Annotated in this window: 114 protein-coding genes, 1 tRNA gene, 5 pseudogenes and 1 riboswitch (2 of these 121 only partly in view); of the genes and pseudogenes, 13 read left to right on the top strand and 107 right to left on the bottom strand. The window is 31.1% G+C overall.

The window, feature by feature from the left end:
* The 6 genes from AXE85_RS03070 to AXE85_RS03045 form a co-directional block, all read right to left on the bottom strand.
* A protein-coding gene (locus tag AXE85_RS03070; protein WP_062173088.1) for an amino acid permease crosses the window boundary here: on the bottom strand, positions 1-439 show its 5' portion. It extends 1,052 nt beyond the left edge of the window; only the first 439 of its 1,491 coding nucleotides appear in the window; its start codon is at positions 437-439; its stop codon lies off the left edge, out of view.
* Positions 440-528: 89 nt separating this feature from the next.
* A riboswitch (Lysine riboswitch) is annotated at positions 529-708 on the bottom strand.
* 411 nt (positions 709-1,119) lie between these two features.
* Complete coding sequence (locus AXE85_RS03065; RefSeq protein WP_062173087.1) at positions 1,120-1,485, bottom strand: single-stranded DNA-binding protein; 366 nt, start codon at positions 1,483-1,485, stop codon at positions 1,120-1,122.
* A gap of 51 nt (positions 1,486-1,536) precedes the next feature.
* A complete protein-coding gene (locus tag AXE85_RS03060; RefSeq protein WP_062173086.1) occupies positions 1,537-1,821 on the bottom strand; it encodes a cupin domain-containing protein in 285 nt (94 codons plus the stop codon).
* A gap of 19 nt (positions 1,822-1,840) precedes the next feature.
* Entirely contained in the window at positions 1,841-2,602 is a 762-nt protein-coding gene (locus AXE85_RS03055; RefSeq protein WP_062173085.1) for a class I SAM-dependent methyltransferase, read from the bottom strand.
* A 331-nt stretch (positions 2,603-2,933) separates the two neighbouring features.
* Positions 2,934-3,293 carry a DUF1304 domain-containing protein gene (locus tag AXE85_RS03050; RefSeq protein ID WP_062173084.1) on the bottom strand — a complete coding sequence of 120 codons (360 nt, stop codon included), beginning with the start codon at positions 3,291-3,293 and terminating at the stop codon, positions 2,934-2,936.
* A gap of 27 nt (positions 3,294-3,320) precedes the next feature.
* Positions 3,321-3,719: a MarR family winged helix-turn-helix transcriptional regulator gene (locus AXE85_RS03045; RefSeq protein WP_062173083.1), complete on the bottom strand. Its 399-nt coding sequence runs from the start codon at positions 3,717-3,719 to the stop codon at positions 3,321-3,323.
* Between the two features lie 223 nt (positions 3,720-3,942).
* Between AXE85_RS03045 and pgtP the strand changes: the two genes are divergently transcribed.
* Entirely contained in the window at positions 3,943-5,289 is a 1,347-nt protein-coding gene (pgtP, locus tag AXE85_RS03040) for a phosphoglycerate transporter protein PgtP (protein WP_062173082.1), read from the top strand.
* A gap of 126 nt (positions 5,290-5,415) precedes the next feature.
* Here the strand turns inward: pgtP and AXE85_RS03035 are convergent, their stop codons facing one another.
* The 18 genes from AXE85_RS03035 to AXE85_RS02950 form a co-directional block, all read right to left on the bottom strand.
* Positions 5,416-6,033 carry a response regulator transcription factor gene (locus AXE85_RS03035; RefSeq protein WP_062173081.1) on the bottom strand — a complete coding sequence of 206 codons (618 nt, stop codon included), beginning with the start codon at positions 6,031-6,033 and terminating at the stop codon, positions 5,416-5,418.
* Positions 6,011-7,399 carry a sensor histidine kinase gene (locus AXE85_RS03030; protein WP_062173080.1) on the bottom strand — a complete coding sequence of 463 codons (1,389 nt, stop codon included), beginning with the start codon at positions 7,397-7,399 and terminating at the stop codon, positions 6,011-6,013. Before AXE85_RS03030 ends, AXE85_RS03035 begins: the two co-directional genes overlap by 23 nt.
* The gene (locus AXE85_RS03025) at positions 7,389-8,303 is read right to left on the bottom strand and encodes a PhnD/SsuA/transferrin family substrate-binding protein (protein ID WP_062173079.1); all 915 of its coding nucleotides are present in this window, start codon (positions 8,301-8,303) and stop codon (positions 7,389-7,391) included. The genes AXE85_RS03030 and AXE85_RS03025 overlap by 11 nt, the downstream gene beginning before the upstream one ends.
* A gap of 86 nt (positions 8,304-8,389) precedes the next feature.
* The gene (locus tag AXE85_RS03020) at positions 8,390-9,046 is read right to left on the bottom strand and encodes a DNA alkylation repair protein (RefSeq protein ID WP_062173078.1); all 657 of its coding nucleotides are present in this window, start codon (positions 9,044-9,046) and stop codon (positions 8,390-8,392) included.
* Between the two features lie 4 nt (positions 9,047-9,050).
* Positions 9,051-10,652 carry a CTP synthase gene (locus tag AXE85_RS03015; RefSeq protein ID WP_062173077.1) on the bottom strand — a complete coding sequence of 534 codons (1,602 nt, stop codon included), beginning with the start codon at positions 10,650-10,652 and terminating at the stop codon, positions 9,051-9,053.
* A 145-nt stretch (positions 10,653-10,797) separates the two neighbouring features.
* Positions 10,798-11,355, bottom strand: coding sequence for a signal peptidase I (gene lepB, locus AXE85_RS03010; protein ID WP_231723801.1), 558 nt, complete (start codon positions 11,353-11,355; stop codon positions 10,798-10,800).
* Between the two features lie 177 nt (positions 11,356-11,532).
* On the bottom strand, positions 11,533-12,147 hold the full coding sequence (gene pyrE / locus AXE85_RS03005) for an orotate phosphoribosyltransferase (protein WP_062173076.1): 615 nt from the start codon (positions 12,145-12,147) through the stop codon (positions 11,533-11,535).
* 13 nt (positions 12,148-12,160) lie between these two features.
* Complete coding sequence (pyrF, locus tag AXE85_RS03000) at positions 12,161-12,868, bottom strand: orotidine-5'-phosphate decarboxylase (RefSeq protein WP_062173075.1); 708 nt, start codon at positions 12,866-12,868, stop codon at positions 12,161-12,163.
* A 54-nt stretch (positions 12,869-12,922) separates the two neighbouring features.
* The gene (locus tag AXE85_RS02995) at positions 12,923-13,840 is read right to left on the bottom strand and encodes a dihydroorotate dehydrogenase (protein WP_062173074.1); all 918 of its coding nucleotides are present in this window, start codon (positions 13,838-13,840) and stop codon (positions 12,923-12,925) included.
* A 10-nt stretch (positions 13,841-13,850) separates the two neighbouring features.
* Positions 13,851-14,615 carry a dihydroorotate dehydrogenase electron transfer subunit gene (locus AXE85_RS02990; RefSeq protein WP_062173073.1) on the bottom strand — a complete coding sequence of 255 codons (765 nt, stop codon included), beginning with the start codon at positions 14,613-14,615 and terminating at the stop codon, positions 13,851-13,853.
* A 14-nt stretch (positions 14,616-14,629) separates the two neighbouring features.
* Positions 14,630-17,806, bottom strand: a complete 3,177-nt coding sequence (carB, locus tag AXE85_RS02985) for a carbamoyl-phosphate synthase large subunit (RefSeq protein WP_062173072.1) — start codon at positions 17,804-17,806, stop codon at positions 14,630-14,632.
* A 34-nt stretch (positions 17,807-17,840) separates the two neighbouring features.
* A complete protein-coding gene (carA, locus tag AXE85_RS02980; RefSeq protein ID WP_062173071.1) occupies positions 17,841-18,935 on the bottom strand; it encodes a glutamine-hydrolyzing carbamoyl-phosphate synthase small subunit in 1,095 nt (364 codons plus the stop codon).
* 152 nt (positions 18,936-19,087) lie between these two features.
* Positions 19,088-20,377 (bottom strand): dihydroorotase, encoded by a 1,290-nt coding sequence (locus AXE85_RS02975; RefSeq protein WP_062173070.1) that lies wholly within the window; start codon positions 20,375-20,377, stop codon positions 19,088-19,090.
* Positions 20,378-20,393: 16 nt separating this feature from the next.
* A complete protein-coding gene (locus tag AXE85_RS02970; RefSeq protein WP_062173069.1) occupies positions 20,394-21,275 on the bottom strand; it encodes an aspartate carbamoyltransferase catalytic subunit in 882 nt (293 codons plus the stop codon).
* Positions 21,276-21,450: 175 nt separating this feature from the next.
* A complete protein-coding gene (pyrR, locus tag AXE85_RS02965; RefSeq protein WP_062173068.1) occupies positions 21,451-21,975 on the bottom strand; it encodes a bifunctional pyr operon transcriptional regulator/uracil phosphoribosyltransferase PyrR in 525 nt (174 codons plus the stop codon).
* Positions 21,976-22,201: 226 nt separating this feature from the next.
* Entirely contained in the window at positions 22,202-23,299 is a 1,098-nt protein-coding gene (locus AXE85_RS02960; protein ID WP_062173067.1) for an MGDG synthase family glycosyltransferase, read from the bottom strand.
* Positions 23,299-23,925 (bottom strand): phosphatase PAP2 family protein, encoded by a 627-nt coding sequence (locus AXE85_RS02955; protein ID WP_062173066.1) that lies wholly within the window; start codon positions 23,923-23,925, stop codon positions 23,299-23,301. The genes AXE85_RS02960 and AXE85_RS02955 overlap by 1 nt, the downstream gene beginning before the upstream one ends.
* An 84-nt stretch (positions 23,926-24,009) precedes the next feature.
* Complete coding sequence (locus tag AXE85_RS02950; protein ID WP_062173065.1) at positions 24,010-24,942, bottom strand: dihydroorotate oxidase; 933 nt, start codon at positions 24,940-24,942, stop codon at positions 24,010-24,012.
* 186 nt (positions 24,943-25,128) lie between these two features.
* On the opposite strand from AXE85_RS02950, the gene AXE85_RS02945 reads away from it, so the two are divergent.
* Positions 25,129-26,112 carry a DDE-type integrase/transposase/recombinase gene (locus AXE85_RS02945; RefSeq protein ID WP_062174685.1) on the top strand — a complete coding sequence of 328 codons (984 nt, stop codon included), beginning with the start codon at positions 25,129-25,131 and terminating at the stop codon, positions 26,110-26,112.
* Positions 26,113-26,262: 150 nt separating this feature from the next.
* Complete coding sequence (locus AXE85_RS02940; RefSeq protein WP_062173064.1) at positions 26,263-27,639, top strand: ISL3 family transposase; 1,377 nt, start codon at positions 26,263-26,265, stop codon at positions 27,637-27,639.
* A gap of 410 nt (positions 27,640-28,049) precedes the next feature.
* Here the strand turns inward: AXE85_RS02940 and AXE85_RS02935 are convergent, their stop codons facing one another.
* From AXE85_RS02935 to AXE85_RS02890, 10 genes are all read right to left on the bottom strand, one after another.
* Positions 28,050-29,768 (bottom strand): ABC transporter ATP-binding protein, encoded by a 1,719-nt coding sequence (locus tag AXE85_RS02935; RefSeq protein ID WP_174222371.1) that lies wholly within the window; start codon positions 29,766-29,768, stop codon positions 28,050-28,052.
* The gene (locus tag AXE85_RS02930) at positions 29,758-31,506 is read right to left on the bottom strand and encodes an ABC transporter ATP-binding protein (RefSeq protein ID WP_062173062.1); all 1,749 of its coding nucleotides are present in this window, start codon (positions 31,504-31,506) and stop codon (positions 29,758-29,760) included. Before AXE85_RS02930 ends, AXE85_RS02935 begins: the two co-directional genes overlap by 11 nt.
* A 231-nt stretch (positions 31,507-31,737) precedes the next feature.
* Positions 31,738-34,707, bottom strand: coding sequence for an MMPL family transporter (locus AXE85_RS02925; RefSeq protein ID WP_062173061.1), 2,970 nt, complete (start codon positions 34,705-34,707; stop codon positions 31,738-31,740).
* 138 nt (positions 34,708-34,845) lie between these two features.
* Positions 34,846-35,412, bottom strand: coding sequence for a TetR/AcrR family transcriptional regulator (locus tag AXE85_RS02920; protein ID WP_062173060.1), 567 nt, complete (start codon positions 35,410-35,412; stop codon positions 34,846-34,848).
* Between the two features lie 375 nt (positions 35,413-35,787).
* The gene (locus AXE85_RS02915) at positions 35,788-36,828 is read right to left on the bottom strand and encodes an LLM class flavin-dependent oxidoreductase (RefSeq protein WP_062173059.1); all 1,041 of its coding nucleotides are present in this window, start codon (positions 36,826-36,828) and stop codon (positions 35,788-35,790) included.
* Positions 36,829-38,154: 1,326 nt separating this feature from the next.
* The gene (locus AXE85_RS02910; RefSeq protein WP_062173058.1) at positions 38,155-39,648 is read right to left on the bottom strand and encodes a carboxylesterase family protein; all 1,494 of its coding nucleotides are present in this window, start codon (positions 39,646-39,648) and stop codon (positions 38,155-38,157) included.
* An 11-nt stretch (positions 39,649-39,659) separates the two neighbouring features.
* Positions 39,660-41,126 carry an ABC transporter ATP-binding protein gene (locus AXE85_RS02905; RefSeq protein WP_062173057.1) on the bottom strand — a complete coding sequence of 489 codons (1,467 nt, stop codon included), beginning with the start codon at positions 41,124-41,126 and terminating at the stop codon, positions 39,660-39,662.
* Between the two features lie 10 nt (positions 41,127-41,136).
* The gene (locus AXE85_RS02900) at positions 41,137-41,832 is read right to left on the bottom strand and encodes an energy-coupling factor transporter transmembrane component T (protein WP_114889632.1); all 696 of its coding nucleotides are present in this window, start codon (positions 41,830-41,832) and stop codon (positions 41,137-41,139) included.
* Positions 41,833-42,423, bottom strand: a complete 591-nt coding sequence (locus tag AXE85_RS02895; RefSeq protein ID WP_062173056.1) for an MptD family putative ECF transporter S component — start codon at positions 42,421-42,423, stop codon at positions 41,833-41,835.
* A 641-nt stretch (positions 42,424-43,064) separates the two neighbouring features.
* Positions 43,065-43,355, bottom strand: coding sequence for a hypothetical protein (locus AXE85_RS02890; protein WP_062173055.1), 291 nt, complete (start codon positions 43,353-43,355; stop codon positions 43,065-43,067).
* A 184-nt stretch (positions 43,356-43,539) separates the two neighbouring features.
* Between AXE85_RS02890 and AXE85_RS02885 the strand changes: the two genes are divergently transcribed.
* Positions 43,540-43,917 carry a winged helix-turn-helix transcriptional regulator gene (locus tag AXE85_RS02885; protein ID WP_062173054.1) on the top strand — a complete coding sequence of 126 codons (378 nt, stop codon included), beginning with the start codon at positions 43,540-43,542 and terminating at the stop codon, positions 43,915-43,917.
* Between the two features lie 754 nt (positions 43,918-44,671).
* Here AXE85_RS02885 and AXE85_RS08605 read toward each other — a convergent pair.
* The 6 genes and pseudogenes from AXE85_RS08605 to AXE85_RS08865 form a co-directional block, all read right to left on the bottom strand.
* Positions 44,672-45,055: pseudogene (locus AXE85_RS08605) on the bottom strand (transposase); the annotation flags it as partial.
* A 52-nt stretch (positions 45,056-45,107) separates the two neighbouring features.
* Positions 45,108-45,452 (bottom strand): annotated as a pseudogene (locus tag AXE85_RS08600) (IS481 family transposase); the annotation flags it as partial.
* A gap of 93 nt (positions 45,453-45,545) precedes the next feature.
* Positions 45,546-46,601 (bottom strand): acyltransferase family protein, encoded by a 1,056-nt coding sequence (locus AXE85_RS02875; protein WP_062173052.1) that lies wholly within the window; start codon positions 46,599-46,601, stop codon positions 45,546-45,548.
* 322 nt (positions 46,602-46,923) lie between these two features.
* The gene (locus AXE85_RS02870) at positions 46,924-47,829 is read right to left on the bottom strand and encodes an alpha/beta hydrolase fold domain-containing protein (RefSeq protein WP_062173051.1); all 906 of its coding nucleotides are present in this window, start codon (positions 47,827-47,829) and stop codon (positions 46,924-46,926) included.
* Between the two features lie 189 nt (positions 47,830-48,018).
* Complete coding sequence (locus AXE85_RS08245) at positions 48,019-48,165, bottom strand: Maff2 family mobile element protein (protein WP_072520166.1); 147 nt, start codon at positions 48,163-48,165, stop codon at positions 48,019-48,021.
* A gap of 193 nt (positions 48,166-48,358) precedes the next feature.
* Entirely contained in the window at positions 48,359-48,481 is a 123-nt protein-coding gene (locus tag AXE85_RS08865) for a hypothetical protein (protein WP_442899684.1), read from the bottom strand.
* A gap of 383 nt (positions 48,482-48,864) precedes the next feature.
* Here AXE85_RS08865 and AXE85_RS08595 point away from each other — a divergent pair, with 383 nt between their 5' ends.
* Together AXE85_RS08595 and AXE85_RS08590 are read left to right on the top strand one after the other, a co-directional pair.
* Positions 48,865-49,689 carry an ISL3 family transposase gene (locus AXE85_RS08595; protein ID WP_062173050.1) on the top strand — a complete coding sequence of 275 codons (825 nt, stop codon included), beginning with the start codon at positions 48,865-48,867 and terminating at the stop codon, positions 49,687-49,689.
* Positions 49,658-50,266 (top strand): transposase, encoded by a 609-nt coding sequence (locus AXE85_RS08590; protein ID WP_231723783.1) that lies wholly within the window; start codon positions 49,658-49,660, stop codon positions 50,264-50,266. Before AXE85_RS08595 ends, AXE85_RS08590 begins: the two co-directional genes overlap by 32 nt.
* A gap of 202 nt (positions 50,267-50,468) precedes the next feature.
* Here the strand turns inward: AXE85_RS08590 and AXE85_RS08380 are convergent, their stop codons facing one another.
* The 5 genes from AXE85_RS08380 to AXE85_RS08850 form a co-directional block, all read right to left on the bottom strand.
* Positions 50,469-50,612 carry a hypothetical protein gene (locus AXE85_RS08380; protein ID WP_156439982.1) on the bottom strand — a complete coding sequence of 48 codons (144 nt, stop codon included), beginning with the start codon at positions 50,610-50,612 and terminating at the stop codon, positions 50,469-50,471.
* A gap of 125 nt (positions 50,613-50,737) precedes the next feature.
* Positions 50,738-52,216 carry an Lsa family ABC-F type ribosomal protection protein gene (locus tag AXE85_RS02855; RefSeq protein ID WP_062173049.1) on the bottom strand — a complete coding sequence of 493 codons (1,479 nt, stop codon included), beginning with the start codon at positions 52,214-52,216 and terminating at the stop codon, positions 50,738-50,740.
* Positions 52,217-52,334: 118 nt separating this feature from the next.
* The gene (locus AXE85_RS08860; protein WP_062173048.1) at positions 52,335-52,454 is read right to left on the bottom strand and encodes a DUF4368 domain-containing protein; all 120 of its coding nucleotides are present in this window, start codon (positions 52,452-52,454) and stop codon (positions 52,335-52,337) included.
* Between the two features lie 55 nt (positions 52,455-52,509).
* A complete protein-coding gene (locus AXE85_RS08855) occupies positions 52,510-52,803 on the bottom strand; it encodes a hypothetical protein (protein ID WP_062173047.1) in 294 nt (97 codons plus the stop codon).
* Positions 52,804-53,399: 596 nt separating this feature from the next.
* On the bottom strand, positions 53,400-53,690 hold the full coding sequence (locus tag AXE85_RS08850) for a MobA/MobL family protein (protein WP_442899685.1): 291 nt from the start codon (positions 53,688-53,690) through the stop codon (positions 53,400-53,402).
* Positions 53,691-54,048: 358 nt separating this feature from the next.
* Between AXE85_RS08850 and AXE85_RS02840 the strand changes: the two genes are divergently transcribed.
* Complete coding sequence (locus AXE85_RS02840; protein ID WP_062173046.1) at positions 54,049-55,071, top strand: hypothetical protein; 1,023 nt, start codon at positions 54,049-54,051, stop codon at positions 55,069-55,071.
* Between the two features lie 522 nt (positions 55,072-55,593).
* Here the strand turns inward: AXE85_RS02840 and AXE85_RS02835 are convergent.
* The 21 genes and pseudogenes from AXE85_RS02835 to AXE85_RS02740 form a co-directional block, all read right to left on the bottom strand.
* Entirely contained in the window at positions 55,594-56,295 is a 702-nt protein-coding gene (locus tag AXE85_RS02835; protein ID WP_062173045.1) for a B3/B4 domain-containing protein, read from the bottom strand.
* Positions 56,296-56,601: 306 nt separating this feature from the next.
* Positions 56,602-57,339: a hypothetical protein gene (locus AXE85_RS02830; RefSeq protein ID WP_062173044.1), complete on the bottom strand. Its 738-nt coding sequence runs from the start codon at positions 57,337-57,339 to the stop codon at positions 56,602-56,604.
* A 289-nt stretch (positions 57,340-57,628) separates the two neighbouring features.
* A pseudogene (tnpA, locus tag AXE85_RS02825) lies at positions 57,629-57,910 on the bottom strand (IS200/IS605 family transposase); the annotation flags it as partial.
* A gap of 249 nt (positions 57,911-58,159) precedes the next feature.
* Entirely contained in the window at positions 58,160-58,777 is a 618-nt protein-coding gene (locus AXE85_RS02820) for a DNA alkylation repair protein (protein ID WP_062173042.1), read from the bottom strand.
* A gap of 32 nt (positions 58,778-58,809) precedes the next feature.
* On the bottom strand, positions 58,810-59,199 hold the full coding sequence (locus AXE85_RS02815) for an NUDIX hydrolase (RefSeq protein WP_231723816.1): 390 nt from the start codon (positions 59,197-59,199) through the stop codon (positions 58,810-58,812).
* Positions 59,200-59,377: 178 nt separating this feature from the next.
* Complete coding sequence (locus AXE85_RS02810; RefSeq protein WP_062173041.1) at positions 59,378-59,815, bottom strand: GNAT family N-acetyltransferase; 438 nt, start codon at positions 59,813-59,815, stop codon at positions 59,378-59,380.
* A 38-nt stretch (positions 59,816-59,853) separates the two neighbouring features.
* A complete protein-coding gene (locus tag AXE85_RS02805; RefSeq protein WP_062173040.1) occupies positions 59,854-60,333 on the bottom strand; it encodes a GNAT family N-acetyltransferase in 480 nt (159 codons plus the stop codon).
* A 400-nt stretch (positions 60,334-60,733) separates the two neighbouring features.
* On the bottom strand, positions 60,734-61,276 hold the full coding sequence (locus AXE85_RS02795; protein ID WP_197415966.1) for a class I SAM-dependent methyltransferase: 543 nt from the start codon (positions 61,274-61,276) through the stop codon (positions 60,734-60,736).
* Positions 61,222-61,500 (bottom strand): hypothetical protein, encoded by a 279-nt coding sequence (locus AXE85_RS08450; protein ID WP_197415961.1) that lies wholly within the window; start codon positions 61,498-61,500, stop codon positions 61,222-61,224. The genes AXE85_RS02795 and AXE85_RS08450 overlap by 55 nt, the downstream gene beginning before the upstream one ends.
* Before the next feature lie 32 nt (positions 61,501-61,532).
* Positions 61,533-61,745: a helix-turn-helix domain-containing protein gene (locus AXE85_RS02790; RefSeq protein WP_062173039.1), complete on the bottom strand. Its 213-nt coding sequence runs from the start codon at positions 61,743-61,745 to the stop codon at positions 61,533-61,535.
* A gap of 126 nt (positions 61,746-61,871) precedes the next feature.
* Complete coding sequence (locus tag AXE85_RS08225) at positions 61,872-62,030, bottom strand: Maff2 family mobile element protein (RefSeq protein ID WP_072520163.1); 159 nt, start codon at positions 62,028-62,030, stop codon at positions 61,872-61,874.
* Positions 62,031-62,033: 3 nt separating this feature from the next.
* Positions 62,034-62,345: a hypothetical protein gene (locus AXE85_RS02785; RefSeq protein WP_062173038.1), complete on the bottom strand. Its 312-nt coding sequence runs from the start codon at positions 62,343-62,345 to the stop codon at positions 62,034-62,036.
* A gap of 158 nt (positions 62,346-62,503) precedes the next feature.
* Positions 62,504-63,315 (bottom strand): annotated as a pseudogene (locus AXE85_RS02780) (VirD4-like conjugal transfer protein, CD1115 family); the annotation flags it as partial.
* Positions 63,316-63,326: 11 nt separating this feature from the next.
* Positions 63,327-63,512, bottom strand: coding sequence for a transposon-encoded TnpW family protein (locus tag AXE85_RS02775; protein ID WP_009529888.1), 186 nt, complete (start codon positions 63,510-63,512; stop codon positions 63,327-63,329).
* Positions 63,513-63,627: 115 nt separating this feature from the next.
* Positions 63,628-64,113 (bottom strand): GNAT family N-acetyltransferase, encoded by a 486-nt coding sequence (locus AXE85_RS02770; protein ID WP_062173037.1) that lies wholly within the window; start codon positions 64,111-64,113, stop codon positions 63,628-63,630.
* Between the two features lie 31 nt (positions 64,114-64,144).
* A complete protein-coding gene (locus AXE85_RS02765) occupies positions 64,145-64,591 on the bottom strand; it encodes a GNAT family N-acetyltransferase (protein WP_009218609.1) in 447 nt (148 codons plus the stop codon).
* Positions 64,592-64,815: 224 nt separating this feature from the next.
* Complete coding sequence (locus tag AXE85_RS02760) at positions 64,816-65,532, bottom strand: replisome organizer (RefSeq protein WP_231723800.1); 717 nt, start codon at positions 65,530-65,532, stop codon at positions 64,816-64,818.
* Positions 65,533-65,755: 223 nt separating this feature from the next.
* Entirely contained in the window at positions 65,756-67,396 is a 1,641-nt protein-coding gene (mobQ, locus tag AXE85_RS02755; protein WP_062173035.1) for a MobQ family relaxase, read from the bottom strand.
* Positions 67,397-67,714: 318 nt separating this feature from the next.
* The gene (locus tag AXE85_RS02750) at positions 67,715-68,083 is read right to left on the bottom strand and encodes a hypothetical protein (RefSeq protein ID WP_062173034.1); all 369 of its coding nucleotides are present in this window, start codon (positions 68,081-68,083) and stop codon (positions 67,715-67,717) included.
* A gap of 85 nt (positions 68,084-68,168) precedes the next feature.
* The gene (locus AXE85_RS02745) at positions 68,169-68,585 is read right to left on the bottom strand and encodes a sigma factor-like helix-turn-helix DNA-binding protein (RefSeq protein WP_062173033.1); all 417 of its coding nucleotides are present in this window, start codon (positions 68,583-68,585) and stop codon (positions 68,169-68,171) included.
* A 185-nt stretch (positions 68,586-68,770) separates the two neighbouring features.
* The gene (locus AXE85_RS02740) at positions 68,771-69,178 is read right to left on the bottom strand and encodes a carboxymuconolactone decarboxylase family protein (RefSeq protein WP_197415960.1); all 408 of its coding nucleotides are present in this window, start codon (positions 69,176-69,178) and stop codon (positions 68,771-68,773) included.
* 111 nt (positions 69,179-69,289) lie between these two features.
* Here AXE85_RS02740 and AXE85_RS02735 point away from each other — a divergent pair, with 111 nt between their 5' ends.
* Positions 69,290-69,661 (top strand): MerR family transcriptional regulator, encoded by a 372-nt coding sequence (locus tag AXE85_RS02735; RefSeq protein WP_062173031.1) that lies wholly within the window; start codon positions 69,290-69,292, stop codon positions 69,659-69,661.
* A 48-nt stretch (positions 69,662-69,709) separates the two neighbouring features.
* On the opposite strand, the gene AXE85_RS02730 is transcribed toward AXE85_RS02735, so the two are convergent.
* The 25 genes from AXE85_RS02730 to AXE85_RS08580 form a co-directional block, all read right to left on the bottom strand.
* On the bottom strand, positions 69,710-71,557 hold the full coding sequence (locus AXE85_RS02730) for a DUF4368 domain-containing protein (protein WP_062173030.1): 1,848 nt from the start codon (positions 71,555-71,557) through the stop codon (positions 69,710-69,712).
* Between the two features lie 40 nt (positions 71,558-71,597).
* On the bottom strand, positions 71,598-72,059 hold the full coding sequence (locus AXE85_RS02725) for a type IV secretory system conjugative DNA transfer family protein (RefSeq protein WP_062173029.1): 462 nt from the start codon (positions 72,057-72,059) through the stop codon (positions 71,598-71,600).
* 74 nt (positions 72,060-72,133) lie between these two features.
* Positions 72,134-72,298, bottom strand: coding sequence for a transposon-encoded TnpW family protein (locus AXE85_RS02720; protein WP_006627244.1), 165 nt, complete (start codon positions 72,296-72,298; stop codon positions 72,134-72,136).
* Positions 72,299-72,405: 107 nt separating this feature from the next.
* Positions 72,406-73,020, bottom strand: a complete 615-nt coding sequence (locus AXE85_RS02715) for an SAP domain-containing protein (protein WP_006627245.1) — start codon at positions 73,018-73,020, stop codon at positions 72,406-72,408.
* Positions 73,021-73,035: 15 nt separating this feature from the next.
* Positions 73,036-73,455, bottom strand: a complete 420-nt coding sequence (locus AXE85_RS02710; protein ID WP_006627246.1) for a nuclear transport factor 2 family protein — start codon at positions 73,453-73,455, stop codon at positions 73,036-73,038.
* A 61-nt stretch (positions 73,456-73,516) separates the two neighbouring features.
* Positions 73,517-74,977, bottom strand: coding sequence for a MobQ family relaxase (gene mobQ, locus AXE85_RS02705; protein WP_062173028.1), 1,461 nt, complete (start codon positions 74,975-74,977; stop codon positions 73,517-73,519).
* Positions 74,978-75,214: 237 nt separating this feature from the next.
* The gene (locus AXE85_RS02700) at positions 75,215-75,535 is read right to left on the bottom strand and encodes a DUF3847 domain-containing protein (protein ID WP_014262136.1); all 321 of its coding nucleotides are present in this window, start codon (positions 75,533-75,535) and stop codon (positions 75,215-75,217) included.
* A gap of 107 nt (positions 75,536-75,642) precedes the next feature.
* Positions 75,643-76,938, bottom strand: a complete 1,296-nt coding sequence (locus AXE85_RS02695) for a type II restriction enzyme (protein ID WP_009525605.1) — start codon at positions 76,936-76,938, stop codon at positions 75,643-75,645.
* A gap of 1 nt (position 76,939) precedes the next feature.
* On the bottom strand, positions 76,940-77,794 hold the full coding sequence (locus AXE85_RS02690; RefSeq protein WP_009525604.1) for a DNA adenine methylase: 855 nt from the start codon (positions 77,792-77,794) through the stop codon (positions 76,940-76,942).
* Between the two features lie 13 nt (positions 77,795-77,807).
* Positions 77,808-78,020 carry a helix-turn-helix domain-containing protein gene (locus tag AXE85_RS02685; RefSeq protein ID WP_002694906.1) on the bottom strand — a complete coding sequence of 71 codons (213 nt, stop codon included), beginning with the start codon at positions 78,018-78,020 and terminating at the stop codon, positions 77,808-77,810.
* A gap of 97 nt (positions 78,021-78,117) precedes the next feature.
* A complete protein-coding gene (locus tag AXE85_RS02680; RefSeq protein ID WP_062173027.1) occupies positions 78,118-79,773 on the bottom strand; it encodes a recombinase family protein in 1,656 nt (551 codons plus the stop codon).
* A 41-nt stretch (positions 79,774-79,814) separates the two neighbouring features.
* Positions 79,815-80,342 (bottom strand): type IV secretory system conjugative DNA transfer family protein, encoded by a 528-nt coding sequence (locus AXE85_RS02675; protein WP_442899683.1) that lies wholly within the window; start codon positions 80,340-80,342, stop codon positions 79,815-79,817.
* Between the two features lie 38 nt (positions 80,343-80,380).
* Positions 80,381-80,866: a PcfB family protein gene (locus AXE85_RS02670; RefSeq protein WP_062173025.1), complete on the bottom strand. Its 486-nt coding sequence runs from the start codon at positions 80,864-80,866 to the stop codon at positions 80,381-80,383.
* Entirely contained in the window at positions 80,863-81,711 is an 849-nt protein-coding gene (locus AXE85_RS02665) for an ATP-binding protein (protein ID WP_442899682.1), read from the bottom strand. The genes AXE85_RS02670 and AXE85_RS02665 overlap by 4 nt, the downstream gene beginning before the upstream one ends.
* Complete coding sequence (locus AXE85_RS02660) at positions 81,711-82,490, bottom strand: replication initiator protein A (protein WP_062173023.1); 780 nt, start codon at positions 82,488-82,490, stop codon at positions 81,711-81,713. The genes AXE85_RS02665 and AXE85_RS02660 overlap by 1 nt, the downstream gene beginning before the upstream one ends.
* An 87-nt stretch (positions 82,491-82,577) precedes the next feature.
* On the bottom strand, positions 82,578-82,862 hold the full coding sequence (locus tag AXE85_RS02655) for a CD1845 family protein (protein WP_006906349.1): 285 nt from the start codon (positions 82,860-82,862) through the stop codon (positions 82,578-82,580).
* A gap of 3 nt (positions 82,863-82,865) precedes the next feature.
* On the bottom strand, positions 82,866-83,024 hold the full coding sequence (locus AXE85_RS08370) for a hypothetical protein (RefSeq protein ID WP_003042651.1): 159 nt from the start codon (positions 83,022-83,024) through the stop codon (positions 82,866-82,868).
* Complete coding sequence (rlmD, locus tag AXE85_RS02650; RefSeq protein WP_062173022.1) at positions 83,021-84,364, bottom strand: 23S rRNA (uracil(1939)-C(5))-methyltransferase RlmD; 1,344 nt, start codon at positions 84,362-84,364, stop codon at positions 83,021-83,023. The genes AXE85_RS08370 and rlmD overlap by 4 nt, the downstream gene beginning before the upstream one ends.
* 247 nt (positions 84,365-84,611) lie before the next feature.
* Positions 84,612-85,058, bottom strand: a complete 447-nt coding sequence (locus AXE85_RS02645; protein WP_062173021.1) for an ACT domain-containing protein — start codon at positions 85,056-85,058, stop codon at positions 84,612-84,614.
* 11 nt (positions 85,059-85,069) lie between these two features.
* On the bottom strand, positions 85,070-86,374 hold the full coding sequence (gene obgE / locus AXE85_RS02640; protein ID WP_062173020.1) for a GTPase ObgE: 1,305 nt from the start codon (positions 86,372-86,374) through the stop codon (positions 85,070-85,072).
* A 243-nt stretch (positions 86,375-86,617) separates the two neighbouring features.
* Positions 86,618-86,691, bottom strand: a tRNA-Gly gene (locus AXE85_RS02635).
* A 278-nt stretch (positions 86,692-86,969) separates the two neighbouring features.
* Positions 86,970-87,419 carry a threonine/serine exporter family protein gene (locus AXE85_RS02630; RefSeq protein WP_062173019.1) on the bottom strand — a complete coding sequence of 150 codons (450 nt, stop codon included), beginning with the start codon at positions 87,417-87,419 and terminating at the stop codon, positions 86,970-86,972.
* A 9-nt stretch (positions 87,420-87,428) separates the two neighbouring features.
* Complete coding sequence (locus AXE85_RS02625; RefSeq protein ID WP_062173018.1) at positions 87,429-88,199, bottom strand: threonine/serine exporter family protein; 771 nt, start codon at positions 88,197-88,199, stop codon at positions 87,429-87,431.
* Between the two features lie 85 nt (positions 88,200-88,284).
* Positions 88,285-88,713, bottom strand: coding sequence for a glycosyltransferase (locus AXE85_RS08585; RefSeq protein WP_231723799.1), 429 nt, complete (start codon positions 88,711-88,713; stop codon positions 88,285-88,287).
* Positions 88,710-89,489, bottom strand: coding sequence for a glycosyltransferase family protein (locus AXE85_RS08580; protein ID WP_231723798.1), 780 nt, complete (start codon positions 89,487-89,489; stop codon positions 88,710-88,712). The genes AXE85_RS08585 and AXE85_RS08580 overlap by 4 nt, the downstream gene beginning before the upstream one ends.
* Before the next feature lie 220 nt (positions 89,490-89,709).
* Here AXE85_RS08580 and AXE85_RS02615 point away from each other — a divergent pair, with 220 nt between their 5' ends.
* Positions 89,710-91,086 carry an ISL3 family transposase gene (locus tag AXE85_RS02615; RefSeq protein WP_062171995.1) on the top strand — a complete coding sequence of 459 codons (1,377 nt, stop codon included), beginning with the start codon at positions 89,710-89,712 and terminating at the stop codon, positions 91,084-91,086.
* Between the two features lie 120 nt (positions 91,087-91,206).
* Here the strand turns inward: AXE85_RS02615 and AXE85_RS02610 are convergent, their stop codons facing one another.
* The gene (locus AXE85_RS02610) at positions 91,207-91,932 is read right to left on the bottom strand and encodes a rhodanese-like domain-containing protein (protein ID WP_062173017.1); all 726 of its coding nucleotides are present in this window, start codon (positions 91,930-91,932) and stop codon (positions 91,207-91,209) included.
* Between the two features lie 157 nt (positions 91,933-92,089).
* Here AXE85_RS02610 and AXE85_RS02605 point away from each other — a divergent pair, with 157 nt between their 5' ends.
* Positions 92,090-93,613 carry a ClC family H(+)/Cl(-) exchange transporter gene (locus AXE85_RS02605; protein ID WP_062173016.1) on the top strand — a complete coding sequence of 508 codons (1,524 nt, stop codon included), beginning with the start codon at positions 92,090-92,092 and terminating at the stop codon, positions 93,611-93,613.
* A gap of 74 nt (positions 93,614-93,687) precedes the next feature.
* Here AXE85_RS02605 and AXE85_RS02600 read toward each other — a convergent pair whose 3' ends face one another.
* The gene (locus tag AXE85_RS02600; RefSeq protein ID WP_062173015.1) at positions 93,688-94,485 is read right to left on the bottom strand and encodes a Cof-type HAD-IIB family hydrolase; all 798 of its coding nucleotides are present in this window, start codon (positions 94,483-94,485) and stop codon (positions 93,688-93,690) included.
* A 456-nt stretch (positions 94,486-94,941) separates the two neighbouring features.
* Between AXE85_RS02600 and AXE85_RS02595 the strand changes: the two genes are divergently transcribed.
* The 3 genes from AXE85_RS02595 (at position 94,942) to AXE85_RS02585 (ending at position 97,351) form a co-directional block, all read left to right on the top strand.
* Positions 94,942-95,676 carry an ATP-binding cassette domain-containing protein gene (locus AXE85_RS02595; protein WP_062173014.1) on the top strand — a complete coding sequence of 245 codons (735 nt, stop codon included), beginning with the start codon at positions 94,942-94,944 and terminating at the stop codon, positions 95,674-95,676.
* Complete coding sequence (locus tag AXE85_RS02590; RefSeq protein ID WP_062173013.1) at positions 95,669-96,340, top strand: methionine ABC transporter permease; 672 nt, start codon at positions 95,669-95,671, stop codon at positions 96,338-96,340. The genes AXE85_RS02595 and AXE85_RS02590 overlap by 8 nt, the downstream gene beginning before the upstream one ends.
* 186 nt (positions 96,341-96,526) lie before the next feature.
* Positions 96,527-97,351 (top strand): MetQ/NlpA family ABC transporter substrate-binding protein, encoded by an 825-nt coding sequence (locus AXE85_RS02585; protein WP_062173012.1) that lies wholly within the window; start codon positions 96,527-96,529, stop codon positions 97,349-97,351.
* Between the two features lie 248 nt (positions 97,352-97,599).
* Here AXE85_RS02585 and malQ read toward each other — a convergent pair whose 3' ends face one another.
* The 14 genes and pseudogenes from malQ to AXE85_RS02510 all read right to left on the bottom strand — a co-directional run.
* The gene (malQ, locus tag AXE85_RS02580) at positions 97,600-99,108 is read right to left on the bottom strand and encodes a 4-alpha-glucanotransferase (RefSeq protein WP_062173011.1); all 1,509 of its coding nucleotides are present in this window, start codon (positions 99,106-99,108) and stop codon (positions 97,600-97,602) included.
* 83 nt (positions 99,109-99,191) lie between these two features.
* Positions 99,192-101,023, bottom strand: a pseudogene (locus AXE85_RS02575) (acyltransferase family protein).
* Positions 101,024-101,040: 17 nt separating this feature from the next.
* Positions 101,041-103,209 carry a Tex family protein gene (locus AXE85_RS02570; RefSeq protein ID WP_062173010.1) on the bottom strand — a complete coding sequence of 723 codons (2,169 nt, stop codon included), beginning with the start codon at positions 103,207-103,209 and terminating at the stop codon, positions 101,041-101,043.
* A 178-nt stretch (positions 103,210-103,387) separates the two neighbouring features.
* Entirely contained in the window at positions 103,388-103,741 is a 354-nt protein-coding gene (gene acpS, locus AXE85_RS02565; protein ID WP_062173009.1) for a holo-ACP synthase, read from the bottom strand.
* A gap of 274 nt (positions 103,742-104,015) precedes the next feature.
* A complete protein-coding gene (locus AXE85_RS02560) occupies positions 104,016-104,645 on the bottom strand; it encodes an MBL fold metallo-hydrolase (RefSeq protein ID WP_062173008.1) in 630 nt (209 codons plus the stop codon).
* A gap of 165 nt (positions 104,646-104,810) precedes the next feature.
* Complete coding sequence (locus AXE85_RS02555) at positions 104,811-105,509, bottom strand: zinc metallopeptidase (RefSeq protein WP_062174681.1); 699 nt, start codon at positions 105,507-105,509, stop codon at positions 104,811-104,813.
* Between the two features lie 189 nt (positions 105,510-105,698).
* The gene (locus AXE85_RS08825; RefSeq protein WP_265736671.1) at positions 105,699-106,883 is read right to left on the bottom strand and encodes a cobalamin-independent methionine synthase II family protein; all 1,185 of its coding nucleotides are present in this window, start codon (positions 106,881-106,883) and stop codon (positions 105,699-105,701) included.
* Between the two features lie 133 nt (positions 106,884-107,016).
* Entirely contained in the window at positions 107,017-107,358 is a 342-nt protein-coding gene (gene yedF, locus AXE85_RS02540; RefSeq protein WP_062173005.1) for a sulfurtransferase-like selenium metabolism protein YedF, read from the bottom strand.
* Positions 107,359-107,738: 380 nt separating this feature from the next.
* Entirely contained in the window at positions 107,739-109,583 is a 1,845-nt protein-coding gene (typA, locus tag AXE85_RS02535) for a translational GTPase TypA (RefSeq protein WP_062173004.1), read from the bottom strand.
* 190 nt (positions 109,584-109,773) lie between these two features.
* Complete coding sequence (locus tag AXE85_RS02530; protein WP_062173003.1) at positions 109,774-111,429, bottom strand: L-lactate permease; 1,656 nt, start codon at positions 111,427-111,429, stop codon at positions 109,774-109,776.
* Positions 111,430-111,994: 565 nt separating this feature from the next.
* Positions 111,995-112,450, bottom strand: coding sequence for an SsrA-binding protein SmpB (smpB, locus tag AXE85_RS02525; protein WP_062173002.1), 456 nt, complete (start codon positions 112,448-112,450; stop codon positions 111,995-111,997).
* The gene (gene rnr, locus AXE85_RS02520; RefSeq protein WP_062173001.1) at positions 112,447-114,591 is read right to left on the bottom strand and encodes a ribonuclease R; all 2,145 of its coding nucleotides are present in this window, start codon (positions 114,589-114,591) and stop codon (positions 112,447-112,449) included. The genes smpB and rnr overlap by 4 nt, the downstream gene beginning before the upstream one ends.
* A gap of 60 nt (positions 114,592-114,651) precedes the next feature.
* Positions 114,652-114,882, bottom strand: a complete 231-nt coding sequence (secG, locus tag AXE85_RS02515) for a preprotein translocase subunit SecG (protein ID WP_040461049.1) — start codon at positions 114,880-114,882, stop codon at positions 114,652-114,654.
* A 74-nt stretch (positions 114,883-114,956) separates the two neighbouring features.
* A protein-coding gene (locus AXE85_RS02510; protein WP_062173000.1) for a PIN/TRAM domain-containing protein crosses the window boundary here: on the bottom strand, positions 114,957-115,343 show its 3' portion. Its footprint extends 681 nt past the window's final position; only the last 387 of its 1,068 coding nucleotides appear in the window; its start codon lies off the right edge, out of view — the gene reads right to left on this strand; its stop codon occupies positions 114,957-114,959.

Below are 115,343 nucleotides of genomic sequence, written 5' to 3'. Positions count from 1 at the left end.
AAGAATTTAATAAGATAATTAATGCCAGAAAAATTATACTCCAAGCCCAGCTTGGTAAAATACGCATCGGTTCCCAATAACTGACTGCCAACGCCGATAATTCTACGTCTGCCGCTACTGTAATAACCCAATTAAACCAGTAGTTCCACCCAAGGGCAAACCCCAATGACGGATCCACATATCGTGAAGCATATGTACTAAACGACCCTGAAGTCGGTAAATACGTAGCCATCTCACCCAAAGATGTCATTAAAAAATACACCATAAGACCGATACAAAGGTATGCGACAATCGCACCTCCCGGTCCGGCACTATGAATCGCTTGACCACTCGTCATAAATAATCCACTACCGATACAACCACCAATAGCGATCATACTTATGTGACGTGATCTAAGATTTCTTTTTACTTCTGTTGCGTTGCTATTATTATTTGTCATTATAAAACCTCCTTAGATAAAAATAAAAAAGCACAACATCTACCATATTTGTACGGAGTCATACTTCAACAATTATCTCTCCAAAACAAGATACTAGTAGCTCAACATAGCACAACATGGCTATGACAGTCCTATACCTATTAAGTATAGTCCCAACAATATTAATATAGGATTAATACCATTTCGGCGACGTTTCCTTTCTGATAATGTCATAAAGCCCTATACTTTCAATTATCATACTATTAAAAATCGCGACCTCTACCTCACTCATTTCGTGAGGCATATATTTAATTTTATGGTTCTAATTATAGTATAGTTTTTTGGGCTTGTCAATAGAGAAAATTCATTTTTAATAATATATTCACTAAGCTATAATACAGATTGTTAAATAAAACCACCCGTATTCAGTCTATTTATATAGAATATTAGCAATATATTTTATGTATAATAAATTATATACTTATATACGAAATATTTTTTGTTGCTAATTCTATAATAATGGCAACCTTAAGAAATCAACCGCAAAGGACAAAAACGAGCCTAATACCACTACTAACCCTTGCTGAAATATTTGTAAAATAATATATATATATTTTCCTCTTTTTTGTATTATTAAACCAAACAAAAATCTTTAGTGTTTTATCAATTATAACACTAAAGATTTTCATTAATTTAATTTTTTATTGCCCTAACACAAAAACATCACCGGCTTGCTCTTCTTTTTTATTTCCCCTACTTAAAAACGAAACTTTATTAGCAATTATAGATAATTGATAATGATTAACTCCGTTCTTATCTTTATAAACATTGTTACTAAGGTTTCCCACTATGTTTAGTAGACTACCTTTATCACAATATTTAACCGTATTTTCCGCATTTTTCCCAAAGGTGGTAAATTCTAAAAATTCTGTTTCATATTCGCCATCTTTATTTTTGTAATCAGATTGCACTGCTAATGTTGCTTTTAAATAATTTTTCCCACTTTCACTTTCTCTTAATTCCGGTTTTTTTACTAATCTTCCAATCAATATTACTTGATTTAACATATTATTACTCTCCCTTTATTTATTATTAAAATTCTTATCAAATTTTTATCACTATTTATGAATTAATGTAACAAATACTTCGCCCGCTTCTAAAAATTCTGCATTAATATAATTATCACCATCAAAATGCAAAACTTTTCCCGGTTCTACTATGTGAGTTTCAGTCTCATTAAGATGTACCTCAACTTTTCCCTTAACAACTATAAATATTACTAATGCTTCCGGATGATTATGTTTAGGTATTTTATCACCCTTATTCCCAACTTTTTTTACCAATTTAAATCTATCATGTGTTTTTAATAATCCTGCTTCATTAAAAATAGTTCCTATTTTCATTTTTAAATACTCCTTTATTTTAGTCATTTTTAATTTTTTTATTGATAAAACATACGTAGTTCATATCGTTTTTCAATTTACCAAATGTCGTTTTCATTTTTATAAATTGTTCTCTATTCTCAGGTTTTAGACCATTTTTTACGATTCGTAATGTATTAGCTATTCCCTCATCTTTAACCATTCCTTCCGGAGTCATTAAAGTAAGTTCACCTTGAAGAGAATTTACAATTTTAAAACCGTGTTCTTCAAATAGTTCTTTCCATTCATTTTTTGGAAGTGGAAAAACATTGATGTTTATTGAATCTGACAATATTTTTCTTGTTTCTTCATAATTATTTATCAATATTATATCGTGTGTTAATAATAATCCTCCCGGTTTTAATACTCTAAAATATTGTTTAAGTGCTCTGTCTTTACTTTTATTACTACACATTGTTAACATCGCTTCATTAATTACATAGTCAAAACTATTATCAGGAAATTCTAAATGAAAAGCATCAGCACGTAAAAATTTAATATTTTTAAATCCTTTTTTTACCGCCACTTCTGTTGCTTCTTGTATTGATGTTTTATCAACATCTATCCCTATAAATGCAGTCGCCGGATATTTACCGGCTAATTCCAAGAGATTTACTCCCCTATTGCAAGCTACTTCAAGAACACTATCTCCCGGTTTAAAATTAGTATGTGCTAATAAAAAATTTGTTCCTGTCACTCCTCCGGGCCTTAGTCTTTTTTTACCGAGTTTTTTTAAAAACTGATGACCTTGCTCTTTTTTCATAATACTTACCTCCTAATTAAATTATTATCATCATCCTTTATTTTATAACATATCAATTTATAAAGCCAGTTTTTTTATAGCGTTTTATAAAAAATTATATGTAATAAATAATATACATAATAATATCATAGACACAAATATTATTAAATTTCCTTTAATATTTTTATCTCACAATATCTAACTTTAACAGTTTGTTTAAAATCATTTATAAAGTATATTAACGTTATTACTTATTTGCATTATAATTATTCCCAATTAGTAAGTTTATTATTACAAAATAAAAAAATTAATACTTAATGTGTACTAATTTTTTTACCTATTATATTACATTTTAAAAAAGCAATGAAATTAATGCTAAAATTGGTAATCCTCCTTGTTTTAAAATGATTTTTTTATCACTTGTTAAACTACCATAGATTGCTACTAAAATAATATATATTAATAACATAGCTACAACTTCTTTAGCATTATTTGAAATAAATGCTCCATACAATAAAGCAATACCCAGCAAACCGTTATAAATCCCTTGATTTTTAAACAATATATTTAAAGCCGGTCTTCTTAATTCTTCTTGACTTATATTAAATACCCTACTTGTACTTTGAGAATCTGTCGCAAATGTTTCTAAATACATAATATAAAAAAACAATAGTGCTACCAATACTGTTAAAATTGTTGATATAATATTCATTTCAATACCTCTTTATTTCATATTTTTTTAAAATTTATTTAATAATGATACTAAATTCTTTAAATCATCATGTGTAAATTCCGAATTTAATATATTATTTAAGTCATATTCTTTCTCACAGTTATCAATTTTCACTTTAGCATACTCTGTTATCTCCACATTCATTTCTCTATTATTTTGTTCATTTCTACTTCGTTTAATATACCCTCCTTGTTCCAAAATTTTTAAATGTCTTGTAATAGCTGCGCCATCTATTTGCAATGTATCACATAATTTTCGTTGAATACACGGTGAATTTTCCTTTAAATACATAAGGATTTGATAACGTGTTAGACTAACGCCCATTTCATTTTCAAATAAATACGTCAGTTGTTGATTGATTATCTTTAAGTTATACAGTAAGTCACTAAATTCTTCTACTTCCATAATTACTCCTTTTAATTATTGATAAGTCAATAGTTTTCCTAATTAGTATAATTCATAATTGTTGACTTGTCAACGATTTTAATGTAAGAAATTTTCTTACATTCAATGTAAGGCTTTTTCTAATTCTCAAAAACTTTGATTTATAAACTTTACAATCGTTTTCTGGTTTTCTATAATTATAGTTACAAATTAAAAATATTTTAACCAAGGAGGAAACAAAAATATGTTTTCATTTCTTAAGGCATCTACCCCTAAACCCAGAATTGAAAATTCTAGGACGGACGCTGAATATAAAAAACTTCGATGGCAAGTATTTTCCGGTGTATTTATAGGGTATGCAGCATACTATTTAATAAGGAAGAATTTTTCTCTTGCTATTCCATATTTAATTGATCAATATGGTTATACTAAAGCTGATTTAGGTAAAGTTTCTCTTGCTTTATCTCTTGCATACGGATTTAGTAAATTTATTATGGGGAACGTATCGGATAGAAGCAATCCCAAGTATTTTATTACTATCGGATTAGTTGCTTCTGCACTTGTTAGTTTAATATTCGGGTTAGTGCCGGCTGTACTTTCATCGCTTACATTTATGATTGTTTTATCCGCACTTAACGGTTGGTTTCAAGGTATGGGGTATCCTCCGGGAGCTAAAACAATGACAAACTGGTTCTCAACTTCAGAACGTGGTGCTTGGTGGAGTTGGTGGAATATTTCTCATAATCTTGGTGGAGGATTAATAGGACCTCTTGCACTATTAGGATTATCTATATTCGGTGCTTGGCAATCATTATTTTACTTACCTGCAATAATTGCAATCATTCTGGCAATTATTATGTTCTATTTAATGAAAGATACTCCGGAATCAGAAGGTTTACCTCCTGTTGATGAATGGAAAGGTGAAAAAATTATAGAAAAAATCGAATCTGCTCACACATTATCAGCTAAGGATATTTTCTTTAAATACATTATTAATAATAAATTTTTATGGGCTATAGCTATCGCTAATGTGTTCGTATACTTTGTACGCTATGGTATTATTGACTGGGCACCTACATATTTAAAAGAAGTTAAACACTTCTCAGTTGATAAACAAAGTTGGGCTTATTTCCTATATGAATATGCCGGTATATTTGGAATGTTAGCCAGCGGGTATTTGAGTGATAAAGTGTTTAAAGGGCACCGTGCTCCCCCTATGTTATTATTCTTAGTTGGTGTACTTATTGCTGTGTTTATTTACTGGAAAAATCCTCCGGGCAATCCGCTTATTGACAATGCTTGTCTTGTAGCTATTGGATTTTTAATCTATGGACCTGTTATGATGATCGGTTTACAAGCTGCCGATCTTGTCCCACGTGTCGCTACAGGAACGGCAACAGGGCTTACCGGATTATTTGGGTATCTGCTGGGTTCTGCCAGTGCAGGCTATGTAATGGGTAAACTTGTTGATCTATTCGGCTGGAACGGTGGTTTTTATGCGTTAATTCTTTCTTGTATTTTGGCATTTATCTTCATCGGTTTAACACTATTCAAAAAAACTTCTAAACAGTTAGAAACTAAAACAAAATAATATTATAAAAGCTATAGACTCGGTATTTATCCGACTATCTATAGCTTTTATATCTTTTTATGCTGTTAAATAAATCCTGTAATTTTCTTTTTATTAGTAAAAATAACCATTTTATTTATAAGTAATTTATAACATTATATTATGTTTTAAATATTCCACTAATTCACTTCGTTTCTTTGTATTAGTTTTTTCCATAAGACGCTTTTTATAAGTATCTATCGTTTTTACACTCAAAAATAATTTCTCTCCTATTTCAGTTAAAGTATATCCCATTAAAATATATTTTGCCACTTCTTTTTCCCTTTCACTAAGTTCAGATATTGCTTTTTCTTGATATAATTCATAAAAAATACCACTATATTTCTTATTAATATATATTTCACCATTATTCATAACTCTATCTATTGCTGTTAATATTTCCTCATGTGCATTACTTTTTGTTATATAGCCTCTAGCGCCTAATCTCAAAGCTTTTTTTACATAGTTTTTATCTTCATACATACTTAAAACCAAAACTTTTGAATTAATATTCAGTTCAGTTACTTTTTTTAATATGTCATATCCTGTTCCGTCCGATAATGATATATCACAAATTATTAAATCATAATTCATGTTTTTTATCTTTTCTATTGATTCTTCTACTGTTGAACAATCTTCTACTACTTCCTTACTATAATGATCTTCTAATAACACTTTAATTCCTATTTTTATCAATTTATGATCATCTATAAGTAATATTTTCATCAATTTTTTCCTCCACCATATTTCTTCTAAATTTACATTTTAGAATGGTTGTATATTCTAAATTATTATCTAATTCAAATTGACCGTCAAAATCCAATACTCTTTCTCGAATTCCATAAATTCCTAATCTACCTTCTTTTCTTGCCTTTTCCACCCTATCTAAAGTTAATCCTACACCATTATCCGAAATCGCTAACGATATATAATCCGAATTAATATAAAATTTTATATCAACTTTTGTAGCCTGTGAATGTTTTCTTATATTTGTTAAGGTTTCTTGAATAATTCTATAAATAGTTATATCAAAATTGCTATTTTTTAAATCAATATAATTGGTATCAAATGAAACATCTAAATTATAGAGTTCCTTATAATCTTCAATGTATTTTAAAATTGTTTCTTTTAAACCATGTTCTTCCAAACTGGCAGGTCTTAAATTCACCGCAATATTTCTTATATTTGTTAAACTTTGTTCTATTTCATTTTTTATTAAATTTAACCTTTCTTTCTTCGTTTCATCTTTTTCCTTTTCAATTAAATTACTCAATAGAAACAATAAACTGGCTAAAGATTGGCTTACTTCATCATGAAGCTCTCGTGAAAGCATTGCTCTTTCTTTTTCTTGAACCTTAAAAACTTTATTTAATAAATGATTATTTATTTTTTTATTACTTCTATTATCCTCTACCATTTCATTTATGGAATCTACTAACTCATAAAAGTCTTTGCTATAACTGTATTTATTAACTTTGTTTTTATAATCACCTTTATTTATTATTTCATTTGTTACTTTTGTTAAATCTTCGACCGGTCTTTCTATCATTTTTGATATGCGATATGCTATTATTAACAAAAATACAAAAACTATAACGTTTAATGCTATTATTTTTATAAACTCAAGATAAGTTAAATTGTATATTTCTTTTGTGTAAAATCCTATTCGTATATACCCTATATTTACTTCATCTATACCGGAAGTAAAATCCATAATTTCCCCATTATTGCTTCGGTATATTCTAAATTTATCATTCTCCACTTTCACTTCTGATAACTTCTTAGGCAGTTCCTTTAAGGTTTTTCCTAAAACATTTTTTTCATTGTCATAAATAATAATATATGAAACTTCCTTATTAGAACTGAGATTTTGAATTTTTTGATGAATTTCATATGTATTATTTGTTCGAATATCTTCAGACAGCATACTTGATAATTGATAATATACTTGGTTTATCCTATTTTTCATAGCATCTTCTAAAATAATTTTATTATTTTTGTAAGTATAGGATAAAATTATACTGGTATATATAGTATAGATAACAATAAAAAAAGTTATAATTTTATTTTTTATTTTTAATTTACCTAACATCTTTAACCTCTTCTAATAGAGTTGGATAGTTTTCTATTTTTGTATCTTCAAAATTTTTAATTTGTAATCTTTCTAATACTGTTTTTATAGTGCTATCTTTATCTATATTAAATAAAATATTCTTTAATTTTTCTTTATCCTTATAATTTTTATGCGTTACTACCGGTCCGGTTGCAACTTCCGGAAATATTTTTATTACTTTTATATTATCTTTTATATTAGAATCTTCATTTGCTAGATTTTGCAATGCCCAGTCATCTATACTCGCTGCGTAAACTACTCCGCTAAGTACTTGTTTTATAGAATCTTCATGACTATATGTAAAATAATATTTATTATTAAAAAATTTATTAATGGTTGTGTTTTGTTGTTTAAAGTAATTATTCACTGCCAAATAACCTGAATAACTATAATTATCTACAAAAGCAAAATTTTTATTATTTAATTCTTCAAAATTTTCTATTTCGGAATCTTTTCTGGTAATAATTATCGGATGATAGTATGCTTTTCCTCTGTTCGGTCTGGCTATTAATTCTAAATCTTTTTTATCTTCATATAAAGAATAAGCACCTGTCGATAAAAAGGCTATATCTATTTGATTATTTTTTAATAAGGTATTTATTTCTTTATAACTTTTTTTCTGAACCAATTTAACTTTTTTATTTAGCTTTTTACCGATATAACTTACCAATTCTTTTTCAGACACGTAACCTTTATTTCCACCGGTTACAGATATAATTCCTATTGTTACTATATCTTCAGGTATTGAATAATTTTCATTAATATTCACCGTATCTTTAAAATCTATATATTCTGTATTGGTTTTATTATTTAGAGAGGTTACTAAGAATAACAGTAGCAATGCTACAACACTATATACAAAATATAAAATCTTTTTACCCATATTGTTCCTCCTAAAATAATTTTCTTACTTATTATACAATAAAAAGTACATTTTAGAAATCTCTAAAATATACTTTTTATTTTAATCTATAAATATTTACCTGCTTCTTTTATACTAAGATTAGACATCTGTTTATGATATTTTTCTATAAAACTTTTTACCCACTTAGGATTTGTTTTTGAGTAATCTCTTAATGCCCATCCTACTGCTTTATTTACAAAAAATTCCGTATGATTTAAATTATTTATTAGTATTTTTTCTAATAAATCTACGTTGGTGTTTTCTTTTCTTAATAATTGATGATCAATTGCGACACGTCTAAGCCAAATATTATCATCTTTACTCCACTCTAAAATTACACTTTCCAATTCTGAATAACGACTAATAAGGCTTCCAATAACCCTATCAAGAATATCAACACTATCCCACCATGATTTTGTAACAACAAGGGATTTTAGTTTAGGTAAATCTTCTTTTACCAAAAATTTCTGCATTGTTTTTAAATAATATCCTGCTATATATTGGCACTCTCGTTTATCGTATTCCCAACAATATTTTATAAAATTCCAATCAATACTTTTGGTTTTTTTCGCCTCTTTAAAATATGGTGTCCATAATTCTTTTCTTTTCGGAGCTTGGATACCAAAAAACAAAAACTTATTTTTCATATACTTTTCCATAAATTTCGCTTGGGTTGGATTAGCATTTTTTTCAAATTCTTTTATCAAATTTTCTAAATTCATAATTTTATTTTCTATTATCTAAACTTGCTTTAATAAAACCAGCAAATAATGGATGTGATTTTTCAGGGCGTGATTTGAATTCCGGATGAAATTGTCCTGCGATAAACCATGGATGTTCCGGCAATTCAATGACCTCTACTAAACGACCGTCAGGACTTACACCTGATAAAACTAATCCTTTTTCCATTAAACGTTCACGATAAAAGTTATTAAATTCATAACGGTGACGATGACGTTCAGTAATCTCCAAAGCATTATATTCTTTATGTGCTTTAGTTCCCTCTGTTAAAACGCATGGATAACTTCCTAAACGTAAAGTCCCCCCCATCTCTACCACATTTTCCTGATCCGGCAGTAAGTTAATAATTGGGTATGGAGTATTCGGATCAAGTTCTGATGAATGTGCTCCGGTAAGTCCACAAACATTACGTGCAAATTCTACTGCTGCAAGCTGCATTCCTAAACAAATACCGAAATAAGGCACTTTATTTTCACGTGCATATTTAATTGTTGTGATTTTCCCTTCAACACCTCTATCTCCAAAGCCTCCCGGTACTAAAATTCCGTCTGCATCTTTTAGATAATCATATACATTTTCTTCTGTAATATCTTCTGATTGGATCCAATCAATTTCCACTTTTGCATTATATTTATATCCTGCATGTTTTAATGATTCTACAACTGAAATATATGCGTCATGTAATTCAACATATTTTCCGACTAAAGCAATTTTAACAGTATCTTTTAAATTATCAACACGTTTTACTAATGATAACCATTCTGTCATATCTGCTTCCGGTGCTGTCAAATTGAAGTGTTTTAAAACAATATCATCGATTTTTTGATTCTTTAAATTAACCGGTAGTTCATATAAATTACTAACATCTCTACTTTCTATAACATGTTGTTTTGGAATATCACAGAATAATGAGATTTTTGCGCGCAGCTCATCTGTTAACGCAAGTTCATTACGAACGACGATAATATCCGGTTGGATTCCTAACCCACGCAATTCTTTAACTGATTGTTGAGTTGGTTTTGTTTTCATTTCTCCAGCAGCTTTAATATAAGGTAACAAAGTACAATGTATATAACAAACATTTTCACGCCCTAAGTCGCTTCGAATTTGTCGAATAGCTTCTACAAACGGTAATGATTCTATGTCCCCTGTCGTACCGCCGATTTCTGTAATAACAACATCGGCATCACTTGATTCACCCGCTAATAAAACACGTGATTTAATTTCGTTAGTTACATGAGGAATTACCTGTACTGTTCCTCCTAAATAATCTCCACGACGTTCTTTTTCAATAATTGATGAATAAACACGCCCCGCAGTTACGTTTGAATATTGCCCTAAATTTACATCAATAAAACGTTCATAATGTCCTAAATCTAAATCCGTTTCCGCTCCGTCCTCCGTTACAAATACTTCTCCGTGTTGATATGGACTCATTGTTCCCGGGTCAACATTCAAATATGGATCAAATTTTTGCAAAGTTACTTTTAATCCTCTGTTTTTTAACACTCTACCTACTGAGGCAGCTACTATACCTTTTCCTAATGATGATACTACTCCACCTGTTACGAAAATATATTTTGTCATTGCATTCTCCTTTAAAAATAATAAAACCCCCTACTATTTTTAAGTAGGGGGACTGTTCCTTAATTTCACTCTTTCAGAGTGCCCGTCTATTATTCTAACATAATGTAGTGTTTTAAGCAATTAAAAACCTTCAATATTTTTTTAATTAAAAGAATTTAAATGATTTAAGCGGGTAGTATCTTAAACTTACTTTTCCTATCATAGCTTCTTTTTTTACAAAACCAAAAATACGACTATCTGTACTATGTTGTCTATTATCTCCCATTACGAAATATGTTCCTTCCGGAACGGTTTTTGATTTCGTACTGCTTAAATACTCTATATTAAAATCCGGTGTTAATGGTGAATTACCTTCTGATTTTGCTTCTTTTATCTTCTGCTCAAGATATGGCTCATCCACTTTTTGACCATTTACATATAGTACATCATTTTTATATTCAATCGTATCTCCCGGAACACCAATAATACGCTTAATATAATCATCTGTTTCATTAGCATGGAAAACCACTTCATCTCCACGTTTATAATTTTTACTTAATTTATTAACGAACACTTTATCATTATCTGCAAATGTATAGTCCATCGAATGACCTTTTACGGTGAACGGAGCAATTACGTACGTACTCAATACTAAATAAATAACTATAGATACGACAACGACAACTATCCATTCCAAAATTTCTCTCAAAAATTTCACTGTCACAATCCCTCTTTTTTATATTATTATGATTTCTAATTTTATCACACTTCTTGGTAAAAATCAAAAATGTCTTGTCGTACTATTATAGTTTCTAAACATTAAGTTAACTTTAAAGAAACAATATATTTTGATGGTTTCTATATACTTATACTATTACGTTTGGGGAACTATAAAGATATATTACAAATCATTTCTCCATTTAAGAAGTTTTTCTACATCTTCTTTTTTAATATAACCATTATTAAGTGCCTCTTCTATTAAATAGTTATAATTTGTCAATGTGTGGTATACCACATTATCTTTAGCAAATGCTTCTTTTGCTTTCAATAAATCATAACTAAATATTGCTACAACTCCCAAAACTACTACTCCTGCTTCTTCTAGAGCTTTTACTACCTTTAATGATGACAATCCTGTTGAAATTAAATCTTCGATAACAACAACCTTTTGTCCGGCAATTAAACGTCCTTCTATCTGATTGGTCTTACCGTGCTTTTTCTTTGAATTTCTCACATAAACCATAGGTAAATTCAGTATCTCACTCACCCACGCAGCATGTGGAATACCTGCAGTAGCTGTCCCCGCTACTGCTTCTACATCTGGGAAAAATTTCCCAATCAATTCTGACAATCCGTTAGCTATTTCTCTTCTTGTTGTTGGATACGACATCGTTATTCTATTATCACAATATATAGGAGATTTAATTCCCGACGTCCATGTAAAATAATCATTGGGTCTTAATGTCACCGCTCCAATATCCAGTAAATGTTTTGCTATTTGATTTTCTATGTTCATAGTTTACTCCTTTTCATTCATTATTGTTTGTAAATTGCTCTTTAATAAATTTATATATTTTTTGGGGATTACTTACTTTAGTTATTGAACGACCGACTACAATATAGTTACTACCTTTTTCGTTTGCCATTTGAGGTGTAGCTACACGTTTTTGATCCTCTGTTCTGTCGTTTTTCAATCTTATTCCCGGAGTTATTTTTAAAAAATTTTCTCCACATTCTTCATTAATCAACCCAACTTCCCATACTGATGATACAACTCCGTCAAGCCCCGCTTTTTTTGACAAACGCGCATAGTTTCTCACACTTTCTTCTAGTGATGTTATCACTAATTGCTCTTTTTTCATATTTTCTTCCGACGTTGAGGTAAGTTGAGTAATAGCTATTACTTTTGTATTTTCTCCACCGCCATCTACCATACCTTGTTTAGCAGCTTTTAACATTTCAAATCCTCCTGCTGCATGTACCGTCAATACATCTATATTGAATTTAGCTAGCCCTTTTGCTGCACCATAGACTGTGTTAGGTATATCATGAAGTTTTAAATCTAAAAATATTTTATGCCCTAAATTCTTTATCTTTTCTATTATTATAGGTCCATTTTGTAAATATAATTCCATACCAATTTTTACGAACAATTTTTCTTTTTCAAACTTTTCTAAAAATCGCAATGTTTCTTTTACTGTTGGGAAATCTAAAGCTATAATAACATCTCTTTGCATTGTATATTCCTCCTTTTGTTATACTTATAATAATTTATTAACAGTCAACAATTTTTAATTTTTATAAGCACGTCCTTTTAAATCCAATATATGATTTACTCCTAATTCGTCTAAGGCATTCTCTAGTTTATCAATGATTTTTGGGCAAACATAAGGATCTGTAAAATTTGCCGTCCCTACTGCCACGGCACTTGCCCCGGCTGAAATAAAATCAATTACATCCCATTCATCCATAATTCCGCCCATACCAATTATTGGAATATCAACAGCTTGTGATGTTTGATAAATCATACGGATTGCTACCGGTTTTATTGCAGGGCCCGACAACCCTCCCGTTACATTTGCTATTATCGGTTTTCCTGTTTTTTTATCTAATCTTATTCCCACCAATGTATTAATCATTGTTATACCATCAGCACCTCCACTTTCAACAGCTTTTGCCATTGTTACAATATCGGTTACGTTAGGTGATAATTTTACATAAACCGGCACTTTGGATACTGTTTTTACTCGTTCTGTCAAATAATGTGCCGTACTTGGATCTGTGCCGAATTGAATACCGCCGCTTTTCACATTAGGGCATGATATATTTAATTCCAACGCATGTACATTAGGTGCTTTACTTATATGTTCTGCAACATAAACATAATCATCTACCGTACTGCCGGCGATATTGGCTATAACTGGCACATTATACTGTTCAAGTTCTTTTAGCTTAGTATTAATAATAGTGTGTACACCGGGATTTTGTAATCCTATTGCATTAAGCATTCCGCTAGAAGTTTCCGCTACTCTCGGTGTCGGATTCCCAAACCTTGCCTCTTTTGTTGCAGCTTTTATCATAATTGCACCAAGTTTTGATAAATCGTAAAATTGAGCATATTCCAATCCGAATGCAAAACATCCTGAAGCCGGCATTATAGGATTTTTTAAATTTAAACCGGGTAGTTGCACTTTTAATCGCTCATTCATAGTTAATCTCCTATACCGCTATCTCGTCCGCTTTATACACCGGACCGTCATAACATACTCGTGATACCATACCGTCTATTTTGTTACAAACACAGGCATAACACGCTCCTACACCACACGCCATTCTCTCTTCCAGTGAAATATAACCTATATGCTCACTGTCCATATTTTTTAATGCCTTTAACATTGCTAATGGACCACAGCTGTAATATTTATCGTACTGAATATTATATTTTTTTATTATATCGGTAACGAATCCTTTTTCACCATATGTTCCGTCTGCCGTTGCGACGTAAGTAGTTCCTAATTTTTCAAATCTTTCTTTGTAAAAGACATCTTTTTCATTATTAAAACCTAAAACATGAATAGTTTTTACCCCTTTTTCATTGAATTTCTTTGCCAGTTCGTATAATGGTGGAACACCTATCCCACCTCCTACTAAAAGTGCTGTTTCTCCTTTAATTAAAGTAGTAATGTCATATCCCTTACCTAACGGACCTAGGACATCAACCATCTCCCCTATATTAAGTTTTGAAATACACTTTGTCCCCTCTCCGTTTACTCGATATACTATAACAAAAGTTTGTTCTTCTTTATTTATTTCACAAATTGATATTGGGCGACGTAATAGAAACTCTCTTCCTTTACCAACTTTTATATTTACAAACTGCCCCGCTGTATTCATCTCATTTACTATACTTCCTTCTAGGGTTAACTTATATATTTTATCTGCTATTTTCTTATTTTCTACTACTTTAACTAATTGTACCTGCATTAAAATCCTCCTACTTATAATGGTAATATATTAAATGAAATTGATTCAAGAACTTTTAATAAAGCATTCGCCGTATCAAGTGACGTCATACATACAATCTCTTGTTCGCTCGCCACTCGACGAATTTTAAAGCCGTCTTTTGTTACATCTTTATCTTTTGATGTTGTATTAATAACTATATCAACATCTCCATTATATATCGCATCTAATACACTGTATTCACTTTGACTAATCTTTCCGACAGCTGTTACCCTTAAATTATGTTGTTGTAAAAATTTTGCCGTCCCTTCTGTTGCTAATAAATTGTATCCTAAACTTGAGAAGCGTTTCGCCAGCATCAGTGCTTCTTCTTTATCGTCATTGCTTATTGTAAACAATATATTACCTTGATCGCTAACTCTAATTCCTGCAGCTACCAACCCTTTATATAATGATTTTTCCAAAGTTGTATCACTTCCTAATACTTCACCTGTTGATTTCATCTCTGGACCAAGAGTAGTATCTACGTCTTTTAATTTTTGAAAACTAAATACCGGTACTTTTGTATAAAAATTATTGCTTTCAGGTAATAGTCCTGTTTCATATCCTTGTGATTTTAATGTTTTTCCTATTATCGTACCGGCTGCAAGTTTTGCCATAGGCACACCTGTAATTTTGCTTAAAAATGGTACTGTACGTGAACTACGAGGATTTACTTCAAGAACAAATACTTCTCCTTTGCTTATTACATATTGGATATTTAATAAACCTACTATATTTAAACCTTTCGCTAATTTTATTGTATATTCTATCAGTTTCTCTTTTTCTGAAGATGACAGTGTTTGTGGCGGATACACCGAAATCGAATCACCTGAATGTACCCCTGCACGTTCAATATGTTCCATTATTCCCGGTATTACAACAGTTTCCCCGTCACTAATTGCATCAATCTCTATTTCACGCCCTACTAGGTAACGATCCGTTAATACCGGATGTTCCGGCGTTAATTTAACCGCTGTTTTCATATAACGACGTAATTCTGATTCTTCATAGACTATTTCCATAGCACGACCACCTAATACGTACGATGGTCTTACTAATACCGGATATCCTATTTCTTTTGCATTTTTTAGTGCCGTTTCAACATCGAAAGCTGTTTTTCCTAATGGTTGTGGAATAGCTAATTTATGAAGTAAGGCTTCAAACTTATCTCTGTCTTCTGCATTATCTATTTCTTCAAGTGCCGTACCTAAAATATTTACGCCGTTTTTTTCTAATTTATCCGCTAAATTAATTGCCGTTTGCCCACCGAATTGTACTACTACTCCTAGCGGTTTTTCGTGATTAATAATTGCCATTACGTCCTCTTCGGTTAGCGGTTCAAAATAAAGTTTATCTGAAATGGTAAAGTCCGTTGATACAGTTTCCGGATTGTTATTAATAATAATAGCTTCATACCCCGCTTCTTTTATCGCCATTACAGCATGCACCGTTGCATAGTCAAACTCAACACCTTGTCCTATTCTTATTGGTCCGGAACCGAGAACTATAATTTTTTCTTTAGTGCTGACGATTGATTCCTGTTCCTGCTCATAACTTGAGTAAAAATACGGTGTTTCTGATACAAATTCCGCTGCACATGTATCAACCATTTTAAATACCGGAATAATATTATTTTTTTGACGTAATTTGTATACATCACTTTCTGCCATATTCCAACGATGTGCAATTACTCTATCGGAGAATCCATATTTTTTAGCATATTCTAATAACTCTAAGTTACCGATATTTTCTTTTAATTCATGCTCAATATCAATTATGTTTTTCATTTTTTCCAAGAAAAATATATCAATTTTGGTAATTTCATGTATATCTTGGGTACTCTGCCCACGGCGTAATGCCTCGCCGATAAAAAATAATCGCTCATCACCTGCTTGTCTTACTTTTTCTAATATTTCTTCTAATGAAAAATCTCCGCCATTCGGTAACCCTAAGTGATGAACTCCATATTCTAGTGAACGTATCGCTTTTAATAAACTCTCTTCATACGTTCTTCCTATTGCCATAACCTCACCGGTTGCTTTCATCTGTGTCCCAAGTTTTCTATCGGCATTTTCGAATTTATCAAATGGAAAACGTGGTATTTTACTTACCACATAATCAAGTGTTGGCTCAAAGCAGGCATACGAATTTTTAGTTACAGGGTTAATAATCTCATCTAATGTTAATCCCACGGCTATTTTTGCGGCTATTTTTGCTATTGGATAACCGGTTGCCTTTGAGGCAAGTGCTGATGAACGTGACACTCGAGGATTTACCTCTATAATATAGTATTCAAATGATTTTGGATCTAATGCCAGTTGCACATTGCAACCGCCCTCGATTTTTAAAGCTCTAATAATTTTCAATGATACATCACGTAACATATGATATTCTCTATCTGTTAATGTTTGCGACGGTGCTACCACTACAGAATCTCCGGTATGAATACCAACCGGATCTATATTTTCCATATTACAAACTACAATTGCCGTATCGTTACTGTCACGCATCACTTCATATTCTATTTCTTTAAAACCTGCAATTGATTTTTCCAATAAACACTGCGTAACCGGTGAATAATGTAATCCGCTACTTACAATCTCATTCAAATCATTTTCATTATAACAAATTCCACCTCCGGTACCACCCATGGTAAATGCCGGGCGAACAATAACAGGATAACCTATTTTCTCAACAAAAATATATGCCTCATCTAACGTCGTGATAATTTCCGACTCCGGTACAGGTTCGTCTAATTTATTCATTAAATCTCTAAATAGCTCCCTGTCTTCCGCTCGTTCTATTGAACTTAATTTCGTACCTAATAATTCTACTCCATAGCGTTCTAATATGCCGCTCTTATGTAATTCAACAGCAAGGTTCAATCCTACTTGTCCTCCTAATGTCGGTAGCAGAGCATCAGGACGCTCTTTGCGAATTATTTTACTGACAAACTCTAACGTTAATGGTTCCATATACACTTTATCTGCAATTTCTTTATCTGTCATAATCGTTGCAGGATTCGAGTTTACTAAAATAACTTCATATCCTTCTTCTTTTAGTGAAAGGCAAGCTTGAGTTCCCGCATAATCAAATTCTGCTGCTTGTCCAATAATAATTGGTCCTGATCCGATTACTAATATTGTTTTAATATCTTTACGTTTTGGCATTATTGTCGTTCTCCTTGTATCATCTTTTCTCTTGCTATTTCTTTTTAGTCGCTTTATATTTACTCATATTTTCTATAAATTGATCAAATAGATAGTTTGGATCATGTGGCCCTGGTGATGCCTCCGGGTGATATTGTACCGAAAATACCGGATAATATCTATGTCTTACACCTTCACAAGTTTTATCATTAACTGACAGATGCGTTAATTCCAAGTCGGTACTCTCCAAAGATTTTATATCCACACTATATCCGTGATTTTGCGATGTTATATCAACTTTTCCGGTTAGTAAATTCTTTACCGGATGATTAGCTCCACGATGACCAAATTTTAATTTATAAGTTTTTGCACCACCTGCAAGAGAGATTAACTGATGTCCCATACAAATTCCAAATATCGGTAATTTATCCATTATCTCTTTTATCATTGCGATTGTTTCCGGGACATCTTCCGGATCTCCCGGCCCATTACTCAGCATAACTCCATCCGGATTTAAACGTAATAATTCTTTAGCTGAAATATTATAAGGTACAACTACAATATCACACCCACGTGCATTTAACTCACGTAAAATACCTGATTTCATGCCTAAATCCACTAAGACTACTCTATATCCTTTTCCGGATGATTGATAAGCACGTTGGATTGACACTTGAGAAATTTGATCCGTTGGAAGATTTGAACTTCGTAACTTTTTAAGCACTTTATCACTGTCTACACAAAGGTCGGTAATTACACCCTTTATTGTTCCGTGTTCTCTTATTTTTCTCGTTAAACTGCGGGTATCAATTCCTGAAATTCCCGGAATTTTCAAATCTTTTAATACATCATGAAGAGTATACTCCGTTCTAAAATTTGATGGTTTTTTACAAACTTCTCTTACTATTAATCCCTTAATACTTGGTGTTATTGTTTCAAAATCATCTCTGTTAATTCCGTAATTCCCTATTAGAGGATAGGTAAATGTTACTATTTGCCCATTATATGAGGGATCCGATAATGTTTCCTGATACCCTGTCATTCCGGTGTTAAAAACGACTTCTCCTACTGTTTCTATATCGGCACCAAAACCGTAACCCTTATATACCGTACCATCTTCCAAAATTAGCTGCTTATTATAACTGTACATAACTTTTCTCTCTTTCATTAATTTTTTGCAAAATTTATTTCAACATTTAATAATGATAAAGTATTCTACTTAACTTATATATGGTGTGTAAATACCATATCTTAATTTAAAAATTTTTCTATATATATTGAACTTTTATTGTATTTTTACCACTATAGATATTTTATATCAAACACTTCTTCATCTTTATATGCTATTTGTCCTTCACTTAATGTTAATACAGGTATTCCATAAATTTCTTCATCTACATAAGGAGTATTGCGTCCTTTTGATAAAAAATTATCCGGATTAATTGTTAAACTTTTTTCTAAATCAATCACTACTAAATCGGCATACCCATTTTCTTCCAATGTACCGAAAGGTAAGTCAAAAATATCTGCAACACGTTTTGTCATAACTTCTACTAAAAAATCTAATGAGAAAATTCCTGTTTTTACAAATTTTGTATATAACTGACTAAATGCTGTTTCACTACCGACAATACCAAATGCCGCTTTTTGCATTGGTAACTCTTTTTCATAAGTTGCATGCGGTGCATGATCTGTTGCTATTATATCAATAGTACCATCTAGCAGCCCAGCTATTAACGCTTTTCTATCCTCGCGTGAACGTAGCGGTGGGTTCATCTTCCATATACCGTTATTATCCGGAATATCCATTTCATCACTAATCAAATGATGTGGGCATACTTCACACGTTACTTTTATGCCGGCTTTTTTCGCCTCTCTTACTATTCTTACGGATTCTTTTGTTGATACGTGACACACATGATAGTGACAACCGCTTGCTTCTGCCAACAACACATCACGAGCTATTTGAACTGATTCACATATTGACGGTATCCCCGGCAGACCAAGTTCACGACTACGACGACCGCAGTGCATACAACCTCCTCGTATTAACGAATTATCTTCGCAATGTGCTACGATTGCTTTTCCTAATTCAGCTGCTACTTTCATTGATTCATACATCATATTTGCATTCTGTACCCCACGACCATCATCACTAAATGCAAAAACATATTTTGCCAACTCTTTAAATTCTGCATATTCTCTACCTTGTTCTCCTTTAGTTATTGCACCGTAAGGAATAGCACGAATGACTGAATCTCTTTCAATAATATCTAATTGTAATTTTAAATTTTCATAATTATCCGGTACAGGATCCAAATTAGGCATCGGCATAACCGTTGTAAAACCACCACGAGCCGCTGCACGAGAAGCATGATAAATATTTTCTTTATATTCAAATCCCGGTTCTCTCCAATGTACATGGACATCTATAAATCCGGGAGAAACAAATTTCCCTTCTAAATCAAGCACTCTATCTACCTTTTCCTCAATGTTTTCAGTTATCTTTAAGATTTTCTTACCGTCAACTAAAATATCTTTTTTCACTAATATTCCATTTTCTAATATTTGACCATTTTTTAGTAGTAACATACTGTACTCCTTTTTATTATAAATTATTGTCTTTAATTATTTTTTCTATCATTGCCTGACGCATAAACATACCATTTTTCATCTGTTCAAAAATAACTGATTTTGAGGATTCAACCAACTCATCAGCAATCTCCATATCACGATTCACCGGTGCCGGATGCATAATAATTGCTGTATCCTTCAAGTGCTTATACCGTTCAAGAGTTAGACCATAATTTTTGTGATATTCCTCTTTTGTTAAACTCATATGTTCACTATGTCTTTCATGCTGTACACGTAATAACATACAAATATCCACTTTTTCAATTATTTCATCAAAATCTACAACTTTTCCAAGTGTTTCATCTTTAAAACACTCCGGGCAAACAAAACTAGCCTTTGCGCCAAGGCGTGTTAACATATTGTAATTACTGCGTGCAACACGAGAATTTTTAATATCTCCGGCAATAATAATATTTAAATCGCTAAATTTACCGAATCTTTCGTATATAGTCATTAAATCGAGTAAACACTGGCTTGGATGTTCACCACTACCATCTCCTCCGTTAAGTATCGGTATATTTAAACTTTTTAGTTCTTTATAATATTTCTCTTTGTTATGTCTTATCACCAACATATTACAACCTATCATCTCAAGAGTTTTGCATGTATCGTAGAATGTTTCTCCCTTATTAACTGATGATGTTGTTATATCAAAATTAATAACATTAAGTCGATGTTTATGCTCAGCTACTTCAAAACTATGTTTTGTTCTTGTTGAATTTTCAAAGAATAAATTTGCAACATATAAATCTTCACGCGGTGCTACTTTTTTACCACTTTTTAATTCTAATGCACGTTTAACAAGAGAATATACTTCCTCATTTGTTAAATCTGACATTGATACTATATTTTTCATTGCTACCTCCAGTTCAATATTTATGAATAAAATAAAATACCTTAAAGTACGGGCTTCAAGGTATTTTGGTTATAGTATTTCTTATTTTATAAATATATATTTTTATCAATAAAAAATATATATTCTTACCAATCCCTTGCTAGCCTCTCCGGGCTATCTTAAAAAGATTTTTTATCTATATTAGTAATATTTCTTCACTATTGTCCACTTCATTTAAAAGCACTTTGACATTTTCTTTTTTTGAAGTTGGAATATTTTTTCCGATATAATCTGCACGTATCGGCAATTCTCTATGTCCACGATCTACTAATATCGCAAGTCTTATCGCTTGCGGTCGACTAACGTCCATAATTGCATCAATCGCTGCACGAACTGTTCGTCCGGTATACAGTACATCATCAACTATAATTACAGTTTTTTCATTCAAATTCATTTTAAACTTAGGTGTCTTTATTTCCGGGTCTTGTGATTGTTTTTCCAAATCATCACGATAAAATTTAATGTCCAATACCTCCACCGGAACATTGAAGTTTTCTATTATCTTAATTTTTTCTTTTAAACGTTTAGCCAAATAAACACCACGTGTTTTTATACCGACAAGAACGACATCATTAATATCATTACGTTCTAAAATTTCGTTTGCTATACGTGTTATCATTCGTGCTATCATCGTTTCGTCAAATAGTACTCTTTTTTTCATCTCTCACCTCATAAAAAATATCCTACTCATATGAGCAGGACAACAATATACTATACACCCGGATTAATTAAATGTGGTTATTTTAATCACGTATCTTTGCTGACCTCTCCGGATCACATTAAAGATTATTATTCAAATTATCGTTAGTATATACCATAATATTCTTATTGTCAAATAATATGGCAAGCAAAAATAATCTTTCTATACATCTATAATATTTTAAAATTTATACTTTAATTATTTTTACTATATCTTCACAGATTTTTTCCGTTGCATTTGGTAGATAATTTTGTGCCATATTCTTTTTTATCTCGATTAACTGTTGTTTGTTTTCTAATAATTTACTTATTATATCGACTAGTTCTCTATTTGTATCCGCAATTTTTGCCATATTATTTTTTTCAAAATATAAGGCGTTCTCTTTTTCTTGTCCCGGAACAGGTTTTAATAAAACTAGCGGAATATTACTGGCTAAACTTTCTGTAATAGTTACACCGCCGGCTTTCGTCACAATTACCGTTGATGCTTGCATCCATTCTCTCATATTAGTAGTGTAACCTAAAATCTTAACATGATAGTTTTCTTTATATAATCTTTTCAATAAATTTTTTAATTTTACATTTTTTCCACAGACTATCGCCAACTGTATATTTTTATTTCTTGCCAGTATAGCATCTACTATTTTATTAAAATTTTTTAATACTCCAAATGCTCCTGCCACCAAAAGTAAGGTTTCTTTCTTAATATCTAAATTATTTTTAGCTAACCATTGTTTTTTGGATATTCGTATATCAAATTTTTCTGAAATTGGTAATCCTAAAACCTTTATATTTTTTTCCTTTACACCCGCTTCTATAAACTGTATTTTTGTATTCTCACATGGTACAAAATATTTTAAGGCATTTTCAGTCAACCAACTTTTGTGAAAATGATAATCTGTCACCACATTAACAATAGGTATTTTTTTATTTTTTAAAAGTGTTAATGCCGGCGTTGGAAATGTTGATACTATTATATCAGGTTTGAATTTCTCTATTTTACTGTATAAATAATGGTAACTGAAATATCTATAGGCAGATGTTTGTTTATTATTTTTACCCATATAGTACAAATATCCATAAACATTTCTAAAATATGAAAAACTATATAAATATAATTTTCTCAATACTGAAGTTAAGCGTGGATGAGCTTGTAAAAATAAATCACATTCATCTACTATAACCCTATCTTTATATTTTTTTTCAAACATTTCTTTTAAATTTCCCGAGACTTGTAAATGACCGTTACCAAAAGAACCTGTAATTAATAATATTCTTTTTTTCATTATTTTTCTCCGTACTTGTATAAAGGACTTTTATAAAATACCCAATAATAAAACACTACTACCGTTATCCCAAGTGCTGCTCCTGCTATCGTATCAGTGGGATAATGTACACCTAAATATATTCTTGAAAATATTATAAATATTATTCCAATTGTTGCTATAGTTAGCGTAACTTGTTTCGTTAATTGTTGATATATTTTTACAATAATTAATGCCATCGAAAAATATAGTATTGTCGCAGACACTGTATGCCCACTTGGAAAACTATATCCCGAAATCTCCGCCAATCTATGAATTTGTGGTCTGGGACGTTGGATAAAGTTTTTAATACCCATTACCAACAAGCTACATGTCAACATACTTATCGTTAAATACAATGCTTCTTGTTTATATTTCTTCAAATATAACACGATAACTATTACTGTTGTAATTATTATATTTTGAATTGTATCCGATATATTAGTTAATAATGCCAGTATTTTTGTGAGAATTGGTGTTTCTAAACTCTGCACTATTTTTATAATTTCCATATCTAATGGGACTAATATATTATTAAAACCCAACACCACTATAATAAAAATTGTTAAACTGCATACCGGTAGCAATATATATCTCTTTCCTATCATCTATTACCCCTTTAATATAAATTTTAAATTATATCTAATCATTTTATCATTAAAATATTTATTTAATTTGATTTTCTAACAATATTATTCTATTATTTTTAACTTCCCTCTAAATTGTTCTAAACTTGTATATCCTTTTTCTTTCATTATAACTTTAAGTTCTTCATTTAATCTTGTAAAAACACCTACACCTTCTTTATGTAAAGTTGTTCCAACTTGAACTAAGTCCGCTCCACACAATATATGTTCAAAGACATCTTTACCGTTAATTACTCCACCGGTTCCAATAATTCTAATATTAGGGTTTAATCTTTCTCTAAATGCTCTTACATTAGCCAATGCTGTCGGTTTAATGTACTCACCGCCAAGCCCGCCAAAACCGCCTTTTGGCTTAATTACAACTTGTTCTTTATCAATATCAATACATAATCCGTTTCCTATACTATTGACACTATTTACATAAGTTAAAGGAAATTTATTTAAAATAGTTGCCATTCCATCAAAATGTGCTATGTCAAAATACGGTGGCAGTTTCACACCAAGCGGCTTTGTAAAGAATGTGAAAACTTCACTGAGCAGTTTTTCCATCAACTCAAAATCATATGCAATTTGAGGTTTTCCGGGTATATTTGGACATGATAAATTAAATTCTGTAACTCCTTGATAATCGCTTTCCTGAATTTTATTAAGCAAATTTATATTTTCTTCATAACTCATTCCTGTTACTGATAAAAATTGTAACTGAGCACCTTGTTGTTGGCGTTCAATCACATAATTCAAATAATAATCAAGACCCTTATTTGGCAGTCCCATTGAATTAATACTACCTAATTTTGTATCATAATAGCGAGGTTTTAAATTACCCTCTCGCTCAACCTGTGTCGCCGTTTTTGTAATAAAAACTCCCGCTTGACTATTTGTAAGCTCTTCTAATTCTTCAATAGACATACAATGAACACCGGAAGCATTCATAAGCGGACTGGTTAATTCTACTCCTAAAAAATTAGTTTTTAACATTCTCTAAACCTCCTGTGTATATTAAAAACAGTTTAACATAAAAACCGAATAATAACCATTACTAATTTTTATTTATCTAAAAATATATGTAGTGTTACAATAGATGTGAGACATATAATAAAAAAAAAGAAGAGTAAATCCTGTATAATGAAGTTACCTACAAATCAAAAAAAGGAATTTACTCTTATGAAAACTATTATAACAGAAAATATAGAAAAAACACAACGATATATACCTCATACTTTACAAACAAGAATAGCTACAGTTAAAACTTATAGAAATGGTAACTCTATCCGCTTTATTTGTAGGCGCTATAAAATATCAAAAGCCTCTCTTTTGAGTTGGAATAAAAAATATGACGGTACTAAAGAGTCTCTTATAGGTAAGTCTCATAGACCTCATTCCATTCACCCTAACGCCCATACAGTTGAAGAATTGTCTTGGATTAAAAATCTTATTAAACGTAATCCTAATATTTCTATGATTGAATTATATGCTAAACTTAAATTCAACAAAGGTTATAAAAGACATCCTTGTTCTTTATTTAGAGTGCTTAGAAAATTAGGTTTTTATAAAGATACTAAGAAAAAAGTAATTCCTTATAAACCTAAACCTTATGACACACCTACTGAAATTGGTAAAAAATGGCAACTTGATGTGAAATATGTTCCTAAACGTTGTTATGTAGGAAAAATTCCTGATAAATTTTATCAATATACTATTATTGATGAAGCTACTAGGGAAAGATTTATTTTCCCTTTTAAAGAACAATCATCATATTCTACTGTTCAATTTGTTAAAATGGCTATTGATTATTTTGGGTATAAACCTAAGATAATTCAAACTGATAATGGTTTTGAATTTACGCATTTTAAAGATACTAAACGAATACACCCTTTTGATGTATTGTGTAATAATCTTGGCATTAAACATCAACTTATTAGACCTAGAACTCCTAGACATAACGGTAAGGTTGAACGTAGTCATAGAAATGATAATGAACGTTTTTACAGGCATTTATCTTTCTTTTCGTATGATGATCTTATATCTCAGATGAAAAAGTATCTATATCGCTCTAACCGTCTTCCTATGCAGACTTTAAATTGGCTTTCTCCTGTTGAAAAAAGAAAAGAGTTACGGAAAGAGTCTATAAAAATATGCCGGCTTTAATTCCTTGTTAGATAATAGATTTCACGGTTGTATAATAAATACGGGGCATGAAAAAAAATCCATACCTCGTATTGTTTTTTAATATACAAAAAGACAAATATCCAATATAATTAAAGTGCAAAAAAAATAAACTATGAAAGGATATCTGTCATGAATAATTTTAACACAAAAACAAAAGAAATAAAAGAGGGAGAATTCATTAAAAACCTACTACAAATAAAAGATAAAAATATAACTATTGAGAAAACACATAACGAAACTATAAAAAATAATCAAAAGTACTTTGTATTCAAAGGTACCTTAACATATAAACCCAAGAAGTGTGAATGCTGTGGTTGTCTTAATAAAGGTTATACTGTAGTTAAAAACGGCTTTAATGAACTTACTAGAATTAATCTATTAAAAATATCAGGTATCCCTGCTTATTTGGAACTAAGAAAGCAACGTTTCAAGTGTAAAACTTGTAATAAAAAATTTGTAGCTACTACTTCTTTTGTAGATAAATACTGTAGTATTTCTAAAAATGTTAAGTTTTCTATAATGAGTGATTTAGCTGATACTTTATCTTTTAAACAAATAGCCAAAATGAATAATGTATCGGTTAATACTGTTATAAGAACTCTTTATAAATGTAAATCCCATGTAGACATTCTTAACTATAATACCTTACCTGAGTATTTATGCTTTGATGAGTTAAAGTTTACTAAAGATAGTAAAAATGGTATGAGTTTTATTTTTTTAGATGCTTTAACTCATGAGATTATTGATATAGTTGATGGTAGAACTGAGTATATTTTAAATAATTATTTTTCCAGATTTTCTAAAGAGGCTAGAAGTAATGTTAAGGCTATTTGTATTGATATTTATACTCCTTATATGAAGTTGATTAGAAATAAGTTTCCTAATGCTGAAATTGTTATAGATAGGTTTCATATTATTCAAAATGTTAATAGAGAACTTAATAGAACTAGAGTTAAGCTAATGAATATTTACAAAAAACAAAAAGGTATTAATTATACTCTTTTAAAAAATAATTGGAAGTTAATATTAGAAGATGAAAGTAATGTTACTCATGGTAGGTTTTTCTTTAATAGGAGTTTTAGGAGTTTAGTTACTAGACGTGATATTTTAGATTATTTATTAGGATTAGATTGTATATTTAAGGCTAGCTATGAGAGAGTTCAGGATATTAGATATGCGATAAGGTATAGAAATGAGTTGGAGTTTAAAGAATTAATTGAAAAATCTACTATCGGTTTATCTGATGGTGTTAGTAAGGCTATTAATACTATGAGAAAACATAAAGAGTATATGCTTAATAGTGTTAGGTATTCTATCTCTAATGGTTCTTTGGAGGGTATTAATAATAAGATAAAGGTTTTAAAGAGAGTTTCTTATGGTTATAATAGCTTTTATAACTTTAGATTACGCATTTTAGTTGTTTCTAAGTTATTTGTTTCTGAGTATAAAAATAATATTTCTTTTAAGGGCGTTTTGAAAAATGCCAAGCAACACTGCATTGCTTAGCATTTTATCCTTATTTTTTCTCATGCCCCGTATTTGACACAGAGCCGATTTCACAACTTATTTGTCAAGGACAAGGGCTACGCCTTTTTCAAATCCTTGACAAATAAGTTTTAGAAATCTGAAATGTTCTCTAAGGAATTAAAGCTGGCAAATCTAATCAAATAATGTAATTTACGTCGGGGGCTTCATACGGTTTACATAGAAGCTAGCTTCTATGTAATTCTATTATATCCGGTATTTATTTTTTACTTTTTTTGTCTCACATCATTTACAAATGTACACTAATTTTTATTTATCTAAAAATATATTTTAAAAACTCTGCTCTCAACTCATTTATAAATTTTTATAAACTTCAAATATTATAAAAATGAAGTCTAATAACATTTTTAGACTTCATTTTTATTTATCTTTTAATAAGTAAATTGCTCTACCGCATGTGCTTTATCAACTAACTTTTTATAAATAGTTGAGTTGTCCAATAAATATTTATGTGTTCCTTGACATTCTACAACACCATCATCAAGAACAACTATTTTATCAGCATTTTCTATTGATTTTAATCTATGAGAAATAACTAACACTGTTTTATTAACAGTCAGTTTATTTAAACTTTCTTGAATTTTTTTCTCAGTTTCTACATCAAGTGCCGCTGTAATTTCATCTAAAATAATTATCGGTGCATTTTTTAAAAATGCACGTGCTATTGATAAACGTTGACGTTCTCCACCTGATAGGGTAGCACCGTTTTCTCCAATAATGGTATCATAACCGTCCGGTAATTTATCTATAAAATCACAATATGCCAATTTGGCAGCCTCTTTTACTTCTTCATCCGTTGCATCCTTACGTCCGATACGAATATTCTCCAATATCGAAGTGTTAAATAATACAACATCTTGAAAGACTATTGAAATATATTTGAATAGTGAATCTGTCGCTATATCTTTAATATCATGGTTATCTATTGTTATGCTCCCCTTATCGTAATCATATAATCGTGATACTAATTTTAAAACGCTGGTTTTCCCACAACCTGATACACCTACTAAAGCTGTAACTTCATTTTGTTTAGCTACAAAGCTTACATCTTTTAGAACCTTACTATTTTTATCATATGCAAACTCTACATTTTTTAATTCTATATCAAAATTATTAAATTCTACATTTTTTCCTTCTTGTAAAGGAAATTCTTTTATTTCTTTTATTCTTTTTATTCTTGAGTCAAGATAAAATATTTCTGTAGTATTAGCACTTAAACCATCTACTGCTTCTTTTATTTTTGTAGCGGCAAAAATATAACCTAGTAGGTATAAAAGATTTATACTTCCATTTGCGTATAATATAGTTCCTACAACTATTACCCCTGCTAAAGATAATTGAGATATTATCCACGATAAAAGCATAGGTACAAATAAAACTACTTCTGCTTTTAAATGTATTTTTTCACTTTCTTCCATTTTTTTATCTAAACTTCTTCTAATTTTTTCAGATAATCCGAAACTTTTTATATCTTGTTGTAACTCAATCGCTTCTTGGAAACTTTCTGAGTTTGCTCTTAATTTATCATAATGCTTCTTATTGGCAGAAAGTTGTAGTTTTTTTGAAATTACTATAAACATATAACTTACAGCAACCGATATAATAACGGTAAGCCCGAGCCAAACATTTCCAAGTAATAACAATATTGATATAATAGGGAAAAATATGAAAAATCCTATCGCTTTAGCCATAGCATGACTCATAGCGTGTTCTATTGCCTCAACGTCTTTCATTACAGTTTGACTTATGTCAGATAAATCGTGTTTTGAAAAATATGACAGAGGTAACTTACTAATTGTTGTTGCTATATCTATTCGTAAATTTTCACTCTCTCTATACGTAGCATTAAACAGAGAATCATACTCTTTGTCTAATAATATATACATAACTATTAGAACTACTATAGATATACCTAAATACTCATATTTATTTTTAATATGATCCAACAACAATCCATCTATAAAATACATTAATAATATTGCCGGGAACATATTTATAAAATATACTAAAAATGAGTATGTGCTGGCTCTCATTAAATCCTCGGCTCCTTGATCGGTTAATGCAAATAAATTTTTAATCCTATTTTTCATGACTAACCCTCCATTCATTTGCCTGTCCATAAACTCTTTGAAACTCTTTATATGAACTATCTATAGACATTAATTCTTTATCAGAACCTCGTTCGATAATTTTTCCATTATCAACTACAAGTATTTCATCTACATTTCTTATACTTGATAAACGATGAGCAATCATTATCACCGTTTTATCTTTAATAAGATTTGCAAAAGCTCTTTGTAATTCATACTCATTATCAGGATCCACCGCTGCACTTGCCTCATCCATGATTATTATTTTTGCATCTTTTAAAATAGCTCTGGCAATTGCTATTCTTTGTTTTTCTCCGCCTGATAGATATACTCCCTTAGTTCCGATTATAGTATTTTCTCTATCTTTAAATTTATCTAAAATAGTATCGCATCCTGCAAGATGAAGAGCCTCCATAACTTCTTCATATGTTGCATCATCTCTTCCTAATTTTACATTTTCATAAATACTATTTTTAAATAGTTTTACACTTTGAAATACAAAAGAAATATTTTTAATAAGTGCTTCTTCTTTATATGATTCTATATTTTCACCACCAATTTTTACAGCTCCTGAACTAATTTTGTAAAAACCGGAAATAAGTTTAGCTATAGTTGACTTACCGCTTCCTGAAGAACCTACAAAAGCATAACTTTTATTCTCTTCAAGTTTAAAACTTAAATTATTCAAAATAAGTTTTTCATTATAGCCAAAATTAACATTTTCAAATTCTATATCAAAGTTTTTAAATTCTTCTTTATCACCAAAACTTAATTTATTGCTTTGCATTTCATTAAAAATATTTTCTAATTTTTCTACTACAGAAGTTCCTAAATATGCGTACATCGAAACATACATTATTCCCATAATAGATACAAATAAAACTCCACTTAAAAACAGTATCATTATTAATTCAACAGTTAATTGTCGTGGGTCACTCATGTCAATAAAAAATATAACAATTGGTATTATTATAGCTATAAAACCATAAAAGAACAGTTGAAACCCGACATACCCTCTCTTACAACTCATAGAATAATCAAGAGCATATTTTGAATAATCTTTTATGGCATTATGCAAGGCTTTAAATGATAAAACATTAATACCGAAAATTTTTATTACCTGTATACCCCTTACATACTCAACGGTTTCACTACTAAGTCTTTCTAAAGATTTTTGGTAAATATCCATAAAGTTCTTTTCACCCATCATAAGTGATAATGCTAAACCACTAACTAAGCATAAAACCACCAGTGATACTCCTACTTTCCAGTTCACTATAAACCCTAATATTAAAATTAAAATCGGCGTTAATATCGCACGTGCATTGTCCGGGATTAAATGCGCCACTATCATGTGAGTCTGTTCTGCATTATCATCAATAATTTTTCTTGTTTTTCCTGAACTATGGGTATCAAAAAAACTGAAACTTGCATTTGATAATCCATTTATTCCATATTTTCTAAGATTTGTTTCTAATCTGAATCCTAAAACATGAGTTATTATCCCTGAAATTCCATATAATATCGAACTACCAACCAAAAAGCCTACTATAACAAACGCATAGTATTTAGAATCGGATATATTATTATCAATGACTAATTTATTTAGAAATTCATTAAAATAATAATATGCACTTATAGTTGAAATAACAGAAAATATAGAAAACAATATCCCTAGATAAACTAAATAACGTTCTTTTGGTACATAATATAATATTTTTTTATAAACGTTTAGCATAAATTTCCTCCTTATTTTTTATGGTAAAACTACCACTATTTTATTTTTTATATATTAAGCAATTTTATAAAAAATTTATATTACCATTGTATCACTACAGCTATTAATTGGCAATAATAATTACTATCAATTAATAAATTCTTAAATCTAATAAATTGTATAGGAGCAACTTAATAAAACCCATTTCTTATGAAATCACGATTTTAAGTCACTCCTTTTTAAATTATTATATCATTTTTTAGTTACAATATTTTTACCATAACTCAATTTAACAACTGCCGACATAATAATCGGCAACACAACTGCAAGTATAGCCAGACCTACTATTACACCAAGTGCCACATGAATAAGTGTAGTAATACCTGATGGATAAAGTGCTGCGAATGTCCCACCAAGAATAATAGCAGCTGAAATAACAACACCTCCAATTGTTCCTGAAGCATGATAAATAGCTTCTTTAGGTGTTAGATGAGCTAAATTTATATTTTCTTTATAACGCATCGCTAAAAATATACTATAATCCACTCCTAATGCTATTAGCATAATGAAGATAAAGAATGGTGCATTCCACGCTAAATGTTCTTTTCCTAATATTAATTTAGATAACAACTCCGCTATACTTAATGAAGCAAAATAAGTTCCGATTAATGTTCCCACTATCGCAATAGGTTGAACGATTGAACGGGTAATAGCTATAAGCATAACGGCAATACCAATTAACATAATTGTTGCCGAACGGGTAAAATCCTTATTGGTTAAGTTTTCTAAATCATTTATTTGTGATGTTTGTCCTCCGATAGCTATTTTTGCATCTTTCAATGATGTTCCCGCTGTAATAGTTTTTAACTCACCGTCTAAACTGTTGATTACTTTAGCTGAATCTAAGGTGCTTGGCTTATCTTTTAACACTACGGTTAATTTTGTTACTTTTTTATCTTTTGACAAATATTGATCAAAACTACGATTAAGTTGTCCTGAATTTAATACCGAATTAGGAACATAAAATGTATTTCCGACAAATGATTCTCCTAATTCTTTTAAATAACTGTTGGCATCTGTTATACCTGTATCAATTGTTGACAGTCCTGTATTAGCTTTAGATAATCCGTTTGTTAGTTGGTTCACACTGCCACCCATTTGTTGCAATGCGTTATTTAATTGGTTTGTTCCATCGCTTATTTGCTTACTTCCTGTTTGAATTTTATTCATTTCACTAAGAAGTGTATCCCCTCCTGCTCTTATTTTAGTTATCGGTTCATTCAAGGTTTTTGTTTGTTGAACAAGTGCTGTTACTTCACCAGTTAATTCCTTACTTTGTGCTTTCAATGTAGTCAACTGCTCTGTTATTTGTGATAAAGTTGTTACTTTTTCTTCTAATTTTGTTAATCTCGGATCATTTATATTAGCATTGATTTTATCAATTAATAATGACAATTTAGCTAATTTATTACTAATTACCTCCCCTTTAATTCCCAAACTGTCTATTTTTTTTGATAAATCTGATAAATGCTGCATTTGTTCCCCCAGCATTGCTATTTTTGGACTGGTTATTATACTTTCTATATTATTATTAAATGTATCAACCCCATTAACATATGTACCTAATCCTGAATTAAACTTAACTGTTCCGTCTGCTAATTTATTAGCACCATCTGCTAATTTATTTACCTGTCCTAATTTCCCGGTAACATCTTGATCTTCTATTTTAGTTTTAGCTGTACTCAACCCACTATTAATTTTTTTAATACCGTCTTGAGCCTCCCCAACTCTTTGCAACAAGGTGTTAAATTGATCTTTCAAATATAAAGCATCAATTTTTTCACCTGTAGGCTCCGTTACAGAAAGCACTTTATCTACTTCATTTTTATTTTTTAAATATGTCGTAATTTTGTTTATTTCACTTAAATCTTCTTTGTTAGTAAGTTCTCTATCTGTTCCTATATATATTGATACTGGAGCAATCATTCCTTTGGAAAAATGTTTTTCTACAACTGTATATCCTTGTTTGGCAAAGTTAGTTTCCGGTAATTCATCCGCATCATTATAATTTAATGTACGACTTGATAACTGCATTAAAAACGGTATTATCAATACTAGCATTACCCCTAACATTACTACAGGTTTTTTTAATGTTATACCTGACAATAATGACCATAATTTACTCTCCTTATGACCGGCGGCTTTTCGATTTGGAAGAAACATTTTTTCACCAAGTACGGTCATAAAAAACATATTAAGTGTTAATAAATTAAGCAATAACACCGCTATACCAATAGCTACGCTAACCGCAGATTGATAAATAATAAAATCTGCCAATCCCAATACGGCAAAACCTATAAATACGGACGAGCCACTGTATATAATTGTTTTCCCCGCTGTTCTTAGTGCTATCTTAGCCGCTTGTATTTTTCCTATACCGCTTGTTAACTCTTCTTTAAATTTTGTATACAATAAGATGTTATAATCCGTTCCAATACCGAGTAACACAACAGCTAAAAATACCTGCGTAAAATTAGACAACGGCAATTCATAATGCCATGCTAAATTCATAGTTATATTTAACGATACGATTAACGAAATTCCAACTGTAATCAATGACAGAAGTGGTGCAACCCATGAACGAAAAACAATAATTAACACTGCTAAAATAAACACGATTGAAATAATTTCTGTTTTCTTTATACCTTTTTGTGTTTCATTAGCAAATTCATGTGTTAAAACATCACTACCTGTTACATATGTATTTAGACCTTCTGTTTTTAATTCCGTATTAATATTTTCACTCATTTCTCTTACTTTATCCTTATCAACCGAAATAAGTGCTAATTCTGTCGTTTTATCTTCACTTAAAAGTTGTTTTTCAGCTTCTTTACTATCTGCGGCACTCGTTATACCCTTAATAGAATAATCATCTTTTTTATCCTTTAAACGATTTAAAATTTCGACAATATTTTTACGATTATCATCCGTTAATCCGCCATCACGATTAAAGACGGCAATCACTTGACTGGTATTTTGATTGTTATTATATTCAATTGACAACTTATTAGCTACCTGACTTTGTAAGTTTTCAGGTAATTTAATCTGCCCTTTTTCTCTGACAACTTTTGAAATACTTGGCATTGTCAGTAAAGAAATAATCAGTATACCTAACCACACTATTAATATTGATGTATATTTATTTTTTAATATCTTTCTCATTACTATTTATCTTTATTATCCTTTCAAAATAATTCCTACATTTTCTTCATTAATAAATAATTTATTTTTGTTGGAAATAAAAAATTTTCACCCGCAATGAACAATCATTCATTTTATTGAAAAATTTTTTGCGGTTATTTAATTTCTAACCGCATGCCAACAACTTTCCCTTAATTCCAACAATATATCTTCCGATAAATCAAGCATATTATTATGTTGCAAACAAATCGCCATCTCTATCGGTGCATAAACAAGTGCGATATACGCATTGTTAGGTAAATTTTTAACAATTCCCTGTTGTTTAAAATTTTCCAAATCTTTAAAAATAAACTCAAAAAAATTTGTTAAACAATTATTACTTTCTTTTGTTAAATAATATGAATACGAGTTATCATTAATAAATAAAAATGCTCTGTTGTTCTCTTTACAAAATTCGTATAATTTATCAAAAATATAATAAAACTTTTCTTTTGCTGTATATCCCGCAGGATAATCTTTCATTATAAAACGACTTAATTTATTTACTGTTTCCTGAAAGAGTTCATTTATCAAACTCTCCTTACTTTCAAAATAACGATAAATTGTCCCAACGCTAACTCCTGCCGCTTTCGCTATAGGTGGAATTGCTGTTCCGTCGTACCCTTTATGTAAAAACATTTCCAATGCAGCTCGAAGTATTCGCTCACGTTTATCATTTTTCTCCATCAAATTCACCTACCATTTTTACTAATTTAAAAAACTTAGCTTCAAAATGAATAATCATTCATTTTTACTAGTATATCATGTGTTATATATATTGTAAAGAGAAAATCGTAGAATTTTTTTTCTTAATCAATTTTATTAAAGTATAAAATAATGTATATTTCTCATTTAATATTTCATAATTAATAAATATCACCTTGTTTAAAAAATTAATCATTGTATCGGTTTATTTTTCACTAACTTAAAACTATTAAATACCCACAGTATAAAGTTATCCTATCTATCAAACAACATCACTATTCTTATAAATATACTCTTATTTTAACATACCAAACTTTACTAATCTCTCAAAATTAGAATTATACTAACCAACCTATATTACATCTCTTTTACAACTTCCGCTAACAGCTGATATGAATAATGTTGTGCCTGTTCATCGTAAATATACGAGTTAATCAACAATTCATCAAAGTTTACTCTTCGTTTCAAATTTTCTATTTGTTTTCTTACGGTTTCTTTACTGCCGATAAAAGAAACTTTCGTCATATGTTCAACAATGCTCTTTTCATGATCTACAATCTCATTATAATCAAATGCTATCGGGCCGAAATGCGGTACCTTTGTTGCAATTGCATAGTTTTTCCATACGGATTCTTCTGAATTTAAAGGAGGTTGTAATCCTTGAGGATTATTAGTTACTATATTAAGAAACGCTTGTAATTGAGTTGTTGATAATTTCTTGGCTTCTTCATCAGTATCAGCTACAACTGCATTAGCGCCGAGAATTACATATGGTTGCTTCAAACTACTTGACGGCTTAAAATAATGACGATATATAGCTATCGCATTTTCCATCATACTAGGTGCAAAATGTGCTGCAAATGAATATGGTAAACCTAACTCTGCTGCTAAATAAGCACTATCCGTACTTGACCCTAATATATAAAGCGGTACATTACGCCCAGCCGCCGGATAAGCATGAACAGGTCGTTCATCTTTAAAATATTCCGCCAATTCGTTTACTTCTTTTTTGAAATCTAATTCTTCACTTTTTACCCTTCGGATAGCACGTGATGTATTGTAATCCGTTCCCGGAGCTCTACCTAACCCTAAATCCACCCGTTTAGGATATAAAGTATCAATAGTTCCATACTGTTCAGCAACAATATACGGGCTATGGTTCGGTAACATAACACCACCGGATCCAACACGAATTTTATCAGTATTAGCTAATGTATGTTGAATTAAAAGTTGTGTTGCACTGCTTGCAACATTTTTCATATTATGATGTTCAGCTATCCAATAACGCGTATATCCTAATTTTTCCACTTTTTTTGCCAACCTAACCATTGCATCTATAGCATCTTTAAAACTCTCATCTTGACGTAATGGTACCAAATTTAATACCGATAATCTCATATACAACCTCCTTTTATATTTTACCTACTGTTACTATTTTCATACTGATAATGCTTTGCACATTATTTTTAAATAACTCTATAAGAATACCTATATTTTCACATATATAAATTTACTTTTATATCGCAGAATAATAATACCTTTCTTAATTATAATTTAGTAATTAATTTTTTCGATTATAAAAATATTAAATAAATTGTACTTAACATCATTTTTTATTTACATAAACACTTATAATCTCATATAATAAATTCCGCTAAATTTTATCAACTATAATATTATCATAATTCATTATACTCCTTGAAGTTAACTTTAAGTTAAATTATTTTACAATATACTGATTAAAATAAAAACTAGAATAACATAATTTTATGAAGATTATATTATACCAGCAATTTATCTATATATTTATATACAAAATATTATTTGTTGCTAATTCTATAGTGGTGTGGCAAACTTAAGAACTCTCTTTAATTCTTAGGTTTATGAGCGCCTTTAGCACGAATAAATCTTAGAAGTAAAGTATGCAACAGGAACTTGAATTTCAAGGAATGTAGTGACGAGGAAATTCTTAGTTCCCACTGCTAACGTACGCAATGGATTTCTTAAGGTTCACCTGAGCTTATAATCTCAGGTGAAGCCAGTATTCCACCACTAAGAATAGCAACGAACCTAATAGCAATGTTTGTAGTGGTAATAGTAAAATGCTAAAAGCATTTTACTTGGAGAATTTTATGCGTCACTTCTAATATTTATGAGTGCTATCTGCACATCATAAATATTAGAAGTGACGTATGCAAAGACACTAGTATCATCAAAGCCATAAACCATAGGTTGCAGATGATACGTTAGTGGCAACTGCTGACCCGTGGCAGTAGCTACTAGCTAATCTTTTACTCACTTTGTTCGTAAAGATTAAAGTAGCCTTGCATACCTTACTTCTACGAATTTTTACGCATCATAGATGCTAAAAATTCTAGAATTAACCTAGGTTAGTTGTAGGCGTCCATACCGCTACTAACCATTGTTAGAATATTTGTAAAATAATATATAAAAAAATTGTACTATAGGTGTTTTAAAACTCTTCGCTAAAAATCAGTATGAGAAAATTATGAAAAAATTTGCTGACTACATAAATTCATAAACGTAGTCAGCTCTTATACAATTTATCACATCAATAAATTTTAAAATTAATAAACTGTACAAGAAAGATTTGATAAAATCGCGTTCTTACGAAGTCATAATTTTTAAGCCTCTCTCATTGCCCATTGAAATTACACTTTTAAATTTTTATTCGGTTATTTACTTATTTATAACCATCTTTTATTATCTGCGATTACTTATATATTCTTTTCTCAGTTTATCAGCAATACCGCTATTTTGGGTACGATGAATAAGATCTACATGTGGAAATGGTACAGCTTTAATATCTTTATCATACTGTATAATTTTATCCGTTTCATTAAAAAGCGGGCGGTCTGCTATTTTCCCTGATTTTATAAATTCTGTCCAATCCTTTTGAATTGACATAACTGCTCTTCTATTCTCATCGGTAATTTGTATATTCATCTTGTCTATAGTCCCAAAGAAAAATGCAAGTTCTGCTCCATGGTAGGAACCACGAAGCCCATTATACAAGTTAGGAACATAATTCATTCTATATCCGTATATAGGGCATTTTTTCTCCAACGTTTCCATAAGAAATAATGTACTTGAATGAAATACAAAGAGCTCCATAATCAGAACTTGTAAATCAACAACTCCAGTTGCTTCCGTTTTAAATTCATTTTTAAGTATTTCTGCAAATTCCCCATATTTTTTTAAAAGAATTTCTTTCAGTTGTTCTTTTTTCTTTGTAATCCCAAGAGTTTTATAATACATTGGTAATTCAATCATAGAAAATTCATCCTTATTTGCTCCTATTAACACAGGCATAGAAGGAAATTCTCCTCGTTTTAATAAATTCATAGGATGTTCTGTGAAAAACTTACCATCGATAATATCATTTTGTCCCCCTTTTATTTTTAACAAATCCTTAACGGATAGTTTTTTTAATTCCTTAAGTCCGGTTAAATGATTTTTTGCTAATAGTTTTTTATATTGATTTTTAGCAAAATCAATTTTTGATAATATCGGAATGTTTCCCGCACACAATATCAATTTATGAAATAATTTGTTACTTGTAGAATTTAAATAATGATAAAGAGCTGCAACCGCACCACCACAATGCCCCATAAGTGTAATATTAGTATTATCTCCACCAAATGAGCTTATATTATTTTGAATCCAGGTTAATGCTGTTTGCTGATCAAGATAAGCAAGAGAACCTCTTATTTCTCCATTATCAAAAATAGGCATATAACCGAAATTCCCTATTCGATAAGTAATTGTAACTGCTACAACTCCCTGTTCAGCAATATGATTCATCATATATATCGGAACTGTCCCTGATCCTTCGCCCCCACCATGTAAAAATACAACAACCGGTTTTTTTTCTGTAAATTTATCAGAGGCCCATATATTTACTACAAACGCATTTTCTGTCTGAACATCTTTTAGTGGTTGAAATTCCGGGCGCAACATATGATGTTTCATAAAAATATTAAGTTTTAATGGATATTTTTTCTGTGGAAAGCAAAAACTTCCTTCTCTATTCAAAAAACTATCTTCAGAATACTCTTCCCTAGATATAAGTTCAGGATATTCAAATCTTTCAGCCCTTGCGTAAGGCACACTTAAAATAGAATGCACATCATTCCCTTGAAAATCTTTACCTACTATATCAGTATAAACTTTTCCAATTTTAGTTTGTAAAATCATTTATTCTCCTTTTATACTTCAAAATACTTTACTATCTTTCCGTCTTCAATCTGCAAAACAAAATCACAACAAAGTTTTATAAGTTCCGGATCATGTGTAGACACAAATAATGTTTTCCCTTGATTAACCAGACTCTGTAGCAACTCAGAAACAGCGCACATATGAAGATAATCTAAACCTGATGTAGGTTCGTCAAATAACAAAATCTCCGCTTTTGCTGCCATAGCCGAAGCTATAGCTACTCTCTGCTTCTGACCGCCTGAAAGTGCCATTGGGTGCTTATCCTTAAATTCAAGAAGTCCTAGATTATCTAAGATCTTATTACAAACCGAAATATCTTCTTTCTCCATGGATAATAGGACTTCTCCAACTACACTATCTGTAAAAAGCTGATGATTTACATCTTGCATCACCATATAGGACTTTCTTATTAATTCTTTTCCCCTATATATATTTTCCCCTATCTTTAATTCTCCTTTACAGCTCTTTTCCAATCCGCAAAGGCATCTTAAAAAAGTTGACTTCCCAGCTCCATTCTTTCCCGTAACACCTATTATGCTTCCCTTTTTTACAATTAGATTAGGTATTTCCAAATCCAATTTAGACTTATCTACTTTCTTTTCCCTTCTTCTTTTATATCTGAAAGTAAAATTTTTTAATTGAATTTTATCTTCATTGGTTAAAATTACCGGTTTATCAATATTATTCAATTCATCTGTAAATTGGCTGATATATTTAGATTCTAAATTTACAGGTCGTAACTTCATGTTGCGTAACTCATCTTCGTTTAGCTTACTAAACTCTTTCTGCCACTCCTTTTTAATCTCTCCATCTTCCATATATATTACTCTATCAATTAAATCTTTAAGATACCAAAGTCTATGTTCAGAAATAACTATAGTTTTACCTTGTTTTTTCCATTGCAATATTATTTCTCTTAAATCTTCTATTGCTTTCCAATCCAAATTAGATGATGGTTCATCTAACAACATTATCTTTGGCTTTAAGGCTGCAACCGAAGCACACGCAATTTTCTGCTTTTCTCCCCCGGAAAGTTCAAACAAACTTCTTCCTTTCAAATTATCTAAATGCATTTCCTGCATGATTTCATTTTTTCGTTTTACTATTTCCTCCACAGATAAGCCTAAATTTTCAGCCCCAAAAGCAATTTCCCCTTCAGTGTCTAAAGAAAAAAACTGACTTCGTGGATTTTGGAATACAGAACCGACAGTCCCGGCTAATTCATATAACTCGGTATTTACTACATCAAAGTTCGCTACCCTTAAATTCCCATCTAATTCCCCTTTGTAATAATGAGGAATTAATCCATTAATAAGTCTAGTTACAGTAGTCTTTCCACAACCCGATGCCCCAGAAAGTAGAATAGTTTCTTCTTCTTTAATTTCCAATGATATATTTTTTAAATCCTGTTTTTCAGATCCTTTATATCTAAAGTTAATATTTTCTATCTTAATCATAAAATCTCCTCTACAGCCCCCAAATATAACCTATGGTTAGGGTAGTAAAAACAACAAATGCTACATAATCAAATTTTTTAAAACCTATTTCACAAATATTGCTTCTTGTAACAGGTGCTCCTAATCCTCTGGTAATAGCTGCTGCCGAAAGTTCATCTCCAATAGAAACACATGAAAATAAGAGTGGTATAATTCTGTACTCAATCATCTTTATCAAATTTCCTCCTGCAAGACTAATACCTCTCATCTTCATAGCATCTCTTATATACCCATATTCCTCTTTTATAGTGGGGAAAAATCTCAAAACTACGGCCAAGGAAATAGCTAATCCCTTAGGGCAATGCAACTTATTTAAAGCCGCCATAAATTCGTTAACTTTAGTGGTTCTTACCGTATACCATGCCATAATAGCAGAAGGGAAAAATTGTAACATAACACTGCAGTACCCTAATGCTAAAGCACTAATGAAACCGCCTCCATTGTTAATAAAAAAATGCATAGCTAAAATTCCAAGTATATAAAATATAGTGAATCTAATAGCCGTTTTGACCTTTCCCTCAACTATTAATAGTAAAATCGGAACTATGGTAATAACCACCCTAAGTGTTAGACTAAGAGTGGTAGTTGCTGTTGACATCGTTAAAAACGATATTAAAAACATCATATACATTTTTGTTCTGGGATCTAGTGAAAATTCATTTCGCACTTATGCAATACCTGCTTTCTCAAAATGTTTTTTAACAACTTTCTTCCCTATAATCGCACCTATTACTCCAAAAATAAAACTTAAAACAATAAGTGGAATTAAAGTTGTGGTATTGATATATGTAAATAAACCATCCACATATTCACTTGAGAAATTTCCCGATTGCAAATTCTCACGATAACTATCTGCAGTAAATACAACAGGCAGAAAGTTTGCTGAACACCACATAGAAAATACTCCAAAACTAATTATAGTTTTCTTACTATTCTTATAATTACCGGATTTTGCAATTAAGTCGCTAATAACACCCACAGCTAAAATCATAGGTGCACCCAGCCATCCCATACCGGTAAAATACATAATAATTGCTAATAATGTAGCCATCATGGTTATCATACCGAATTTTTCAACTTTTGTATAAAAAAGCATCATCGGTATAGCACTCAATAATGGAATAATCGCTACATAAGCGGCTACAATGAATGGATGAATAAAACCACTCATACCGGCAGCAAATTCCACTACAAATATCAAAGCAGTAAATATACCTACATTTATAAAATCTTTTACATTTAATTTTTTACTATCCATTTCTAACTCTCCTTTAAGTTAAGCATTTTCATTTACTTCTTTAATTATAATCAACTATCTCTAACTCGTCAATACTATTATAATAAATTACTAATAGATTTGGATTGTCAACACTTTCCTAGACAACATTCATAAAAAGACTGTACTTTTAAGCCATCACCACTAAATTTTTAATTAACAACCAACATCCTTTATCCATTTTTTAATAACTATTTAGAATAGTAAATTTTCAGAGAAAATTAACACTGTTCCCAAAGGTTTAAACACAATATCTCTTGACTAAGTGAAAATTTTTCCTAAAATAACCCTACAACAAATATTTTCGATTTATATTATCTCTATTTCCTTTTGTTTTTATCGCATCTACCACTAATTTATCATCTTTATTCTTCGTTCTTCCTGACTGAATATCCTATAATCTCTCGGTTTATTTTTTTCTGTTTCACTTTCATTTTGTAAAAATTTTTGAGATTTGTGACTTTGTTTTGTATAGATAAAAATAATTCTTTGAAATATTTATTTCTGCATAAAGTTTTTAGCAGAAAACAAAAAAGATGATAGTTTTTTGCCTATCATCTTTGATAATTATTTTTTCTTATACCCAGTATTTAATACAGAGTCAGCTTTTAATATGTTACAGTTTAAGCTACTTCATAGAAGCGCACATCTGGATCGGTAGACCAAGTCGGCTTAAGTCCGACAAAAACATCGTTTTTAAACATGTCTGTTTCAAGATATGCCTTTGCATGCTCCATGCTATCGAAACCATGAATAACCTGAACATCCTCATCACGGATGAGCAGTTCTTTCGTCATTGCGCCTTCGATATTGTCAAGGAACGGCTGGCGGTAGTCGGTGTAGACCTTCGCTGCAGCAGGACGGTTTTCTGGGCTGATGACCATTGTGATCTCAAGATACGCTTTTACTTTCATCGTGAATACCTCCGAATATTTTATATTTGAATTTGCATTTCCTGAATGCAATTACAGTGTACCATAGATGCTAAATAAATAAAAGATATAAAGAATTTTATTTGTTACTTATAAATTTAATAGTGATTATATTTTTAAAAGTACTAATGCTATAATAAAAGTAGAAAGTTTGGAGGTGCTTAATATGTATCAAAAGAAAATGCAGCCGGACATCAGGTGTCCGTTAGAATATGGACTTAAATTGTTCGGAGGAAAATGGAAATCCCGCATAATCTGTATTCTGAATGAAAAAGGTACTTTACGGTATAGTAGTATTCGTAAGGAAATGTTGAATATCACGGATGCCGTGCTTGCCGCTACATTGAAGGAACTTATCAATGACGAGCTTGTCACCCGTAAGCAGTACGATGAAATACCTCCGAGAGTGGAGTATTCTTTGACAGATAAAGGTAAATCAGTTGTGCCAATTCTCCAAAACATTTGTAAATGGGCGGGCCTTTTCCAGAGAGAAAGTAGCGACAACATTATGACACAATGTCAAAAATGTGATTACAATAGATAACTGAATTTTATATATTACTTCAAGAAAACAAAAAATATGTCCATATTCATAAAAACTTATTAACAAACATATATTCTACGCAGTATAATACATCCTGTAAATTTACAACTAGGATGTACAGTAAATAGAGATGAGAAAAACCACTACTTCTATTTATTATACAACCTGAATATTAGGACGAATAAGAAGAAAGCTAAACAACCATATGCTGCTTAGCTTTTCTCTGTCCCCTTGTACATTTGTAAATGATGTGAAACAAAAAAAGTTAAAAATAAATCACGGATATGATGGGGCTGACCCCAAAAGTGAAAAGAAAACCCAAAAAAAGATTGTGAAAAACTTATTTTTTGGTTTTTTCCATGATTTTTAACTGAAAATATAAAAAATATTTCCCAATAAAATCAATTGATTTCCCTTTGTTTATTAGTTATTTTTCTAGTTTTATTAGATTGTGGGAAATAGCATGTAGGGTAAATTCGACTCTCACATTTTCAATTCTGCAAAGGGGAAATCTTGTGAACGCTAGATTTTATCTTAAGTTACCAAAGAACCTCTCAATTTCTATTTTCTTTTCGAATATATTTTCTTAGTTTCTTCATTTTTTAAAAGTCTTGCCTTTAACTCTTCATACGTTAGATTGTATAAAATAATCCTATTCTCTTTTGCTTTCGTACAGAGTTATTTTAACGAATAATCACCACAGTCTTCACATTTATATTGTTTTAAGTCTCTTTTATATTCATATTTATTTGTTCTACTTACAATTTTCAAAGTATATATATCTGTTATTTGGGCATAAAAAACTATCATTAAGTACGTTATATCCCCAGTTTGATGAATTTTTTATATTTTCTTCACAGTAGACACAGTTTTCTTTGCTTTCGTATCCTGCATCAGCTACTATTATTTTTGGATTTATTACCCCTTGCGATTTTATATATTCCATATGTGGTTGGAATATTCTTACATCTGTTGGATTTTGATGTATTGTAAATTCTAATACATATTTATTGTGTACTCCTACTTGTATATTGTATTCTGCTTTTAATTGTCTATTTTTCATATGATCATCTTTCATTCTCATGAATGTTGCATCTGTATCAGTTTTAGAGTAACTGTTTCTTTCTTGATGTATTTCTAATTGTTCTTCATATTTTTTAGTCTTGGTAGGTAACTGTACCGATCTCCTAAAAGTTAGATTTTTTGGGGTCGGTACAAAGAGAGCAAGGATGTTTTTTATAACCTTTATTAAATTTAAGTTTAGCATATAATTCAATCATAGAAATATTTGGATTACGTTTAATATAGTTTTTAATCCATGTTATTTCTTCTTGTGAGTGTGGTTTATGTGATTTATCCATAAGGGAGAGTGTTTTGTTCCGTCATATCTTTTATTCCAACGCATAAGTGATGCTTTAGATTATTTTGTATCGTCTACAAATAAACTCTATAGCATTGTTATTTCTATATGTTTTTACTGCTGCAAGTCTTATTTGTAGTGTATGGGGTATATATCGTTGTGTTTTTTCTGTTATAATAATTTTCATGATTTTTTGGTTTATACTATTATTATATCATGGAGATGATTTTTTGTTTATTAATTTTAAAAAGAAGTAACGATTTTTTCGCTACTTCTTTTTTCTACTGTCCTTTTGGATCAGCCACCTCTTTTGAATATTAATAATTATCAAATGGATAGCCTTTGCAGAAATTATACTAACTAAGAAAACGACTATTGTGAAGAGAATGTCATTTAAATTTGAAGAAGTAAAATATTTACCGAAAAATGTAATAGCAAGACCGTGAATCATATATAATTCAAAGGATATTGTACCTAACTTTAGTAAATAATTATTACTGAAGTCAATATTTTTTATAATTAGCATAAAATATATCGTGAAAATAATATTGTCTAGATTCGCTGAAATTGCATAACTATAGGCATCTACTAATCCTACTTTGGTAAGAACAATATTATATTTATGAGATATAAATATTAAAATAGTAAAAAGCATTAGACTTAAAATATAATATTTTCCAAAGAAATAATCTATTACTTTTTTGTTTTTTGCCCAAACTAATCCTATAATAAATGTAAGAATACTATTATACCACCAAAATCCATAATTCAATTTTATAGCTACAACAATATATAATACAATAAAGATAAAATTAACCGTAATACTCATGGTAGTATTCTTTATAAATTTAAATGAGATATAGAAAAATATATAAGTAAAAATTATAATATCAACAAACCAACCATTATATATTATAGTTGTATGTTTTAAAAATAAATTATAAAAGAAATTCAAATTTATTATTTCTTTTAGATATACCACTCTATAAACTAAGTATATTCCAGAGATAAATACAAATGGAATAAGTATTTTCAACAGTCTTTTTCTAAAAAAACTAGTTAAATAATCAGATTTTACTTGGGTTTGAATATATAATCCATAGCCAGATAAAAAGAAGAAAATAGAAACAATATAAGTACCCATATATTGAAAATTAGAAAAAGTCTCCCCAGAAGATATCCACTGAGATAGGTGATGTAATATTATGCCAATAGCTAATAATCCTTTTAATCCGTTTGTTGAGTTCTTGTCTAAATAATCTTTATTACCCTTTGGGAGCAAAAATATTAAACCTGAAAATAATAATAGTATTATTATATCCATAGCATCCTCCTTAATTTTATATAGAAATTGTATCGCATATCTTTTTAATATGCAATACAAATTTAACTATTTTATATCAGGCAGTAAATTTCATTATATACATTTGTAAATGATGTGAAACAAAAAAGTTAAAATAAATCACGGATATGATGGGGCTGACCCAAAAGGGCAGTAGAAAAAGGAAAAATATACCTTATATTTTCTTGTAAAATTAGTTTTAGATATAGTAAAAATCTCCTTAGTATTTTGTGGTAAATTTATTATATCAGATTTTTACTATGTTTTTTTTTCTAATTTGATTTTTCAATTTCCCATAGATAAATCATTTGTGATATTCAATCATATTTCTCCAACCTGATTTCGCTTCTTTTACAACAGGAAAAAATGGATAACAGTGATACAAATTTCCCCCTATTTCCGAAATAACCCTTACCCCACATTCTTTTAATTTAGTTTTGATGGGTTCATATGCGGCATATAATACTTCATCACTTCCATAGGAAAGATAAACCTCTCCTACCCCGTGATAATCTCCCTTTTCAAGATATAACATATATTCCGGAACATTTTTACCATGAGTCAAAATTTTATCCATTTTTTCCATATAAGACAGACTCAATAAAACATCTTTTTTATCAAGTTCCTGCCCTTTTCTTATCAACTCTTCATCTGTAAAGCATTGTCCGGGTGATGACGCATATATTTTCTTGGAAACTTCAACTTCTTTATGCATTGCATTGATATGAGATACAAGTCCTAATGCAAGTGTCGCACCGGAAGAACTTCCCGTAACAAGAATGTTCGAAGCGCTATAAGTATTGAGCATTGACTTATACAAAGCATAAATCCAATCAAATACTTCATCAATTGTATGATCTATGCAAAGCGGATAATATGGAATAACCATATTTCGTCCACTTTCAAGAGCTATTTTCAAAGCCTTTTTAATAGAAGCCGGACGAGGATGCACAAGCATACCACCCCCAATTAAAAATAGGCACACTTTCTTTGTCGGTTTCTTATGAGTTATATATACAACCTTTTCCCCATTAAACTCTTTAATTTCATAGTCTATTTCATTATGAGAAAGCATAGGAATCTTTGTTTTATCCATATCCTTTCGAGCTTTTGCAATCAACTCAGCTTCACCTGAATTAAAATATTTTTTAAATCCTATGAACTTAATAAATGCTTTTAAAAAACGATATTTCAACGATAAATTAGACATTTTTCTACCTCCTTATCTTCTATATTAACCATAATACATTATTTTTTTGTAGTTCAATGCAATACTAATCCTCTTTTTTCACTACTATACTTACAAGGATTATACCATAAATATTAATTATATCCAATATTTGCTTGCCTTTATGTTTTTATTTTAGAGATTTGGTTGTGTCGTTCAGTCTTTATTTTATCAATTGCTTGGAGCCTGTGATTTAGCTACAAGATTGTCATTCCCATATCTTTCCACGAGGTTGATAATTCCCCATGTTTCAAGCTCTGCGCCTACTGCCATAACTAAAATTTTTAATATACTAACAGCTTGTGTAAAAAATTCCATAATTTATTCCTGCTCATTTTCTTCTTTATTTTCAATTTTGTTATATGACTTCACTACAAAGTTTTTGTAAGTCTTTCACCCTTTTTCACACTTCTTAAAGTAGCCGAAGATGCAAATTAAATCACCTTTTGAAAACTCCTTAGCCACTTCAGATTTATTGTTATAGGCTGTACAGTTGGTATACTCTCTATATTTATTCGTAACTTTTTAAAAGAACAAAATTTACAACTTGAACCTCTTCATCGCCTTTATTAAAAGTCCCAAAAGTAGGTTTTTTTAACAAGTTGGCATTGATGTTAATCATCTCTTTATTCATTTATTTCCCTCCGATTAAAAAAGCGACTGAAAAGTTAATTCCAATCGCTAAGCGTTTGCATATTCAGTTGTCTTTTAAGTAGGGCTTCTTATCCTTATCATCGTATCTCCTTTACTTTCTGTAACATATTTAAGGAATTAGTATTTCAACGTATATATATATATATATTAGTGAAAGGCATTTGAAATACTAGTTAGCTTCTCTACGAGTTTTCCCTATTTATTGATCGCAATATAAATTGAAAATAGGCATGAAAAAAGAGGTTGTATAATAAATACGGGGCATGGGAAAAATCCATACCTCGTATTGTTCTTTAATATACAAAAAGACAAATATCCAATATAATTAAAGTGCAAAAAATAAACTATGAAAGGATATCTGTCATGAATAATTTTAACACAAAAACAAAAGAAATAAAAGAGGGAGAATTCATTAAAAACCTACTACAAATAAAAGATAAAAACATTACTATAGAGGAAACACATAGAGAAATCATTAAAAACAATCAAAAGTACTTTGTATTCAAAGGTACCTTAACATATAAATCCAAGAAGTGTGAATGCTGTGGTTGTCTTAATAAAGGTTATACTGTAGTTAAAAACGGCTTTAATGAACTTACTAGAATTAATCTATTAAAAATATCAGGTATCCCTGCTTATTTGGAACTAAGAAAGCAACGTTTCAAGTGTAAAACTTGTAATAAAAAATTTGTAGCTACTACTTCTTTTGTAGATAAATACTGTAGTATTTCTAAAAATGTTAAGTTTTCTATAATGAGTGATTTAGCTGATACTTTATCTTTTAAACAAATAGCCAAAATGAATAATGTATCGGTTAATATTGTTATAAGAACTCTTTATAAATGTAAATCCCATGTAGACATTCTTAACTATAATACCTTACCTGAGTATTTATGCTTTGATGAGTTAAAGTTTACTAAAGATAGTAAAAATGGTATGAGTTTTATTTTTTTAGATGCTTTAACTCATGAGATTATTGATATAGTTGATGGTAGAACTGAGTATATTTTAAATAATTATTTTTCCAGATTTTCTAAAGAGGCTAGAAGTAATGTTAAGGCTATTTGTATTGATATTTATACTCCTTATATGAAGTTGATTAGAAATAAGTTTCCTAATGCTGAAATTGTTATAGATAGGTTTCATATTATTCAAAATGTTAATAGAGAACTTTATTCAAAATGTTAATAGAGAACTTAATAGAACTAGAGTTAAGCTAATGAATATTTACAAAAAACAAAAAGGTATTAATTATACTCTTTTAAAAAATAATTGGAAGTTAATATTAGAAGATGAAAGTAATGTTACTCATGGTAGGTTTTTCTTTAATAGGAGTTTTAGGAGTTTAGTTACTAGACGTGATATTTTAGATTATTTATTAGGATTAGATTGTATATTTAAGGCTAGCTATGAGAGAGTTCAGGATATTAGATATGCAATAAGGTATAGAAATGAGTTGGAGTTTAAAGAATTAATTGAAAAATCTACTATCGATTTATCTGATGGTGTTAGTAAGGCTATTAATACTATGAGAAAACATAAAGGGTATATGCTTAATAGTGTTAGGTATTCTATTTCTAATGGTTCTTTGGAGGGTATTAATAATAAGATAAAGGTTTTAAAGAGAGTTTCTTATGGTTATAATAGCTTTTATAACTTTAGATTACGCATTTTAGTTGTTTCTAGGTTATTTGTTTCTGAGTATAAAAATAATATTTCTTTTAAGGGCGTTTTGAAAAATGCCAAGCAACACTGCATTGCTTAGCATTTTATCCTTATTTTTTCTCATGCCCCGTATTTGACACAGAGCCTAAATCCATAGCTATAACGCATAAAAATACCCTCCTTACTGATTGTCCAGTAAAGAGGGTACATATCAAAAGTTGAGGACTGTTTTTTTATTTTATTTCTCTAAACTTAGTTTCTGAACCTTTTTTATGATAATACTTAAATTTGATCCTGTTTCTTTAGCTATTATATAATGAATTAAGTTTGCCGTTTGCCGTTTGCTCCTTTGATAACTCTGTTTCCAAAATAACATTATCAATTTTAATACAAGTATTTACATTTTTCAGTCTTACTTTTTCAATTATTTCTACTAAAAGTGTCATTTTAGGTATTCTATTTTCCCTATCGGTGTTATTCCTCTCAACAATGCAATTATTTCCATAATTCTCAAACTCACAATACTTTATACTTTCATTAGATTCTTCTAAACTTTGATTGTTTATTTCGTTTATAATTGTATTATTTTATTAGCCATATCTTCTAAAAATCGCTTATCGTGTTCCACAAATATAAGTGTAGGCTTTGCTTCTTTTATAATTTCCTCAATCTGTATTCTTGATATTACATCTATATAATTTAATGGTTCGTCCCAAACAAATAAATGAGCTGGCTTTGACAAACTTACGACAATTAAAACTTTCTTTTTTTGTCCATCACTATAATTCTTCATATCCATTTCAAATAATTCTCTTGAAAAATCTAATTTTCTAAGAATTGTTTTACACAATGTTTCATCAACATCTTGCTTATGAATATACTCATTTAGGCTACCTGTTAAATCAGATGTATCTTGAGGTATATACGATATTTTCAAATTACTTACTAATTTTACCTCACCTGTATATTCATGATTTAGACCTAATAAAATTTTAATCAAGGTCGATTTTCCACTTCCATTACTACCACATATAGCTATTATATCGCCTTGTTTTATCTCAAAGCTTAGGTTATTTAATATCTGTTTTTCTCCATAGTGTGATGATAAATCACCAACCGATATTAGAGGATTTTTGTGATGATGTAACGGATGCAGTAATAGACTTTCCTTTGTTTCAATATCTTTTAATAAATTCTGTTTTTCTTCTATTGCCTTATTTTGTCTATTCTCCAAATTCTTAGATTTTTTCATCATCTTGGCTGACTGATGACCTATATGTCCTTTGTCCGGTTTTACACCTGATACTTTCACACCATTTTTAGTGTTTTCAATTTTATCAGACCAAATTTTACTTTGTCTTGCAGCTTCTTTTAATCGTTTAATATCTTTTCTTAATCTCTCATTTTGACTGATTTCAAATTGATCTTTCATCAATTTGTTTTCATACCATGATGTATAATTTCCTGATTGAACATCAATAGAATTCCTGTTAATAGAAATAACATGATTGACACAGCCATCTAAAAAATCTCTATCATGAGATATGAGCAAAAAACCTTTTTTACTTTTCAGATATTCACTTACAATTTTTCTTCCGTCCATATCTAAATGGTTTGTTGGTTCATCAATAAGTAAAAAACCATCTTCTCTTGTAAACAAAATAGCTAAAAGGATTTTTGTTTGTTCTCCTTTAGAAAGCGTTTCAAATCTCCTATAAACAAGCCTTTCATCTACATTTAGCAAATTAAGTTCTCTAAATAATTTCCATTCTTCCTCATCTGATATTAGTTCTTTATATAACTCAATCCCTAATTTTGAAGTATCAATTATATCTGGTGGAAATTTAATAAATTCAACATCCTTGCTTATTTTACCTTGATAAGTTTCTTGATTTAAAAGTAACTTAAATAGAGTTGATTTACCAATTCCATTTCTTCCTATCAATCCTATTTTCCAGTTTGTATCAAAGGAAAACGACACATTTTCAAATATAGGTTTTACATATCCATAATATGAGAAAGTGAGGTTTTCAATTTTAATTGTCGACATAAAAACACCTCCTCACAATCCTATTTCATTTAATATTATACCATTTTTAAGCCATTTTTTCTATATCAGCTTTCTGTGGCACTTGATAGTTGCCTATAAAATTAAAATATACATCAACTTATTGTTTTCTTTCTTTACCTTTTCTTCCTCCTATCGCTTCATGGACTACAACTTTTTCTATATACTCATTTATCATAGGTACGGTCAGTTTTTCAATATTGGTATATTTTTCTATCATTTTTAAGAATTTATCGGTGTCAACTTTTCTCTGATAATATCTTTCTATTTCTTGTTCAAAATACTGTATTTTTTTCTAAGTCTTGTTGCTTTGTATCATAGGTATTAAATAATCTATCAAAGTGTTTTACAGGAATTTTTCCAAGTGCATGGCCTTCATATAGCTTTGTAATGAGAGTTGTTAGTTCTGTATTTCTTGATGATAATTTTTCTAATTTTGTTTTATCCTCTTTATAATTTTCTTCTCTTTTTTCGTCGACTAACTTGTTCATCACTTTTATAAACTCTTGCTTTTCTTCTTTTGCAAAATCTGTGATTTCTTTTATTGATTTTAGGAGAATTTCATTCACCGTTTTTACTTTGATGTAGTGAATACTGCAAGTACCTTTTCTGTGTCTGTAATGTTGGCATACAAAAGAGTAATCACTATCATATTTCTTTTCTTTATGTTCTGCCGGCTCTCAATAGCTTAGCTTTCCTCCACAATCGGAACAGATTAAAAGCCCTATAAATGTTCTTTCAGTTATTTCTTGGCACTTTCAAATAAAATAATCTCTGCGGTATGCTCGTTATAAAAATCTTCTTGCTTGCTTTTCTTTAACTTGGTATAGACTTTATAAGTATCCTTATACTTCAAATACTTCTCTGCTTGGTCGATAAGTTTGGTGTTATCATCTATTCTCTTTTCGGTATCTTTTATAGCTCTTGTGGTCTTGTAGTTCTTATCTCTTAAAGTAACTATACTTTCTTTCAGTTCAGATAGAAAAGTGATGTTTTTCTCTTTTGAGAATTGATGGCTTTCAATATATTTTTCTAAATCTGCATTAGGATTATCTGCATTTTTACGGATAAGCTTTTCAAAAACGGTTGGCAGATTTTCTTTTGGTTAGAGGGAGGATTTGATATTTTCATTTTCTACTTTTTCTTCTTTTCCAATTCCTCTTATCTAATTCATCAAGGATTTTATTTGTCTTGCAATTTCTTTTATTATCTTATTCTGATATTTGACTTCTCTACTGATATTTCCTCTATTAGTAGCTATGCCTTGCTTTTCCATTTGGGTGGCTGATATACTTAAATGAATGGTCGGTATTTGCTCTATACCTTGTCTTTGATAGGAACGATGGTTAACTTTTTTCTGTATGCTGTTTTCTTTCAAATATTTGTTCGTAATATCTTCCCATGCTTTTCGCCACTCTCCCGCTTTTTCTTGCTCATTTAAATCGACTGTTTTTATCTTCTTCAGTCAATGGCCTTTCTTCATAAGTTCTGTTACTAATACGTCTCCTTATTACCTCTTTTACGTTAATTGGTAATCTATTAACTTTCTTAAATTTCATATTTAACACTCCTTTCTTTATCTATGTATAAAACTCTTATATTTTATTATATTACTAAATATATATTCTACTTAACTTTATCAGGGTAAGACTTCCTCTATATTTTATACTTGCATTATAACATGCACTTATGTCTATATGAGTGTATATTTTTTAATATATGTTTCATACCAATTTTTTTACCCCAAGGCTGTCTATATGATATAATTTACTTATACTTGATTGAAGAGATTAACTCAGAAAAGAGGACTGGATATGGGCTTTTTTATAGCAGTTTTAGGTTTTTACCTTATTTTCCTATTGTCATTTTTATTGACTATTTATATCTACCTTAGGCTTGCATTAGCTGTAAGGGCAGGCAAAGATGTTCCTAAATGGATTTATAAGTTTGGTCAGGGTTTTAGACATAGAAATTACCATACTTTTGATGATGTCACGGATCCTATTGCTCTAAGAGAGGCGACTTTCTTTATTTTTCGCCTTGTCATTATCAATATTATCGTATTTATTGTAATATATTACAAAACGTATAATTTCCAAAAAACACTTTATACCTGTTTAAGAACCCAGATGGCTATTGTCCTTGTAACTATGCTCATCCACGGTATTATAAAATTTATTTCGACAATTCGTAACAAGTCAAATAAGCCCATGCATGTGTATTCTTCATCAAATGCAGTGATTGGAGGTCTTTTTTTCACATCATTCCTCCTTACTATGTTTATATCTATATCAGGTTTCCCTGCCGAGCCTATCACAGTGCAAGTAGACAAAACCAACCTAGTTGTAGGTCAGACAAGAGCTTCTGATCTCTTGTCTTCAGGCTTTACCTTTTACAATAAAAGTCCTGATAGTGAGATTGTAAACAAGCGTAATGACCACTTTTATTATGGCGAACTTGTAGAACTGGTGAGAGATGGCAAGCCATATGGCTATGTGTCCCTGACGCCAGAGTGGTCAGATTCGGATAAGGTCAAGAACTGCATTGTAACTTTTTGTGAAATAAAGGCAGATAATGAACAATTATCCAAGATTAGATTTAATAATAAGGATTTGTCAAAACTAACCATCAAGGATTTTAAGACTAGGAAATTAACCGATATTTTTTCACTAAATCCTGTCGATTACGAAGAAATAAAGAACGATATATTTTTCTGCCTTAAACTACAGACATCAGGATACGCCTTGTGGAAGACATACCGTATTGAAGCTAATTTTAATTCGGACTATACTCCGGATCGTTATGGTGTTAGAGCCCAACATACAATATGGGAGTAGGCATTGTATACCTACTCCCATATTAACTATATTTCAAATACCCAATTATTCCCAAATGTTCCTTTAATGATTTTCAGTCAATTATGAACCCTCTAAGAGCCATATCTGTTTCACATATCAAAGTATTGGCTTCAATTTATTTATATTATACTGTTTTATCGGAACAATATCAATCATATCGAAATGATATCCTATGTTTTACTGTATAATATAAGACTTAGAATAACACTTTACTTCTGAAATAACACTATCTTAGTTAGTTGTATAAATCAAGACCGGTCGTTCAACTGGCGGTTTGCACAAGGACTATAATCCAAGGGTTACTGACCAGAGCGTCCAAAGGCACCGGCTTTTACTCTCGTTTAAGATCTACCTTTGACTCGTACTTCCTTTAAAGTCAAGTCCAAAATCTTGCGTAAAATTATCCAGCACAATATTTGTTCTATTATTTACCTTAGTTGTTAAGTAATTTCTGGAGCTTACATTGTAATATACATTCTTTTCAGCTTCAAGCCGAATTTATTATAATATCATTTCCCTGTTATTACTATCTATAAATCCAATTTTTGTTTTACATTGAAAAATATTTTTCAAGAGGCTATCCAGTTCTGTCTGTGCCTTTATCACGTTATCTATGTTGAAATCATTGAAACCATCTATCGGGAAAAAGATATCAGATGAATTAGCAGTAATCTTGCCATGTTCGCTTTGTCTCCATGTCCAACGTCTTGTACGTACCTGCTGTCCAACTGCATATATAACCTCCCCAACATCTGGTGTTTCTTCTACATCAGCACCAAACGGAAGAAATGTATCTCCATCTTTCGCTAAACGGATGCAAATATCATCACCATCACCACCCAAATCATGCGCCCCCATTGGTAGCATGTATTTCAAAGAAACGGCATTGCCCAAATTCACAATAGGATTTATATGTGGTATTTTCTTTCCCTTTGCTATACGGGTAAAAAGAGCCTCTATAGAACAAAGATATTTGTTGGGATTGATTCCGAGTGTACGAAATGCTTCTCTATATGGCAAAATCTCCGCTTCCTCCTTCACCTTTTTTTCTTCAAAATGTAATACCGCCGTTTGAATATTTTCTGTCAGTAGCCTTTCAATCTCGGGGTATGGTCTTCTATTATCTATTCCTCTTGCCATAACAACACCAAAACAGGCATTTGGCAATTTCTCAAAAATTTCTTTCTCAACTCTAAAATACATATCAAATCCTCCAATCAATCATATTTTACAGATATACAAATTTCAACAACAAATTTTCTCGGATTATTTGTAATTCCATAATTAATGAATATAATCTCCTTTATTGCTTAACTAATAAGGTTACACACTCACAATGAAACGAGCAAATACTAAGTATGCCATATAGTCTTGTCTGTATATGGAAACATATCTATAAACCTTTTAACGATAGCATAAGGTTATCGTTAAAAGGTATCAGATAGATAAATTTAGATTTGTCATAATCCTAACCATTTTTATTACAACAACTTAGCCAAGTAATAACCATTAATTCGTAGTCTCAGCTACATTTATTAATCCAAGATCATCAAAGTAATCATAAAGTTCACTATTATATTTTTTTACAATTTCACTAGCCCTTTTATTCCAAAAACTATATATACGTTGTATTTCATCAATACAACCTTTCTTATCTTTTGATATATATATTTCTAATGGATTATCTGATATTTTGTACCATGACATACCATGAATTTCTAAAAAAGATTCATATGTAACCTTCTGAAAAAACTCATCTGCATTTTTTATAGCCCCTGTATATACTTTGTTTAAATACGAATCTAGAGAATCATAGCGATTGAGTTTTGCACTCGTTCTTCCATGACACATAGGAATAACCCAAAAATTAGCTAAACAATGATACTTAGACTGATAGTCAATTAATTCTTTAGGCCACTCTTCTTTTGGACTTCGTTCTTTTTTCGTTCTATTACCCAAAATCACATTCGCAAGTGAATTAAATGAATGAATAGTATCTCCCATATAATTCTCATTTTTATATGTCCCATCTTCATTTAAAATTTCTACATTATTTCCTCCTAAAATGTCCTTATATACTATTTTATAGAAACCCACACTAAAATCTGACATGTCTTCATCCGGATTACTTTTATATAGCTGTGGGCTATATATAACATTATCTTTCAAACAAATTTTAGGGACATTTTTATCACATTTGATAGGAGTAAGTAATATTTTATAAACTTTATTTTCTTTTTCTGTCACTTTATTCCCCCATGTAAATTCTTATTATATCTCACATTTTTAATTCTTGTTGACTATATTATATTATACCATATTTCATACACTTCATAAATAATGACCACCCCTGAAAAAGGGTGGTTTACTCTAGGGCTATAAGCCCAATAGTTACTAGGCTAGCGTCTCAAGGCGCTAGCTTTCGCTTTGTTCAAGCTACATTGCCCTTGCCGCTTTGATTGCACCTCGAAGGTGCTTTCTATCTTTTGAACGGATCTTCGTACTCTTTCACACTGAGTTTATCTATCGCTTGACCATGCTTCTCGAACATCATCAAAGCACCTTTGCCTTTGAGATATCCCGTGAAACTAAATACACTAATCTTAGGCGGTATGCTTAGCACAAGATGAACGTGGTCAGGCATCATATGTCCTTCTATTATTTCAACTCCTTTGTATCTGCACAGAGTTCTTATGATATCTTGCAGACTTTTACGATATTGATTATATATAATTTTTCGTCTATACTTTGGAGAGAATACTATATGATATTTGCACATCCACTTTGTATGCGATAAACTATTATGTTTATTTGCCATAATTAAAATCATCCTTTCTTTATTTTAGTGCTTGAACTACTCTTATTTTATCAAGAAAGGATGATTTTTCAATTGTTTAACTCTTATCTCGCACCCGCATAGCGGGTGGTTTATTATTTCGGAGACTTCGCCTCCTCAACTGGCTAAAGCCATTAATAAAAAACAGTAAACCTTTTTTGATTTACTGTTTCATAAGTTGCTATATAATTGTTTATATTTAATTGTTTTACTTCGACAAACTGGAATTTATCAGCTAATAAGTTTACTCGCCAACTTATACACTTGATTTATTTCTTTGCTTTCTAACTTCCAGTTATTAAGTTCAGCTTTAATTAACTCTGGAAATTTTTTGCTTATATCCCTTAGAGCATTTCCTACTGATTTCCTAACATATTCACTCACATCTTCCTTTAAGTTGGCAATTCGTCTAATAGCTTCATTCGGATTGTCTTTGAAATATGGTCTACTCGTCCATATTCTCAACCCCTCTGTAACTGCTCTCCTTGTATTAGGATTATTATTTTCTAACCATTCATCAATGATTGGAAGTGCTTTTTCATACCCTGTCTTTTTGCAAAATTCATCAAATGCCTTTGCTAATACTTCCTGAACTCTCCAATTATCATCTTTAGAAACTTCATCTCTCATAAATACCAGAATATCATTTTGTTCTGACAAATATCCAAAAAGAAATACGCCATACATTCTTACTTGATATGTGTCAGATTTATAAGCTAAGAATCCCAACTTCTTGATATATTCATTATCATTAGATTTATAATCAGCAAAGGCTCTTTTTTCTTCCTCTTTAAAACCGTTTTCTATCAAAGAAAATTCCGTTTCTAAACTCGCAATATATTCTTTCACTCAGTTTCACCTACCCGCCAACTTCCAATTAATCAAGCTCTTTCATCGGTAATAATATGTTCAATCCCGCAATGACCAGTTTGAAGGAATTCTTTCATAAATAAGGGGTATGCCTTGTAGTCTTCAAGCCTTTCTATCGGGATCCAATACATATTTTCTTTAACTCCAAGCGTATAGCTGTTGCTGTTAAGTATCTGACTTCCCCTAGGTTTCATCAAATAATATAATGCAATCTCATGACAATCCGTTCCCTGCAATGAGCCGCTGCTCTCATTAAAGAAATTTTCATGAATTACTGCCAGACGATCCACTTCATATTCAACACCGGTTTCTTCAAATACTTCTCTTTTAACCGCATCTTCCGCTGTTTCACCCATATGAACGGCTCCGCCTATTGAAGTAGTAATAGTCTTCTTTTTCATTTCCGGCAAAAAGAACACAGCCATCCTCAACAATAATTGCCGTCGCACGATATCTGAACCTTTTATTGTCCTTTTGAAATCCGCAATTATATTCCACACTCATACCTCCATGAATTTGAACTTTAAATACATAAGCTAAACGGAAGCGGCTGCAAAGCGGGTATTTGAATTTAACTTATCAGAATACTTTTATAAAGCGTTTTTGAGTTTTATCACAAGTATAACCGATATTTTCATAAAACTTATATGATTCTAAACGATGAGATCCGGAATTTAATCTAATGAAACCGATATTATTTTTCAAGGCGTATTCTTCAATAAAAGCCATCAGCTTTTTCCCAATACCCTTGCCTTGAAAATCAGAATTAACCGCTAATCCTAATATATTCAATCCGATATCACTATATAAACTTTCATATATCTCTGCATGAATAAAGCCGACAACCTTATTTGTTTTTTCATCTTCATATACTGCGATGATATGATGTTTATTATCAATAGATAATTTTTCGATTTGCGTTTTCACCGTATTGATATCAACATTATATCCCAACTCATTTTTACAAATTTCTTGTATTTCTTTTGCGTCCGATATAATAATAATCTCTCTTATCACGTTTTATCTCCTCAAACTTTATCTATTAAAACGGGGTTTTATAAATTATACACGGCTACGATTTCATTGCCGCACATTTCTCCGTTTTCAGAAAAGCCATACTTAAGGTAAATTGCTCTTGCCCGTACGTTTTCCGGTTCATACGACAGCCATACCTTTTTTGCTTCGCCGAACGGAAATGTACGTATCAAAGCAATTACAGCGTCTATTGTCTGCTTTCCCAGACCGCATCCCTGATATTTCCGATCGATCATCAGTCTCCAAAGGCTGTAATTCTCCTTGATCAAAGGGCTCTCTTCTTCATTGCCGATGGTTCCTTTGCCGATCATAACAAATCCGATAAGTGTGTCGTTATCATATACTGCAAGCGGTAAAGCGTTATTCCCTTCGTTTCTCGTTGTATATGCTTCCGCAAGACTCTGTATGTTTTCCGCAACAAAATCTTTTTGCTCTTCATATGGCTCCAATGCGCAAACCTTCCAAATATTCTTATTTGTAATTTCATCAAGTCTGATCATTTATAATCTCCCTCGAGTTTAAATTCATCTTTCATTTTCAAGGATCTCATCGATCTTTTCAAATGTATTGCCGTTTCTGATCGTAATTTTCTTATAAAAATCCTGCTTCATTAATTTTTTATGGTAGGTGGTTTTTAAGTATTCCGACTCGTCATATTTGCCCCAAAATACCGCATGTTTCCCTACATACACTATTTCATTATAAAATGCCGCTTTATCTATAAAGTCAAGAATGTCCGAATCTATCCGAGTTACACGAAAAAAAATAAAACATCTCTTCTTGCCAGCTCTTGCTCCCACCAGTCGGGCAGTTCCGCCCTTTCTTTTAAATCGCTTATGGATACCTTATTTTTGCCGCGTAGCAAAAGTACATATCTCAACCTATCGGCCTCCGTAAATCTCAATTTATCCGGTTCCGTAATTTAATAGCTTTAGTTGCAATATATGTTTTAATATTCAACTCATGAAGTCTTCCGAAGCCGTTTGTGTCCTCATATATATCAACCAAAGTAAATCCCGCCTTTAATTGTCCCACCATCTGTTCGGTCATATCATGAGAAAACTGCATTCCGCAATCTTCATCCATCATAAAAGCCTTTGCGGCTTCATCCTTTAAAGGATTAAAAGGCATTTTCCAAACGATCTCTTTTTCCTCGCTGTCCACTATATAATTTATCTCATTGCCCAGAGCTGCAAGAAAAATGCCGCCTTTTTTCAGAACTCTATATGCTTCGTTAAAAATATGCTGCACATCCTCAACATAGCAGTTGGAACCCGGGTGAAAAACTATATCAAAGCTTTCATTTTCAAAAGGCAGGATTTTCGTCATATCTCCCTCAAGAGCTTTTATGGAATATCCTTCTCTTTCTGCAACTAAAATTTCACTTTCTATTTGTTTTGAGGAATAATCCAGTACGGTACATTCTGCCCCAAGGCGGTAAATATAGGCATCTGCTGTCCGCCTCCCGACGCCAAGCCTAAGATTTTCTTTTCCTTAAGATCCCCGAGCCAGTCATGCGGAACAGCTTTAGTCGGGGTAAGCAGTACTTTCCATTCTCCGTTTTTTGCATTGATGTATTCATCATGCGATATAGGTTTACCCCATTCCCAGCCTTCTTCAACCCATCTGTCAATGGTTTCTTTATTTATATCCTGATATGTCTTCATCAGATACACTCCTTTTCAAGTTAATATTCGCTTTATTCCTTATATTCATCATCAAAAGAGAATACATCGTTAGGTGTACAGTCAAGTGCCTTGCATATTCTCTCTAAATTTTTCATTGTAATAGGCTTGTTCTTTCCCATCTGTGCCATAACATTGGTGGTAAGTCCTGCCATAGCTATAACATCTGTTTTCTTCAAGCCCTTTTTTGCAAGCTGAACCCATAACGGTTTATAGTTTAATGCCATACTGACCCTCTTTCTGCTTTTTCTTGTAAATACAATTACAGATATTATACTACAAGTATTGAATATAATCAATTTTTACTTGTTTTAAGGTTTTAGTTTTAGAGATTTAGTTGTGTCATTCCCTCTTTATTTGGGCATAAATTGCTTAATACCTTGGCTCTTAGCACCGGGATTGTCATTACCATATCCTTCCATCAAGTTGATAACGCCCCATGCTCCAAGTCCTGCACCTACTGCCATAACCAAAATTTTTAATACATTAACTGCCTGTGTAAAAAATGCCATAAGTTATTCCTCCTCGTTTTCTTCTTTCTTTTCAATCTTGTTATATGACTTCACTACAAAGTTTTTGTAAGTCTTTCCCTCTTTTTCACGCTTCTTAAAGTAACCAAAGATGTGGATTAAATCACCTTTTTCAAAGTCCTTTGCCTTCTCTGCTTTTTCTCCATAGGCTGTACAGTTAATATACTCCTTGCCTTTACCGTACTTTTTTACAAGCGTGAAGTTTACAACTTCTACTGTTTCTCTATCTTTGTCAAAACTTGAAAAAGTTGGTTCCGCCACTAAGTTGGCGTTGATGTTAATCATTTCCTGCTTCATTAAAAATTTTTCCTTTTCAATTCAATAAAAAAGCGACTGGAGTATTTCTTTTCCAATCGCTGATACTCTTACTATTTAGTTTTCGTTTAAGTGGGATTTCTGATCCTTATCATCTTGCCTCCTGATTTTGAATAAAAAACAGCAAATCTTTTTAAGACTTACTGCATTCTTGTAATAACCGTTTCTCTATTTAATTTTGCTTTTCCTTTTCGCTTCATATAGCTTTCTATGTCAAAAAATTCTTCTTGTCATAATCCTCAAGGAGCTTATAGTTCTTATGCTTTGTAATATCGTACTTATCTGAAAGAAAAGGTCTGACACCTCTAAGCTGAAAAATACATTTACCGCCATCCATCACCGTAATTTCATCTTGGCTCATCAGCTCCTTACCTGTCTTTTGATAATTTAAACCAAAGCTCTTTTGATTTGACCTTGTTTCAGAGGTGTTGTAAAGGTCTATCGTTTCTTTTCCCAGTGTTTCAGACAATTCTTTTAGCGTAGTTTTCTCCTTGCCACCAAGAAACAAGGTACTATCACAGTTACCTACGATTGTATCAGCGTTATCCTTGTAGATTGCCTTTAGCTGAGATTGTGCTTGAAGTATGATACTTGCTGATATTTCTCTGGAACGGATTGTTGCAATTAACTTCTCAAACTTAGGTATTAAACCAATGTTTGCAAATTCATCAAGCAAGCATCTCACATGGACAGGTAATCGTCCGCCATATACATCATCTGCCTTATCACATAAGAGATTAAAAAGTTGTGAGTACATAATGGATACTACAAAGTTAAAGGTATCATCTGTATCAGAGATAATAACAAAGAGTGCCGTTTTTCTATCTCCGAGTGTATCAAGCTCAAGTTCATCTTCACTCATCAAATCCCTAAGTTCCCTAATATCAAATGGAGCAAGCCTTGCACCACAAGAGATAAGAATAGATTTTGCCGTTTTTCCTGTTGCTACTTGTCAAGGACTTTTTAATCAAAATCATCTTTTTTTTCGTTCGATTTTCTCCTAAGCTCCCTCAGCATTATTCTTGTCAACTTATCTTGCATTGTTTCTGTTGCATTTTCATTGAAATGGACAACAACCTCATAGGTGGTCTTTCCAATCTTTCTCTTTGTGCTAATGCCTTTTTTATCTGTGTTTTTCAGTTCTTCCATAAATTCTCCTTTCCATTTTTTGAATTTTTGGCAACAAAAAAAGGAAGTATCGGCTATTGGTTTTTACTTCCTCTTTAGTAATCTTATTTAATGTTTTAGTGCGACAAACTGGGAGCTATTGAGTTTCAATCATCAATTCTTTACATTTCCATTCTTCACCCAAAACATAATAAATTTCTGTCTTATCTATAATTACATCGTCAAAACCTACTGATTTATAACAGAAATATGCAGATTCATTATTTTCAAAAACACTTAACGAAACCTTTTTTGCACCATAAATTTCAAATGCAAACTTTAAACCTAACTGAAGCATTCTCTTGCCGTATCCTTTGCCACGCCTTGAAGGGTCAACGACTACAAAGCCAAACCTCAACTCATCAAAGTTTTCTGAAGGTCTTCTCATTGTAAAAAAACCTACTATCTCATCATCTTCAATAGCTGTAAAAGCCATTAGATTATTAACAAAATCAAACTTCTCTTTTGTTATCGGGTATTCGCCCAAAATACCCGCAGACCATTTGTAAAAAGCTATTTTGTCTTTACTCCAAGAAAGAATTACATCTGCTTCGTTTATATTATAAGGTTTTAATCTCAACATTAATATTTATCTCCACAACTTTAAAATTGATTTATAACGCTCTTTCCAAATACACCATATCCACTAATTGTACTCCATTCTCATATATTGGGTTAGCATAATTGTCAGTAAAAAAATTTGGTATGATATGAGAACGAATAAAGCCACATTTTTCATAAAAAGGGATGGTAGTCTGACTTTCTCCCGTTCCCACTTGCAATACGGAATATTCCCCTTTGTATTTCTCTATAATAAAATCAATGAAAGCCTGTCCGTATCCTTTTCTTTGATAATCCGGATGAATGGCGATATTTTTGATTTCGAGAGTATTATTCCCCACATTTAGGACAACACACTCGCCCTTTACTCCATTATCGTCTAAAACATACATTGTGCCATCTGCTATATATCTGTCGATCATATCTTCTTGTTCATCTGCCAATAATAAAAGCGATAAAAACTGCTTCTTATTTCCTACAACTTCTCTTATTTCTATCAATGTGAATACCTCTCAAATCAATGATGTTTTATTTCTCCTAAATTTTATTATACCATTAATTTCTAAGCCTTTCCATTTCCAAATACCATAAAGGAATATTTTTAGTAAACCCACTACAAAACGGTGGCAATCGTTTTAAAGCTCTTTTTCTTTTTGGCTTATCTTTTTACCTATTTTGCATTTAGAAACAAAATAGAGTGCTTGCACCGTCTTTTAAGCATATCTTAAAGATGATCTCCTATCATATATTCCTCAATCGTTGGAGCTTTGCTTCTATCATTTGTTTTCTTTCGCAATTCTTCCTCATCTTTCTCATACCAGTGAAGCAAGGTTGCATAATGGTCTTGATAGGTCTTTCCACTGCTTTGCATATACCTTGATAGCTTTTCAACCATCGTGTTTGTGTGGCTTTTTAACTTTTCCTTTAGCCTTTGATATTCTTCATCACTTAGATTGACATTTTGAAATTCCCCGTAGGTTTTTGAGTTTGGGGGTGGGGGTGGGGGACTTTCTTCTTCTCCTCTCCCCTTATCTATACTACCCTTATCTAACCTATCCTTACCTATCCTATCCTGTGTATCCAAATCGGATACATTTTGGATACAAATACGCTCCTTTTTCTCGTAAAGATTATTGTTACTGATGTTTAGATAGCTTTTTTCGTCTTTATAGATTGTCCCCTTGTACCTATCTTTCTGAATGTAGTTGTTTCGTTTCCAATGCGTAATCACAATAATTCCGCTCTCAAACACAATCACAAAGCCTTTGGTAACTAATATCTTAAAATCATCTTCACTTGCTCCTATCATTCTCAAGATTGTTTTGGGATTGCCTACAAATCCATCATCATCGGCACTCATATTCAGGTGCATATAAAGTGCCTGTGAGGATAAAGGCATTTCTAAAAACATATCGCACCAGATAACGGACTTGGAAAACATTCGTCTTTCTGCCATTTTTCTCTCCTTTCTTTTCTTACGCAGAAGGGAGTAACAAATCATTACTCCCCTCATAGTCTTTAAGGAAGTCGTGATTTACGACACCCTTCATTTTTCTGCAAGTCCCTAAAACCGGGTATGCAAAACTTATGCACTGAAACAGTGCGTCAGCTTATAGGAGTGAACGATTTGTTCACCCCCTTAAATGGTATCCCATTTCAGGACTTCATCTTTCCTCATTCCTGTAATAGTCCTTTACCTTCTCTTTTCTCTGCTCATACTTTTCTTGTTGCTCTTGATACTTCTTAATCTGTGCAATGACACTTGGTTTTTCTCCTCTCTTGATTGCCTTGTCAATCTCAATAGATAAGTCTATGCCATAATCTTCATTGACGGTTTTTACGGCATACTTGATATGATTGATACTTTCGTATTCTTCTTTGACTTTTTGAGATTGTATATTGAGTTTTGATATTTCACTTTCAAGACTTTGGATTTCTTTTTGCCAGTCCTTTATCTTGATAGCCGATAAGCCTGTTATCTTTTCAAGGATTGCCCTTGCTCTTTTGTACTTGTCAATTTCATCTTTATGAGAATTGTAAAAACTATCTTTGAATAGAGATTTACTGTTCCATTCTTCAAAGACTTGTTTGTTATCCTTGATGATGTCTGCATAGGCAAAGCATTTATTTAAGTTTTCTATTCTTGTGGTTTTCGCCTTGATGTCTTGACTAATCTTCTTATTTTTTGCTTGTAATGTGCTTATCTTTTCTTGTAGGTCTGCTATGGTCTTTAATCCGTTATCTGATAAATATATCCTTGCTTTTGAAAATCGTCTTAGGTCTGCTCCTATCTTTTTGTTGCTTGCATAGGGGTTTAGTTTTCTTGCTTTTTCTCCCTGTATATCGTAATAGATGGAAATGTACTCATAGAGATTAAAGAGTTCCGCTTTGTTCTCATATTCTTCTTTTTTCTCCTGTTTATATTCATCATATTTTACTTGCAGACTCCCAAGTAACGAGCCTATCCAAGATGTAAGTTTTGATAGCTCCTCTTTTAATTTCTTAAATTCTAAATTCAAGGCAATGATTTTTCTGTTTTGGTTTCCTCTTTCTGTCTGTATGCCTTTTTTCTCCATTTGGTAACTGCTTGTTCCTAAATGGATTTGTGGGAGTTCTTCTCTGCCTTGTTCTTCAAAGGTGCGTGGATCAATTCTTTTATCTATGTTGTTCCTTGCCAAGTATTCGTTTGCTTTCTTTGAAAAGTTTTCTCTCCATTCTTTTGCCTTGTCAGGTTCATTCCAATCATTTAAGTTCACTTTTCTTGATTTATAGTTTCCACTTTTCAGTTTCACCTTTTCTCCATTTTCATCAAGGATATATTCTTTTCTGCTCTTGGGTTTCCACTTTCCTTTTTCGTCCATTTCTCTAAGAGTGAGCAAAATATGAGCGTGTGGTTGTTCTTCATTATCACTTGCCATAGGATTATGAATATTACAATCTGCTATCATTCCTTTAGAAGTAAAATTTTCTTCTATGAACTCACTGATAAGTTTTATCCTATCTTCATCATTTAATTCTCTTGGAAGTTCAAAGAGTAGATTTCTTGCAAGTTGTGAATTTTTACTTTTTTCGATTTTCTCAACTTCATTCCATAGGTATTCTCTGTTTGAAAACTCTTTTGGTATATGCTCCGGTAGAAATATTTTTGAAAATACAAGGTCAGTTTTTTTAGAGTAGTCATGTGTTTTTCCATAGTATTCATCTTGTAATTTATCTCTTGCATTATATGCAGCTTTTGCAATCACGCTATGCCCCTTTGACCTTGCAACTATATCTACATGAGTATGCAAACTTTTGGTTTCCATTAACTTTTTCTCTCCTTTCCGTTTTTTGTTTTTATATTTTGTCGTCTCTATGTTTGGCAGTATCTTCGCTCCCTTTTTCAAAGGGCGCAAAGATACACCGTTTGACTACGGTGCTTTGCGTTCCTGCGGAAAGCTATTAGCTCCGCTAAGGAAACAAAAACGCTAAAGCATTTTTATTTGTTCAAGGGGGCTACTCCCCCTTAGACCCCTGTGAACTTTGCTTTTTGTAGATTTTCAAATCCACAAAAAAGCAAAGTGTTAAAATATTTCTCACTTTGCTCCGTCTCAAGCTCTAATACATTTTTGTCTTTTCTATTCTTAATCTTCCGGTTCTTCAAAATCATCATTTACGTTTTCTTCTTCAAGATTTTGATTTTCTTCTAATGAGATTTCTTTTTCTCTTAAATGAATTTCTGTAAGTTCTTTTAACTTTTCTCTATTCCTATTATCTGATAGTACATAGTCTAAAAAGTCATAGATTAAATCGTTATTTGTATCTTCTTGCCTACCTGTAATTTCTCTTTCAAAGGCTTCAAATACTCCACCTTTTTGTACCTTTCTTTTTGTTTCAGCATTCCTTTTAAGTTTATTTATCTTTTGATTGAGTAACTTTGCTCTGTTTTGTGCCTTTTCTATTCTGTCGTTTTCTTTTTTTAATTGATCAATCGCTTTTTCTAACTCTTTCATTTTTCATTCCTCCGTTTCAATATTGTTGCGTTCCAAATAAAGAAAGGCTAAGCACCTTTCTTTGATACTTAACCTTTTCGCTTTATTAGATTTTACCCTCTAAGAGTTTTCTTAATTTCTCTAAAATCTTATCCCTCCTTTTCCCGATTGCCTGATAGCTTCTGTTTTTTCTTTCTCCAATAGACCGTAAACTCTCATCTCTGAAAAATATGGCAGTAATGATATCCCTTTCTTCTTCTGTAAGGGAATTTAATGCCTTATTCAGTTCTTCGATTTGCATTTTTACTTCTACAATTTTTTCAATATCAATGCTTTCATCTACGATGTTATCTATAAAATGTCCGTCATAGTCAAATACAGAAAAGGGAAGTACATTATACTTCCAATCTTTTCTTTGGAGATACTTTTCGTGTTCCGTTATTCTCCAGTAAGCTCTGTATATTTCCTCATTTACCTTAACCTCTTTTCCTTTGACATAAAGGAAATATTCTTTTTTATCCATTGTATAATCCTCCTTTTTCTGCTCTCTGATTTTGGTTTTTGAGCATAAAAAAGGAGGACTTCTACACTTTGGCGTAAATAGTCCTCTTTCAAAAATTATGATTTTTGGTTTTTCAGCAAAAAATCAGTGAAAAATCACTCGTTATTTCATTCCACATAGCTTCTTTATTTTTTATTGGTGATATATTACCTCCCGTCGTTTGTGTTACTACCTAAAGTAAGATTCCTTTCAGAAAAGATTTTTTTTGCAACGAATGTAGCATTTAAGACTTTTGGAAAACCCACATACGGAATGCACTGAATAAATGTCTCAATAATTTTTTCTGGAGATATTCCTACATTTAAAGATCCATTAATATGAACTTCTAATTGTGGTTCGCACCCTCCTGATGTCAATAAACTTGTGATAGTTATCATTTCTCTTTCTTGCAAAGAAAGTCCTTGTCTACTATAAATATCTCCAAATGCAAATTCGATAATATATTCTCCTAAATCTGGAGCAATATCTTCTAATGTTTGTATAACTTTTTCGCCACTCACACCATCAATTTCTTGTAATTGTTCTAAACCTATTTCAAATCGTTTACTTTTCACTTGAATTCACCTCCTTTTTTCTTTTATAATATAATTATACTACTTAAACTTTGGTTTAAGTCAAGTTCTTTTACTTATGAATTTTAAAAATTAGGAAAGGAGTCATCTGCAATGAAAATAGGCGAAATTGCAAATAAAACAAATCTTCCAGCAAGCACCCTTCGTTACTACGAAAAAAAAGGGTTACTCAAAGTAGATAGAGACAAAAATGGTAGGAGATATTATAAAGAAAGCGATATAGAGTGGATAAAATTTATAAGACGGCTGAAAGAAACAGGAATGCTTATCAAAGATATTCAACATTATTCCGAGTTACGATATGTTGGCTCGATTACAATGCCTGAACGATTACAAATTCTCCAATTACACAGGAATTATGTTTTAGAACAGCAACTAAAATGGACTGAGTATCTTCAAAATTTAGATGATAAAATTGAGTTCTATCAGCAATCTATTAAAAATATGACAAAACATAACTTGTAATTCGATAAGATCTGTTACATTGAGTGCGTGAAAAAAAGAAGTCTATAATTAGGCTTCTTTTTTCACTAACTTTTTATATTCACTTAGTGGTATTCCGCTTTTTTTCAGCGTTTTAAGTTTCTCCTGTTTGAGTTGCTCCCTTTTCTCCTTGTATCTGTCCTCATATTCTTTTTGCTTGCCGTTTGCTTTACGATTGAGGTAGTTTTGATGAAGCCTGTCTTTTCTTTCCCGTTCTTTTTCTTCCTCCTCCCTTAATTTCTGCATTTCTTCTTCGGATAATTCTTCTTTCGGAGGTTCATAGTTGCCGATAAAGTTGAAGTAGATTTCGACTTTCTGATTGGCGGTTTGACTGCCTTTTCGATCTCGTTCGTGGACTAAGATTTTTTTTACAAACTCGTTGATGATGGTCGGTGTCAACTCATCAAAGTTATCATAGCGTTCGATCAATCGGATAAACTTCTTGGCTCTATCGGTTTCTTTTTCGTATCGCTTGATAGCTTTTTCCAATCCATCGATTTCTTTGCTAAGTTCCCTTTGCTCGGTTTCATACTGATTGTTTAAGATTTCATATCGGGTATTCGGTATTTTCTCCAGTATCATATCTTCGTATATTCGACACATTAAGCGTTCCAGTTCCTGAAGCCTATTTTTACTATCTGTGAGCCTTATCCTTTTCTTTTCCATTTCCATTTTCTCGCTTTCTTCCATTTCGTCTTGAATGGAATGGAGAAAGGCTTCGTTATCTTCATCAAGGCTTTTCTTAATGTCTTGTAGGGTGCTTTGAATGAGATTTAATACCACTTCCGCTTTTATCCTGTGAGCGGAGGGACAAAGTGTTCCACAAGGTACTTTTGTGTAGGCACTGCAAGTATAATAGGGAATATTCTTGTAGTTGCTCGTTCTGTGAACATACATTTTACTACCACAATCAGCACAATACATCAGTCCTGTAAGGGGGTGGTACTCGCCCCAACCGTCAGGATAGCGTTTGACATTTCCTCGTATTCTCTGCACATTATCAAAGGTTTCTTGGTCGATAATCGGCTCGTGGGTGTTTTCAAAGATGAGCCAGTTATCTTCGGATACATATTTACTTTTCTTGTCTTTGAAATGCTTTCTTGTTTTGAAGTTGACCGTATGCCCTAAGTATTCTTGTTTTTTTAAGATACTTACAATCGTGGAACTGCACCAACGATACGGATATTCAAACACTTTGCTTTGATGTAGTCCATATCCCAATTTTTGCTGATGATAGGCGGGTATATCTACATTGTCGGCTTCCAATATCCTTGCAATGGCATAGGGTCCTTTTCCGTCCATTGTCAGATGGAATATTCTTCGGACAATCTCTGCCGCTTTTTCGTCAATAATCCACTGATTTTTATCGTCCTTGTCTTTGATATATCCATAGGGTGGACTGCTTCCTGTGTGTTTTCCGCTTTCTCCTTTCGCTTTGAATGTGGACTTGATTTTCCTTGAGGTATCTCTCGCATACCACTCGTTCATAATGTTTCGAAATGGAGTAAAATCATCGTCTTTGTAAAAGCTATCTACATTGTCGTTGATGGCAATGAGCCTAACTCCCTTTTGCCTTAATATCTCCATACATTGACCGACTTTGAGGTAATCTCTGCCCAGTCTACTCATATCTTTTACGATGATACAACCGATATTCCCTTGATTGACTCCGTTCATCATTGCCATAAATCCCGGACGATCGAACTGTGTTCCGCTGATTCCGTCATCGGTAAAATGAATGATGTTCTCCAAATGATTTTTCTTTGCGTATTCTTCTAAAATTTTCTTCTGATTGACGATCGAATTGCTCTCGCCTTGTAGTTCATCATCTCGACTTAACCTTTCATACAAGGCGGTTATTTTCTCGTAGTTCCTCACGATTACCTCCTTTCCCTTAATTTTTCAAATAAAAAAAGAATTAAGCAAAACATCTTTCACTCAAATAGTGATGAAGTGTTCTTCTTAATTCTATTACTCCGGCAGCCAATTTATACTTTTTATATTGCTTCACTGCAAAGTGTGTAGACTCTTTCTTTTCCAGTGCTTCAAAGAGTCTGTCTATCGGATTCATATAGGTTTCATCATCTTCTCTAACTTCTGAAGCGTCTATCATATCAAGAAGTGTTGCAAAGTTCTTTTCTTCTCTTGGAGCTTCATAGAAGATGTAGCCGATAGGGGCTGTATAGTAGTGCTTTTCAGCTTTGACCCAAAAATCTTCACCTACTTTTTCGCCCTCTCCTTTCGTATTTGCTATGATTGTCTGCACCAATTTCAGAATGTCTTTCTCAGAACGGATATAGGCAAAGGGATTGTATTTCATGGACTTTTTGAAGTTAATGGTATTTAAGATTTTAATCTCATAGCCATTATCCTCAAGCATCTTGCCACACTCAAGGACTATTGTTCCTTTTGGGAAGATTTGTCAAGGACATAAACAAAATTTTTTTGATAAATTTATATCTTCTCTGTTTCTCTCTTGATTAGCTTTAGTATTTTATCCTTGTATGTTTCCCCTGTACCTTGCTTGAAATGTAAGTTTACGGTGTATTTTGTTTTTCCAATATCCATTATTAACTGTTTATGTTGTGGTTCTTTTATTACTCTTTTTTCTTCTTCCATGTGTCCTCCTTTCCGTTTTTAAGCAAAGAAAAAACAGCAAACCTTTTTGATTTACTGCTTTCGTGTTAGCTTTTATTGAATTGTTAGTTTAGCAAGCTAAAAATATCCTACTTGCAATACTCTTTTATTTTATCGGCATATTCAGTCAAAAGATTCTTTGAATAAATTTTTTCATTTCTTGAATTTCTGACTTCTTTCCAAAGAATAGAAGCTACTTTTAATTTGTTTGAGTAGTTGCAACTATTTTCGTCTGCACAGAAATCCTTTAAAAATTGATTCCATTGACAAACCGAATTATCATACTTTGCATAATCTGATTTCCCATAATAAACTTTTAGCATATCTTGAATTGTAAAACTCAAATCATTTTCTCTTTTTACTTTTCTCCAAACTGTTGCCATATCAGCAGTAAATTTAAATGGTGAGATACCTGTTAAAACAGTGAAATATTCTCTGAACTTTGCATTAAAAGAAAAACCACATTCAAGTAATGGTGTATCTAAAGTAATATTTTCCACTTGCTTCTTTTCATTTTTTATTGATGATTTTTTAATCAAATTGCCCTTAAAGTATTGCTCAATAATATAATTGAGTTCCTGTTTTGTGCCTCTATATTCTAATCCTAATGACTTGCATATCTGTGAAAGTTCTTCACGATACCAATAGTATTTAGTAAATTCATCAAACGATGTAATTTTGTCAAACTCAGGTCTACTTTCCATCAATATTTTATCTCCTCAAAACCAATTTACTTTTTCATCTCTAAATAATGGTGTTTCACTCTCTTTGTAAGGATTGTAGTTGTTACAATTACAACCAAACTCTTTCAACGCTTTTATCTTATTATCGGCTGTCCAAACAATCAAAGAGATACCGTCAAATTCTTCAACTTTCCCCTCATTCATTTTATTTTTGAAGTGCCATTCTACAATAGTTTGATTATCCTTATGAAAAAATTGCTTTATATCCCACGCAAGAACTTTTCCTCTTGTATTCCACTCATTAAACCAGTGCTTTACTGTTTGCCGATTTTCATACTTAGGACACCAACTCTCAATATAAATCACATCATCCAAAAAAATATCATCTATTCCTAAGTCTTGTTGTGTAAGCCACATATCAAACCATAAACGAATGATTTTCTCTCTTTCATCCATGAATTTAAGCACCTCCAAAATCAAATACTTGTTTAATATTATACCATTTTTTCGCTTGATTTTATAGGTCTAACTCGTTCCATTTTACCTGTGTTAGTTGCTTTGAATGTTCCTGTAACTGTTCAATACAAGTCTTAACTTTTTCAGCTTGTTCAACTTCTTCTCGTATTTCTAATATTTGATTGTATAGGCTCTTTTTCTCTTTCTTCAAAGTGATAAGTTCTGATTTCCATTTACTGATGGCTAAGGTCTTGTTTTCTCCTAAATGCTCTTTCAGATATTTCTTAGCACTCTCAAACAAAATAAGCTCTGCGACATGTTCGTTGTAAAAATATTCCTGTTTGCTTTTCTTCAATTTTGTATAGGCTTTGTAGATGTCTTTATGCTTCAAATACTTCTCTGCTTGTTCGATAAGTTTGGTGTTATCATCCACTTTCTTTTCAACATCTTTTAAGACTCTTGTAGTCTTGTAGTTCTTATCTCTTAAAGCAAGTATATTTCCTTTTAACTCCGATAATGAAGTGATGTTTTTCTCTTTAAGTAGCTGATAACTCTCAATATATTTTTCTAAGTCTGCATTATAGTTATCTGCATTGTTACGGATAAGATTTTCAAAAACAGATAATAGGTTTTCTTTTGGTGGGAGGGTAGATTTTATGTTTTCCGTTTCTGCTTTTTCTTCTTTTCCAATTCCCCTTATCCAATTTAATAAGGCTTTTATTCTTCTTGAGATTTCTCTTAATATTTTGTTCTGATATCTGATTTCCCGATTGATATTTCCTCTGTCTGTAACAATACCTTTCTTCTCCATTTGAGTTGCTGATACTCCTAAATGAATTGTCGGTATTTGCTCTATGCCCTGTCTTTGATAGGAACGATGGTCTACTTTTTCCTGTATGCTGTTTCCTTCAAGATATTTGTTTGTAATACCTGCCCATGCTTTCCTCCACTGCTCAGCCTTTTCTTGCTCGTTCCAGTCCGTTGTATTTATCTTTCTTGTTTTGTAATTGCCGTTTTTAAGTTTTACTTTTTCTCCGTTTTCATCAAGGATATATTCCTTTTTTGATTTTGCTCCCCATGTTGTATCTTCATTTAACGGTCGCATTGTTAGTAGGATATGTGCGTGTGGGTTTCCATCATTTTTATCGTGTAAGGCAATGTCGGCACACATACCAACATTTACAAAATTTTCTTTTACATACTCCCTAACAAGTTCAATCTGTTTTTCTCGATTTAGTTCTTTAGGTAAAGCAATTTCGATTTCTCTTGCAAGCTGTGAGTTTTTACTCTTTTCTATTTTCTCTACGCTATTCCATAATGTTCCCCTGTCTAAAAATGCCTGTGGTGCATTTTGTGGCAATAGGATTTCTGTATGGGCTATTCCTCCTTTTCTTGTAAAGTCGTGGACTATGCCGTCATATTCGTTTTTTATCTTTTCGCCACTTCGATAGGCGGAAGCTGCTACTGCACTTTTGCCTTTACCTCTTGAGATAATCTTTATGCAAAGATGATATATCGCCATAAGAAAAAACCTCCTCTCTTTTTGATGTGGGCAAGGTGGCGATGATAAAGACTTACTAAAAAAATCGGATTGTTTTTATCCGATTTCTTTTGGTAAGTACATAAGGGGTAGGAAATTTATTTCCGTAGGGGAGTGTAGCTCCCCTGTATCAGCTTTAGCTGATATGCTCTCTGCAAGAGCCTTCGGAGAACGCACACACCCTTTAGGGTGTATAAGTGCGCCCTTGTAAACAAGGGACTACTCCTCTGTGTCTATTTCTTCCTCTTGGTTTTCTGTATTTTGATTTTCGCTTTGTCCTCGCTTCTCTATGATTTTTAGAATTTTTTGATTGACTTCTTCTTTGATATTTGGGAATGTGATGAGCTGATAAAATTCATCTTTTGTAAAATCCTTGCTTTCAGTAAAGATACTTTCAAAGACTGCTCCTTTTTCATAAAGGCGTCTATCTCGCTTTTTTCGTTCTTCCTGTTTCTGTTGACTGATGAGCTTTTTTCTTTTGTTTTGTAACTGCTTAATTTCTTCTTCTGCCATTAAGATTTTTTCATCTATGTTTTTCATTTTCTTTGTCCTTTCTTTTTAATTATGAGCAACAAAAAAGAGATAACATTTCTGCTATCTCAACAATAAACTTCTGTCTGTACTAAATAAAAATATGCTTTTAGGTTTTATATGTTTTGTAAATTAAATATCCATTTAAGCCATGAATAAACTGAACTGGAACGTCTAACTATCTGCCCCTCATTACACACATTATTTTCTCTCATAATATTTTGAATTTCTTCTTTTGTAGGTAACTCTCCACTATTATAAACTTTTATAAATAGCCTATTAAATATTTCATGTTCTAAAATCAAACTGACCAATTTTAATTGGCGTTCTTTATATCTAAGTTTTACTGTATCTTTTCCTAATTTGGATAATGAAACTTTTTTTACTATCTTTTCTTCGTCTTCAACATCTTTCTTTTCAAACAATCCAAGATACTTACCAGCATTGTAATAATAATCTGACTGTCTTAAATCAAATTCCATAGTTTCAGCAATTTCTTCTGTGGTTTTATTTTCTTCAAATAAAATCTCCATTAGTGATATAATTCTTTCAAAAGAATTAGCCTGTATAAAAGGAATATTAGTGTTATTTTGATTATCATCATAAATAACTTTTACATCCGAATACACATCATAAAGTTCATTTAAAGCAATGTCTGTATCTTGTAAAGAATAATTTTTAGATTTAACTAATCTTATTGATGAATAGTTGTCTTTATCTTCAAACACATATTCAAATAGTCTATATATCTGATTTGAATAAATAGAAAAAACGAGTCTAATAGGCTTGACAACTTTACTTGCCCACAATCTATACGGATAATAAAGCTGTCTGATGTGAAAATCCGGATGAACAACATTTTTTGCTTCTAAAATAACAACGGAATTATTATTTTCCATTCCTCCATCAATTTCACATTGTGCATTTTTTACGTCAACTTTAAAAGAACTCCCTCTATGTCTATCTACACGAAAACTGAAAATTCCTGTTCCCATTCTTCCATTAAATGTGGCAACATTATCATCTTCATCTAAAAAATCATCTAATATTTTTGAAAGCATTAAAACATTAATCGCATTCGCCTCCGATGATATATTACCAATATCAATAGTTTCATATTCTGGAATTTCAACTTTTTGCATTTCTGTTATATGTTCCCCTAATTCAGGAATTGGTTCATACAACTTAAAATCACTTAAAACATATCCGTTTCTACTAATTGGCAAAATATTAATATTGTGCTTTTTGAAAATACTGGGCAAATTTTCAGAACTGTCCCACTTCGCCATTAATCGTGGTTCCTTAAATTCTTTTATTTGATTGGCAGTAATGAAAAACGCACCCTCGCTCTGAATTTTATTGAGAATATCATATTTTTCAAAAAGTTTACTCCAAGCTTCATTCACATTCATTTTAATCATAATTCCTTACTAATACTTCATTTATTTCTCCACGTTTATTACCATTACTATTTATTGAACGCTTTGCTTTTACAGTAATAATTTCATAATCTTTATACAATTCTCTAATGAAAGGGTGATCTGAATTTGATAATAAAAATTTTACTCCTTTAGAGTTTAATTTATCGCACTCTTCTTTAAGTTCAATTTGTTGTTTCGTATCAAATCCATTTTCTGTATAACCTGTAAAAGAAGATGAGGATGAAATCGGCATGTATGGTGGATCAAAATATACAAATGCACCTTTCCTTAAATTTTTTAAGGAGTTTTTATAATCTCCATTCATTATCTTTATATTGTTTTCATTAAAATACTTCGACATAGCTAATACAACGGGCATATTAACTATATTAGGATTTTTGTATTTACCATAAGGAGAATTAAATTGACCTGCTTGGTTTACTCTAAATAAACCATTGTAACACGTTTTGTTCAAATAAATAATTCTTGCAGCTTTCTCAATGTCATTTATTTCCCCATATTTTTCATTTCTGTCTAATGCCCTAACTTCATAAAAATATTCCTCTGAATTAAGTCGCTCATGATTTTCTAAAGCTAAAATTAATTCATTAGGTTTCTCTTTAATTACTTTATAAATATTTATAAGCTCACTATTAAAATCATTTATAATTGCCTTTTTAGGCTGAATATCAAATATGACCGCTCCTCCACCTACAAAAGGCTCAACATAAGTAGAAAATGTCTTTGGAATAAGCGGAACTATATCACTTAATAATTGTCTTTTGCCACCAACCCACTTTACTACAGGAGAAAGAACAATATTCTTTTTTCTTGAATTTTTAGTCATAGTCCTATCCTCCTTATCTTTTATCACTTGCACAGAACTGAAATACATCATTGGGGGTACATTCTAAAGCTTCGCATATACGGCTAATATTCGCCATTGAAACATATTTATTGTTACCCATATTAGCAACACAATTCTCTGAAATGTTTGCTATCTCAATCAAGTCTTTTTTCTTCATTTTTTTATCTTCTAAAATCTTCCAAAGCGGTTGATAAGATACATTCATTTTATACCTCCAAATATAATTTATTATAACAAAAAACTTGCAAAATCGCAAGTTTTAAGTATATCTCAAATGATTACTTCCATAAAAATTATATACATTATTCTTCACTCTGTGGTACTTGACAGTTGCCTATAAAGTTAAAGTAAACATCAACTTGTTGTTTTCTGTATTTGCCTTTTCTTCCTCCTGTAGATTCATGGACTACAACTTTTTCAATGTATTCATTTATCATAGTTACTGTAAGTTTTTCAATATTGGTATATTTTTCTATCATTTTTAGGAATTTATCGGTGTCAACTTTTCTTTGATGATAGCTTTCAATTTCTTGTTCAAAATACTGTATTTGTTTTTCTAAGTCTTGTTGCTCTGTATCATAGGTATTAAATAATCTATCAAAGTGTTTTACAGGAATTTTTCCAAGTGCGTGGTCTTCGTATAGTTTTGTAATAAGGGTGGTTAGTTCTGTATTTCTTGATGACAGTTTTTCTAACTTCTCTTTATCTCCTTGATACTTTTCTTCTCTTTTTTCATCGGATAATTTGTTCATCACTTTTAGGAATTCTTGCTTTTCTTCTTTGGCAAAGTCTGTGATTTCTTTGATTGATTTTAGGAGAATTTCATTTACTGTTTTTACTTTGATGTAGTGCATACTGCAAGTGCCTTTTCTGTGTCTGTAATGTTGACATACAAAAGAGTAATCACTATCGTATTTCTTTTCTTTATGTTCTGCCGGCTCTCTGTAGCTTAATTTACCTCCACAATCTGAACAGATTAAAAGCCCTGTAAATGGGTGTGAGGTTGTCCCGTACTTCGGACTTCTTCTTACTGTTTTTCTTAGCCTTTGGGCGTTATTCCATGTTTCTTCATCAATGATGGCTTCATGGGTATTTTTGAAGATAATGAGTTCATCTTCTTTTGCCTTTCTTCGTTTCTTGGTTTTGTAATCAAGGCATATTGTTTTACCAAGTACAGTGTGTCCCATGTATTCTCTTTTTTCTAAGATATAGCCTACTGTGGTCGGTGTCCAAAAATATGGGTCTTCTATTCCTCTTTTCTTTGAGCTATGATTATTTTCGGGGTGATGTATCTCTGCATAAGCTGATGGAATAAGGACTTTATCTTTGGTTAGTATATCTGCTATCTGTGTTACTCCATATCCCTCTATTACAAGATTATAAATGCGTTTTACGACCTTTGCACTCTCTTTATCGACAAGTAGCTCCTGTTTGTTCTTTGGGTTTCTAAAATAGCCGTATGGAACGCTTGGCGATACTCTTTTGCCCTCTTCCATTCTTGCTCTGAATATAGATTGTATTTTTCTTGAGGTATCTCTTGCATACCATTCATTCATAATGTTTAGAAATGGGGTAAAGTCGCTTTCTGCTTGTTTTTCACTGTCTATTCCGTTATTGATGGCGATAAACCTTACTCCCTTTTCTTTGAAAAGTATTTCAGTGTAAAAACCTACTTTGAGGTAATCTCTGCCAAACCTGCTCATATCTTTTACTATCACAGTAGATACTTTGTTTTCTTCTACTGCTTTTATCATCTTTTGAAATCCCTGTCTATCAAAGGTTGTTCCGCTTACTCCATCATCGGTATAGTGATAGATATTTACAAAGCCGTTTCTTTTTGCATAGCTTTCAAGCAGCTGTTTTTGATTAGTGATGGAATTGCTTTCTCCTTGCATTTCATCATCTCGACTTAAACGCTCATAAAGAGCTGTTTGTCCTGTTCTTTTCGTATTTGACATGAGAATTACCTCCTTTCCAAGTTTTTTTATTTTCTCTGTCCCTATGAGGTTAATCCTTTCGGATCAGTTACACAATAGCTGCTGTGCATCTGCATTAAGTTAGGTTTGACATAAAATCGGGTTTTTCCACTTCCTGATCCACCGATGACAAGAACATTCTTATTTCTTGCATACTTAGGATTAGCCGGTCTGCCATTCATAGTTAATCGTTCTGTTTGCGTAAGTAGGATATTGTTTTGAAACTTTTCATCCATATATGGCTCTATATCTTTTTTCGTTCCCCATCTTGCTGAGCCATACTCTTTCCCCTGTCTAAACTTTTTAGCATTTTTCCCTTTGGTATATACGATAATTTTGATTAAAACAGCTACTACCACGCCCATTATAATATCCGTAGGATGAAGGCTTGGAAGAAAGCTCATCGTATTAATCTCTAATATCCCTTGAAAAATTTTGTCAATAGTATCGCCACCTATATAGGCTCTTACATGATGTGAAAAGATATTACCTATATAGAAAAATACAAGATAGGGAATGTTCTGCTTTAGAAACTTTACCTTATCTTGCACCTTAAATAAGCCTTTGATGTCCTTTAATATTTTATCTATCATAGGCTCTGCTCCTTTTGTTTATTCTTGATTTTATCTTTGGAAACAGAGTTTTTAGACATCTCCTTGAACTTCTCAATATTCTTATGGATAGATTCTTTTCTTTCCGTTTTCTTTTCCGATTCTGACAGGGCATGCTTAAAGGCTTTATTCATCACTTTCATATCTTTGGCTTGAAAGAATACAGAGTATTTACCTGTTTTCTTATCTTTCATCACTGAAAACTTTACGCCATACCGATTAAGTTCTTTTTTCAGCTCCTTAAGCTCTGCTTCTTCAACCGGAATTTCTTCAAGCTGTCCCTTTTTAACCATATCTTTTAGCTTTACTTCATTCCCGTTAGTATTAACCAGCTTTTCAAGTCCTCCAAGTTTTTCTGCTTCTTTCATCAATTTCTTTAATAAGTTCAGAATTAGCTTTCCTGTTACTTTAGCAGCTCTAACTTCCATATTCAGCGTTTTTCTTGCTATTTCTTCATTGATCAACTTTTCTCACCTCCATTCAGCAGTCTGTCCTTATTCCGATTCAGTTTGTCCTTTTGAATAACCTTTCTAAAATCTTCTCCTACAACCATAACAGGAATACACATCCCTATGATTCTTGAGTAGATTCTTTGATACTCTACGCTATCCTTACAATTTTGGATTGTGTCGTATGAAAGGTTAGTGGTAAAGATAGTCGGTTTCTGTTTTAAATACCTGTTATTCACGATGTTATATACTTGCTCTTTGGCATAGCTTGTATCTCTTTCTATTCCTAAGTCATCCAAGATAAGAACGGAAGTATTTACAAGGGATTCAATATATGCGTTCTTGTCAAAATCAAATCCTCCCTTTTGCAGTTCATTGATAATCTGTGAAAAATTTCTTATTTTAACACCTATTCGATACTGTTCAATAAGGCTATTTGCAATGGAGCAGGCAAGATAGGTCTTTCCGCTACCTACTGAGCCATAAAAAAGGAGTCCGATATTTTCTTTTTTCATTTCCTCATAGTCTTTTACAAAGTTCTTTGCAATGATAAGGCTTTGGTTTTCTTCTCCCTGATAATTTTCAAATGTGTATGACCACTGAATAATCGAGTTAAAGCAGCTACTCTTTAATCGTTCAATCTCCATCTGCTTTTGTCTTTCTTTTTCTCTTGCCTCTCTATCTCTATCGCATTTGCAAGAAATCTTAAATATCATCTTGTTATCAAAGAACTCCATCACTTTTCCGTCTTTTCTTTCATGGCAAACTTTACAAAATGCGTGTCCGTCCTTGATATATTCTTTTTCAGGATCGTAAGAATACTCTACATCTTCTATCATTACTTTTTCTAATTCTTTCATCATAGGTGTTCTCCTTTATCATATTCTTCCCATGTCGGGATATTTGATGTTTTCACTTCTTTACTTCTTCCCTGATCTTTATAAAACCAAGAAAGTATTGTCGCTTTATGGTCTTTATAGGTCTTTCCGGTGCTTTTGATATATGCTGATAGTCTTTCAATGTAATTATCAAGCTGTGAGTTCATTATGATTTGTAAATCGGATATATCTTCAGCAGCTAAAAATACATTTTGAAATGTTCCAAGTCCGTTTATACCAAAACTATATTCTCTCTTACTATACTTACTCTTATTATTCTCTATATAGTTACGGTCAACATTTTTAACCTCTTGAAGTTCATTTTCTTTACTTCTGAGGTCAACATCTTTTACTTCTGAAGTAAAGTTTTTTAACTTCTGAAAGTCATTTTCTTTTACCTGAAATACACTCATGAAATCTTTGACATATATGATATTCGGTTTACCAAGTCCAAGCCTTACTCTTTCAATCAGTCCTATCCCTTTTTTGCTGTCTAACTCATCTAATGTTTTTATGGCAGTAGGCTTTGAAATATTTCTTCTTTTCATAATTTCCTCTACTGTGAAATAGATAAATACTCTACCTTCCTTGTCTATCCAGTTATTCTTAAAGGACATTCCTGTTCGTTTCAAAAGCATAGAATAAAGGATAATTGCTTCAGCAGACAGTCCCTTAAATTCTTCTCCGTCTACCAATATTTCAGGTACTTTTAGAAAGTTAAATCTTTCTGCTTCTCTGTTATAGAAATAGTCAAAGTCCATCGCTTTACCTCCTTTCCTTAAAATTTTGCAAAGAAAAAGACGATAGTTTTCTTCTATCGCCTTTGGTAACCATTTTTATGAAATTTTTTATATTGATTTTATTGCTTCATTGATTCCCTGAAGGAATGCTATAACAGCTGCTCCGACCATCGGTATTCCATAAGGACTTAACAAAAATCCTAATACCAATGCCTCAATGCCAAGTGATATATCTTTTTGCATAAATGATCCTATTGCAGCAACTATACACATCAGCATTAAGAAATACAGAATAGTTGTTCCTATGCCAAGTATAAATGTCAGAAAGGCAGTAAGGATACTCAGCAGCAAGCTGATTGGAAATAAGATTATTTTTATTATCCATCTCATCATTTCTTATTCCTCACTTCCCAATTCATACTTTGTATCTCCACACACCATATCAATGCAAACATTCACATCTATATAATTTTTTAGGACTTTTTTTCGTCCACCTTCGCCATCTTCTACAAATACATAATGCTTGTAAAACTGCTTAAAATGCAGGATTTTCACGATTTCACTCTTTGTATCAACGCTATGCACTCCACATGATAACTTCCCGGAAACATATCAACCGGTTGAACTTCCCCTAATGTGTATCCTAAGTTATGTAAAATTTTCATATCTCGTGCTAAAGTTGCCGGATTACAACTTACATAAACTATTTTTTTTATATTCATACTTGCTAAGTCATATAAGAAACTTTCCTCACACCCTTTACGCGGCGGATCAACAATTACTGCATCTATTTTTATATTCTGTGAAATTAAACTTTTAATTACACCTTCACTTTTTCCTAATAAAAATTCCACATTATTTATACTATTTAACTGAGCATTTTCTCTAGCATTATCAATAGCTACATCTATTACTTCTATACCGTAGACTTTCTTTACTTTTTGAGCTGCAAATAAAGTTATAGTACCAATTCCACAATAAGCATCAATTATTATATCGTTTTCTCCTAATTCTGCTAATTCTAGCGCTTTCTTGTAAAGAACTATTGTTTGAATAGGATTTATTTGATAAAACGAACGCAAAGAAATATTAAATTTAATTCCGGCTAATTTGTCCGTAATATAATTTCGCCCATATAAAACTCTTGTAGTATCACCATAAATGACATTTGTTTTTTTACTATTAATATTAAGTATAACACTAACAATACGATTATCTAACTCAACTATTTTATTAACAAAATTATCCAATTGATTAAAATTTTCTTTAGCAATAATACCAACCATTATTTCCGTTTTACTAGTATTGGTTCTGAGCATAATGTGGCGGATTGCTCCGGTGTGTGTTGCTTCATCATAGACAGATAAATTCATTTCACTAATTAAATTACGAATATCATTCATTAATTTATTATGTTCATCATATTGAATATAACATTTTTCAACATTAATAACATCATGACTACGCGATTTATAATATCCCATTTTTATTTCATTTTTAATTCTCTGTACCGGTATAACGGACTTATTTCTATAATGGTATGGTCTATTGGCACCTAATATATCTAATACTTTAACCTTGTTCTTCCCTAATGTTTTATCCATAATATTCCGAACTTTGTTTGTTTTAAAACGTAGCTGTTCATTATAACTCATATGAACCAAATTTGCACCGGATGTTTTTGAAATGCCATCTACCCGCTCACTAGATTTTGTTATAATTTGTACTAATTTTCCATACCCAAGATTTTTTTTTAACTTAATAATCTTAAATTCTATCTCTTCTCCTACTATTACATCCTCGATAAAAATGGGAAATGTATCAAGTTTTACTATACCCAAACCGTCATGTGTGTAGTCTACTACTGTTCCGGTAAAAATTTCATTTTTTTTCATTATAATAACCTTTCTAGTTTTACTTAAATAAAAAATAGGAGCAACCCTAAAATCGTTATTTCTTGAAACAAGATTTTAACAAGTTACCCCTCATAATATTTACTAGGTGTTCTAAAAGTAATTTTGAAGAAAATTTGAACTCCTGTAAACTACTGTATCTAAATTAAATATGGCATCTTTATAAAAATTTAACTTTTGGACTGATTCGTCATAAATAAATCTGCCCTCTTTTTAAAATAACATTACACTAGATACTCATGCCAATTACTTTAATTTCATTTACATAATCAAGTTTCTCTATACGTGCATTAAGTTTATCAATATTGGTATGTTCTAAATCAAGTTCAAGTGAAATAATAATCGTCGCTCTTGTATTAATAGGCACCGTTTGATGAATAGTCAAAACACTGCACTTTTCTTCATTAACAACAGATAGAATACTACCTAAAATGCCGGGAATATCATCTACATCAATTGATAATGATAAAATTGATTGTTTATGTATATCCTGAATTGGAAATATTGTATCTTTATATTTGTAAAATGCACTTCTACTTAAATCAAAACGTTTTGATGCCTCTAATATAGACAGTTTAGGATTTTCTTCCAGTGCTTTTTTCATTGTTAAAGTTTTCTTTACCGCTTCGGGTAACACATCTTCTCTAATAATATAATATATTTTTTCTTTGTCCATATTTTATTCACCTACTCTACAAATTCAAATTCACCTTGCAATATTCTTACTGTATCACCATTTTTACAACCACGTTCACGCAACTTATCATCAACACCCATTGAACGCATTTGCTGTGCAAAACGTCTTACAGACGCATCACGATTGAAATCAGTCATTAAAAACGCTCTTTCTATACCGGGACCACTTACAACATAAGCACCGGTATCATCACGTGTAATTTTAAATGTTTCATCTTTCGGTTTATGCTTATACAATACACGATTTTCCATTGTTTTTTCTTCTACATCTAATTCATACATTATATTAGGATCAATATTATCTAATATATCGCATATTTTATACAATAAATTATCAATATTACTACGTGTAAATGCGGAAATTTCAATGATTTCTACTTCCTGTTTATCTTTTTCTAACTGTTTTTTAAATTCTGTTAAATTTTCATTTGCGCCCGGAATATCCATTTTATTAGCTACAATAATTTGCGGTCTTTCTAATAGGCGCATATTATACTCGCCAAGTTCGGAGTTAATAATTTTATAATCTTCGTAAGGATTTCGACCGTCAGTTGCTGACATATCAATAACATGAACAATTACTTTTGTACGCTCAATATGACGTAGGAACTGATGCCCTAAACCAATACCTTGGCTGGCCCCTTCAATAAGCCCCGGTAAATCCGCCATAACAAAGCTTCTATGATCCTTTGTCTCTACGACTCCAAGGTTTGGAGCAAGTGTGGTAAAATGATAATCTGCAATTTTAGGTTTTGCTTTTGAAGTAATTGACAATAATGTAGATTTCCCAACAGACGGAAAGCCGACTAAACCGACATCGGCCATTAGTTTTAATTCTAATGTTAAGTTACGTTCTTCCCCAGGTTCTCCATTTTCAGCAATTTCCGGTGCCGGATTAGATGGTGTAGCGAAGCGACAATTACCGCGTCCACCACGTCCGCCACGTGCAACAATAACTTCTTGTTTATGTTCTACTAAATCGGCTAATATTTCTCCTGTATCAGTATCTCTTATTACCGTTCCCGGCGGTACTTTTAAGTATAAATCTTTTGATTTCCTTCCATGCATACCCTTGCTCATTCCATTTTCTCCGCTCGGAGCAACAAATTTCTTCTGGTAACGGTAATCCATGAATGTTCTCAGTCCTTCATCAACGACAAAAACTACGTTTGCTCCGCGTCCACCGTCACCACCGGCAGGACCGCCTTTAGGCACGTACTTTTCACGTCTAAAAGCTACTAGCCCGTTACCTCCATCACCGGATCTGACAAATATTTTTACTTCATCTAAAAACATATTATTCTCCTATTAATCTACTGGATTTATATTATACATTGTACTTTTATATAATATCGTTTTATAAATTGTTTTCTATCAAGAACAATTATATCATAAATTTAAATTTTATAATAATTATACACTAAAACAAAAAAATGTACGGGTGACTGACAACCGTACAAAACTCCGCACCCGCGCCCCTCTGATTAACAGTCAGATGCTACTACCAACTGAGCTACTGTGGAAAACTAAACAAAAAAATGGAGCGGGTGATGAGAATCGAACTCACAACATCAGTTTGGAAGACTGAGGTTTTACCACTAAACTACACCCGCTTAAAAATATTTATTAATTACTCACAGATTATATTCTATACTAAAAATTTATTTTTGTCAATAAAATTTTTAAAAATTTTTTAATTTTTGGGCTGAGAATATAACGTGGAAAATTATATATTTATCTCCACTATTAAAGTCTACTCCATAGAAAAATATGATATTTATAGTAAAAATATATAATCTTTTAAAGTGTTAATAAAAGAAATAATTCATAAGCGAAAACTTCTCTTACATAATCACTTATGAATTAACATTTTATGAGTAAAATATACAAACTATCTTTTTCTTTGTATTTTTACCCTTCTTATTGATGATGAAAACATCGAAGCTATCAAAATTCCAACCGCTATAGCTCCTGCTTGAAGTATTGTATCTATCCCTATTTTCGCCGCTAAATGATAACTTTTAGTAACCAAACTTCTCATTGTGTGATACATTCCATATCCCGGAACCAATGGAATAATACCGGTGTAAATAAATATAGTCGCCGGCATTCTTAATTTCTTTGAAGCACTGGAAGCCAAAACACCGATAATTATCGCTCCTGAAAAACTGGCTATTATAATTCCTGAAATCAACTTTACGTAATAGTATGCTAACCACCCTGCTGCTCCTATTACAGAACAAACTAAAACAGATTTCTTAGGTGCATTAAATAAAAATGAAAAAGCCAATGTTGAAATAAACCCTGCTGCTAATTGTATAATAAAATTATATATATCCATCTTTAACTCCTAAACTATTTTAAGTCCTAATATTACTCCAAGTGCTATGGCAATTGATGTAAATACTGCCGATTGTACCCCTATCATTCCTGATATATAATCGCCTGCCATAAAATCTCTTACACAGTTTGTTATTTGCACCCCGGGAACTAACGGCATTATTCCCGCTATAACAATAGAAGATGGGTTATAAATTGTAAAAAAATTTGTTGAAACTTCTACTAAAACAGTTACCAGCAATGCTCCGAAAAAATTCTGCATAAGATCCATTAATTTATATTTTGTCGCAAATGATAAAAAAGCACCTTCTATTCCCATTATTAAAAACGAGTAAATACTATCTTTAAATGTTCCACCGAACATTATTGAAAAAAATGGTCCCGATAACGCCAATAAAAATATTACTAACCACGGATTATATTCTTTAGTTACTTTTATTTCTCTAAGTTTTTTATAAGAATAATCTATTGACCATCCTTCTGTAACAATCTTCCTAGAAAGATCATTTATTAATGATATTTTTTCCAAATTTCTATTTCCTAAAATTATTCTTCTCATTGTAGTATAATTTATATCATTATAAACAAATGACACTATTACAAAATTATAAGTAACTAGTGTATTAGCCGCTTTTATATTATCAAATGATTTATAAATTCTATTAATGGTATCCTCTACCCTATAAACTTCTGCACCATAAGAAAGCATACTACGTGCCATTTTCACTGAAAAATTCAACAATTTTTTTGCATCATCTTCATTTTTTAATGATTGTATCATAAATATTATCCCTCCTTTTTTATATTATTCTTAATATCGACTATTAGTAAAATATACTTTTATAACATATAACAACTATTATATATCATAATAGCAGCTTATAAATCTCTTCTATTTTCTTTTTCCATGAGTGACGTTCTATTTCCGCTGTTAAATATTCGGGTATTTTTCTTTCTTTTTTTGTTCTTTCTGCCATTAAATTTAACGCTGCTACTATTCTTTCTATAAAAGCCGGCTTTTCTTCTTCTACTGCTTTATCAGTATCATAAATTGTCGGCATGGCAATATATTCTATAATATCCGAATTATTTATTTTTTCTCCCAAAAATTCTATTAAACCTTCTATTTCCGTTGCAACTACTCTTAATCCGCTCCCTAAAGCTTCAACAGCTATAAGTCCTAACCCTTCAAAATAAGAGGGTAAAATAAAAATATCCTTTGTTCTCATTATTTCTCCAAGATGTTTTTGATCCGTTGCATTATATATTTTTATATTGTCAGAATTTCCTATCAAACTAAAAATTTTTGCTTTATCTTCTTTTTTACATTTCCAATCAACTCTAATGTAACATCATTTCTTAATAATTCTAATTTTCTAAATGCCTTAATAAGTTCAAAAAAACCTTTTGATTCGTCAAATTTACCGGCATAAAGTATCTCTATTTTATCTTTTTGAGTATAATTTTCTAATGGATAAAATATTTTTTCGTTATACCCTGCACCTATATTTATAATATTTTCTTTAGGGTAACTATAGACTTTTGATATTTCAGCTATAACTCCATTACTCAAAACTAAAACTTTATCTAATTTACTCAAATTTAAGACATACTTCTCTTTCAAACTTGGATTTTTTTTCGCTTGACGAATATCTGTATTATGACAAACTCCTATTATTTTACTATCAGTAAACACTTCACAAACAATAGAACTTAGTATCCAAAGATGGTGAGTTATAATAACATCAGGACAAAACTCTTTTTTGGCTTCCACTAACTTTTTTCTAAATTCGGTTTGCCAACTTTTCATCATTTTATCTGTCATATTTTTATAAAGAGTATTATTATATGGCATTATATCACTCATTCCTACTATTGGAAAATCAAGATTACTCCCCTCAAATTCAACTTCATATACAGTATCCAAAATACTAAAATTATATTCCGGCGTTGTCGCATAAATCGCCGCTTGGGTAATATTAAAATTTTTTAATCCATCGATAACATTTGTAAAATACACACCACTCCCTGTTTTTGTAGGAAGTTGTGCTAATACATGTAAAACTCTCATTTTTATAGTTCCTTATTTTTTATTTATTATAAGCTATATTATAACATAGAAAATAATTTTTTATACAAGATAAATAAAAAGAACCGGAATAATTTGGTTGTATAATAAATACGGGGCATGAAAAAAATCCATACCCCGTATTGTTTTTTAATATACAAAAAGACAAATATCCAATATAATTAAAGTGCAAAAAAAAATAAACTATGAAAGGATATCTGTCATGAATAATTTTAACACAAAAACAAAAGAAATAAAAGAGGGAGAATTCATTAAAAACCTACTACAAATAAAAGATAAAAATATAACTATTGAGAAAACACATAACGAAACTATAAAAAATAATCAAAAGTACTTTGTATTCAAAGGTACCTTAACATATAAACCCAAGAAGTGTGAATGCTGTGGTTGTCTTAATAAAGGTTATACTGTAGTTAAAAACGGCTTTAATGAACTTACTAGAATTAATCTATTAAAAATATCAGGTATCCCTGCTTATTTGGAACTAAGAAAGCAACGTTTCAAGTGTAAAACTTGTAATAAAAAATTTGTAGCTACTACTTCTTTTGTAGATAAATACTGTAGTATTTCTAAAAATGTTAAGTTTTCTATAATGAGTGATTTAGCTGATACTTTATCTTTTAAACAAATAGCCAAAATGAATAATGTATCGGTTAATACTGTTATAAGAACTCTTTATAAATGTAAATCCCATGTAGACATTCTTAACTATAATACCTTACCTGAGTATTTATGCTTTGATGAGTTAAAGTTTACTAAAGATAGTAAAAATGGTATGAGTTTTATTTTTTTAGATGCTTTAACTCATGAGATTATTGATATAGTTGATGGTAGAACTGAGTATATTTTAAATAATTATTTTTCCAGATTTTCTAAAGAGGCTAGAAGTAATGTTAAGGCTATTTGTATTGATATTTATACTCCTTATATGAAGTTGATTAGAAATAAGTTTCCTAATGCTGAAATTGTTATAGATAGGTTTCATATTATTCAAAATGTTAATAGAGAACTTAATAGAACTAGAGTTAAGCTAATGAATATTTACAAAAAACAAAAAGGTATTAATTATACTCTTTTAAAAAATAATTGGAAGTTAATATTAGAAGATGAAAGTAATGTTACTCATGGTAGGTTTTTCTTTAATAGGAGTTTTAGGAGTTTAGTTACTAGACGTGATATTTTAGATTATTTATTAGGATTAGATTGTATATTTAAGGCTAGCTATGAGAGAGTTCAGGATATTAGATATGCAATAAGGTATAGAAATGAGTTGGAATTTAAAGAATTAATTGAAAAATCTACTATCGATTTATCTGATGGTGTTAGTAAGGCTATTAATACTATGAGAAAAGATAAAGAGTATATGCTTAATAGTGTTAGGTATTCTATTTCTAATGGTTCTTTGGAGGGTATTAATAATAAGATAAAGGTTTTAAAGAGAGTTTCTTATGGTTATAATAGCTTTTATAACTTTAGATTACGCATTTTAGTTGTTTCTAGGTTATTTGTTTCTGAGTATAAAAATAATATTTCTTTTAAGGGCGTTTTGAAAAATGCCAAGCAACACTGCATTGCTTAGCATTTTATCCTTATTTTTTCTCATGCCCCGTATTTGACACAGAGCCAATAATTTTAAATTTAATCTTACTCCCGTTCCTCATATATTTTAATGATAACCTATCATTTAATCTGAAGGTGCTCAGCCACAATCAGAAGTTATCTCTTCTGCCGGATTTTCTTCATAATCGCTTTTATTATAAAAAGCATCTCTATATTTCTTTATATTAAATGGTTCAACTAAATTTATAATAGTATAACCGGCTAATCCTAATTTTTTACATACTTCTTTATTTTGTTCAGGATTTTCACTATAAACAAAAATTTCCGATTCTTTATCCATTTTTTCCAAAATATTGTCTACTTCTTTAGGTAATATTTTAAATTCTTTATCATCTAATATCTCTTCTCCTAAATTGAGAAGTTGATAATTTTTGCTAACCGAAATACGATACTTAAATTCAGATAACAACGTATTTGTATATATAGCCGTACCATAGTCATATTGTTTAATTCCGTCCCCAATATGAAGCTTAGTAAAACCACGTTCTATTAATAATTTTTCTGTATTACGTGATGTAACATCTACAACACAGTATAAAATAATATCCTTATCTTTATAATCATCTAAAACATCGCTGCCATTTTTAAATAATTTTATTGGTAAACTCACCGCATTAATAGCATGACCACGTGCATACTCTTTTCGCCAGCGAACATCAACTACAAGTGCCTCTTCAAATGTTTTTTTCTCAACATCAGCACCCGCGATTCTTCCCGGTTTTCCCTTCAAAAGTTTTAACCAAAAAGCGTATAATCCTAGTGCAATAGCCAATAAAATAACACCTATTATTAACAACACATTCATCAACTCTTCTCCTTTCTGCATTAAATATATTCATATTCTATCATACTTTCTATATTTTTTATAATAAATTATACTTATAGCTAAAAATTATTTTGATTTTTCTTATAAATAAGAGTACAATGTTTAGTAGATATATTTATTTTGAAGGGAGTACCTTGTGAAAATTAATAAAATTAATTACATAGATAATAAAAATTTTAAAATGGAATCTTCCTTGCTCTTAGATGGAATTATTGTCGGATTAGTAGCCGGAGTGATTGGTGCCAGTTATCGTCTTCTTATAGGGTGGAGTGAAAAAATTGTGCATTTTACAGCAGAATTCATTAAAACCAGTTTTATTTTTAAATTTTCTTTGTTAGGAATTTTAATTTTACTCGCCCTTTTTTCCGGCTTTTTATTAAAACGTGAACCTATGGCTAGTGGTAGTGGTATACCACAAGTTTCCGCAGAAATAACGGGTAGACTTAACTCAAACCCTCTAAAAGTTTTAATATATAAAATCACCGGCGGCTTTGTTGCCAGTTTAGGCGGATTATCTTTAGGTCGTGAAGGTCCGTCCATTCAACTTGGAGCAATGAGCGGTAAATTAGTTTCAAGATTTTTGAAAAAAAATAATATTAAAGAAAAGTATCTTATTACCTGTGGAGCAAGTGCAGGGCTTTCCATAGCTTTTGGCGCACCGCTTGCCGGAGTACTGTTTTCTATTGAGGAAGTTCATAAACATATAACTAAAAAAATTATTATTTGTTGCTTCAGTGCTGCTGTCGTAGCTAATATTGTCGGGCAGTATATTTTCGGTTTAACGGCAATATTCAAATTCCCTGATATTTCTTACGTTGAGGTTAGTATTTATCCTTGGGTTGCCTTACTCGGTATTTTATTGGGAATTTTCGGAACGTTTTACAATACTGTCATAAAAATTTTATTTAAACTATATGAACGATTAAATCTAAGTATAGTATTTAGACCGCAAATTGCTTTTTTAGTATCTTTTATACTCTTTATTTTTTACCCGATAGTTCTTGGGAGCGGTCACAGTTTGGTAGAGTTTTTAATAGAAAATAAATTTAGTATAATGTTTTTATTAATTTTATACTTTATAAAAACATTGTTCTCCCTGATTTCATTTACATCCGGTGTTGCCGGCGGTATATTTTTACCCATTCTTATTCAAGGTGCAATTCTCGGAACTCTTTTCGGTAATTTTTTTGATGAAAAATATGCAGCATTGTTTATCATTCTTTCAATGTCCGGCTACTTGACCGCAATCGTTAGAAGCCCTATTACTTCAATTATTCTTTTGTTTGAGATGACACAAAAATTAAACTACTTTCTTCCTATCGCCCTTTGTTGCTTATTCGCATACTTTACAGCAAATATTCTTGGGACAAAACCGGTTTATGAGTATTTACTTGACAGAATTCTTACAACAAATGATATAAAAGATATAGAAAAAGAAATGGAAGTAGAAATCATTACCACAGTAACCAATGACAGCAATCTGATTAATAAAAAGATCAGCGAAATACCATGGACTAAAAATATTCTTATTTCAAATATAGAACGAAACGGCAAAGAAATTATTCCAAAAGGTGATACTATTCTCCTTTCCGGAGATAAACTTTCTGTTCTTATGTCGAAAGATGTTGTAAATAACTTTATAAAAAAATTTGATAACTAACTGAAAATAAACCTTGAAGATACATTCTATCTTCAAGGTTTTACCACTTTTAATTTGTACCACCGTTACAAATTTTATAATATATCAAAATGTTTCAACGCATTAGTTATACCGTCGTCATCAACACTGGTTGTGATAAAATCTGCAACTTCTTTTACATCATCACGACCATTTTCCATTGCAACACCTATACCGGCATGTTTTATCATATCAATATCATTTCCACCGTCACCAAAAGACATGGTTTCTTCCAATTTTATTCCAAAATAATTTATAATAGCATCTATTCCTCTATTTTTCCCCCCATCTTTTGGAATAACATCGGTAAAATGAGTTGTCCAACGAGCTGATTTTGAATTTGGCATATATTTTAAAAATTCCTCTTCTTCATCTTCTCCTACAAAAACATTGAGTTGATAAATTTTTTCTTTAAGGGCATTTTCATAAGCATGCTCATCTATTACAAAACGAGTTGAATCTCCTAATTCTTTTTCAAGCCACTGTACCCTCTCGTTTTTTAAATTTATGAATGCTCCTTCTAATAAAGTAAAATCACAAGCTATATTATTTTTTTTAAAATAAGGTAAAACATTTTTTATATCTTCTTTTGATAACATATTATTATTTAACACTTCTCCATTATTTAAAAAACAATACTGCCCATTAATAGTAATATAGCCGTCAAATTCAAAATCTAATAATTCATCTAAAAACTTTATATGAAAGGGTGCTCTCCCTGTTGCAATAAAAATTTTTATACCTTGTTCTTTTAATTTTTTTAATGTATTTTTAGTGTTTTCCGGAATAGTTTTTGTTTTAAAACTTCTTATTGTTCCATCTATATCAAAAAATATCGCTTTTATTTCAGTCATTAGTTTTTTCTCCATAATCATTAAAATTAACAGTATTTTTTAAGTTTTTAAAATTATAACCTAATTAAATTTCATCTACTATTTTTGTTATATCTGTGATAACAATTTTGCAGTATCTTATTCAAACATAATCTTAATTATATACCATTGTTTCAAATAAATAAAGAAATAATTTAGTTATAACTTTCCATGATTATTGTGTATGTTATTTTACAAAACACAATATATTTATAGATTAATATCTTATCTTTGAAGCATTTCCTGTTTAGTCAAAATTTAAACAGTTATTACTTAATTAACAGATGGGATTGTACTAGTTTCATATTTTTTTAGAATAACAGTTCTATAAACTTAGTTATATTAATTTTATTAATATGAACGATATATTTTAATTTAAGAGTACAAATTTCTTGAAAACATTTTCTGAAAATGATATAGTTTTTTTGGAGGTAAATTATGATAGTTCAATTAAAAAATGTATCAAAAGAATACAAAAATGCTAATTTTAAGTTAAATAACATCTCCTTTGATGTTAATAAAAAAGAAGTCATCGGCATTATAGGTCGTAACGGCACCGGAAAAAGCACTATCTTAAAAATGATTAATGGGATAGTTCCTTATGACAGCGGAGAAATTTTATATAAAAATATATCAATTAATTCACTGGATAAGGCTTTATTACGTAAAATGAGAAAAAATTTGGCTTATATCTTTCAACATTCAAATCTTATTGATAATAAAACCGTTTATTATCATCTAAGTTTAATTTATAAACTTAATAAAAGCCCTGTTGATAAAAATAAAATAAATAACATTCTTGAATTTATGAATATCATTCATCTTAAAAATAGTCTTTGCGGTCGTCTTAGCGGCGGTGAACAACAGAAAGTTGCAATAGCAATGGCTCTTCTTCAAGAACCGGAAATATTACTCTGTGACGAAATTAGCTCTGCATTAGATGCGAATAGTGAAAAAGAAATTTTCTCTCTTCTTAACAAATTAAGAAAAACTACGGATATTTCTATCATAATGATTTCTCATAGTTTATCCCTTCTTAAAAACTTCTGTGACAAGATTATTATTATTGATAACTCTACTATTAGAGATATTATTACTCCTAACAAAAAAGAACATGATGACTATAATAATAATTACTATAATTACGTAAAGGAGTTTTTATTAAATGATTAGCTTATTTAAAACAAACTACGACGGAATATCAAAAGCGTTTTGGGAAACTAACTATATGATGACAGTTTCTATGATTACAATTTTAATTATTTCATTACCGTTAGGTATTATTCTATTTGCGCTTAGCAAAGATTATCTATTAAAAAATAGAATAATTTATGAAATTGTCAGTATTTTACTTAACGCTCTTCGCAGTGTTCCATTTTTAATATTTATATTTATTTTAATACCTGTTAACAGATTTTTATTCAAAACATCATTCGGTAATATTGCAGCTATACTACCGCTCACTCTTGTAGGTATCAGTGTTTATACACGGTTTGTTGAACAGGCATTGATTAATGTTCCGAAAAAAATCGTTGATAGAGCTATTAGTATGGGGGCTACCAGAATACAAATTATCAGATACTTTTTATTACCTGCAACAATAGATAATTTAATTTTATCTTTTACATACACTACTATTAGCTTACTGGCATATACTACCGTTATGGGAGTTATTGGTGCCGGCGGATTAGGTGAATATGCTTTTAGATACGGTTATCAAGAGTATAATTATAATCTTATGTATCTGATTGTTATTATATTCATTATTTATGTATTTATTATTCAATCAATAGGCTATAGCTTGGCAAAACTCTTTACGAATAAAAAAGAAAAATAAAACATTATCATCAATACTTTAAAGTTCACACCGGTTTTAATTATAATTCCGATAAAATAAAAACATTCTAACTTTTCAATAATTATACTTAATAACAATTATAATAAATTGATTTTTATAATTTCCTCTAAATATTAATAAAACATACAATCATATATAAAATATTCTAATTAAGGAGATATTTTAATGAAAAAATTACTATCATTTACTGTTAGTTTACTAGCATTAGTATTAATCTTAACAGCTTGTTCAACTAAAAATGACAGCCATAACAAAGAAGAAAAAACTACTATCAAAGTAGCTTCTCACACCTCACCGATGACGGATATGTTGGAGATGATTAAAGAAGATCTTCAAAAAGAAGGTTATAATCTTGAAATTGTTAAAGTATCCGATAATGTTCAAGCTAATGTAGCATTAAATAATAAAGAAGTAGATGCCAACTTTTTCCAACATAAACCATTTATGGAACAGTTCAATCAAAAAAACAACGCTCATCTGGTAGCAGTTCAACCAATTTATAATGCAACTGTATCTTTTTATTCAAAAAATATAAAAGACATTAAAGATTTAAAAAATGGTGCTGATATTGCTATCCCATCTGATCCTACTAATTTAGCACGTGCTTTACGTTTATTAGCACATGCAAAAGTAATTACTCTTAATAATCCCGATAGTTTCACTGTGACGGAAAATGATATTAAAGATAATCCTAAAAATCTCAAATTTACTAAAGTAAGCTTATTAAACTTAAATGAAGCATACAATGAAAAAGATTTAGTGTTTAACTATCCAACGTATATTTCTAAATTAGGATTAACTCCTGATAAAAATGGTCTTATTCTTGAAAAAGAGGGAGATTTAACATTTGCTATCTCTATCGTTGCACGTGAAGACAATAAAGATGACAAAAAAATAACTGCTCTTAAAAAGGCTCTTGCAAGTGAAAAAATAAAAGATTATATCAATAAAGAGCTTAAACCGAAAGGGCATGCCACACCGGCATTTTAATATATTTTACAATAAAATTATATAAAATATGAGAAGACTAACTTGAAAAGAAGCTTCTCTTATTGAGCTACTACGCACGGTTCATTAGATTTGGGAAAAGCTCTTTAAAGCACATTCCCAAATCAATGAACATTGCCTGTAGCTATCAATAAGTTTTTTTCCAGTTTGGTTTTTTACATAGCGGAGAACACTATGATGCAAGCCTCTTTATTGCTTAATTATCTATTCACCCTATTAAAATCAATTCACTAAATATTTGTTGCATTAGTTACCCTTTCTCGTGAGTATAATATAGTGATTTCTTTTAAAAAATTTTTATGTTTTTCCTCTAACTCTCCAGCTTTCATACGCCACTGCCAGTTCCCGCCGACCGTTGACGGTATATTCATACGACTATCCGCTCCTTTATCCAATAAATCTTGCATTGTTATAATTGACAAGTTACTCGCAGATGAGTGAATACCACGTATCATTGCTTGTGTTATAGATTCATCTGCTCGTCTATCTAGATAAGTATTAACAAACATCTTCCCTTGATCATCAAGTTCGCTATACCAACCATTCACAACATCATTATCATGCGTTCCCGTATACGCAACACTGTTTTGCGTATAATGATGCGGTAAATAAAGGTTATCCCCTCCGCCAAACGCAAATTGAAGTACCTTCATACCGGGGTATCCCAAATCCAACAGTAATTTTTCAACCTTCGAATCTATAAATCCTAAATTTTCCGCAATAATAGGTAAAGTACCTAGTTGTTTTTTTACCGCTTCAAACAGCTCAATACCGGGTCCTTCTTCCCACGTACCTACTTTAGCTGTAATCGCCGCTTTTTCAACCTGCCAATAATCAGAAAAACCTTTAAAATGGTCTATTCTTAATACATCATATAATTTAAAACTTTCCTTAATGCGATATACCCACCATCTAAAATTCTGCTCTTTATGTTTTTCCCAATTATAGACCGGATTCCCCCATAGCTGCCCTTCTGAACTGAAATCATCTGCCGGGCAACCCGCTACATAAAGCGGATCATTATTATTATCTACTTTAAATAACTCAGGCTTTGTCCACATTTCAACGCTGTCAGCTGACACATAAATCGGCATATCACCTATAATTTTAATACCTTTTTTATTAGCATATCCTTTTAATTCAAACCATTGTTTAAAGAAAAAATATTGTGTTACCGTATAATATTCTATTATATCAGCCAATTTCAGACGATATTGTTCACGTACACAAGGTTTTGCTCTTTTTATATCATTTTCCCAATAAATAAATGTTTGATACCCGAAATGTTCTTTTATCGCCATATACTCAGCATAATCAACTAACCAACTTTCATTATTATTTTTAAATAATTCTATTTCATCTGCATATTTAATATTTTCTAACGCATTTATCACCGCTTTTTCCAATATCGGTCGTCTTTTTTCATAAAGTAACGCATAATCTACTACCGCTAAATCATTACCAAAATTAACAGTAAAATAGTCTTCTTTTGTTAATAATCCGTCCTCTTTCAATAAATCAAAATCAATCAAATTCGTATTTCCGGCTACGGCAGAAAATGATTGATAAGGAGAATCTCCATAACTTGTTGTTGTTAATGGCAATATTTGCCAATACGTTTGCTCTGTTTCTTCTAAAAAATCGACAAAATCATATGCACTTTTTCCAAAAGTTCCAATTCCTAACTTATTGGGCAATGATGTAATATGCATAAGTACACCACTTGAACGAGTTTTCATGACATTTCCTCCAAAAGTATTTTCTTAAGTAAAAAACAAAACAAAGAGAAATTCTCCGTAGTTTTGTTTTTTCATTTATAGTATTATTTTAAATTTATCTGTTTTTTAAAACTTTTCTGTATTAAAGATATCATTTCATCTACTCCGGTTTGAACTAAATGAACTTTATCAGGTTCAAAATATTCGGGGTGTTGAATTGCCACAGAATACCAATCTATTACTGTAACATTAGGATGTTTTTCTTTTATACTGTTTAATTCTGTATTTACAGTTTTCTCCCAAGCACGTGGTACTCTTACATTAACAAAGTAAATATCCGATTTATCAAATTTTTTGATTAAAGTTTCTAATTGACTTTCAGTAAACGGGCCGTTTGTTCCAAGTTGAAATACTATAGCTGTATCTTCACTATTATATTTTGCATAGCTATTTGCAACAGTAGCAGCTTCAGTTAATTGTCTACTTATCTTCCCGTTAATTAAAACTCCCGGATATTTTTCTTTCATTTTTTTACCGATATCAACGGTAAGAGAATCTCCTAAAACGATAAGTGTTGTATATTCTCCTTGTTCTTTTTCTTGCTTTTCTTCTTGTTTCTCATTATTGCCTTGCTGATTATTACCCGTATTGTTTTCATTATTTTCCACAAATTGACTTTCTCCCGTGTTAGCCATCTCCTTTACAAATGCTGTCGAGACGAACGGAACACCTTTGCCAAATAATCCCATTATAAAAATCAGCGTCGCTAAACTTCCCATCGTTATTATTATTTTTCGTGTTTTTAATCTTAAGTTTGTAATTCTTTTGAACAAGAGATTTATAAAGTTAACAAAACCTAATTTTCTTATTGGAGTTTCTATCAGCATATAACTGGCTGTCGCTACAATAAATGTTAAAACAATTCTTAATATAACATAAAATATTTTAGGGCTTCCTATTTCTGAAACCGGTGTTGTCAATACCAAAATCGGAAAATGCCATAAATATAAACTATAAGAAATCTTTCCAATAAAAACAATAGGTTTAAACGACAATATCTTCGACATAAATGTATGTTGACGTCCGGTAGAAATTATAACTACTAAACAAAGTACAGCGACTAATAAAAATCCACCACGATATAACCATATATTATATTCAGAAGTGTATAACATTACTGCTATAAGCGACATAATAGAGATTAATGAAATCAGGCTATACAATCTATTTTCTTTTAAAGTTACTTTTTCACTTAATTTTTCCATTGGATATAATATCGCCCCCATTACCCCAACTAAAAGCGAAAAAGCACGAGTATCCGTTCCAAAGTAAATTCGACTAACATTATTAATATCAAATAATGGTATATGGACAATTAATGATATACTTATTAAACCTAAAACAATGTATTTAAAGTTTTTATTTATTTTATAACTGTTATCATTATTTTTTTCTTGCGATTGAATATTAAAAATATTAATGGGAAAAACATATAAAACTGTTCTTCAATAGCAAGTGACCAAAGGTGTTTGAATGGACTTTGCGAACCGAAAGAATCAAAATAATTTAACTTGTGGAAAATATACCACCAGTTACTAGTATAAATGTATCCAAACACTGCATCCAAATGACTTTTATTTAATAAAACTCCATTAAATAGAGTAATAATTATCAATACTACAGTTATCATAAAATAAACTGCCGGCAGTAATCTTCTCGCACGACGAATATAAAAATTATACAAATTCAACGTTCCTGTTTTTTTATACTCTTTTATAATTAATGAACTAATCAAATAACCGGAAAGGACGAAAAATAAATCTACTCCTAAAAAACCACCTGGCAAATAGTTAACATCAATATGATAAATAATTACCGCAAGCACTGCAATTGCTCTCAAACTATCTATACTTGGTAAATATTTATGTTTATTCATTGGCTACACATTCCCTCCTAATCGTTAAACATCGCCAAGGATACTCGTCCACGTTTTGCATCTATTTCTATTACGAAAACATCTACTATTTGCCCAACGTGAAGGACATCTAACGGATTTTTTATATAACTTTTACTTATTTTTGAAATATGAATTAAAGCATCTTGTTTTAAACCGACATCGACAAAAGCACCAAATTGCGTAATATTTCTAATTGTACCTGCTAATTTAACACCAACTTTTAAATCTTCTATTGTCAATATATCTGATTTTAAAAGTGGTTTATCAAATAATTCTCTTTCATCACGTGCCGGTCGTTTCAGATCCTGTATTATATCTTTTAAAGTTTCCACTCCTGCATTTAGTTTTTCAGCAAGAACTTTTATATTAATATTATCTACTTTTTCTTTAAATTCTTTAGTCCCTATTTCATCAGTTTTAACACCCAGTTCTTTTAACAAATCCTCTGCTATTTTGTAACTTTCCGGGTGAATTCCTGTTCTATCAAAAACATTATCACCGTCCGGTATTCTGAAAAATCCAACACATTGTTCAAAAGTTTTTTTACCAAGACGTGGTACTTTAGAAATTTCTTTTATTGTTTCTATTTTACCATTTTCCTTACGATATTCAACTATATTTTTCGCAATCTGTTTATTTATTCCCGAAACATAAGACAACAAAGATACCGAAGCGGTGTTTACGTTAACACCAACTTTATTTACCGCCGTTTCTACCACAAAACCTAATTCTTTTTCCAAATATTTTTGAGTAATATCATGTTGATACTGTCCTACCCCAATAGATTTCGGATCTATTTTTACAAGTTCACTTAACGGATCTTGAATACGTCTTGCAATTGATACTGCACTTCTTTCTTCAACATTAAAATCCGGAAATTCTTCACGTGCTATTTCGCTGGCTGAATAAACACTAGCCCCCGCTTCATTTACTATTACATAGTCAATTTTTAGGTTATTATTTTTTAATGTTTCTACCACGAAACTTTCTGTTTCCCTTGAAGCTGTACCGTTACCTATAGCTATTAAATTAATATTATGTTTGTTAATAAACTTAATTATATCTTTTTTTGCCTGCTCCTGTTTTTCTTTGCTTGCAGGCTTATGTGGATAAATTACCATTTTATCAATATAATTTCCATATTCATCAACAACTGCCATTTTGCAACCTGTTCTAAACGCCGGATCCACACCCAATACTTTTTTATTTTTTAAAGGAGTTTGCATAAGTAGTTGTTTTAAATTCTCAGAAAAAATACCTACGGAATCTTCTTCAGCAATTTTTGTTAATTCACTGCGAATTTCTCTTTCGATAGATGGATAAATTAACCTTTTCATGCTATCTTCTATACAATAAAACAATAATTCGCGAACAACAGTTTCACGATTTCTTACTATTCCTTTTAAAATATATTGGCATAGACGTTCTTTATCATTTTCAATACCAACTCTGATAATTCCCTCTTTTTCAGCTCTATTTAATGCTAATATTCTATGAGAAGCTATTTTTGATACTCTTTCGCTGTAATCATAATAATTTTTATAGGTTGTATTTTCATCTTTTTCAGCTCCGTCTTTTTTTAACGTTGAAACAACACTGCCATATTTTTTTGTATTTTCCAATACATATTCACGATACTTCGCATTATCCGAAATATTTTCGGCAATAATATCTAAAGCATAAGAAATAGCTTCTTCTTTTGAATTTACTTCTTTTTCTACATTAATATATTTTTCCGCCGCTTTTTCTAAAACTTTATCATCTTTCGGTAATTTAATAATATACTCTGCTAATGGCTCTAAGCCCTTCTCTTTTGCAATCGTCGCTTTGGTTCTCTTTTTTTCTTTAAACGGTCTATATAAATCTTCAACTCTTTGAAGTTTTTCTTGGGCTAATATATCATCTTTTAATTGAGAAGTTAACAAACCTTTCTCATCAATTAAACGAATTACCTCCTCTTTTCTTTCCTGTAAAGATTTTAAATAATTAAATTCATCTTGAATTTGTTTTATAGCTACCTCATCTAAAGAATTTGTCAATTCTTTTCTATATCTGGCAATAAAAGCTATTGTATTTCCTTCTTCTAATAAGTTTAAAACATTGATAATATATTTATCTTTTATTCCCAACTTAACAGCTAAATTTTTTGTTATAGTTTCGTACATTTTACAACTCCATATTATTTTTTAGTATATTTCCGGTACTTTTTAATTTATGAAAAAATATTCCATAACATATTTGCACCTCAATATTCGACAAAATTATCTAATAACATCTTATTAACATTATATTCTCAAAATAATAGAACATCTAATCTTGATTTTTTATCCATATTACAACATCTTACACTTCTTTTTCCAAAACAACAAAAGCTATTGCAGTTGTTTCTGTATGACTTATCGTAACATGCGTTATAAAATCTTTATAATTTATATATGGTTTCCCAAAATTATCCTTTAGTACCTCAACATCATGAAATGAAAAAGTTTTAGAAATTCCGACACCAAGCGCTTTAGAAGTTGCTTCTTTTACTGCAAACCTAGATGCCAAAAATTCTAACTTTCTTCGAAAGTTTGTTATTTTAGAAAAATCTTCCAATTCTTTTTTTGTGTATAATTTATTTAGACGTTGTTCATTATCAATATATTTTTCAAATCTGATTATATCGACAATATCGCAACCAATACCATAAATCATTATATACTCCTTAAAGAAAAATATAATCGATACTTTTGTATTACTAACTTGCTATATTCCCACAGAATTAGCATTTTAATAAAAACTATATCTATATCGATTTCTGCACTTATCTATTATAACATTTATATGTTATTTATTAAAGAAAAAAAAAGAGGTCATCCCTCTTTATATTCTGAATTATTTAAACTTATTTCTTAAAATGTTTTTATATGTTATTTTTATTTTACAATACATTATTATTTCATTTAACCACACTCACCTTTTAAATCAATTAATATCTTATTAAATTCAAATCTCGTTCTCTTGCAATAGTCGTATCATCTCCATGCCCCGGATAAACGATTTTCTCCCCATCTAGTTTAAACAAAACATTACCTATAGAATTTTTTAGTGCGTAGTAATCAGAACCATACAAATCATAACGCCCAAAGCCATTTCTAAACAGTGCATCGCCAACGACAATAAATTTACCAAAATCAAATGATACTCCACCCGGTGAATGTCCAGGAGTTGGTAATACCGTAAAACTCATACCAGCCAACTCATATTTTTTATTTTCTTCAAACTCATGTTCCGCAGGTTTTGCCACCACCGGTACCCTTAGTCTAAACTGATTAGAACCGTTAAAATCAGGATTCTCCAACCAATCTTTTTCTTCTTTTGAAATATAAACAGGAACATTATAATATTTACGACATTCCTCAAGTGATACAATATGATCAAAATGTGCGTGTGTTAAAATAATTGCCTCTATTTTTACATCTAATTCTTCCACCGCCTTTTGTATTTTTTCAAATCCGGCACCGGGATCAACAATTAAACCACGTCCATTTTTATAAATAATATAACAATTTTCAGCAACCATATCCATTACTATTTTTTTTACTTCCACTTTAGCCATATTCCCTATTCCTTTCAATTTACATATATTAATATTGTATCTCAATATTTTCTTTATAGCAATGAAAATCTATAATTCATTTATTAATGTTTATTCTCATACTTGATACTATACATCTTAGTTTAATTACATAAAAAACGACTTCATTGCGAAGCCGTCTAAATACTAATCTCTACTATTTAATAGAATAAAGATAAATCTTAACATTTCCATCAGTGCAACAACTGCCGCTGCTACATAAGTTAAGGCTGCTGCTGTCAATACTTTACGGCAATGTCTGTGTTCTTGGTCATCAACTATATTTAAATCTACTACCTGTTCTAAAGCACGTTTAGATGCATCGAATTCAACCGGCAGTGTTACCACTTGGAACAACACCGCAAACATCATAAACCCTACACCTATCCATGCGATAGTGTACCCGAACTGTCCTATTAACCCTGTTAGTAAAAATCCAACAAGAATTAGAATTGCTGATAAATTTCCTCCTAAATTTGCTAATGGAACTAAGCTGTGTCGCCATCTCATAGGTTTATAATCTGCGACCTTATCTTGAATAACATGGCCTACTTCATGCGCTGCTATAGCGACAGATGCAACCGTCGGTTGTGCATAAACTACCGGCGATAACACAACAATATTCTTTGTTGGATCATAATGATCTGACAATTCAGCTTCTCCACGTACTACTTCAACATCAGTAATACCGTTAGCCTGCATAATAATTTCCGCAACATCTTTGCCTGTTAAACCTGATTTTGTTCTTACTTTTTTATATCTATTATACGTACTGGTTACCTTATACTGTGCCCATAAAGGAATAAGCATAATCAGTAGGAAGTATAGTATATAAGTCCCCGACATCCCATAATATCCAATTGACATATTAGATTCCTCCTAATCTATACTCGAGTTGTAACTTAATGCTCAACTACTGTAAGTTGTATAAAAAGCATTATATCAAGTCCTGCACCTTTAGTCAAGAAAAATCAATTAATTTATAATAAAATTTAAAATAATAAAAATTATATTTCTTAGATATAACAATGTTTATTATTTACAATATTTTTCACGCAATATTTCAGCAGCTTTTACCATATTACGTAATTTTTCCTCAATAATCGGATAAGGATTAAGTGGGCGTTTGGAAAATGTAGCGAACCCGCAATCAGGATTAAGCCAAACATTTTCCGGCGGCAAATATTGTAACACTTTTTCAACCGCACTAACAATTTCTTCCGGTGTTTCTACACGTTCATTACGTGGGTTAATACAACCATACCCAAGAATAATTTTTGTATCTAAAAAATTATTAGCAAACAATTTTTCAACTTCTCCGGCACGAGGGGTAGAAAACTCTAAAGCTAACATATCAACATTCAGTGAGTCAAAAAACTTACCTAATTTATCATATGCACCCTCCAGTAAGACACTCTCATCACACGTCCAGTTACCGCGACAAACATGTATAGCACTTAATACATCATGTTTTTTTATTTCGTTTAATACTTCTTGTATTAATTCACGAGCAAAATTTAATTCTTTGTCAACCTTGACTTTCGCTGATAATGCCCCTCAATAAAATGACTGCTCCCCTTTATCTCTTGTGAACACTACTTCTGATAGTATAGGTTCATCAATTTGGATAATTTTAACACCCTTGCTCACTAATCTGCGAACTTCATTTATAAGTAATTTTACTACATCTTTCCCTAATTCTTTACGACTAGAATAGGCTCTGCTTGAAACTTTCTTCATCCACATTGAACGAGTTAATAAATATGGACTCGGTATTGTCATTTTGAACATCTTATCTGTCATTCGTTCCAAACGTTCCAATTCTTCCGAATTAAGTGGGACATCCGTATCTATTTTATCAAAACAAACAGGACTGCACATTGTATTATCCGCCGCATCCATTTCTTCCAAACTCTTGTCAAACTCTCCAACGTTGGCAGCTAATTCACGCAATTCTTCCATAGTAAGCAATGCAACACCATCCACTTTCTCCGCAATATAACTCATATAGTTATCACGATTTAACTCTCCGCTGACTACAACATCGATTCCGGCAGCAATTTGCATTTTAATTGCTTGCTCTGTTTCCTTTTCAAGTTGTTCTTTATACGCTTCATTATACTTTGTCGTTAATAATGTTTGTTCTTTCAACGCCAATAGTTTTTTTGAACGTGGTAAACTACCTATCAGCGTTGTGGTAAACGGCTTAAATTGTTTCATACTTTAATCTCCTTAATAAATAATAAAAAGAGGTAAACTATAAGGAAAAACGATGACTTAATTATTTTTAAACTATAAAAATTCGTCAACCGGTATTTTTCGCCTATTATTTACCCCAATGCTTCATATTTTATTATGGCTCAATAACCAACTCACTATGTGAAATAATATCAACTACTTCACTCATAGTAGTAGTTCCTCCAACTTCTACAAAGTCGTCTAGGTCATAATAATCTAAACAAATACCACACGATAATATTTTAACACCTTTTTGTTCTAATTCAGTCAAATCCTCTAAAGAATCTGATCCTTTAGTTGCCAGTTTTACACCCTCACCATAAAATATAATATGTTGTGGTAAGTGTTCTTTTTGATTTAATGTATGGATAAATCCTTTCATTAAATTATCAACAAGAACCTGTTCCCCTTGTCCCATACCTGTTGATTTTATTACTACATCATATTTATTAGCCATAATTAGCTCCTCCTTTTATAGATAATTTTATTAAAATAATTTATATTTTTTTATATAACTATTACAATACAAGTATAACATTGTTTTAAATACAATGTCAATTATTAACAAAAATCTATTATTTTATTATAACTTAAAATATATTATTTATAAAAATATATTTATTTTATATTGCCAATAAAATTGCTATTCATAATTTTTTATATAAAATAATTTTCCCTATTATTAAAATATATGAATTTACCTATAACCATTATATTGACTGCGTTTTCAGTAAAAATATTTAATTTTCATTATTTTTACTGTATTGGTTACTATATTTGCAGTTTGATAAAAAAATCGTATAAAGCATATAACCTTATACGATTTTTAAATAATTTTTACTCTTCAGAATATTTTGCTTTACGTGCCGCTTTTTCTCGTACCGATTTATCCAGTTCTTTTTTGCGTAGTCGTATTGATTCCGGCGTTACTTCTAAATACTCATCATCACTTAAATACTCTAAACTTTCTTCAAGCGTCATAATACGTGCTTTCTTCAACGTAACTGTCTGATCTTTAGTTGATGAACGTACATTTGTTTGAGCTTTTGCTTTTGTAATATTTACGGTAATATCATTCTCACGACTGTTTTCGCCTACAATCATTCCGCCATATACTTCTGTCCCCGGCTCTACAAAAACTGTTCCACGTTCTTCTATACTTGAAATAGAATATGCAGTAGCTTGTCCGTTTTCTAAAGCAACAAGCACACCATTACGACGACCGCCTACTTTCCCTTTTTGCATAGGTTGGTAAGAATCAAATGTATGATTAATAATTCCATATCCTTTTGTCATAGACATGAACTCAGTTGTATAACCGATAAGACCACGTGCAGGAACATTAAATATAAGTCGAGTTTGCCCATTACCGTCAGCCTGCATGTCAAGCATATCACCTTTACGTTGTCCTAAAGATTCAATAACGGCTCCTACCGATTCATCCGGAACATCCACTTGAACACGTTCCACAGGTTCACAATCAATTCCGTCGATATTACGAATAATAACTTCCGGTTTTGATACTTGCAATTCATACCCTTCACGACGTAAGTTTTCAATTAAAATTGATAGATGTAATTCACCACGACCGCTTACTATCCAAGAATCATTGGTATTAGGTTCTACCCGTAATGATACATCAGTTTCTAATTGTTGCATTAGTCGATCTTCTAACTTGCGTGCTGTAACAAATTTTCCTTCTTTACCTGCAAATGGAGAATTATTTACTAAGAAAGTCATCTGTAAAGTAGGCTCATCTATATGTAATATCGGTAAAGCTTCTTGCTGTTCAGTTGGACAAACTGTTTCTCCAACATTAATATCATCCATACCGCTTACTGCAACTATATCACCGGCATAAGCCTCTGTTATTTCATCTCGTTTCAGTCCAAAATAACCAAATATTTTTGTTACACGAAAGTTTTTGACAGTACCGTCCAATTTCATAAGAGAAACAGATTCTCCTACCTTCATACTACCGCGAAAAACACGTCCAATCCCAATACGTCCAACATAATCATTATAATCTAACAACGCTACTTGAAATTGTAACGGTTCATCACTATTATCAACAGGTGCAGGTACATAGTCAATAATGGTATCATATAGACATTGCATATTTTCACCTTGTTCACTCGGATCACTTTTAAGTGATGCAGTACCGTTAATCGCCGAAGCATAAACAACGGGGAATTCCAACTGGTCATCATTTGCTCCAAGCTCAATAAATAAATCAATAACTTCATCAACAACTTCTTCAGGGCGGGCTGAATCCTTATCAATTTTATTAACCACAACAATAGGTTTTAAATTTTGTTCTAAGGCTTTTTTTAGTACAAAACGTGTTTGTGGCATTGTTCCTTCATAAGCATCAACAACAAGAAGCACCCCATCAACCATTTTCATAATACGTTCCACTTCTCCGCCAAAATCAGCATGTCCCGGTGTATCTAAAATATTAATTCTTCTTCCTTTATAATCAATAGCTGTATTCTTAGCTAAAATAGTTATGCCACGTTCTCTTTCCAAGTCATTAGAGTCCATTGCTCTTTCTTCAACGTGTTCATTTGAACGAAATATTCCGGATTGTTTTAAAAGCTCGTCAACTAATGTAGTTTTCCCATGATCGACGTGAGCAATAATCGCAATATTTCTTACCGTATCTCTTAATTTAATAGACATTTCTTTCTCCTTATTAAACCATATTCAAATCAATAAATATTTGTATATAGTATTCTAAATAATTAATCTAACTTATCAATAATACCACTATTTTCCTAGGTTGTAAATTGAAATACTAGAAAAAATAAAAAAAAGGTCGAAATTTCAAACCAAAATTTCAACCTTTTCGAAATAATTAACTATAAATATTTTATGGGTGAACCGGTATCATCCAACCGAGAACTCCGATCGCTTGAAGTGAAACAATAGCACACACAATAATCAGTAGTATAAAGCTGTGTTTTACTGTAAATTTAAGTAACTCAGATTCTCTACCAACTAATCCAACCGCCGCTGCTGCAACTGCAATAGATTGTGGAGAAATCATTTTACCGACAACACCACCAGATGCGTTAGCTGCAACTGCTAATAGTGGATCCATACCAACTTGGCTTGCTGTAACTTGTTGCAGTTTCGCAAACAGTAGGTTAGCTGATGTATCAGACCCTGTAATAAATACCCCAATCCAACCAAGTGCAGGAGACAAGAATTTGAATACTGTTCCTGTAGCTGCTAAGGCATTACCTAATGTATTAGACATACCAGATGCGTTCATAATATAAGCAAATCCAACTACAAAACAGATTGTCAATAATGCAATTTTTACTTCGTTAAATGTTTCAATAAATGTTTTAGCTGTATCTTTCCAACTAAGTTTAATAATAAATTTAGATACCAATGCAGCCACCAAAATACCCGTACCGATAGAACCTATAATGTCTAACTTGAATACGGCTGCAATCGGTTTTCCTGAAACTGAACTTATAATGTTTCCATCAATAAACGGAACTTTAGGATTAAGTGCAATTGTTTTAAAGAATGCTTTAGCAGGTTTCATAGTCCATAAGAAAATAAATACTGTTAGAACTACGAATGGTGACCATGCCACTAAAATATCTTTTAGTGAATGTTTAGGAGTTTCGTTTGTTTTCATATCAGAATCTTTTTCGTCAGCAAATCTCCAAGTAGTTTTAGGTTTCCAGAATTGAAGCAAGATAACTATAGATACAAGTGATATTAATGAAGAAAGAATATCCGGTAATTGTTCACCCAAGAAGTTAGAACTTACGAATTGTGCTAAAGCGAATGTCCCACCAGAAACTAATAATGCAGGCCAAACTTCTAATGCTTTTTTAAATCCTGCCATAATTAATACTAAGTAGAATGGAATGAAAATAGACACCAATGGTAATTGTCGCCCAATCATTGCTGCAATTTCTACCGCAGGTATTGGAGAACCATTTGCATAAGTAGCTAACCCATCCATCGCAGTAACCGGCGCACCTACCGCTCCGAACGCAACCGGTGCTGTATTAGCTACCATACACACACCAGCGGCATATAACGGTTTAAACCCTAAACCAACCAACAATGCAGCTGTGATAGCAACGGGTGCACCAAATCCGGCAGCACCTTCTAAAAACGCACCAAATGAGAACGCAATAATTAATGCTTGAATACGTCTGTCATCTGTTAATGAAGTGATACTATCTCTGATAATATCAAAGTGACCACTCTTAACAGTCATTTTATATAAGAATACAGATGCTAAAATAATCCAACCAATCGGTAAAATACCGTATACCATACCGTGAATAGTTGAGAATGCAGCAAAATGGAATGGCATTTTAAAGAACAGACAGGCTATAACAATAGCTACCACAAGAGTAAGTAACCCCGTTAGCCAACCTTTAACTTTGAATCCAGCAAGTGCCACTAAATAAAACACGATAGGAATCAATGCAATTAGTGCAGAAATATATAAATTATCAGCCACCGGCTGTAATATTTGAGTGAATTTTTCCATGAATACACTTCTCCTTTATAAAATATATTTTGTTTATATAAAGAAATCCGTTATAAATTTAAAAGATAAAACTTTAGGCACTATACTTAAATATTATATTAAAATTATGATATTTAAAATATAAATATTTTTCTTAATTCTATAATTTAGTAATACAACAGTTTTTATCTGTTATATTATTTTTATTGTATTTTATCGAAAAAAACATAATAAAAATAGTTACCAAGCTATCATTTTATCTTCAATTTTATTTACCGATTTCTTGACTTACAACTAATATTTTAGCACGCTTTCATAAAAATGTAAAGCGTTTTTTTGCTTGCTATGATAATATTTTTAATAAAAACCTATAATATCAAAGAAAATAAATTGTTTTTTCTAAAAACAATGACTTTAACATTTTTATACTTTGTTATATTTTTTACCATCATATTTTTTTAAAATTATTTCTTTTCTTGTATTTTCTAATATTTTTGATATTTTATATTTTTTCAATAAAAAAATATATACTACAAATTTTTTGTAGTATATTTTTATCACTAATTATATAATAATAAATATTTATTTAATATTTTTGTTTATTTTTTAATGCTCTACTAATCTCTTTATTGGCTTCTTTTTGTTTAAGAACATGACGTTTATCATAATTTTTCTTGCCTTTAGCCACTCCAATAAGCAATTTAGCATATCCATTTTTTATATATAATTTTAATGGAATTATACTAATTCCCGCTTCATTTTGCTTATTTGTTAATATCGCTATTTGTTTCTTTTTTAACAATAATTTTCTTACACGCAAAGGATCATGGTTAAATCTATTTCCTTCTTCAAAATGAGAAATGTGCATATTATAGGCGAACATTTCTCCTTTTCTCGTTTGACAATACGAATCTTTTAAATTAACCCTGCCTCGACGTATTGATTTTATTTCTGTTCCTGTTAGCACTAACCCTGCTTCATAGGTTTCTTCAATAAAATAATCATGGGTTGCTTTTTTATTTTGCGCAATTACTTTATTCATATTTTTCTTCCTTTACTTTTTCTCTTTTTAATTAACGGTCTATGCGTTAATATTTTAAAATCAATTTCCTGATTATCTATGTCAACATTCATCACTTTAACTATCACCTCATCACCTAAGCGATATATTTTTTTATTTCTTCTACCTATTAAAAACATATTTTTTTCATCATATGTATAATAATCATCGGTCATAGCTTTAATATGAACTAAACCTTCTATTGTGTTTTCTAATGTAACGAATATTCCAAAATTTGTCACGCCTGATACCATACCTCTAAATGTTCTCTCTTGATATTTGAGCATATATTCACATTTTTTCATTCGATCTACATCTCTTTCACAATCAACCGCTCTTTTCTCATATTTCGATGATGTTTCTGCCAAATGTGGGAGTTTTTCCGCATTATGAATAAGTGTTTTTTCAGAAATATCGCCTTTAAATAAATATGTTCTAATCATTCTATGTACCAATAAATCCGGATAACGTCGTATAGGTGATGTAAAATGCGTATAATACTTTGCAGCTAATGCAAAATGCCCAATATTTTCTGAAGAATAACGTGCTTGATTCATAGTTCTTAATAATATCGTTGACAACATAGGTTCAATAACTTCACCTTTAAACTTCCGAAGCATATTCGCAAGCATGTAAGGCTCAATCTCCTCAATATTACCCTTTACTCTATACCCAAAACTTGAAGCTATATCGAAAAACTGTCTTAATTTTTGAATTTTCGGTTCTTCATGTATGCGATAAATAAACGGTACTTGCATCCAATAAAAATGTTCTCCAATTACTTCATTTGCACTAAGCATAAAGTCCTCTATCAACCGCTCCGCTACTCCACGTTCTCTAGGTACTACATCTAACACATCACCATTTTTGTCCACTACAACTTTCGATTCTATCTTATCAAAATCAATTGCTCCGCGTTTTTCTCTATTATCGCGAATTTTTTTTGATAATTCCAACGCAGTTTTTAACATTGGCGCATACTCTTTATATTCTTCTTTTTCCTTTTCGCTATTATCATACAAAGCATTTACCTTTTTGTATGTTAGTCTTCCATTTGATTTTATTATAGCCGGATATATATCATAGCTTTCAGAATACCCTTTATCGTTAAAATCAATATCGCAACAAATCGTATATCTAAGTACATTGGGATTTAGCGAACAAATTCCATTTGATAATTTTCTAGGCAACATCGGTACCACACGACCAGCTAAATAAACACTACATCCACGTTTAGATGCCTCAATATCTAATAAAGAATCTTCCTCTACATAGCGGCCTACATCTGCTATAAATACTTTTAATTGATAACCTTTTTTTGTTTTAGTTACCGAGATTGCATCATCTAAATCTTTTGCATCATCACCATCAATCGTGACAACCATTTCTTTTGTACAATCTTTATAATTATCACCAAATGTTATTTTTTCACTTATTGTCTCAGTTTCTTTAAGAACATCTTCCGGAAATTCATTAGGAATACTATATTTATAAATAACAGATAATATATCTACCCCCGGATCATCTTTATGTCCCAATGACTTAATTATGATACCTTTATGATCTTCGAAATTTGTCGCTGCATATTCTGTTATTTCTACTAATACTTTTGTTCCATCTACCAAATTAAAGTTTTTACCATTTAATATTTTTATGTACTTTGTTATATTTTTATCATCGCTTTTAACAAACGCAAACATTCTGGCATTAGTAAGCATACCAACTGTATATTTAGTATTCCGCTCCACTACCTTTTTGACAATCCCCTCAAAATTACGTCTATTCGTATAAGCACTATCAATCTCAATAAGCACGCTATCTCCTGTCATAGCATCCTTAGTAAAACCTTTGGGTATGTAAACTTCTATGTCTAACCTTTCAATATAAACAAAGGCAAACCCTTTTGGATTTAAACGAATTATACCTTCAATTTTTAATTTTTCTTCCATATATAAGAATTTTTCATTAGGTAATTGAGTAATAATCGCCCTTTGTTCCAGCTTTTCTAAGCATTTTACCAACTCTACAAAAGTTTTTGCTGATGAAACGGCTAATTTTTCCTTCAAATCATCAATACTTAATACACCATATTTTTTAAACAATTTTAATATATTGTCTAACATCTTTCCCTCCTTAATAAAAATAACCCTAAAATGAAATTTCACTTTAGGGTTACATTATTGTTATAATTTTAACCAAGTAAGGCACACTAGCGATATAAAGAATATTAATCCTAATACAATTGTTATTCTTTGTAAAACTAACTCAGCACCTCTTACTTTTTGTTTACCGAACAGTTCTTCGGCACCACCAGTTAAACCAGATAAACCACCTGACTTACTTTCTTGAAGTAGTACTACAATTATTATTAAAATACTGCTCAATATTGCTACTGTCATTAAAAAAGTGTGCATACTCTCCTCCTAAAATAATCATCTATTAATACAATACAACTAATCATAACATACTTTTTTATAAAAAGCAAATCTTATTGTACTATCTTGGTAAATATTATTCGACCTGATGATGTTTGTAAAACACTTTGAACCTCTACTTCCACTGTTTTTCCTACATGACGTTTCCCATTTTCGACAACAATCATCGTACCGTCTTCTGTATATGCTACACCTTGATTATTTTCTTTTCCTTCTCTTAATACATTGACTTTCAAACGTTCGCCTGTTGTTAATATAGGTTTTACAGCATTGGATAAGTCGTTCACATTTAAAACTTTTATAGATTGTAATGTAGCAAGTTTATTCAAATTATAATCCGTTGTAATAATTGCACATTTATATTTCAACGCATAATCTATAAGTAAATTGTCTACACCTTTATGTTCATTATAAGTATACTTATTATCTATTTCCAATTC

It is taken from the genome of Gemella sp. oral taxon 928 (assembly GCF_001553915.1).
Taxonomy (GTDB): Bacteria; Bacillota; Bacilli; order Staphylococcales; family Gemellaceae; genus Gemella; species Gemella massiliensis.
This window is presented reverse-complemented; position numbering and strand designations above follow the sequence as displayed.

Bases quoted from the DNA above. Each gene is read 5' to 3' on its own strand.
- AXE85_RS03060 (WP_062173086.1), bottom strand. From the start codon at position 1,821: ATGAAAATAGGAACTATTTTTAATGAAGCAGGATTATTAAAAACACAT.
- AXE85_RS02945 (WP_062174685.1), top strand. From the start codon at position 25,129: ATGAAAACTATTATAACAGAAAATATAGAAAAAACACAACGATATATA.
- AXE85_RS08865 (WP_442899684.1), bottom strand. From the start codon at position 48,481: ATGAATAAAGAGATGATTAACATCAATGCCAACTTGTTAAAAAAACCT.
- smpB (WP_062173002.1), bottom strand. From the start codon at position 112,450: ATGAATAAAGTAATTGCGCAAAATAAAAAAGCAACCCATGATTATTTT.
- malQ (WP_062173011.1), bottom strand. From the start codon at position 99,108: ATGAAAACTCGTTCAAGTGGTGTACTTATGCATATTACATCATTGCCC.
- obgE (WP_062173020.1), bottom strand. From the start codon at position 86,374: ATGTTTTTAGATGAAGTAAAAATATTTGTCAGATCCGGTGATGGAGGT.
- AXE85_RS08595 (WP_062173050.1), top strand. From the start codon at position 48,865: ATGAATAATTTTAACACAAAAACAAAAGAAATAAAAGAGGGAGAATTC.
- mobQ (WP_062173035.1), bottom strand. From the start codon at position 67,396: ATGGAAACCAAAAGTTTGCATACTCATGTAGATATAGTTGCAAGGTCA.
- AXE85_RS02645 (WP_062173021.1), bottom strand. From the start codon at position 85,058: ATGGACAAAGAAAAAATATATTATATTATTAGAGAAGATGTGTTACCC.
- AXE85_RS02595 (WP_062173014.1), top strand. From the start codon at position 94,942: ATGATAGTTCAATTAAAAAATGTATCAAAAGAATACAAAAATGCTAAT.
- AXE85_RS02920 (WP_062173060.1), bottom strand. From the start codon at position 35,412: ATGGAGAAAAATGATAAACGTGAGCGAATACTTCGAGCTGCATTGGAA.
- AXE85_RS02695 (WP_009525605.1), bottom strand. From the start codon at position 76,938: ATGAATGTGAATGAAGCTTGGAGTAAACTTTTTGAAAAATATGATATT.
- AXE85_RS02870 (WP_062173051.1), bottom strand. From the start codon at position 47,829: ATGTCTAATTTATCGTTGAAATATCGTTTTTTAAAAGCATTTATTAAG.
- AXE85_RS02775 (WP_009529888.1), bottom strand. From the start codon at position 63,512: ATGGAAGAACTGAAAAACACAGATAAAAAAGGCATTAGCACAAAGAGA.
- carA (WP_062173071.1), bottom strand. From the start codon at position 18,935: ATGTACAGTTATAATAAGCAGCTAATTTTGGAAGATGGTACGGTATAT.
- AXE85_RS02720 (WP_006627244.1), bottom strand. From the start codon at position 72,298: ATGGAAGAAGAAAAAAGAGTAATAAAAGAACCACAACATAAACAGTTA.
- AXE85_RS02555 (WP_062174681.1), bottom strand. From the start codon at position 105,509: ATGTCGGGGACTTATATACTATACTTCCTACTGATTATGCTTATTCCT.
- AXE85_RS03030 (WP_062173080.1), bottom strand. From the start codon at position 7,399: ATGTTAGGTAAATTAAAAATAAAAAATAAAATTATAACTTTTTTTATT.
- pyrF (WP_062173075.1), bottom strand. From the start codon at position 12,868: ATGCAAAGAGATGTTATTATAGCTTTAGATTTCCCAACAGTAAAAGAA.
- AXE85_RS02685 (WP_002694906.1), bottom strand. From the start codon at position 78,020: ATGAATGTATCTTATCAACCGCTTTGGAAGATTTTAGAAGATAAAAAA.
- AXE85_RS02960 (WP_062173067.1), bottom strand. From the start codon at position 23,299: ATGAAAAAAAGAATATTATTAATTACAGGTTCTTTTGGTAACGGTCAT.
- AXE85_RS02655 (WP_006906349.1), bottom strand. From the start codon at position 82,862: ATGATGAGATGGATAATAAAAATAATCTTATTTCCAATCAGCTTGCTG.
- AXE85_RS02700 (WP_014262136.1), bottom strand. From the start codon at position 75,535: ATGAAAAACATAGATGAAAAAATCTTAATGGCAGAAGAAGAAATTAAG.
- AXE85_RS02925 (WP_062173061.1), bottom strand. From the start codon at position 34,707: ATGAGAAAGATATTAAAAAATAAATATACATCAATATTAATAGTGTGG.
- AXE85_RS08860 (WP_062173048.1), bottom strand. From the start codon at position 52,454: ATGATAGAAAAATATACCAATATTGAAAAACTGACCGTACCTATGATA.
- AXE85_RS02615 (WP_062171995.1), top strand. From the start codon at position 89,710: ATGAATAATTTTAACACAAAAACAAAAGAAATAAAAGAGGGAGAATTC.
- AXE85_RS02890 (WP_062173055.1), bottom strand. From the start codon at position 43,355: ATGAAAGTAAAAGCGTATCTTGAGATCACAATGGTCATCAGCCCAGAA.
- AXE85_RS02600 (WP_062173015.1), bottom strand. From the start codon at position 94,485: ATGACTGAAATAAAAGCGATATTTTTTGATATAGATGGAACAATAAGA.
- AXE85_RS02735 (WP_062173031.1), top strand. From the start codon at position 69,290: ATGAAAATAGGCGAAATTGCAAATAAAACAAATCTTCCAGCAAGCACC.
- typA (WP_062173004.1), bottom strand. From the start codon at position 109,583: ATGTCTATTAAATTAAGAGATACGGTAAGAAATATTGCGATTATTGCT.
- AXE85_RS02895 (WP_062173056.1), bottom strand. From the start codon at position 42,423: ATGGATAGTAAAAAATTAAATGTAAAAGATTTTATAAATGTAGGTATA.
- AXE85_RS02990 (WP_062173073.1), bottom strand. From the start codon at position 14,615: ATGCAGGTACAATTAGTTAAAGTAGTAGAAAATAAGAAAATAGCAGAT.
- AXE85_RS02630 (WP_062173019.1), bottom strand. From the start codon at position 87,419: ATGGATATATATAATTTTATTATACAATTAGCAGCAGGGTTTATTTCA.
- AXE85_RS02760 (WP_231723800.1), bottom strand. From the start codon at position 65,532: ATGTTTTCCAAGTCCGTTATCTGGTGCGATATGTTTTTAGAAATGCCT.
- AXE85_RS02745 (WP_062173033.1), bottom strand. From the start codon at position 68,585: ATGGATAAAAAAGAATATTTCCTTTATGTCAAAGGAAAAGAGGTTAAG.
- AXE85_RS02885 (WP_062173054.1), top strand. From the start codon at position 43,540: ATGTATCAAAAGAAAATGCAGCCGGACATCAGGTGTCCGTTAGAATAT.
- rlmD (WP_062173022.1), bottom strand. From the start codon at position 84,364: ATGAAAAAAAATGAAATTTTTACCGGAACAGTAGTAGACTACACACAT.
- AXE85_RS02570 (WP_062173010.1), bottom strand. From the start codon at position 103,209: ATGTACGAAACTATAACAAAAAATTTAGCTGTTAAGTTGGGAATAAAA.
- acpS (WP_062173009.1), bottom strand. From the start codon at position 103,741: ATGATTTATGGTATTGGTTGCGATATTGTCGATATAATCAGATTTGAA.
- AXE85_RS02930 (WP_062173062.1), bottom strand. From the start codon at position 31,506: ATGCTAAACGTTTATAAAAAAATATTATATTATGTACCAAAAGAACGT.
- yedF (WP_062173005.1), bottom strand. From the start codon at position 107,358: ATGGCTAATAAATATGATGTAGTAATAAAATCAACAGGTATGGGACAA.
- AXE85_RS02790 (WP_062173039.1), bottom strand. From the start codon at position 61,745: ATGGCATTAAACTATAAACCGTTATGGGTTCAGCTTGCAAAAAAGGGC.
- AXE85_RS02680 (WP_062173027.1), bottom strand. From the start codon at position 79,773: ATGTCAAATACGAAAAGAACAGGACAAACAGCTCTTTATGAGCGTTTA.
- AXE85_RS02610 (WP_062173017.1), bottom strand. From the start codon at position 91,932: ATGAATGTGTTGTTAATAATAGGTGTTATTTTATTGGCTATTGCACTA.
- AXE85_RS03035 (WP_062173081.1), bottom strand. From the start codon at position 6,033: ATGAAAATATTACTTATAGATGATCATAAATTGATAAAAATAGGAATT.
- AXE85_RS02935 (WP_174222371.1), bottom strand. From the start codon at position 29,768: ATGAAAAATAGGATTAAAAATTTATTTGCATTAACCGATCAAGGAGCC.
- pyrR (WP_062173068.1), bottom strand. From the start codon at position 21,975: ATGAAAAAAAGAGTACTATTTGACGAAACGATGATAGCACGAATGATA.
- AXE85_RS02690 (WP_009525604.1), bottom strand. From the start codon at position 77,794: ATGACTAAAAATTCAAGAAAAAAGAATATTGTTCTTTCTCCTGTAGTA.
- AXE85_RS03025 (WP_062173079.1), bottom strand. From the start codon at position 8,303: ATGGGTAAAAAGATTTTATATTTTGTATATAGTGTTGTAGCATTGCTA.
- AXE85_RS02905 (WP_062173057.1), bottom strand. From the start codon at position 41,126: ATGATTAAGATAGAAAATATTAACTTTAGATATAAAGGATCTGAAAAA.
- AXE85_RS02955 (WP_062173066.1), bottom strand. From the start codon at position 23,925: ATGATAGGAAAGAGATATATATTGCTACCGGTATGCAGTTTAACAATT.
- AXE85_RS03050 (WP_062173084.1), bottom strand. From the start codon at position 3,293: ATGAATATTATATCAACAATTTTAACAGTATTGGTAGCACTATTGTTT.
- AXE85_RS02665 (WP_442899682.1), bottom strand. From the start codon at position 81,711: ATGAAAGAATTAGAAAAAGTAATGATAGAAGATGTAGAGTATTCTTAC.
- AXE85_RS02770 (WP_062173037.1), bottom strand. From the start codon at position 64,113: ATGTTGAGATTAAAACCTTATAATATAAACGAAGCAGATGTAATTCTT.
- AXE85_RS02530 (WP_062173003.1), bottom strand. From the start codon at position 111,429: ATGGAAAAATTCACTCAAATATTACAGCCGGTGGCTGATAATTTATAT.
- AXE85_RS02840 (WP_062173046.1), top strand. From the start codon at position 54,049: ATGGGCTTTTTTATAGCAGTTTTAGGTTTTTACCTTATTTTCCTATTG.
- carB (WP_062173072.1), bottom strand. From the start codon at position 17,806: ATGCCAAAACGTAAAGATATTAAAACAATATTAGTAATCGGATCAGGA.
- AXE85_RS02660 (WP_062173023.1), bottom strand. From the start codon at position 82,490: ATGGACTTTGACTATTTCTATAACAGAGAAGCAGAAAGATTTAACTTT.
- AXE85_RS02750 (WP_062173034.1), bottom strand. From the start codon at position 68,083: ATGAAAGAGTTAGAAAAAGCGATTGATCAATTAAAAAAAGAAAACGAC.
- secG (WP_040461049.1), bottom strand. From the start codon at position 114,882: ATGCACACTTTTTTAATGACAGTAGCAATATTGAGCAGTATTTTAATA.
- AXE85_RS02875 (WP_062173052.1), bottom strand. From the start codon at position 46,601: ATGGATATAATAATACTATTATTATTTTCAGGTTTAATATTTTTGCTC.
- pgtP (WP_062173082.1), top strand. From the start codon at position 3,943: ATGTTTTCATTTCTTAAGGCATCTACCCCTAAACCCAGAATTGAAAAT.
- AXE85_RS08245 (WP_072520166.1), bottom strand. From the start codon at position 48,165: ATGGAATTTTTTACACAAGCTGTTAGTATATTAAAAATTTTAGTTATG.
- AXE85_RS02725 (WP_062173029.1), bottom strand. From the start codon at position 72,059: ATGCTTGAGGATAATGGCTATGAGATTAAAATCTTAAATACCATTAAC.
- pyrE (WP_062173076.1), bottom strand. From the start codon at position 12,147: ATGAACATAGAAAATCAAATAGCAAAACATTTACTGGATATTGGAGCG.
- AXE85_RS02950 (WP_062173065.1), bottom strand. From the start codon at position 24,942: ATGTTAAAAACTAATTTTTTAGGAGTAGAATTAACCAGTCCGCTTATG.
- AXE85_RS02995 (WP_062173074.1), bottom strand. From the start codon at position 13,840: ATGAATGAGCGATTAAAAGTGCAACTACCCGGTTTAAATTTAAAAAAT.
- AXE85_RS02940 (WP_062173064.1), top strand. From the start codon at position 26,263: ATGAATAATTTTAACACAAAAACAAAAGAAATAAAAGAGGGAGAATTC.
- AXE85_RS02855 (WP_062173049.1), bottom strand. From the start codon at position 52,216: ATGTCGACAATTAAAATTGAAAACCTCACTTTCTCATATTATGGATAT.
- AXE85_RS02710 (WP_006627246.1), bottom strand. From the start codon at position 73,455: ATGGATGAAAGAGAGAAAATCATTCGTTTATGGTTTGATATGTGGCTT.
- AXE85_RS08450 (WP_197415961.1), bottom strand. From the start codon at position 61,500: ATGAAGACATATCAGGATATAAATAAAGAAACCATTGACAGATGGGTT.
- AXE85_RS02590 (WP_062173013.1), top strand. From the start codon at position 95,669: ATGATTAGCTTATTTAAAACAAACTACGACGGAATATCAAAAGCGTTT.
- AXE85_RS03045 (WP_062173083.1), bottom strand. From the start codon at position 3,719: ATGGAAGTAGAAGAATTTAGTGACTTACTGTATAACTTAAAGATAATC.
- AXE85_RS02805 (WP_062173040.1), bottom strand. From the start codon at position 60,333: ATGATCAGACTTGATGAAATTACAAATAAGAATATTTGGAAGGTTTGC.
- AXE85_RS08225 (WP_072520163.1), bottom strand. From the start codon at position 62,030: ATGGCATTTTTTACACAGGCAGTTAATGTATTAAAAATTTTGGTTATG.
- AXE85_RS02625 (WP_062173018.1), bottom strand. From the start codon at position 88,199: ATGATACAATCATTAAAAAATGAAGATGATGCAAAAAAATTGTTGAAT.
- AXE85_RS02585 (WP_062173012.1), top strand. From the start codon at position 96,527: ATGAAAAAATTACTATCATTTACTGTTAGTTTACTAGCATTAGTATTA.
- AXE85_RS08590 (WP_231723783.1), top strand. From the start codon at position 49,658: ATGTTAATAGAGAACTTTATTCAAAATGTTAATAGAGAACTTAATAGA.
- AXE85_RS02970 (WP_062173069.1), bottom strand. From the start codon at position 21,275: ATGAAAAATATAGTATCAATGTCAGATTTAACAAATGAGGAAGTATAT.
- mobQ (WP_062173028.1), bottom strand. From the start codon at position 74,977: ATGGCGATATATCATCTTTGCATAAAGATTATCTCAAGAGGTAAAGGC.
- AXE85_RS02915 (WP_062173059.1), bottom strand. From the start codon at position 36,828: ATGAGATTATCGGTATTAAATTTGGTACCATTACGTCAAGATGAGAGT.
- AXE85_RS02835 (WP_062173045.1), bottom strand. From the start codon at position 56,295: ATGTATTTTAGAGTTGAGAAAGAAATTTTTGAGAAATTGCCAAATGCC.
- AXE85_RS02975 (WP_062173070.1), bottom strand. From the start codon at position 20,377: ATGTTACTACTAAAAAATGGTCAAATATTAGAAAATGGAATATTAGTG.
- AXE85_RS03020 (WP_062173078.1), bottom strand. From the start codon at position 9,046: ATGAATTTAGAAAATTTGATAAAAGAATTTGAAAAAAATGCTAATCCA.
- AXE85_RS02910 (WP_062173058.1), bottom strand. From the start codon at position 39,648: ATGATTTTACAAACTAAAATTGGAAAAGTTTATACTGATATAGTAGGT.
- AXE85_RS03015 (WP_062173077.1), bottom strand. From the start codon at position 10,652: ATGACAAAATATATTTTCGTAACAGGTGGAGTAGTATCATCATTAGGA.
- AXE85_RS02715 (WP_006627245.1), bottom strand. From the start codon at position 73,020: ATGGAAAGTAGACCTGAGTTTGACAAAATTACATCGTTTGATGAATTT.
- AXE85_RS03065 (WP_062173087.1), bottom strand. From the start codon at position 1,485: ATGTTAAATCAAGTAATATTGATTGGAAGATTAGTAAAAAAACCGGAA.
- AXE85_RS02815 (WP_231723816.1), bottom strand. From the start codon at position 59,199: ATGAAAAAGAAGACTATTACTACTTCAATAGGCGGAGCCGTTCATATG.
- AXE85_RS02785 (WP_062173038.1), bottom strand. From the start codon at position 62,345: ATGAAGCAGGAAATGATTAACATCAACGCCAACTTAGTGGCGGAACCA.
- AXE85_RS08380 (WP_156439982.1), bottom strand. From the start codon at position 50,612: ATGACACTTTTAGTAGAAATAATTGAAAAAGTAAGACTGAAAAATGTA.
- AXE85_RS03055 (WP_062173085.1), bottom strand. From the start codon at position 2,602: ATGAAAAAAGAGCAAGGTCATCAGTTTTTAAAAAAACTCGGTAAAAAA.
- rnr (WP_062173001.1), bottom strand. From the start codon at position 114,591: ATGTTAGACAATATATTAAAATTGTTTAAAAAATATGGTGTATTAAGT.
- AXE85_RS02560 (WP_062173008.1), bottom strand. From the start codon at position 104,645: ATGGCTAAAGTGGAAGTAAAAAAAATAGTAATGGATATGGTTGCTGAA.
- AXE85_RS08580 (WP_231723798.1), bottom strand. From the start codon at position 89,489: ATGAGAGTTTTACATGTATTAGCACAACTTCCTACAAAAACAGGGAGT.